The following is a 109,866-nucleotide window of genomic DNA, read 5'->3' as shown; positions in this document are numbered from 1 at the left end:
TGCTGGCAAGCCCGGTACAACGCGGGTCGCGGTATAGACCTGATCCGACCCGAAGGCTGCGCGGGCATAGCTGTCGACCATGTCCCGCAAGGTTTCATCCCCCATACGTCCTCGCAATTGCACCAGCCCTTCGGGGCTGCGGGTCGCCGAAAACTCTATGGGTCCGGTCTGTTCACTGGTTTCGGGTTCCGGCAGCACGGCATGGAGGGCAAAGACCTGAGGCAGTGCTGTTTCAAGTTCGCCCACAACCCGGTCGAACATGGCTGAATCGGTGCCTTGCGCCGCGACCAATGTGATGTCCGCATCCGACATTGTGACCGAGCCTTTGCCGATTTTGGCAAGCGCCTGAATGCTCTTCTCGGCAGCTTCAGGCCAGCGTGGTGAAGGCTCGCCCAAACCAATTGTGCAGGAATATGGCCCCGACAATCCGGCTTCGCGCGCGGCAGCCACGATCCGGTCGCGGGCTTTCTCATCCTGTGCCGAGCAGGCATCAAATTGCCCACCGTCCTCGTTGATCAGATAGCGCAGCGTAAAAGGCGTGATGACGGGGCGAGGCGCTGAAATGGCCAGCCCGATCCGCAGGCTGGGCGGTGCGGCGCGTGTCAGGTCCTGTTCGAGACGTTGTTTTTCCTGTTGGCTGTCCGCAATGGCGGTAATTTTGACCAAATCGGCACTGGCGGAAATTTTGGCCCGAGGCAGGCTGGTCAAAGCCTCAATGGCGTAGGATATCGCTGCATCCCAACCGTTGGGCTTGGGATAATCGGCTGTTTCCATCAGGTCCGAGACCGCGATATTGCGGTCGAGATTGCTCAACCGCCTGATCAGAGCAGCCCTGTCTTCGCTGGCGGGGATCAGACCGATAATTGAGATACCGTGATCATTGCGCAGAATTTCCGCCGAAAAGCGTGGCGGCGCCAGGGCTGAGGTTGCCTCAACCTCCATTTCATCGATCACACGGGATGTATCGACCTCGGTTCCGGCCGCGGTCAGCGCGTTAAAGCGGGTCGCCTCATCCGGTGCAGTACCGGTCAGGACCACGCGCAGACCATCAGATTCGACCTCGGCCCAGTCATGCCCATTGAGGTCCAGCGACCGGCGCACAGCGAATTCCGACGTCTCTTCGATCTTTGTAACGGCATAGCTGGCGGCCAAAAGCGACACTCCGGCTGACACAAGAAAGATCAGGGAAACAACGATAAAATACGGCAGACGCATGTTTGGGTTTGACACTCCTCAGGCGTTTGGGCCGATCTTTACAGGCCCCGTTCAACAGGTGCAATCAGAGCAATAGGGCGACGCAAAGGAAGATCAGCGGAATCAAGCCGGTGTCGCGGTTAACCCTGAACAATTGCAACAGCTTGGCATTGTCTTCGATGTCCAGTCCACGGAGTTGCCACATCATGTGCCATCCCATTGCCCAAGGGCCACAGAGCGCAACACCTAAGGCCAGCATCGAGGCATCCGGAACCCCTGCATCGACGATGGCCAGACCCATCAGAGACACTGTCGCCACAAGAAAATACTTCAGCCACTTCGCCGTATCGGTTCCGAATAGCCGCGCCGTGGACTTGATGCCGACCAACTCATCATCCTCGGCATCTTGATGCGCGTAGATCGTGTCGTAGAACAGGGTCCATGCGATTCCGGACAGGTACAGCGTCACGGCAGGCCATCCTACTGAACCGCTATGTGCCGCCCAGGCCAGAAGGACGCCCCAGTTAAAAGCCAGCCCCAGAAACACCTGAGGCCACCATGTGAACCGTTTGGCAAACGGATAGATCGTCACTGGCAGCAGGGACAGAACGCCCATGGCAATTGCTGCCTGATTGAAGCTGAGAAGGATACCAAGCGCCAGTAGGCATTGCAGAATCATCCAGACTGCGGCCTGCGTGACACTGACCTGACCCGACGGAATCGGACGCGAGCGTGTGCGTTCAACCTGCCCGTCGAATTCCCGATCCGTGATGTCATTCCAGGTGCAACCGGCACCCCGCATCAGAAAAGCTCCCAATGCACACCCAATGGCGATCCACAGATCTTCCCACCGGGGTTGACCGTCGTGCAGGATAGCCAGTGCCAGCCCCCACCAACACGGAATCAGCAATAACCATGTCCCTATGGGCCGGTCTGCGCGGCTGAGACGCAGGTAGGGGCGAGCAAAGGCCGGGGCGTAGTTGTCGACCCAATTGCCGGCTACGGCATCAGCGACTTGACCATCTGGTGTTGGGGCATTGCCTTGCATATGTAAGGTCTCATGAGTGCGAAGATCAGACTGTATGTAGAGCAGCCCTTGGGTCAGGGGCAATCGGTTCCTTTGACGCGCGACCAGGCGCATTACCTCTTTGGCGTCATGCGCCTTGCTGTCAAAGGGCAGGTCGCCCTGTTCAACGGGCAGGATGGAGAGTGGCTGGCGGAAGTGTCCGAGGCGGGCAAACGCGGCGGAGCGCTGACCTGCATTGAGCAGACGAAACCGTTGCAGTTGCCGCCCGATCTGTGGTTCCTTTTCGCGCCAATCAAAAAGGCCCGTACCGATTTCATCGTGGAAAAAGCAGCGGAAATGGGTGCGGCACGTATCCTGCCTGTTCAGACCGAATTCACCAATTCCGAACGCATCCGGCAGGACCGTCTACAAGCCCACGCAGTCGAGGCAGCAGAGCAGTGTGGAGGAACTTTCGTACCTAAGGTGGCAGATCTGCAGAAGTTGGATCGCGTGTTGGACGCTTGGCCGGAAGATCGGCAGTTGATGTTCTGCAACGAGGCCGAGGTTGGTTCGGCCTTGCGATTGGCCGCCAATGAAAAAGGACGGCCTTGGGCGATTCTCGTCGGTCCCGAAGGTGGGTTTTCCGAAAAGGAACGCGCCCGCCTGACGGTGCTGCCTTTCGCGCATGTCGTCAGCCTTGGCCCTCGTATCCTGAGGGCCGACACGGCAGCCGTTGCCGCGTTGACCATGTGGCAACAGGCTTTGGGGGATTGGACTTAGGGAACCGCAATGGACAAAAACTATCACGATTGGCTTGTATCCGAAGGGTATGCTGAAAACACCTGCACCGCCCAAATTCATCGCGTGCAGAAAGTGGAAGAGCACTATGGTTCTTTAGATGATGCGTTTGACGCTGGAAAGCTGCGGGACGTTGTTTCAGACTTGAATTACTCCACCGCAGACGAGCGCAGCGGTCGAAAAAATCCTTCGCGAATTCCAATAAACGGCAACTTGAGAAATGGGCTTCAGTCTTACAAAAACGCGGTTCAGCGTTATGCCCGGTTTCGGCGCGAAGCTTGTTCGCAAAACAACGAAGCGCCCGCACACGATCCTGCTGCCCCGGTGGAAGTTCTGGCCTCCGAGCGACAGAGGTTTGCCCTTGAGCGGGATATGCAGTCCGCTCTGCGGCGAGAGATTTCACTGTTGGATACGGGCCTGGCAATCATTGATGATGGCGCCGAACGCGCGGTAGTCTCAGGGTTTATTGATATTTTGTGCCGAGACGCTGCAGGCGACCTGGTTGTCGTCGAGTTGAAGGCTGGCAAAACGGACCCGAAGGTCGTGGCGCAGATTTTGGGTTATATGGGCGATCTTCTGGAAGAAGATGAGGAAGCTTCCATTCGGGGCATCATTGTGGCTCACGATTTCGATAAGCGCACTCTGTCGGCTGCAAAGGCCGTGCCAAACCTGAAGCTTGTTCGCTATGCAGTGTCGTTCTCATTTGAGGCGATGGCATGAGTTTCATCCGACCCGAGGCAAAACTGGCGCTGTGGCGCTGGCGCGAGGTGTTGGTCGCGGCATTTGTCCTTGTCCTTGGCGTCAGCTGGATCAGCGGGCCTGGTGGATTGCTGGCATGGATCGGCTGGTTCCTGATCGCTGTGTCCTTGGCTTTGGCCGTGATCGGCATACAGCGCGCGCGGTTCAGAACCGGTGCGGGCGGGCAGGGCGTCGTGACGGTTGATGAAGGACAAATCACCTATCTCGGCCCGCTCGATGGAGGCATAGTCGCCACGCGTGAGATCGAACGGCTTGCGCTCGATCCAACCTCCAGCCCGGCGCATTGGGTTCTGGATCAGCCGGGGCAACCGACGCTTCACATTCCTGTGAATGCGGAAGGGGCCGAAGCGCTGTTCGATGTTTTCTCCAGCCTTCCCGGCTTGAAAACCGAACAAATGCTGTCTGAACTTAACGGCGGATCGCCGCATAAAGTCGTTATCTGGGAGCGTACGCCCTCGCGCCCTCCACATCTTCGGCTGCATTGACACTGGCGCAGTTTGCCCCCACGACTGGCCAAAAGACAGACACATCAGGATCGGAGCACGGTTCATGTCCATTCCTCAGTCCGGCGGCGGTCCGATCGAGCGCCACGAGCAATTGGCCGAGTATCTGGAATCGGGCTGTAAGCCCAAGGAAGACTGGCGCATCGGTACCGAGCATGAGAAGTTCGGTTATTGCAAAGACACGCTGAAGCCCCTGCCCTTCGAGGGCACCCGGTCCATCGTGGCTGTGTTGGAGGGTTTGCGGGACCGGCATGGCTGGGCGGAAGTCCGCGAAGCGGGTCATCTGATCGGTCTGGAAAAGGACGGCGCCAATGTCAGCCTGGAACCGGGCGGCGCGCTGGAGCTGTCGGGTGCTCCGCTCGAGACGATCCACGAGACCTGTGATGAGGTAAACACCCACCTGCGTGAGGTGAAGGACATCGCCGATGAAATCGGCGTTGGCTTCATCGGTCTGGGGGCGGCTCCGATCTGGACCCATGACGAGATGCCTTTGATGCCCAAAGGGCGTTACCGGCTGATGAACGATTACATGGAAGAGGTCGGCACCATGGGTCGCGCAATGATGCGGCGGACCTGCACCGTGCAGGTCAATATCGACTTCGGGTCCGAGGCCGACATGGTGCAGAAACTGCGCGTCGCTTTGGCATTGCAGCCGGTGGCGACGGCGCTGTTTGCGAATTCTCCGTTCTTCGAAGGCAAAGTGAACGGGCAGAAAAGCTGGCGCAGTTACATCTGGCGGCATCTGGATGATGCCCGCACAGGCATGCTGCCTTTTGTGTTCGAAGAAGGCTTCGGGTTTGAGCAATACGTGCAGTACGCACTCGATGTGCCGATGTATTTCGTCTATCGCGATGGCCAGTACATCAATGCGCTGGGCATGTCCTTCCGCGACTTCCTTCAAGGTAAACTGCCCGCTTTGCCGGGTGAAACGCCCACGCTCAGCGATTGGGCCGATCATCTGACAACAGCCTTCCCCGAGGCGCGGATCAAGAAATTCATGGAAATGCGCGGCGCCGATGGCGGACCATGGCGCCGCCTGTGTGCCCTGCCTGCTTTCTGGGTTGGCCTGACTTATGACCAAAACGCGTTGGATGCGGCCTGGGATCTGGTCAAAGGCTGGGATACAGAAACGCGCGAGGCGCTGCGTGTCGCGGCGGCCAAGGACGGTCTGCAGGCTCAGGTGGGCGACATCAACATGCATGATCTGGCGCGTGAAGTCGTGGCAATCTCTGAGGCCGGACTGAAGTCCCGCGCCCGCCCGGGTGCCGGTGGTCTGGTGCCGGATGAGACCCATTTCCTCAACGCGCTCAAGGACAGTATCGAAACCGGAAAAGTTCCGGCGGATGAGTTGCTGGAACACTACAACGGCAACTGGAACGGTGATCTGGCGCGGATTTTCCCGGATTACAGTTACTGATCCGTTCCGCTTGTCTTGCAATCATCGGGATTGGCCGATAGCAGGTTCCTGATCAAATTCAGAGGGCCGTCATGGACGATCTTAAGGTAAAATACCTGGGCCAAATCGCCGAAGCAGGCGACGAAAACACACTTGAGGCGATCCGCGTAGCCGCCGTCGGTAAGAAAGGCGAGGTCGCTCTGAAGATGCGCGAGCTGGGCAAGATGACGCCCGAGGAACGTCAGGTCGCTGGCCCCGCGCTGAACGCCTTGAAGGATGAGATCAACTCGGCCCTGTCCGCCAAGAAATCCGCGCTGGCCGATGCCGCGCTGGATGAGCGATTGCGCACCGAATGGCTGGACGTCACCCTGCCGACTCGCGCCCGCCGTCAGGGTTCGATCCACCCCGTCAGCCAGGCAACCGAGGAACTGACCGCGATCTTTGCCGAACTGGGTTTCTCGGTGGCCGAAGGGCCGCGGATTGAGACCGACTGGCACAACTTTGACGCCCTGAACATCCCCGGCCACCACCCCGCGCGGGCCGAGATGGACACGTTCTATATGCACCGCGCCGAGGGCGATAACCGCCCGCCGCACGTACTGCGCACACATACTTCGCCGGTGCAGATTCGCTCGATGGAGCTACAAGGCGCGCCGATCCGCGTGATCTGTCCGGGCGGCGTCTACCGCGCCGATTACGACCAGACCCACACGCCGATGTTCCATCAGGTCGAGGGATTGGCCATCGACAAGGACATCTCGATGGCAAATCTGAAATGGGTTCTGGAAGAGTTCGTGAAGGCGTTCTTCGAAGTCGACGACGTCGAATTGCGCTTCCGCGCTTCGCACTTCCCCTTCACCGAACCGTCGGCCGAGGTCGATATCCGCTGCTCGTGGGATAACGGTCAGCTGAAGATCGGCGAGGGCGATGACTGGATGGAGATTCTGGGGTCCGGCATGGTCCACCCCAAGGTGATCGCCGCCGGTGGGATTGATCCCGAGGTCTATCAGGGCTTTGCGTTTGGCATCGGCATCGACCGTCTGGCAATGCTGAAATACGGCATTCCGGATTTGCGGGCGTTCTTTGACAGTGATCTGCGCTGGTTGCGCCACTATGGGTTCGCGGCGCTGGATATGCCGAACCTGCATGGTGGTTTGTCTCGGTGAGTTGGGAAGCGCCACTATTGGCGCTTTTGTCCTTTTCGCTGGGTGTTTTTGCATATTGGATGCAGAAGCGTTTCGATAGACAAGAACAAATCAGAGCACGGCACTTTGCAGTATATGTGGAGATGCAGGAAGCAATTTGTGAACTTGCGAATGCTCTTCATCGAGGCGACGAAGAAAGAAGTGAGACACTTTCGAGATACGCCACTGCGAAGATGAAGTTTGCGGTAGTGGCCTCTGACGAGACAGTGAAGAAGCTTGTAGCATTTGATCAGCGGCTTTTGTCAGCTGAAATCGTCTCAAATCATGAGTTTGATGAGCTGTTGGCAAGTTTCATGAAAGCAATCCGGGAGGAAAATCTCGGTAAAACCGCTGTTTCGAATGAGGATCTGATAACGATCACCCCATTTGGCCGTTCGCTGTATCGCAAGAAAAGTTTCGGTCAAGACGAATAGTTTCGGGGCGTTCGATAGCAAGAAATTTTCGCCAAGACCAGCAACTCCCAAGGTGAAAAATGCGCGGAGCAAAGGCCGATAGGCCGCCGCGCCATCGCCAGACCGCCTGCACGGGTTGGCGATTTGTCTCCGTTAGCTCTCCGTTTGAACCACACACGGATTTGGCCAGCATAAAGTGCCCACCACAAGCCGAGGATTGCCATCCCGCGGTCTGACGACAGCGCCGCTTGTCACAATCTCCCACGGGGTTGTGACGTGACAGCGGGCGCAGGCTCGCTAGGGTTCGGCAGATGATTTATCGACTGCTCTGCCTCTTGCTGTTGACCGCCACACAAGCCTCCGCTGTGGATACCTGCCACGGCGATATCGCCTGTCAGGTCGGGGACCGCTCGTATCACGTATTGGAACCCGATGGATGGGATGGCGAGACGCCTCTGCCGGTGCTGCTGCATTTCCACGGCTGGGCGCGGCAGGGGATCGTGGTGGTGAACCACGAACGCATCGCCGGGGCCACGAAACGGCGCGGCGTGTTGCTGGTGGCTCCGAACGGATTGGGCAAAAGTTGGGATTTCTGGACATCCGACACCAGTGATGTCGGGTTTGCTGACCGGGTTCTGGAAGATGTCGCCCAGCGCTATCCGATTGACCCCGAACACATCTATGTCTCGGGCTATTCCTTTGGCGGCGCGATGGCGTGGCGCTATGTCTGTCAGTCCGGCAATGACATTGCCGCCTTGCTGGCCGTTGCCGGCAGCATTCGCCAGACGGAAACCTGTCCCGAAGCCCCGCGCGAGGTGCGGCACGTCCACGGGACCGATGACACCGTGATGGGTTTCCCGTTCGGTCCGGGTGGCGACGTCACCTATCCCGTGGCGCTGTGGCGCAAAAAATACGCCTGTGGCACCGCAATCCCGCGTGGCGATTGGAGCGTGCGGCCATTTCTGACGCTCAGCCGGGTCGAATGGTCAGATTGCGCCTCGGGTCACGTCGTGCTGGACACGCATCCGGGCGGGCATTTCATTCCGCATGGCTGGATCGGGTGGCAGCTGGATGAGCTGGCGGGCCGGGCACCGGTTTACCCCTGACAGGCTTCGGCGTTTGACAAGGTTTGCGGTTCGGGTTCAGGTCCGAGGGATCATAAACTGCGGAGCCGCCAATCATGAAATCCCTGTTGCTGACTGTTCTGGCCCTCATGGCCGCACCGGCCTTTGCACGCGACACCTATCCGCCGGTGGAGGTCTTGTTGCAGACCGAAACCTCGGTCATTGGCGAAGCGTTGACGTACCCCGCGGGCACGCCTGAGATCACGATGGCGATCGTTACCATGCAGCCGGGGCAGGAAACGGGCGTACACCGCCATGACGCGCCACTTGCGGCCTATGTTCTTGAGGGTGAAATCACGGTCGACTATGGCGATGCCGGGCGCAAGACCTACAAAACCGGAGATGCGTTTGTCGAGGCATATCGCTCCCCCCATTCCGGAGTGAATACAGGGGTCGGGATCGCCCGGATTTTGGCTGTTTTCGCAGGCTCAGACAGCGTTTCCAACACAGTGTCTGAAGACTAAACGCCATACGGGCACGGGGCCTCTTTCACCTTTGGTGAATATCCGCTAAACGCGGTTTGATCCAAGATTACTGGCGGAATACGACCGATGAAATTCACTCTTTCCTGGCTCAAGGACCATCTGGACACTGATGCGTCGGTTGACGAAATCGCCGAGGCGCTGACCGATCTCGGGCTGGAGGTCGAAGAGATCGTCAACCCAGCCGACCGGCTGGCGGATTTTAAACTGGGTTATGTGAAACACGCCGAAAAACACCCCGACGCCGACAAGCTGCGCGTCTGCAAGGTGGAAACGGACGAAGGCGAGTTGCAGATCATCTGCGGTGCTCCGAACGCGCGCGAAGGCATCACCGTCGTCGTCTGCAAACCGGGCATGTATATCCCCGGTCTGGATATCACGATCAGTGTCGGCAAGATCCGCGGTGTTGAGAGCTTTGGCATGATGGCATCCGAGCGTGAGCTGGAGCTGTCGGACGAGCATGACGGCATCATCGAACTGCCCTCGGGCGAAGTGGGTGACCGCTTTGTCGACTGGCTGGCCGAGAATGACCCCTCGAAAGTCGATCCCATGATCGAGATCGCGATCACGCCCAACCGCCCGGATGCTCTGGGCGTTGAAGGCATTGCGCGCGATCTGGCGGCTCGCGGGATCGGTACTTTGAAACAGCGCGACTACGTGCCGGTGCCGGGTGATTTCGAAAGCCCGATCAAGGTATCGATTGATGAGGATACGCTGGACGGCTGCCCGCATTTCACAGGTCGCCTGATCAAAGGTGTGAAGAACGGCCCCAGCCCGCAATGGCTGCAGGATCAGTTGAAAGCTATCGGTCTTCGTCCGATCTCGGCATTGGTGGATATCACCAACTACATGACCTTCGACCATAACCGCCCGCTGCACGTGTTCGACGCGGATAAAGTGCAGGGCAACTTGCGGGTTCACCGCGCCAAGGGCGGCGAGACGCTGATGGCGCTGGACGAGAAGGAATACACCCTGCAACCCGGCATGATGGTGATTTCGGACGACAAAGGCGCGGAATCCATTGCAGGCATCATGGGCGGCCAGGAAACGGGCTGCACTGAGGATACGGTGAATGTGTTTCTGGAAAGCGCGTTCTGGGATCACGTGCAGATCGCGTTGACGGGTCGAGCGCTGAAGATCAACTCGGATGCAAGGTATCGGTTCGAACGCGGCGTGGACCCTGAATACACGCTGGAAGGGCTCGAACACGCAACCCAGATGATTCTGGATATCTGCGGTGGCGAAGTGTCAAAAGTGGTCGAGGCGGGTAAAGCGCCGAACCACGCACGGGCGTATAAGCTGGATGCTGAACGAGTGCAGTCTCTGGTTGGGATGGACATTCCCGAAAGCGAACAACGCCAAACGCTGACCCGCCTTGGATTCCGTCTGGAGGGCGAGATGGCGCATGTCCCCAGCTGGCGCCCCGATATTATGGGTGAGGCTGATCTGGTGGAAGAGGTCGCGCGTATCGCCTCGCTGACCAAACTGCAGGGCAAACCTTTGCCGCGTGTCACCGATGGTATTCCCGAGCCGGTGATGACACCAACTCAACGCCGTCAGTCCATGGCGCGCCGCACTTGTGCCGCGTTGGGTTACAATGAATGCGTCAGCTACACGTTCATCGATCAGGCCTCGGCGGCCCTGTTCGGTGGTGGAGACGAAGCGACGCAACTGGAAAACCCGATCTCGTCCGAGATGAGCCACATGCGCCCCGATCTGCTGCCTGGTCTTTTGCAAGCTGCGGCGCGCAATCAGGCGCGTGGGTACGCCGATGTCGCACTGTTCGAAGTTGGTCCCGTCTTCCATGATGGAGAGCCCGGCGATCAGAAAACCCAGATCACCGGTCTGCTGGTTGGCCGCAATGGTCCTAAGGATGTACACGGAGCCTCGCGCCCCATCGACGTTTTTGATGCCAAGGCAGATGCTGAGGCCGTTCTTGCCGCGATTGGCGCGCCGGCTAAGGTACAAATTCTGCGCGATGGCGATGCCTGGTGGCATCCGGGCCGTCATGGCAAGATCTGTCTGGGTCCGAAAAAGGTGCTGGGCGTCTTTGGCGAACTGCACCCGCGTGTATTGCAGGCGTTGGACATCAAGGGTCCGGCAATGGCCTTTACGATCTGGCCAGACGAGGTGCCTCTGCCGCGTAAATCCGGCGCGACCCGAGCCGCGCTTGAATTGCGTGATTTGCAGGCTGTCGAGCGCGACTTTGCCTTTGTTGTGGACGAAGGCGTCGAGGCGCTGACATTGGTCAACGCGGCAGCCGGGGCTGACAAAGCGCTGATCGAAGATGTGCGCGTCTTTGATGAGTTCATCGGTGGAAGCCTGGGTGAAGGAAAGAAATCCCTGGCCATCACCGTGCGCTTGCAGCCGACAGACACCACGCTGAAGGAAAAAGACATCGAGGCGGTGGCCGAGAAGATCATCGCTAAGGTCACCAAGGCGACTGGCGGTGTACTGCGCGGTTGATGCTGAGCCGCCCCTGGTGGGAAAATGTTTGAAAAGGTGAAAGGGCGGTGGCGCCCTTTCTGTATTTTGCGGAGGACTAAAGATGTTGAACGTTTACCTCTCTGGCGAAATCCATACTGATTGGCGTGAACAGATCATTGATGGGGCTCGAGGGTTGGATGTGACCTTCAACAGCCCCGTAACCGATCACGCGGCCAGCGATGATTGCGGCGTTGCCATTCTGGGGGATGAACCGAACAAGTATTGGCACGACCACAAGGGCGCGATGGTCAATGCGATCCGGACCCGCAAGGGCATCGCGGATGCTGATGTGGTGGTTGTCCGGTTCGGCGACAAATACAAACAGTGGAACGCAGCTTTTGACGCGGGCTATGCAGCCGCGCTGGGCAAATCCATCATCGTGCTGCACGGTCCCGACCATCAGCACGCGCTGAAAGAAGTTGATGCAGCTGCGCTGGCCGTGGCTGAAGAGCCCGCTCAGGTGGTCGAAATCCTGCACTATGTGCTGACAGGCGCACTGCCCAGCTAAGCTGCAAAAAAAGGGTGCCTGCTAAGGCACCCTTTCGATCGCGAAACCGTTTAAGCGCGAGGGGGTATGGTCTTGCCGCGCTGAACCGCCGGACGTTCCATGAAACGGTCGACATAAGCGACGACATTGACGTAGTCGTCCCAGCCAACAACGTCTTTTGCATCGTAGAAATCCAGCGCGTTCAGCCACGGGGCAAGGGCAATATCCGCGATGGAAAACTCGCCTGCGATCCAGTCCTGCCCGTCCAATTGCATGTTGACCACGTTCAGCAGGCGCTTGACCTCGTTGATATAGCGTTCGCGCGGGCGCGGGTCTTCGATTTCACTGCCTGCGAATTTGTAGAAAAAGCCTAGCTGACCAAACATGGGCCCAACCCCTCCCATCTGGAACATCAGCCATTGGGTGATGCGATGCTTGTCTGCTGCGCTTTGGCCCAGCAACTTGCCCGACTTCTCGGCCAGATACAGCAGAATCGCGCCGCTTTCGAACAGGGCAAGCGGTTCACCGTCCGGACCGTCGGGATCGATGATCGCGGGGATTTTGTTGTTGGGATTCAGCGACAGAAACTCGGGGCTTTTGACATCCGCATCCGCCAGCGTCACCAGATGAGCCTCATAGGGCAGGCCGGTTTCCTCAAGCATGATCGACGCCTTGACGCCGTTTGGAGTCGGATAGGAGTACAGTTGGATCTTATCCGGGGATTGCGCGGGCCAGCGGGCCATGATCGGATGAGGTTCGGTGTCCAGCATTGGGGGCTCCTGTTTGGGTGTATTGTCAAAGCTAGGGGTCAATCCCCAGTCATGTAAGCCCGTTGCGATGTGCATTTCCGGTCAGACCGTGTTTTTTGGCGAACAACGGGGAAATACAGAGAAACTCACACCTAGACCGGAAGGCAAACTTGGCTCACAATCTGGTGACCCCCGCGAAACCCTCGCGGGTTTCTTGCTGTTAAAAGGAGATGGGCGTGGATGAGGTCGTAACACAGGTGGGTGCATATGCCCCGCTGATCATGAATGCAGTCAAGGCGCTTGTCGTTCTGGTCCTGGGCTGGATCGTGGCTGGCGCAATCGGAAGCATGGTGCGCCGCCGGATCAATTCGACACCGCATATCGATCCCACACTTGGGAATTTTATGGCGAGCCTGGTCAAATGGGCCATTCTGGCCATGGTTCTGGTTGCAGTTCTGGGCATCTTCGGAATTGAAGCTACCAGTATCGTTGCCATTCTGGGTGCCGCGTCACTGGCCATCGGTCTGGCGCTGCAAGGAACGCTCAGCGATCTGGCCGCCGGTGTGATGCTGGTTGTCTTTCGGCCCTACAAACTGGGTCAATACGTGGATATCGGCGGAACGGCGGGAACGGTAAAAGACCTGAACCTGTTCACGACCGAACTGGTGACTCCTGACAACGTGCAGATCATTGTTCCGAACGGTCAGTCCTGGGGTTCAATCATCACCAACTATTCGGCGCATGACACGCGCCGCGTCGATCTGGTGTTTGGTATCGACTATAGCGACAGTGCCGATAAAGCCATGCATATCATTCTGGACGTGGCCAAAGCTGACAGTCGGATTCACAGCGATCCTGAGCCGTGGGTCCGGGTCACGAATCTGGGTGACAGTTCGGTGGATCTGACTGCGCGGCTGTGGTGTGCAGCAGCGGATTACTGGGACGTCAAATTCGAGCTTACGAAAGCGATCAAGGAAGCCTTTGACGACAAAAATATCTCGATCCCTTATCCCCATTCGGTGGAAATTCAGAAACAGGGGTGACGGCTCCCGCCCGTCGATCGGATATTCGAAATGCCCTCCTCCGGTTGGGCCGGGCACCGCGCAAGAGCGCGGTGCCGTTTTCTTTGTTCAAGCCGTTGTTTACGACTTGACGATCACGTTGGGTGAAACCACGTCGATACCAAGAGCTTTGCCGACGGCATAGTAAGTCAGCTGGCCAGCATGGACGTTCAGGCCTTCCAGCAGGTGCGGATCGTCCTGGCATGCCTGTTTCCAGCCCTTGTCTGCCAGTGACAACATGAAGGGCATCGTGGCGTTGCCCAATGCGATGGTCGAAGTGCGCGCGACGGCACCTGGCATGTTGGCTACGCAGTAGTGCATGATGCCATCTACATCATAGATTGGATCGGCATGAGTGGTGGCCTTCGACGTTTCAAAGCACCCACCTTGGTCGATGGCGACATCGACCAGTACGGCACCGGGTTTCATCGTCGAAAGCTGAGCGCGTGAGACAAGTTTCGGAGCCGCGGCACCCGGGATCAGAACGGCCCCAATGACCATATCGGCATCCTGGATCAGCTCAGCAGTGGCACCCGCTGTCGAGTATTGATTCTTGAACGTCCCGCCATAAACGTCGTCCAGATAACGCAGCCGAGGCAAGGAACGATCCAGAACGGTGACATCAGCGCCCATTCCGGCAGCGATCTTCGCCGCATGGGTCCCAACGACACCGCCGCCGATCACAACCACTTTGGCCGGACCTACACCCGGTACACCGCCCATCAGAACGCCGCGCCCGCCATTGGCCTTCTGCAGTGTCCAGGATCCGACCTGCGGCGCCAGACGACCAGCGACTTCGGACATCGGGGCCAGCAGAGGAAGGCCGCCGTTGGCATCGGTCACGGTCTCATAGGCGATTGCGGTACAGCCCGATTCCAGCAAGTCATGCGTCTGATCCGGATCCGGAGCCAGGTGCAGATAGGTGAACAGCAACTGTCCTTCGCGCAGCATCTTGCGTTCCACAGCCTGGGGTTCCTTGACCTTGACGATCATGTCGGCGGTGGCAAATAATTCTTCCGCAGTGTCGATGATTTGCGCGCCAGCCGCGACATAGGCGTCGTTGTCGAAACCCGCGCCGATGCCTGCGCCGGATTCGATCAGGACTTCGTGACCACGTGCAACTGCTTCCTGAGCAGCATTGGGCGTCATCCCGACGCGGAATTCCTGAGGTTTGATTTCCTTGGGGCAACCGATTTTCATGAGGTTCTCCGTACATAAACTGCTTAAATTATGTGCATTTCGCGGCGCAATTTCTGTGAAAGAAAACGTGTCTAAGAGTTTTTCTTTGGAATAATTTCGCGTATTCTGGGAAAACTTCGCAAAGGAATTGCATGAATGAGCTTAGATACGACTGATCGCAAGATTCTGGCGGCGCTTCAGAAAAACGGTCGAATGTCGAATTCGGAGTTGTCCGAACAGGTCAACCTGTCTCCGTCCGCCTGTCACCGGCGCGTTCAGCGGTTGGAAGTTGAAGGGTATATCCGCAACTACGTGGCTCTGTTGGATGCGCGGAAGATGAACGTGCCGACAACGGTCTTTGTCGAGATCACGTTACAAGGTCAGGCCGAAGAGGTTCTGGATGCGTTTGAAAAGGCAGTGGCCCGGATACCGGATGTGCTGGAGTGCCATCTGATGGCCGGTACTGCGGATTACATCCTGAAAGTAGTGGCAGAAAACACCGAAGACTTCGCTCGCATTCACCGGCAATACCTGTCGCGCCTGCCCGGGGTGGCGCAAATGCAAAGCTCGTTTGCTTTGCGTACCGTGTTCAAGACCACGGCCTTGCCAGTCTGATCGTTATACGGGACCGGGATAGGTGAACAGCAGCAAGTGGGTCAGGTTGAACCCGAAATGCATTGCAACGGGTACCCAAAGGCGCCCGGTCGCATAGTATCCCAACCCGCAGGCCAACCCGAGGATAGACGCAAAGACTACAAGGGCTTGGCCTCCGCCGAAATGAGCCAGCCCGAAAAGCAGACTGACTGCAACCACACCACCAACGGCCCCCAGACCAGAGCCGATGGCCGATTGCAGATAGCCACGAAAGAAGGCTTCTTCCGTCAGACAGGTCAGAAACAGGTTGGACAAGGCAAATACCAGCCACCAGGGCGGGGCCGAAAATTCCAAGTGCACGGCGCCCATGGAAAGACCCAAGAGAAACAGGCCGGGCAGGAGCAGCAACCCTGCCAGCAAAGCTGTAAGATTGATCTGTGTTCTACCGCGCAGCATCCCGGGCCAGGCCAGAAGAACGGCAAAGAAGACCATCGGTTTGTCCAGGTTCAGATGCATGGTGAAGCTTGTACTGTCTGCACCCGCCTGAACCTGATCCAGAACCTTCAGGTTACTGAAGCCCGGCAGCAAATGCGCTCCCATCACCAGACACCACAAGATCAATAACAGGTGCCCGGCGATAGCAGGCCAACCTTTCAGATGAGGCAGCACAGAGGCTCCGACCAAACCAAAGGCCACCGCAGCGATCGCCACGGGTGACATCAATCCTGTCACTGAGGCAATGCTGATGAACAAAACCAGCAGGGATAAGGCGATGCCAGTTCGCCAGGCCAGTGCCGTCATTTGCGCTGAGATCAGGACCAACCAGGGCCAGATAGCGGGCATCAGGGAAAGAAAGAAGGTCACAACAGTCTCATCTGCTTCATGCGACCTGTCATGGCGCACAAAAACAAGGCAATGCAAGCACCCAGGGGAAACGCAAAGCATTGCGTCAATTCAGACGCTTGTATCCTGCGGGTCAGGCGTACAAATTCAACTAAAAGACCATATACCCGCGCTGGACCTGATTTGCAGGTGCGACAACAGCCGCCGGAGTCGTTGCCCCGCATCAATTTATCTGATGACATCAGGTGGTTACACAGGCCCGATATGGTCCCGACCCGAAGACTGAGAAGGAGCTGACCTTGGATAACGAAAACTATGGCGCCCCCAAAGACTGGCTTGAAGCCGAGCTGGAGGATACGCTGGACGAAGATTTCGAGATTGAATTCAGCGAGCCGATGCTGTCGATGGAAGTCCGGAAAATCTATCGGGAACAGCATCCGGACATGCTGGATCGCAAGGTTTATTTCCGCAACCTGCTGCGCCTGCAGGCCGAACTGATCAAGGTTCAGGACTGGGTGCAGCATACCGGGGCCAAGGTCTGTATTCTGTTCGAAGGTCGTGACAGTGCGGGCAAGGGGGGGGTAATCAAGCGAATCACTCAGCGTCTGAACCCGCGCGTCGCGCGCGTTGTTGCCTTGCCAGCGCCCAGCCGCCGCGAGCAAAGCCAGTGGTATTTCCAACGCTACGTGCCGCATCTGCCTGCGGCCGGTGAAATCGTGCTGTTCGACCGGTCATGGTACAACCGGGCCGGGGTCGAGAGGGTAATGGGATTTGCGTCTGAGGACCAGGTTGAACAGTTCTTTCAGGACGTTCCCGAATTCGAACGGATGCTGGTCCGATCGGGGATCATTCTGCTGAAATACTGGTTCTCGATCACGGACGAAGAACAGCAGTTGCGATTCCTCATGCGCATTCACGATCCGATGAAACAGTGGAAGCTGTCGCCGATGGATCTGGAATCCCGCATCCGCTGGGAATCCTACACAAAGGCGAAAGAGGATATGCTTTTCCGGACCAATATTCCCGAGGCCCCATGGTACATTGTCGAAGGCAACGACAAAAAACGCGAACGGCTGAACTGTATCGAGCACCTTTTGACCAAAATTCCCTACACGGATGTCCCGCAGGAAAAGGTCAACCTGCCTGATCGTCGGTATAACCCGGAATACGAGCGCCGCGTTTTGCCAGACGAGTTGTACGTCCCAAAGATTTACTGACCGGGATGGATCGGGGCAGCAAGTCTGCCCCGATCCGGTACATTATCAGGCCGCTTCCATCATGCAGCCAAAATCATAGAAGTTGAACACATAGATGTCTCCAGCGTCTTCTCCTTCTGTGCCCGAACAGGCGTCAACGGTATCATCAGACGGGTCTGCGTCTTCGATCATAACAACTTCCATGTCATCCTCGCCACTGTTGGGCGGGGTCATGTCATCGTCTGCCCAGTCAAACTGATCGAAACGCGCCTGAAGGGCGTCAATGAATGACTCCAACTCGGCGAGGAAGGCAGCCACGTCGAAACACCCGTTGTCCGGTTCTTCAACACCCGGCGTTTCGGTTCCTGGTTCTTCCGGTTCCGCGACATCGGTGTCTGGCGTTTCGGTTCCTGGTTCTTCCGGCTCTGCGACATCGGTGTCTGGCGTTTCGGTTCCTGGTTCTTCCGGCTCTGCGACATCGGTGTCTGGCGTTTCGGTTCCCGGTTCTTCCGGCTCTGCGACGTCGGTGTCGGGTGTTTCGGTTCCGGGTTCTTCTGGTTCAGCAACTTCATCAACCGGTTGGGTCGGTGTGGGTGGAACCGGAGCGTTGCCATTATCCAGCATCACCGCTGCGTCGGTTGCCGCAAAATTCTGCGTGACCATCACCGCATCAAAGCCCTGCATGTCACCTGTTTCAATGCCAATGCCGATATACTCAAAATCGGGATTCAGGATATTCGCTCGGTGCCCGGGGCTGTTCATCAGGTTCTGATGCAACTGGGCGACATCATCACTGATGCCGGGTGTGCCCCGTTCCGATTGCCATGCGATGTTTTCGCCAGTGCGCCAGTTGCCTTCCAGATCAAGGCCTGCCGCCTGCATCCGTTGTGTCGCGCTGGAACCACCCGAACCCGTGTGACTGAACGTGTCCGTGTTCAGCATCCACGTGCTGTGATCCTCGGATGACTCGTTCAGCTGGGTTTCCAGCTGCAGCGGGTTTAGCCCGCGTGATGTGCGCTCGGCATTGATCAGCGCCAGCATTTCTTGCTCGATTGTACTTGCAGTCGACATGGTAGCCTCCGTTTTAGGTGTCGTCTGATTAGACTTGGCCAGTTACAGGCGGCTCGTCGGGGTCAGATAGAGGGTGAGGCAAGACAGGCGAATTCCGGCAGGGCGATGCTACCGGTGCGGGATTCGCTGCGCTGCAAAATGCCGGGCAAAATGTTGCTGGTAGGGAATTGGCGGCTTGTCGCACAGCCAGTACGACGAGTCGGCGGATTGAAACCGATCCCTGAAACGACAAACCCCCGGGCGATGCCTCGGGGGTCGTCAAATAGTGTCATCCAAAGCTGGACGAGCGAGGTTTTAGAGCAAACCTTCGCGCTGTGCTTTCTTACGCGCCAGTTTACGGGCACGACGGATCGCTTCAGCCTTCTCGCGCGCTTTTTTCTCGGACGGTTTCTCGAAATGTTGCTTAAGCTTCATTTCACGGAACACGCCTTCGCGCTGCAGCTTTTTCTTCAGGGCACGAAGCGCCTGATCGACGTTATTGTCGCGAACACTAACCTGCATGTGGTTGTCACCACCTTTCTAGATAGAGTTGCAAGGAAATTGCAGGAGTTGGCCGTATAGCAAAGCCGCTCTAACTTGTCTAGTACTGGGCCCGACAACCGGAGAACCGCCATGACGATCACATATGAAGATGCAAAGCAGCAGCTTTTGGACGCGATGCTGAACCATGTTCCATTCGATGGCTGGTCGGAATCCAGCTTTCGCGCCTCCATTTCCGACTGTGGCTTGGATGACGGTCTGGCCCGCGCGATCTGCCCGCGCGGGGCGGTTGATCTGGCACTTGCCTATCATGCGCGCGGCGATCAGGCGATGCTTGACCGCATCAAGTCCGAAGACCTGAGCGGGTTGAAATTCCGTGACAAGATTGCTGCTGCGGTTCGGTTCCGGTTGCAGGCGGTCGAGGACAAAGAGCTGGTGCGCCGGGGAATGACGCTGTTTTCCCTGCCAACTTATACGGCAGACGGTGCCAAGGCAGTTTGGCAGACCTGCGATCTTATCTGGGATACACTGGGCGATACCTCGGATGACGTGAATTGGTACACGAAGCGGGCCACCCTGTCGGGCGTCTATTCCTCAACCTTGTTGTTCTGGCTGGGCGATGACAGCCCGGGTCATCAGCGCACGTGGGAGTTTCTGGATCGCCGGATTGCAAACGTCATGGAGTTTGAAAAGCTCAAGGCTCAGGTACGCGACAACCCGGTGCTGAAGCCGTTTCTTGCAGTTCCGAATTGGCTGGCGGGTCAGGTGAAAGCGCCAGTGAAAATGCGAGCCGATCTTCCAGGAATGCTGAACCCCCGAAAGTAGTACGTCTTGGCGCTGGGCCTTGGCCCTGATGCCTGCTAGGCATTGGGCAAAGGAGGTGCCCATGACCCAGATGATGCGTGCTGTTGAGATCACCGAACCGGGTGGTCCTGATGTTTTGCAACTCACCGAGCGACCGATTCCCGAGCCAGATGCAGGGCAGGTCGTTCTGAAAGTGGCCTATGCCGGGGTGAACCGTCCGGATGCGTTGCAGCGCGCGGGCGCTTATGATCCGCCGCCGGGTGCCAGCGATCTGCCAGGGCTTGAAGCGTCGGGCGAGGTCGTTTCGGTCGGTGCCGGGGTCGAAGGGCTGTCTGTCGGCGATCTGGTCTGCGCGTTGCTGCCGGGCGGAGGCTATGCCGAATACGTCGCTACACCTGCGGCCCATTGCCTGCCGGTGCCTGCCGGTATGGGAATGAAAGAGGCAGCCTGCCTGCCCGAGACATTTTTTACCGTTTGGTCCAACGTTTTCACGCGCGGCGGTCTGAAAGCAGGCGAGCGATTTCTGGTCCATGGCGGCTCCAGCGGGATCGGCACAACAGCAATCCAGTTGGCTAATGCCTTCGGTGCTCGAGTCTTTGCCACCGCAGGGTCGGACGAGAAGTGTAAGGCATGCGTCAAACTGGGTGCGGAAAAGGCGATCAACTACCGCGACGAGGATTTTGTGGCCGTCATGCGGGCCGAGGGAGGTGCGAACCTGATCCTCGATATGGTCGGTGGCGACTATATCCCACGTAACGTCAAGGCTCTGGCCGAGGATAGTCGGCTGGTGCAGATCGCATTTCTGCAAGGCCCAAAGGTCGAGCTGAACTTTGCGATGATGATGGTCAAGCGCTTGACCCTGACCGGCAGCACCTTGCGGCCGCAAAGCGATCTGGCCAAGGCACAAATTGCGCAAGACCTGCGTGAAGCCGTCTGGCCTCTGTTGGAGGCTGGAAAAGTTGCGCCTGTCATGGATAGCGAGTTTGATCTGGCCGAGGCGGCGGCTGCCCATGCACGTATGGAAAGCTCGGGCCATATTGGCAAGATCGTTCTGAAGATCTCAGACTGAGTATTGAATGCGCGGGCTTGTCCCGCGCGTTCACGCGACTGCGCGGCGGTACAGGTGCCATGTGGCATGACCCAGCACCGGCATCACCACGATCAAGCCCAATAGCATCGGCAAGGCACCCAGGAACAAAAGAACCGCCACGATGAACCCCCAGGTCAGGATGACGCCGGGGTTGTGGCGCAACACGCGAAATGATGTCACGACCGCCACTGGCAGCCCGACTTTCCGATCCAGAAGCAATGGAAAGCTGACGACGCTGATGGCAAGCGCACACAGCGCAAACACGAAACCAACGGCGATTCCGACAATCATCATCGTCCAGCCCGCGGCAGTCGTGAACACTTGCCCGGCAAAAGCGCTGAGTGACGCGGGGGCTTCGGGTCCCATAGTATGCGTGTAGATGCTTTGCGCCACCATCAGCCAGACCAGCAGCAGCATCACCAGGTAGAACCCCAAAACAAGAATTGCGCCGAATGACGGAGAGCGAAATACGCCGAATGCATCCAGCCAATGCACCGCGCTGCCTTGTTCTCGCTTGCGGCTGATCTCGTACAATCCCACGGCTGCGACCGGACCGATCAGAGCAAAACCAGCGACCAGAGGCGCCAGAAGTGGAACCATGTTGACGTTCAGGGCAAAGCCGAACATCAAAAGCCCGGCGATTGGATAAATCAGCACAATGAACACGGCGTCCGCCCGTGTTTCGAGAAAGTCGTGATATCCTGCCCTCAGACAGGCGCGCAGATCATGCATCGTCAATGTCTGCACCATCGGCAGATGCTTGGTATCTGCGCTTCCGAGTTGTGAAACGCTATCCGAGACATGGTCGCTGGCCGCCCCCAGATTCTGGGCTGCCCAGCTGATCGGATTCCCGATTGTCTTAGCCATTTTCATCCCCTTCCCTGGCGAGAGTTGCGCCGCAGAATGGATCCGGCAAAAAGTTGTCCGTGGCCGGACCAGCCGACAACGCCTGAGCGCAGTATAGCACAGTTTGGCAAAATCCTGATCAACACTATGGCACCAGGCGGATTGCCCTGCATCGCGGTCATGTTAGCTTGATGTCAGGCAAGAGGAGGTCAGGATGCAGACAACAGCGAAAACAGTTGTAATTCACGAATTTGGCGGGCCCGAGGTGTTGCAGATCGAAGGCAGGCCATTGGGCGACCCCGGACCGGGTGAGATACGCATTCGTCATCAGGCCTGCGGTCTGAATTTTATCGATGTATATCAACGCACTGGACTGTACTCCCTTGATCTCCCTCATGCTTTGGGCCTGGAAGCGGCAGGAATTGTTGAGGCGGTCGGGGAAGGGGTGACGCACTTGCAGCCGGGTCAGCGGGCGGCCTATGCAGCAGTCCCGCCCGGTGCCTATTGTGAGGCCCGCGTGATGCCTGCAGCGCAGGTGTGCCCTCTGCCGGATGGCATCACGTTCGAAGCGGCTGCGGCGATGATGCTGAAGGGTATGACGGTTGAATACCTGTTTCACCGAACTACTCCGCTGAAACGGGGGGATACTGTGCTGTTCCATGCGGCCGCTGGTGGGGTAGGGCTGATCGCCTGCCAATGGGCAAAGTCCGAAGGGATCACCCTGATTGGTACGTCGGGAACCGACGAAAAATGCAGCCTTGCCCGGTTTAACGGGGCCGCGCATTGCATCAACTACCGGTCCGAGAATTTCGCCGAACGGGTGGCTGAAATCACCAAGGGTCAGGGCGTGGACGTGGTGATGGATTCGGTCGGGGCGGACACGTTCGAAGGATCGTTGAACTGTCTGAAACCGTTGGGGATGATGGTTTCCTTCGGGAACGCATCGGGTCCGGTGCCACCGTTCAATATTGGCGTCCTTGGCGAGAAGGGGTCGCTGAAAATCACCCGGCCTACCTTGCTCACGCATATTGCGGATCACACGGTCTGCCAGGCAATGGCGCGCCGTTTGTTCGGCAAGGTCGAGGGCAGAGAGGTCAAGATCCACATCGATCAGCGCTTTGCGCTTGATCAGGTTGCAGATGCGCATCGCGCGCTTGAAGCGCGACAGACGACTGGCAGTACAATTCTGGACCTTTGAAACAAGACCCGGCTTGAAAGGCCGGGTCTTGCTTTACTTTTGGGTGTGTTTCAGAACCTGTAAGAGGCCCGAAACTGCAATGTGGTTGCGTCGACATCCACACTGCTTCCATTGAAGTTATTGAATTCGTGGTACAGCAGTTCTCCACCAATGCTGACATTGGGGGCCACAATCTGTTCATAGCCTGCGCCAATGAACCAGCCGTCATCGCTGCCGAGGTTGTCCGTGCCGACTTCGGCGTAACCTGCTGTGCCATATAGCAAACCTTGCGGGTTTACCTTGTAACCAGCGCGCGCCTTCAGCCGCCAGACATCTTCAACGGTTGCGGCGCCAGACAGATTCACATCGGTCCAGTCATAGTCGAATCCGCCGCCAACGACCCAGTCGCCCAGATCATAATCGTAGCCCAGAATGATGCCGCCGATTACGTCATCGCCATCGACACCGGACAGGCTGGTATCCACATCGACGTAACCCAGTTGCAGACCGCCATAAAACCCGGTCCAGTTGCCCGAGGATTGCGCGGCCGCTGAACCTGCAACCAGGGTTGCGACAGTGGTGATGAGAGCTAATTTCAACGTCATCTCATTTCCTTTCGATTGTCACTCTGCTCCAGTGAATTACAGATCACTTATGCAGACCAATACGATCCGGTGGCGTCATCGGATCAGTGATACCTACGAATTCCAGCCCGTATTCTGGCGTTGAAACGTGAAAAGACACGCCGATGCCCGTTGAGGCCGGGCACTTCTGATACTGAAAAGATAGGAAGAAACGAGAGGCCTTCAAACGACATGCGGCGGCGGAACATTCCGCCGCCGACACGCCTGGCAAATTCAGCGGATTATTGCTGTTGCAACTCAGCAGGAGTCTTGTCTGCGATGTTATCCCAGTTTGCGCTTGCGCTTTCAATAAAGCCCGGGATGTCGCCTTCCCAGCGTTCCTGGATGTCTTCCGACAGGTTCAGGTACAGCTTGTTGTCAACGATTTTCCAGTGGTTCGGGTCACCATCGAACTTGAAGCCCATGGCTGTACCGAAGGCACAGTAGCCACCGTAGGCAGGCAGGTACGCTTCCGGGTTAGCTTCGAAGGCGGCTTTGTTTTCTTCTGACGAGAAACGGTACATCGCATCGTTGTGCAGCGTGGTGATGCGGTAGTCACCTTTGGTGGCTTCACCTGCGGTGAAATAGGCAACCGGGTCGTAACCCTGCATGGCCAGACCGGTCGAGCTTGCGTTGATTTCTACGCCTGCAGCCAGAGCGGATGTTGCCAGTGCTACGGACAGGGCGACGCCGCCGATCAGAGATTTGAACTTGTTCATTGTTTCACCTTTCGTGAAAGGAGCCCCGCCAGTGTGCGATCGAAGGCCCCGGATTGTTGTCCTGTGTGGCCCGTAATTGACCGTCACGACAGCGATCTGGGGAGCGGTTCGATCACGTTCAAAACAATGAATTGTGATTGTGCGCCAGAGAATAATTTCTGTTCAAAAATGCAGGCCTAACATTGGAGGTCTGGTTTGAGATCCAGAACAAACGCAATGACTTTGCAAGCCGACATTTCACAAGGTCTTAGCAACGCACCGCTGGCGTGCGTCTGATACAAGTTCATACTGATATAGTCCGTACCGCCCATTTCATGCGCAACCAGCTTGTGGGATTTCCCTCCAGCCATCCGCTGACGCACGACAATGTAGCGTTGGTTACCCGACGTACCGGTGAAACTGCCCTCGGGTAGCGCAAAGAATGCGGAAACGAAAGCGTCCGGCGCGGTCACGGTTTCCCGATTTTCGGTTCAGTTCCGGCCTTGATCCGCGCAAGGTTGGCGGTGTGGCGCCAATATACCAAAAGCGTCAGGATAATCCCCAGGATAAAGCTTTGTCCATTTGTCAGAACCAGCACCCAGGTTGTGGAAAGCGCGGCTGCGGCCAGCGCGCCGACCGATGATATCCGCCAGATCGCCGCTGCAACCAACCAGGTGAGACAGCAAGCGACCCCAACACGCCAGTCCAGTGCCAGCCAGAGGCCCAGAAAGGTGGCCACGCCTTTACCGCCTCTGAAACCCAGCCAGATGGGAAAGCAATGACCCAGAAATGCCAGGAGGGCTGCGATCTGCGCGGCGTCTTCCCCCGCATAGGCGCGTGCGATCAGTACAGCTGCTGCGCCCTTGGCCGCGTCAAACAAAAGCGTCAGTGCAGCAGCGGCTTTGTTGCCAGTGCGCAGGACATTTGTTGCCCCGATGTTTCCCGACCCGATCTCACGCAGATTTCCCAAGCCCATGACCTTGGCAAGCAACAGGCCGAAGGGGATGGAGCCCATCAGATATCCAACCACCGCCCATTGGAGCAGGTCGCTTGTCGAGTTGTCAATCAGGGGCATCAGGAACTCCGGAACACTTCTTTACCTGCTACATAGGTCGAAATGACCTTACCTTGCATCCGCTGGCCGTCAAATGGAGTGTTCTGAGATTTGGATTTTAGTGCAAACCGATCAAGCACAAAAGGCACATCCGGGTCGAACAGAACCAGATCTGCCGGGGTTCCTTCCGACAGTCGGCCGCTTTCCAGACCAAGCCGCTTGGCCGGGTTGAATGTCATCGCCCGGAATAGGGTCGGCAGGTCCAACTGATCTGCATGATACAGGCGCAACGCTGCAGGCAGCAGCGTTTCCAGCGCCACCGCGCCCGAGGCGGCTTCTTCGAACGGCAGGCGCTTGCTTTCTTCGTCCTGCGGCGTGTGCATGGAACTGATGATGTCGATGAGGCCGGTGCGGACCGCCTCGATCACCGCCTGACGATCTTCTTCGGACCGCAGCGGCGGCTTGACCTTGAAGAAGGTGCGATAGTCGGCCACGTCCAGCTCGTTCAGGGTCAGATGGTGGATCGACGTTCCAGCGGTGATGTCCAACCCGTTGCGCTTGGCCCGTTCCAGTGCGGGCAGGGCGCGAGCCGTGGTGATCTGGTCGGCGTGATAGGCCGCGCCCGTCATTTCCAGCAGCGCGATGTCCCGGTCCAGTCCCATGCGCTCGGCCATGGGCGAGACCGCTGGCAACCCGCGCAGGGCGGCGAATTTGCCGCTGGTGGCGGCGGCCCCGGCGCTCAGGCCCGGTTCCTGCGGATGGGCAATCACAAGCGCGCCGCAGGACTTCGCATATGTCAGTGCACGGGAAAACACCTTGGTATTGGTGATGACATGATCGCAATCGGTAAAGGCCACCGCACCAGCGTCCTGCAAGAAACCGATCTCGGTCATCTCGCGCCCCTCGCGTCCCTTGGTAAGGGCGGCCATCGGCAACATGTTTACCGGCGTATCTGCCTGTGCGCGTCGAGTGACAAATTCCAGCGTTTCCGGTGTATCGATGGCTGGATTGGTGTCGGGGCGGGTGACGATTGTGGTCACACCCCCGGCCGCAGCGGCCAGACCAGCGGATTTGTAGCTTTCCTTGTGCCGCTCACCGGGTTCGCAGACCTTAACGCCGATATCGATGATGCCGGGCGCAAGGCACTTGCCGTTACAATCCACGATTTGCCCATCAAAACTCGGGGCGCTTTCTTCGCCTTGCGCTACGATCCGGCCGTCCGCAACCTGTATCCAACCAGCTGATTCCGTACCGGCTTCGGGGTTGATCAGGCGGGCGTTGGTGAAGAGAACGGTGCTCATGGAATGGCCCTTTCGATGGCGGCTTTGGTGGCGGCTGGATCGGCTTGATACTTGATCAGGTGCTTGTCGCCGTTTTTGGTGACGATCTGAACAAAGCTGCCCATGGTTTTGACCGCATCGACTTGGTTCAGCGGTACCTTGCGCGGGCCCGGGCCGGTCAGTGTGGTGTCTGACATCTCCCAGTTTGCGACCATCTCTTCCGAGGCCAGATACCAGGCGCGTATGCCAATGGCGGCAAGGCCAGCTGGGGCTCCGGTCCAGACGTAAGGATTGCCGATCAGCCACAGCACGGCCATTGCACCGGCCATGCCAAGAGCGGCGAGCCAGGCGTTGGTGCGGATATAGGCCCCTTTGTCCGGAGCGAAGATTACAGGATCAGCCATAAGATGCCTCCGAGGACCAAAAGCGCGACCAGCGCCAGAACTGCTGACCCGATACGGCGGGGTTTGTCATCTGTTGGAGTGGCCTGCGGTGCCGAGAACGGCTTGGCGCTTTCGGTTTCGATGACCCCTCCGGTCCAATTTGTGGCTTCTTCCGTGAACAGGCCGATCAGGCGCAGGCGTGGATCGGGCCTCAGCGTCGTGGGGCGACCTTTGAACGCGGCACTGCGCAGGACCATGACCCAACCGTCGATTGCGGCCAGAGCGTCCCGGTTCAACTGGTCTGCTGATACCCCGCACCCTTCGGTCAGATAACCGTACAGCCCGAGGTCTTCCAGGTCGGACACCGGAAAGATATCGATCTGCTCAGGGTCCAGCACGCCGACCCCAAGCACCTGATCTGCGGCACCCGGTTCGCGCAGAAACTTCGCCTCTTCGGGGCGCATGTCCAGCGTGAACAGGCGCAAGACGCCGCGTTCATGGGGTGCGATGGTCAGATCGCTCATGCGGCCTCGCGCAGGTTGCGGGCCAGCAGGTCCATCGCGGCCATGCGGACAGCGACGCCCATTTCCACCTGTTCCTGAATAACGGATCGGTTGATGTCGTCCGCCAATGTGCCGTCGATCTCGACCCCGCGGTTCATCGGCCCGGGATGCATGACGATTGCGTCCGGTTTCGCCAGTGCCAGCTTTGCGGCGTCCAGACCATAGCGGTGGTAATACTCGCGCTCCGAGGGGATGAATCCGCCATCCATGCGCTCTTTCTGAAGGCGCAGCATCATGACGACGTCGACGTCTTTGAGGCCCTCGTTCATGTCATCGTAGATTTCGGCGCCGAATTCGGCGAACTGGCCGGGCACCAATGTAGGCGGGCCAATCAGGCGGATGCGGTTTTCCATCTTGCCCAGCAGGATCAGATTCGACCGCGCGACGCGGGAATGGGCCACGTCCCCGCAAATTGCAATGTTCAGCCGGTGCAGGCGGCCTTTGGCGCGACGGATGGTAAGCGCGTCCAGCAGCGCCTGCGTGGGGTGTTCGTGTTTGCCGTCGCCCGCGTTTAGAACGGCGCAATTGACCTTCTGCGCCAGCAGATCGACCGCGCCGGAATGCGGGTGCCGCACCACCAGAAGATCCGGGTGCATCGCGTTCAGCGTCATCGCGGTGTCGATCAGGGTCTCGCCCTTTTTGATCGAGCTGGCCTGCATCGCCATGTTCATCACATCCGCACCCAAACGCTTGCCCGCCAGTTCGAAACTGGCCTGTGTCCGGGTCGAGTTTTCAAAGAACATGTTGATCTGGGTCAGCCCCGACAGCACGTCCGAATGTTTGGTCGACTGGCGATTCATGTCGACATAGGTCTCGGCCAGATCCAGAATTTCGGTGATATCGGATTGCGACAGATGCTCGATGCCAAGAAGGTGACGATGGGCGAAACGCATGGGCGGGCTCCTGTCTGACAATCGCGCCGCTTATAGAAAGCTGTGCGGCGCAAGGCAACCTAAGGTTCCGTGCCCTCTGGCAGTTTTTCGCAGCCACCCTCGGGCAGGCATTGTTCACCCGGTTTGCACCATTTGCCATAGCCGCAGTCGATGGCCTTGATCGGGACGCAGCCCTGATGGGCCGAGCATTTGAAACCGGGGCGGCATTGTGATCCGGTTTCCTCACACAAATACCATCCCGGGCGCGAACAACCCCCGCCGGGCAGGCAGGACGAGCCACGCGCGCAGGTTCTACCATCATCGCATGTGGTTGGTGGCGTTGTGTCCAATTCGGGCGCGATCCGTTCACACTCGCCGCGCCCGTTGCAGAAACTGCCGCCCGGGCAATCCAGACGCGAAGCGCATTTGTTCAGGCCTGCGGGTGCACATCTGATTCCACCTGCCACGCAGCGTTCGAACGGACCGCAACTACGCCCCCCGCCGCAATAGGTGCCGCCCAGCGGAATGCAGTGGCCATCAAAACTGCATCTTTGCCCGCCCGAGCAACAGGTGCTGCCGCATTTGAACTGACCCGCACGGCACTGTCCGTGTTTGTCATGAAATGTGGCCAATGCCGGATCACCAGTGGCGGTCAGCACTAATCCTATGAGAAGGAATCGCAGAAATCTGAGCATCGCGCCGTGATGGTCGGCGCGACAGAGAGACCGATCAAGCCCTATTCGCTTTCCCTCAGCCCTCAGGCAGGTAAATTATCCGTATGGAATCGGGTTTGGACTATTACTCTGCGCGGGCGCTGCTGGAATGGCAGATCGAACTGGGCGCGACCGAGGCAATCGGTGATGTGCCGGTTGACCGGTACGCGTTGCCCGACACCACGACCAAACCCAGGAAACCAGAAACGCCCCCCGCCGCCCCGGCGAAACCCAAGGATGTAGACCCCGTTGCAATAGCGGGATCGGCAGCGCAGGGGGCGGGATCGCTGGATCAGTTGCGCGCCGCGATGGACGCGTTCGAACATTGCGAGCTCAAGCGCGGGGCGCGGCAGTTGGTCTTTGCCGATGGGACTCCCGGCGCGCGTGTGATGATCATTGGCGAGGCACCGGGCCGCGATGAAGACCGCGAAGGCAAGCCTTTTGTCGGTCGTGCCGGTCAATTGCTGGATCGGATGCTGGCGGCAATTGATCTGGATCGCCGCGAGAACGTCTATATCACCAATGTGCTGCCATGGCGGCCCCCGCAGAACCGCGACCCCAAGCCCGAAGAGATCGGAATGATGAAGCCGTTCCTGGAACGTCACGTGGCACTGGCCAGGCCCGAAGTTCTGGTTGCGATGGGGAATATCAGCTGTCAGGCGGTGCTGGGCAAACGCGGCATCACCCGTCTGCGCGGCAATTGGGATCAGGCGATGGGCCTGCCGGTGATTCCGATGTTCCACCCGGCTTACCTGCTGCGACAACCGCAGATGAAACGGCAGGCTTGGGCGGATCTGCTGGAACTGAAAGCGCGACTGCGAGGTGCAACATGAAGGTTCTGGCATTCTCTGATATACACATGGCGCGCAATCGTGCAGCCGATCTGGTTGCCGCCAGTGCCGAGGCTGATCTGGTCATCGGCGCCGGTGACTATTGCAACATGAGACAAGGGCTGAATGAGGCGATGCAGATGCTGTCCGGCATTTCGGCACCGTTGGTCCTGATCCCAGGCAATGCCGAAAGCGCCGGTGAACTGACCGAGGCAGCGCCCGAAGGCGTGCATGTTCTGCACGGGACCGGCATGAGTGTAGATGGCCTCCGCCTGTTTGGTCTGGGCTATGGCGTCCCACCGACGCCATTCGGCGACTGGTCCTGCGACCTGACCGAGGGCGGAGCTGCCGAGATGCTCGATCGGTGTGACGCAGCGGATATCCTGATCGTCCATTCGCCGCCAAAAGGGCACGGCGATCAGACATCGCAAGGTCTGTCGGTCGGATCGACCGCTGTGCGAGATGCGATTGAACGTCTCCAGCCCGGATTTGCGTTCTTCGGTCATGTGCATGAAAGCTGGGGCTATCGCGGGTCACTGGGCCGTACGCATTTGGCCAATCTGGGCCCAACACCGAGTTGGTTTGAGGTGGATACGTGATCGAATTGCAGACCTTGCTGGTCTTTATTCCGGCAGCGTTGGCACTGAACCTGACACCCGGTGCCGATATGATGTTTTGCTTCGGCCAGGGTCTGCGGTCAGGTGCCTGGCCCTCTGTTTCGGCGAGTGCCGGGGTGTCATTGGGCTCTATGATTCATGTCCTTCTTGCTGGCCTGGGACTGGGTGCTGCGGTATCGGCGCTGCCCTGGCTGTTTGAGGTGATCCGCTGGCTGGGTGCCGCTTATCTGACGTATCTGGCTTGGTGTGCTATCCGAAACGGCGCTTCGACAGGGGGTGCGCCTGTACGGTCTACCCGTATGGCTTTTCGTGACGGGATGTTGGTCAACCTGACGAATCCCAAAGTCATTCTGTTTGTTTTGGCCTTCATTCCGCAATTTGTCGATCCGACTGCAGGTTCGGTTCTGCTGCAGTTCCTGATCTTTGGCCTGATCATCGCGTTTGGTGGTTTTCTGGTGAATGGACTGGTCGGTATCTTCGCCGGGCGCGCGGGCAGAGTGCTGGTCGGGAATCCGCGCGCTTCACATATTCTCGGTTGGATCACGGGCGGAATATTTTCTGCTCTTGCGATTCGGCTTGTCATGATGGAAAGGGCCTGACGCAGGATGTCACGCATTGACGATACAATGGAATTTATACCGGTCAAAATTGCCGTTCTGACCGTTTCCGATACCAGATCGATGGACGAGGACCGCTCGGGGCAGACATTGGTGGACCGGATCGAAAAAGCGGGCCATATGGTTGCTGATCGCAAGATCATCCGGGACGAACGCGATCAGATCGCCGACCAGTTGCGCGCATGGGTAGCCGACGATCAGGTCGATGTCGTGATCTCGACCGGCGGAACAGGCCTGACCGGGCGGGACGTGACAGTCGAGGCGCATCGGGACGTGTACGAGAAAGAAATCGAGGCTTTCGGCACCGTCTTCACCATCATTTCGATGGAGAAAATCGGCACCTCGGCGGTCCAGTCCCGCGCGACAGGGGGCGTTGCAGGCGGCACGTACCTGTTTGCGCTGCCCGGCAGCCCGGGGGCCTGCAAGGATGCGTGGGATGGGATTTTGGAAAAACAGTTCGATTACCGGCATCGCCCCTGCAATTTTGTGGAAATAATGCCCAGATTGGACGAACATCTGCGACGGAAGTAGACTGGTCGTACGTTCAATTCCGTATAACCGCTTTGTGGCTTGGCATAATTCGTGATCCGGCTACATGTTGTGGACGGCAGCTTGGTGCAACCGGGGTAACTGATCGATGCGATTTTTGCGGCAGAGTCTTGTCGGTATCTTTCTGGCGTTCCTGACGCTGGCTTTGCTGTTTGTAGCTGCGCAGATCATTGTGGGTGCAGTACAAGAGGTTCTGACACGCGAGGACGCCTCGCCCACCGCGCGCGAACGAGTCTTTGCGGTTGCGGTACGTCAAGCCGAGGCGGAAACTGTTACTCCCTATCTCGAAGCGTTCGGAGAGGTCCAGAGCCGACGCAGGCTGGAATTGCGCGCGGCACTGGGTGGCCGTGTTATCGCGCTGGCGGAGGATTTCGAAGATGGCGGAACGGTAACCGCTGATGAGATTCTGGTTGAACTGGATCCGGCAGATGCCCAATCAGCGCTGGATCGGGCCAAGTCCGATCTTTTGGACGCACAATTCGAAGAACGTGATGCCGAACGGTCTCTGCTGCTGGCGCAGGACGAATTGAAATCGGCCGAGGCGCAAGCCGAACTGCGGGAACGGGCGCTGCAACGGCAACGCGATCTGGAGGCCCGAGGGGTAGGAGCGGCGGCCAGCGTGGAAGAGGCAGAACTGGCAGCTACTTCGGCTCATCAGGCTGTTCTGGCGCGGCGAGTCTCGCTTGCGCAGGCTGAATCTCGTGTCGATCAGGCGACGACATTACAGGCCCGGGCAATGATTGCTCTGGAAGCGGCAGAACGCGATCTTGATGACATGACCATTCGGGCCGGGTTCAGCGGTACACTGACCGATGTGACGCTTGTGGAAGGGCGGCTGGTGTCGGCGAATGAAAAACTGGCTGAACTTGTTGATCCAAACGCTCTTGAAGTGGCGTTCCGGGTGTCAACGGCACAATATGTGCGCCTGCTGGACGAGAATGACCGGCTGATTAATGCGCCGGTCACGATATCGCTTGAGGTGACCGGCGCTGATCTGACCGCGACGGGTCATATCAGTCGCGACAGTGGGTCTGCGGGCGAGGGCCAGACCGGGCGCTTGATTTATGCCCGCCTGCAAGAGGCATCGGGTTTCAAGCCCGAAGATTTTGTTACGGTATCCGTTCAGGAACAACCGCTTGCCGATGTTTTCCGTTTGCCGTCCTCGGCTTTGGACGCATCGGGAACGGTTTTGGTGCTTGGTATAGACGACCGCCTGGAAAGCCTGCCTGTGCAGCTTGTTCGAAGGCAGGGGGACGAGGTTTTGCTGCGGGGCGACGGGTTAGAAGGGCGAGAGGTTGTCATCGGGCGCACGCCTTTGCTTGGGTCCGGCGTGCGGGTACGCCCACTAAGGCTTGAGGCGGGGGCAGACCCGGGCATGGTCGAGCTGTCCGATGCGAAACGCGCCGAGCTTGTGGCCCGGGTTGAGGCCAACGACGCCATGCCTCAGGACGAAAAAACGCAGGTTCTGGGGCAGTTGCGGGAAGCGCGCGTTCCATCGTCTCTGGTGCGCCGCATTGAGACCAAGGCCGGGGGCTGAGCGCCATGATGCGCGAGATACCTGGCGCGGCGGGTGGTCTGCTCAGTTACTTCACCCGGCATAGGACAGTCGCCAATCTACTGTTGCTGGTGATGCTGGTTCTGGGTGCAACAGCTATTCCGAACATGCGGGCGCAGTTCTTTCCGGACGTCATTCTGGAACGCGTAGATGTGACCGTCACCTGGGAAGGTGCCGGGCCGGAGGACATGGATGCCGGTTTAGTGCAGTTGCTGGAACCTGCACTGTTGGCTGTTGACGGGGTGGCGAGTACCGAGGCCAGCTCCCATCCTGCGTGGGCCCGTGTCAGACTGGAGTTCGAGCCAAACTGGGACATGTCCCGCGCGGTCGAGGACGTTCGAACCGCGATAGACGGTGTAACGGATCTGCCGGAGGGGTCCGAAGAACCTGTAATTCGACGCGGCGCGTGGCGAGATCGGGTAACGGATGTCGTTGTCAGCGGCCCGACGGATACCAACCAACTGGCGAAGCTGACGGATGAGTTTATCAACCGCTTGTTCGCCGAGGGCGTCACGCGTACAGAAATTCGGGGTATTGCAGCGCCTCAGATCGTTGTTGAGATCACCACCGCGCAATTGATCGCAAATGACATCACTATGGAAGAGATTGCTTCGGCGATTGCCGCTGAGGTCAGCACTGATCCCGCGGGTGAGGTGGAAGGCGCAGGTGCGCGCATCCGAGCCGGAACCGAAAAGCGGACACCTGAACAGATAGAAAGCATTGCACTGCGGACATTTGCCAATGGGTCGAAACTGACAGTTGACGATATCGCCAAGATTCGTGTCGAAGGTGTTACGCGGTATCACAGTTATTTTGTGGGCGATGATCCGGCCATGTCCATCAGGGTCGACCGGTCAAATCTGGGCGATGCGATTGACATTCAGCGCGCGGTTGAGGATGTAGCCCGCGAAATGCAGGCCAGCTTGCCCGAAGGTGTGAAAATCGAACTGATCCGCACCCGCGCCCAGGCCATTACTGACCGTTTGAACATCCTTGTCGACAACGGGTTGATGGGCCTTGGCCTTGTCGTCTGCTTGCTGTTCCTGTTTCTCAACGCGCGCATCGCCTTCTGGGTTGCGGCAGGTATCCCGGTGGCGATGTCGGCGGCAATTGCGTTGATGTATCTGGGCGGAGTGTCTCTGAACATGGTCTCGCTGTTCGGCTTGATCATCACCTTGGGAATCGTGGTCGATGACGCCATCGTGGTGGGCGAACATGCCGATTTCCGGGCCCGCAGACTGGGCGAACCGCCTGTGGTGGCAGCGGAACGCGCGGCCCGACGTATGGCGATGCCCGTTCTCGCGGCGACTGTAACGACGGTAATTGCGTTCTTTGGTCTGACTCTGGTGGGCGGGCGTTTCGGAGAACTGATCCGCGACATTCCCTTCACAGTGATCGCGGTTCTGATTGCATCGCTGGTCGAATGCTTCCTGATCCTTCCCAATCACATGGCACATGCCATCGCGCATTCGGCCAAGGAACACTGGTACGATCTGCCCAACCGTGTCGTCAATCGTGGTTTCCGTTGGGTTCGCGACCACCTGTTCCGCCCCTTGATCTCATGGGTGATACAGGCACGCTACGTGGTTGTAGCGCTTATGATCGCGATATTGGCCAGCCAAGTCGCGCTGTTCATTCGCGGAGACGTGAATTGGCGTTTTTTCAATGCACCCGAACGTAGCTCAGTGACTGGTGGCTTTATCATGCGCGAAGGCTCGACGCGATCTGATACGCTTGAAATGATGCGCCTTCTGCAGGAATCGGTCGTTGAGCTGGGCCAGATCTACGAAGAGCGTCATGGTCGCAATCCGATTGACTATGTCCTTGCCGAGGTCGGCGGCAACGCAGGGCGACGACTGGCGGCAGCGGAAGGTAAGGATGGCAGTTTGTTGGGCGGTATCTCGATCGAGCTTATCGATGCTGATCTGCGCCCTTATTCCAGTTTCGAATTTGTGGGTGAGTTGCAGGAATACGCGCCGCGCCACCCCAAACTCGAAGTGATCAGCTTCCGGGGTTGGCGCTCCGGTCCAGGCGGCGATGCCATTGATGTGCAGTTTTACGGTTCTGATATAAGCGTTCTGAAGGCTGCGTCGGAAGACCTGCAGGCCGAGCTTTCCAAATTTCCCGAAGTTTCGGCGCTTGAAGACAATCTGGCTTATGACAAGGAAGAGTTCATTCTGGACCTGACCGCGCAGGGACAGGCGCTGGGCTTCCGGATAGAAACATTGGGGCGCGCCCTGCGCAATCGCCTGAACGGGATCGAAGCGGCAACATTCCCGGACGGACCACGGAGTGCCGAGATCCGTGTGGAACTGCCCGAAGGTGAACTGACGGCAGATTTCCTCGAGCGCACGCTCATGCGTTCTCCTGATGGGGTTTACGTACCGCTGGCCGACATCGTTTCGGTCGAGCGCAAATCCGGTTTTTCGACGGTTCGGCGCGAAAATGGCCTGAGGGTCGTTTCGGTCTATGGCGATATCTCTGAAGATGATCCGGCGCGCGCGGCAGAAATCGAACGGGCGATGCAGGAAGAGATTTTGCCAGACATCGCTGCGGAGCGGCAGGTCGAGTGGCGCATGTCGGGGCTGAGTGAACAGGAAAACGAATTCCTGGCCGAAGCGCGCACCGGTTTGATCCTGTGTCTGACCGGTATCTACCTTGTACTGGCCTGGGTGTTCGCCAGCTGGACACGACCAGTGGTGGTTATGGCAATTATCCCCTTCGGCCTCGTTGGCGCGATTTGGGGTCACTACATCTGGGACGTGCCGCTCAGCATGTTCACTGTGGTAGGATTGCTGGGCATGACCGGGATCATCATCAACGACTCGATCGTTCTGGTGACCACGATAGATGCGTACCAAAAGGATCGTGGGTTGGTTCCGTCCATTGTCGAAGGTACGGCAGACAGGTTGCGGCCTGTGATGCTGACCACTTTGACCACGGTTCTTGGACTTGCGCCGTTGCTTTATGAAGGCTCGCAACAAGCGCAGTTCCTGAAACCGACTGTTATCACGCTTGTCTACGGGCTTGGGTTTGGGATGTTGCTGGTTCTGATCCTAGTGCCTGCTCTGCTGGCGATCCTCAATGACGTGGCGCGCCCGATGACGGCCATGCGCCGAGCTGCGCGGGCACCCGATCGGGTGGTTCGGGGGGCGTTGGCGACAACCGGGGTCGCGTTGGCGGTCTGGTTTGGCTTGACGATGATATGGCCGGCCGTTACCGGCGCGCCGCTTGGCGTATTGCAAGGCCTCTATCCGAGGGTGGATGGCGTTGCGGTGCTGCAAATGGGGCTGGGTGCGTTTCTGGCCGGGGCGATTCTGATCGTGGTTCTGAGTGTGGTGCTGTCAGGGTTGCTCTATGGACGGCTCACAAGATCGGCTGATGCCTGATCCGCGCGCAATGCGTAGTCCATAAGGTCGATGACTCGCGCGCTCATCGGCAGGTTGCCCTGGCGTATCAGCTCAATGGGAAACCAGCGAGCATCCGACGCGTCGTCGCCAGCCTGTGGTGTGCCAGACCGATAATGACAGGCGACGCCAACCAGCAGATAATGGGACAGCACTTGCCCATCCTCATCGTGCCGCAGCAAATCCAGATTGTTCAGATAATGTGACGGCTCAGCGTCAATCGAGGTCTCTTCCAGCAACTCGCGCTGTGCCGCCTGCAAAACGGTTTCGCCCCATTCAACGTGGCCGCCCGGGAATCCCCACAGCCCCTTATCCGGCTGTTTGCTTCGCTGAACCAGAAGAACCTTACCCTGATGCAGAACAACGGCCAACGCACCGATCTTGGGTAATTGGCTCATGCATTCAGCCCGCGCTGCAGCCCTGAATATCGACCGCGTGATTGGAACCCAGAACAGTGATCCGAATCTCGGATCGATCCAGTGCAAAAGGTGCACCCGATGCGTTTATGATCTCCGCTTCGGCCACCAGTGTATCCCCTTGCCGCTGCGAAACTGGTTGCGAGGCCCAGAGAGCCGGATTACCGGGCTCGATCACAGCGACTTCACGACCACCCGCTGACGGCATCGTCATCCGCGCCTCAATCCTCATTCCATCTTTCGTTGGTGTCAGATTGCAGATGGATTTGGTGACACGTGCTTCGCGCGCGGAATAGGGCCTTTGCGCCAACGCCGCGGCTATTGCCGGGTTGCGATCTGCTTCGGCGTCGAGCGTGTGGTCAAAACCCAGACGTTCCGGGATGCAAACGTCCTTGCAGACCCCCAGATCCATCTTGCCTTGCAGGCGGACCGGTTTGGCTGGATTGCTAGGTGTAATCTCGATGGGCAGGACCAGCTGGTTTTCATAGCCGATCGACTGCAGGCCGTTCTGATTAAAGATTTCGGGCGCGGGCCAGGTGATTTCCACCTGACCGACATTGCTGGATCGCTTCCAGTCGAATTCGGGCGGGATGCCCGCATCTCCGGGCGCGCGCCAGTAGGTTTTCCAGCCATCTTTGAGCGTCAGTTTCAAAGCAGTCATGTAAGTGCCGTTTGCTGTCCGCCCTCCATCCAGAACATCCAGCTGAACCACGTCGCCCAAGCCTTGGGCGGCGACAGGAACGGACAGGCTCAGACACGCGAGTGCGGCGACAGTGGTGGATTTCATCGACTTCTTCATACCCCATAAATGCGCGGCGTTGGCGCAGATTCCAAGTCACGATCCGGTCACTGCACTGAAATCTGTCAAAATGCCCGTTGTTCTCTTGCAAACTTGGGTGCGGCAGGGCCATTGTTGAAGTGAACTGAGAAAGAGATTGCGGCCCATGGACCTGACCGGAAAACTGTTGATTGCGATGCCCGGCATGGGCGATCCGCGATTCGACCATTCGGTAGTGTATATGTGCAGTCATGGCGACGACGGGGCCATGGGGTTGATCGTGAACAAGCCTTCGGACCTGCGAATCAAGACATTGCTGGGGCAACTGAACATCGCCTGTCGTATTCCGGTCGTCGGAGAGCGCCTCGTGCATTTTGGCGGCCCGGTCGAGATGTCGCGCGGATTTGTCCTGCACGGCGCCGATTATGAGGCCAACCTGCATTCGATGCATATATCCGAGGATTTCAGCATGACGGCGACGCTGGATGTGCTCGAAGATCTCGCTTCTGGCAGCGGACCACTGAATTCGATGCTGACGCTGGGTTATTCCGGCTGGGGGCCGGGACAGCTTGAGGATGAAATTGCCATGAACGGCTGGCTAACCACCGAAGCAACAACAAAACTGGTTTTCGACGTGCCTGATGGCGAAAAATGGGAAGCCGCGTTGGCGACATTGGGCGTGGACCCTCTGACATTGTCCGCCAGCGCAGGTCGCGCGTGATCAGCTGTCGCGCGGCGCGGCGGCGCGGCGCAACCGGTCATTGATTGCGGCCCCCAACCCGGTGTTGGGGATCGGGGAAACGGCAATCGGTCTCCCTGTTTCATTCAGCTGGTGAAGAGAGGCAAACAGATTCGCGGCCGCCTCGGTCAGGTTTCCGTTCACTGACAGGTTCAGGTCGCACTCTACCAGCCCAAAGCCCAGCAAAACCTCATCCCCCTGACGCGCCGTGGCGCTCAGACGGACCGGCGCATCCGGCGCATAATGCGACTGCAACTGTCCCGGAGCAGTCAAAAGGTCACCGGATTGATGCAGGTGCAGGCGTGTGTTCAGCTCGCTTTCGATCTGTTCCAATGCGACGCCGCCCGGGCGCAGTAATGTGGGTTCTCCGGCAAGACCCACGATTGTGGATTCCAAGCCAACGCCGCAAGGCCCATCATCCAGAACGCCCGCAATCTTGCCGCCGAGGCCCGACCATACATGGTCTGCGGTTGTGGGGCTGATCTGACCTGAAGGATTTGCCGAAGGCGCCGCGACGGGCCCGTCAAATTCTGTCAGCAGCGCACGCGCCGCCGGATGCGCGGGCACTCGCACAGCCAGAGTGTCCAGCCCGGCGGTCACCAATGATGAAATTCCATGCCCGTCGCGCAGGGGCAGAACCAAGGTCAGGGGACCGGGCCAGAAGGCCTGCGCCAGCTGCTCGGCCTGATCCGACCATTGTACGAAACGCTGTGCCGCGCTGACTGAAGGGACATGGGCGATCAGCGGATTGAAACTGGGCCGTCCCTTGGCCTCGTAAATGGACGCAACGGCCTGTCCGTTTCGGGCGTCACCGCCAAGGCCATAGACCGTTTCGGTCGGAAAGGCGACCAGAAGGCCCTGACGCAGCATATCGGCAGCGCGGGCAATGCCGCCGGGATCTGCCGTAAATTCCTGTGTGCCGGTTGAGATCATATCTGATGACGCCGCGTTTTGGTTGCCTGAAACATGTGGAAGAGTACGTAATCGGTTCAGGCCCACACGCTTACCGGCGCTTGCATATGATTCCAAGCCCGCCGATGTATTATGATCCGTTAGACCCCGAGAGTAGCCATGCCATATCGCGCCCCAATCTCAGATTATCAATTTCTGCTGGACCATGTCGTCGGGTTCGATCAGGTCGCCGCCACCGAGACTTTCGCAGATGCCAGCGCTGATGTGGTCAGTGCCATCCTGTCTGAAGCGGGCAAGATGTGCGAAGAGGTACTGGCCCCGTTGCAGCGTGCCGGTGACCTGGAACCTGCGCGGCTTGAGAATGGCGTGCTGCGCAGCTCTCCGGGTTATGCCGATGGCTGGAAGGCGATTGCCGAAGGCGGGTGGATCGGGATCAGCGCTGATCCCCAATATGGCGGAATGGGCCTGCCGATGACCGTCACCACCGCCGTGAACGAGATGATGAGTGCCGCTTGCCTTTCGCTGCAGCTTGCACCGCTGATGGCGCAGGGCCAGATCGAGGCGCTGGAGCATCACGCCAGCGACGAACTGAAAGCGTTGTACCTGCCCAAGATGATTTCCGGCGAATGGTCGGCCACCATGAACCTGACCGAAGCACAGGCCGGATCGGATGTGGGTGCGCTGACCTCCAAGGCTGAACCGAATGGCGATGGCACCTATTCGGTAACCGGGCAGAAGATTTTTATTTCCTGGGGCGACAACGACTTTGCCGAGAATGTATGCCATCTGGTGCTGGCCCGTCTGCCGGACGGTGTGCCCGGCACCAAGGGCATTTCCTTGTTTTTGGTGCCGAAATACATCCCTGATGCGGATGGCAATCCCGGCATGGCCAACGACCTGAAGGTGGTTTCGGTTGAACACAAGATGGGGCTGCATGGTTCACCCACCTGCGTGATGCAATATAGCGGGGCCAAAGGATGGCTTGTTGGCAAAGAGCATGGTGGTATGGCGGCCATGTTTACCATGATGAACAATGCGCGTCTTGGTGTGGGCGGTCAGGGTGTAGGCGTTGCGGAAGGCGCCTATCAGCACGCCTTGGCTTATGCTCTGGAGCGCAAGCAGGGCAGGACGCCCTCGGGTACGATCATCGACCATGCGGATGTGCGCCGTATGATCATGGATATGCGCGCTGACGTCTTCGCAGCGCGTGCGATCCTGTTGGCCAATGCGACCGCAATTGACATGGCGAAAGCCACCGGCGACGCCGATTGGGCCGCGCGGGCCGCGCTGTTGACCCCCATCGGCAAGTCTTTTGGGGCCCGGACGGGGATACGCGTGGCTGAAACCGGGGTGCAGGTGCATGGCGGCATGGGGTTCGTGGAAGAAACCGGCGCGGCGCAATTCTCCCGCGATGTTCGCGTCACAGCGATTTACGAAGGAACCGATGGCATTCAGGCCATGGACCTTGTCGCACGCAAGATGATGGACGGGGGCGAGGCGGCATCGAACCTGTTGGATGAGATCGAAGATCAGGCCGAGCGCGCCCGTGCCACGATGCCTGATCTGGCCGGCCCGGTGTGGGAAGCCACCGAAACCCTGCGCGAAGCAACCGAATGGCTGGTCGCGCAGGACGACATGAACGACCGCTTTGCAGGTGCAACCGCTTATTTGCAGGCGTTTGCCCGGGTGCTGGGCGGGCATTACCACCTGACCGCCGCACTGGCCGATCCGGAAGGACCACGGGCCAAACTGGCGCGATACTACATCAACGCTCTGTTGCCTGAGCATTCTGGGCTTCTGGCGCGGGTTCAAAGCGGGGCGGACGGCCTCTTTGCGCTCAGCCCCGACGAGTTGGCGGCCTGATGGACGGGGATTGCGTTTTGGGGATCAGATATCCGTGGGCTGAACCGCCCGCGCCGGGTGAAGCCATTGAGGTTGCCGAAGGTGTTCTGTGGATGCGCCTGCCTCTGCCGATGGCGCTGGATCACGTCAATATCTATGCTCTGGACGATGGCGACGGCTGGACGGTGATCGACACCGGGCTGTCCTCGAACAAGACGCGGCGCATCTGGGAAACTCTGATGGATGGCCCCTTGGCGGGGAAACCGATCAAACGGGTTGTTGTGACTCATCACCATCCCGATCACGTTGGCAATGCCGGGTGGTTTCAGTCGGTACACGGCGCCGAGCTGATCACAAGTCGCACCTCATGGCTGTTTGCGCGGATGCTGACGCTGGATGTGCAGGAGGCGTGGCCGCAGGAAACGCTTGATTTCTATCGCAGCGCCGGAATGGCGTCCGAGGTTTTGAATGCGCGGATGAAGGATCGTCCGTTCAACTTTGCCGATACAGTCTACCCCATGCCACTGGGCTTTACCCGGATCAAACAGGGCGATGTGATCCGCATGGGCGGGCGTGACTGGGATGTGCATATGGGCAATGGCCACGCGCCGGAACACGCAACCTTCTGGAGCCGTGATGACAATCTGGTGTTGAGCGGGGACCAGATCCTCAGCTCGATCAGTCCCAATCTGGGCGTCTACGCAACCGAACCCATGGCCGATCCTGTTTCGGCCTGGATGGAAGCTTGCGAGCGATTGCAGACGCTTGCCCGGTCCGATCATCTGGTTCTGGGAGGGCACAAGCTGCCCTTTACCGGTCTGCCGCTGAGGATGAAGCAATTGATCGACAACCACCACGGCGCATTGAATCGCCTGCTGGATCATCTGGATCAGCCCAAAGCTGCCGCCGATTGTTTTCTGCCCCTGTTCAAACGAACGATCCGCGAAGGCGAATATGGGCTCGCGCTGGTCGAGGCGGTTGCACATGTGAATCATCTTTACCACATTGGTGCAGTAACCCGGACGCAACGCGCGGACGGGGCATGGCTGTATCAGCGCAAAGGGTAGAAGAATGCAGGACCAGATCGAAACCTCCGCCGAGGCCGCCGAAGCCGCCGCTTTGCCGCGGTGTTACGAGGTGCACGCCGATCCTAAGGCCGAATCCGGGACCAAAAACCTGCCTGAGACGCTGAAGAAGCCGGTTGATACCAAGAGCCCCGCGCAATGGGCTTACGAGCGCCTGATCATGTACATTCAGAACTTTGAAAAGACGCTGGACGGCGATCACGAAGTCGCCATGGGCTTTACCGGCGGCGATGCTGGTGTGATGCGGATCGAAGGAATGGGGTATTTCGACCCCGATATGATTACCTTTTACGGGTCGGACGGCACCGGAGCCCGCACGCAATTGGTGCAGCATGTCAGTCAGTTGAATGTAATGCTGCGCGCCCTGCCCAAATCGGTCGAGGATAAACCCGCCAACCGCATCGGGTTCCGTCTGGCAGCAGATCTGGAAGACAGCTGACTTGCAATTCACGTCTGCGCGCCTTTGAATGACTGCATCAGTCCGGAGGCCGCCGCGTGACCAGATTTTTCCAAGCAGTAACACATGCCTACGCGGGAGCTTGGGCTCGGCGCTGGGTTTTTGTTCCAATCTATATCGCCGTGCGTTTGCTGCTGGTGGCGCTGATCGCACCGGGGGTGGCTATGGCTGTCAATCTGGCGGTCTCTCTGTCAGATCAGACGGCACTGACCGATCAGGATATTGCGATGTTCCTGCTGTCTCCGGCGGGGTTTATCGCAGGTATCGCGGTACTCAGCCTGTTTTTGCTGGCCGAGGTCTTTGTGTTCTCGGTCATGGCTGGCTCCTTGCGCATGGGCGAACGCGACCCCTGGCGCGCGGGTAGTGCAGCTCTGGCGCTGAATCTGTCCCGCTTTCCGGCTTTGTTCGGGTTTGCTGTGCGGTTCATTCTGCGCGTCCTGCTGCTTGCCCTGCCGTTTGTGGCCGTCGCGGGCCTGATCGCTTGGTGGACGCTGACAGAATATGACATCAACTATTACCTGACCTTCCATCCTCCTGCGTTCCAGTTGGCGGTTCTTTTGATCGGACTGGTCATACTTGTACTGGCGTGGGTCTTGATCCGTCGTCTGTCCGGTTGGGCGCTGGCCTTGCACTTGGTCCTGTTTGAAGGTGCGTCGCCACGCGGAGCATTTGCCAAGAGCGAACAGTTGATGGAAGGCAAGCGTGGGCGATTGAAGATTGAACTTGCCCTTTGGCTGGGAATGCGCCTTGTGATTGCGGCATTGATAGCTGCGATTGCCGGCATGTTGTTTGCGCTTGTGCCGGTGCAGGGCGGCGGTAGCCTCAGGTTTGCGCTGATCTATAGTTTGATCATTGCGGGGCTATGGTCTTTGGCGGGATTGATTCTGGCGGCAACGGCGCTGGGCGCGTTGGCGGTTTTGCTGGACGGGTTTTTTGAAGCTGAGACAAATGAAGTTCCCCATCCCGAGCCCCGAAGGATTCGTGCACCTGTCCTTGTGACGGTCGGGGCGGCTCTGGCCGCACTGGGCATTGGTCTTTGGTTCGGCCAAAGCCTGCTGGAACGTGTGCAAGCGCCGGATCATGCCGAGGTCATCGGCCACCGCGGTGCTGCGGCCATACGGCCGGAAAACACCATGGCCGCCGTTCTGAAAGCGATCGAGGATGGCGCGGATTGGGTCGAGATAGATGTTCAGGAAACAGCCGATGATGTGGTCATCGTGGCCCATGACAGCGATTTCATGAAGCTGGCCGGTGTGAACCTTAAGGTCTGGGATGCGACGATGGAAGATGTGGCCGACATCGACATTGGCAGCTGGTTCGATCCGGAATACGCCTCAGAGCGCACACCCACCCTGCGCGAGGTTCTGGAAGCGGCCAAGGGCAAGTCCAAAGTCCTGATTGAACTGAAATATTATGGACACGACGTTGATCTGGAAAACCGGGTGATCAATCTGGTGGAAGAACTGGGGATGCAGGGCGACATTGCCACCATGTCGCTGAAATACCCGGCGGTGCAAAAGATGAAAAAGCTGCGCCCAGACTGGCGCTCCGGTGTGTTGGCGGCCACTGCCGTCGGCGATTTGTCGGGGCTGGAAGGCGAATTCGTCGCAGTAAATGCAGGGATGGTGACGCCGGGGCTGATCCGCAAGGTGCAGGACGCGGGCAAAGATATCTACGTCTGGACGGTGAATGACCCGTTGCAGATGTCCAGAATGGCCTCAATGGGTGTGGATGGTCTGATCACTGACCGTCCGGCCATGGCCAAAGAGGTTTTGCGCATACGCGCTGAAATGGGGCCGGGTGAGCGGTTGTTGCTGTGGCTGGCCACGACGTTTGGATTGCAGGTCGACACCGAGGCGATGCGCGATGAAAGCCCTTAGACTGACATTGCTTCTATGTTTGCTGCCATTGCCCACATTGGCTCAGGATCTGATGCGCGGGTTTGAAATGCCGGGCCACCGCGCACTGATCGAGAAAAGCGAAGGTGCCGAACTGACGCCGTTTGAAACCGACGGCTGTTCAGGCGGGTTGTCAGCCAGTTGGCGCTGGGTGGCAAAGCAATTCCCACAAGTCGGCGAGCTGTATGAAGAACACCCGCCATGGGAATACTGCTGCGTGACCCATGACCGGGCTTATCATAATTCTGGCGGTGCGGAGTCGGCCAAGGAAAGCTATGACGCGCGTCTGGCAGCGGATGATGCCCTGCACGCCTGTGTGGTAGAGCACGGAGGCCGTCATGCAGAAGAGTATGCCATCCGATACAACATGACACCGGAACAGATTCGCACCGTGCACGCGATCACTGCGGATGCGATGTACGGGGCGGTGCGTTTCGGTGGCGGGCCGTGCAGCGGTCTGCCCTGGCGCTGGGGGTTCGGGTATCCCGGCTGCTCGGTGCTCAAGTAAGCACATCCTGCGCGCGAATGACGTGGTGACAGACGTTTTTTTTTCTACTATCCAACAGATCAAACACGCGAACTGGGAATCTGAGACTCATGGCTGAACACAAGCACGGCGAAATGGACATCACGGTCCAAACCAAAACTTTCAACGGTTTCATCAAGGCCACCACGTGGTGCGTGGTCGCCATAGCCTTCCTGTGCCTGTTCCTGGCGGTTTTCGCCTCCTAAAATTTTCGGGGGCTACCTTGTTCAGGATATTGATTGCCTGCTTGCTGGCAGCAACGGTAGCAGGTTGTGCCAATTCGAGCCGCCCGCAGGCGGATCAGAGTGAAGTCGTTTCGCGGTCCTACCGTGATCCGGGGCCATCGACGCTGACGCTGTATACGATGATCAACACACGCACCGGATCGGGGGCGCATACGTCGTTGATGATCTCGGGCAGTGAGCGGGTGATCTTTGACCCTGCCGGTTCGTTCCGGGCGGATGTAGTGCCGGTGAAGGACGATGTGCTTTACGGCATTACCCCGGCGGTCGAACAGGCTTATCGCAGCTCACACGCGCGCGAGACGCATTACGCCCGCATCCAGACTATTCAGGTAACCCCGCAGCAGGCTGAAATCGCCCTGCAGCTGGCCAAGCAATCTGGCCCGGTCGCCGGCGCGTTCTGCACCAATTCAACCTCGCAACTGTTGAAGCAGGTGCCGGGGTTCGAGCAGATCGATGTGACTTTCTACCCGGTGAAATTGTCGGAACAGTTCGCGCAGATTCCGGGCGTCGTGACCGAGGAATACCGTGAAAATGACGATGCGGATCTGCAAAAAGGGTTGGCGGCAAACAATGCGCGACTCAACCAACTGGACGTCGTCTCAACTCAGTAAATACAGCAGACCATAGAGCGTGGCGGCCCCGGAAAAGATGGCCGCCAGAACGTTTTTGCTGATCACTCCCACCACCAAAGCAACGGCTGCCGCTGACATACGGGGCAGGTCCGGCTGCCCTTCGGTCGCCGAGGGCCAGACCACTAACGGCGCTATCAATGCAGGCAGGATGGCCACGGCGGTATAACGCAGATGGCGCAGCAGCCAGGGTGGCATCGGGCGATCACCCACAAGGCCGATAAAGACAAAGCGCAAGGCGTAGCTGCCAATGGCAAGCCCGATGATGATGGCCCAGATGGTGACGGGGTCGGTCTGCGTCATGGTCGCATCTTTCTACGCTCAAGGATCAGTTCCGCCTGCGCCCCAGCGATCATTCCGGCACATCCGGCAATCAAAAGGCCCAGATTGAACGGGATTAGGACTGTCAACAACGACACCGTGATGGCCACCATGGCAGCAACCACATGGGCAAAGGTTCGCATCATCGGCCCGATCATGGCCAGAAAGGTAATAGGCAGGGCAAAATCCAGCGCCCAGCTTTCTGGTATCTGTGCGCCCAAAACTGCGCCCAGGTAGGTAGCGAGAATCCAAAGCGGCGTGATCGGCGTGACGGAACCTACGAAATAGGCCATGCGTTGTGGCACTGACAGGTCAGGCTCCTTCTCGAACCGTACTATGGAGCAGGCATAAGATTGATCCACGGTCAGATATGCCGCAAAGGCGCGCTGCCACATGGGCGCAGAACCCAGGTAGGGCGTCAGCGATGCGGAATACATCGCCATACGCAGATTCACCGCCAAAGCCGAGATTACGATGATCACCGTCGGCGTGTTGTCCTGCAGCAGTTGCAGCGCCGCGAATTGCGCAGCTCCGGCAAAAACTGTCGACGTAAAGGCCATCGTCTGAACAATGGTCAGCCCGGCTTCGGTCGCGAAAACACCGAACAGCAGGCCAAAGGGCACGGCGACGAAGATAAACGGCGTTCCGTCCCGAAAACCTTTCCAGAAGTATGACTTGGATGTGGCAGAGGCCATGGCTAAATCCTATGGTGACGCGTGCAGCAGTAACTGTCTTGGGAAGGGGTTGCAATTGGCCACGGAATTCGACCTGTCGGACTATCTTATCGCCCCCGATCCGGGCGCGACACGCCTGACCCGAGCGGTTGAAGGTACGGACCAGAACGGCGAGGCCAGCCAGATATCGGTAGTTGAAGAGCGTCCGCTGACGATCTTCCTCAATTCTCAGGAAATCGTGACGGCGATGACCATTGGCGACTATCCCGAATATCTTGCGCTGGGCTTTCTGCGCAATCAGGGGATGCTGCTGACAGATGACGAAATCACGCGCGTGGAATATGACGACGATCTTGAAACCGTGATCGTTCGCACCGCGCACCAGACATCGTATGAGGATAAGCTGAAGAAAAAGACCCGCACCAGCGGCTGCGCCGTCGGAACGGTGTTCGGCGACATGATGGAAGGTCTTGAAGACGTGAAATTGCCGCAGGTACACGTACGTACGTCGTGGCTGTACGATCTGGCCTCCAAAATCAACCGCACTCCGTCGCTTTATCTTGAGGCGGGCGCAATCCATGGCACGGTCCTGTGCTGCGAAAACCGCCCTCTGGTGTACATGGAGGACGTGGGCCGCCATAACGCCGTCGACAAGATTGCGGGCTGGATGCTGTCCGAGGATGAGACGGCGGAGGACAAGATTCTCTACACTACCGGTCGCCTGACATCCGAGATGGTGATCAAAACGGCAATGATGGGAATTCCGGTTCTGGCTTCCCGTTCTGGCTTCACCGCCTGGGGTGTCGAGATCGCGCGCGAGGTTGGGTTGACGCTGATCGGCCGGATGCGCGGGCAGCGCTTCGTCTGCCTGTCGGGCGAGGACCGTCTGCTGCGTGACGTAGACCCGGCGACTGTGGCAGTCGAGGACAAAAAACATAGACGGAAGAGTGCGGGATAATGTTCGTAGCTTATCTCCTCGTGTTCGTATTAATCGCGCCAGCAATAGCGCTGATGTTTGTTGCATTTAGAAGCTACGAAAGAAGTAAACGGTCCGTCGTAGAGGGAATAGCGAAACTCGATCAAGGCCACCTTGATAAACTGGGATGGACACCAAGAACTTATATTAGCGCATGGGATTTTCGCAGCTCTTTCAAACAGGGATGGCAGTCTTGGGGGCTGTTGGCGCAGCAACAGAACGTTGCCCTTCAACGGGTTTTACTTCACGGTTTGCCCAACTCTTTGGAGTTTTCTGAAGAGACACGGAAATCGGCGCGCAGATTCCGGCGTTACTTTTGCGCCTTTTTTGTTGTTGGGGCCGTGGTTGTTTTTCTGCCTGCCTATTATCGCCTAAGCCGTGTTCTGGCCGAATTTACAGGGGTGTCCACAAGCATATGGTACATTCTGTTCGGGCTTTGCATCGGTTTTTTGGTTTTTCTTCCGCTGGAGAAGTTCAAGAAATGGCCTGTAATTGAGGGTACACTATGACCAAACCTCTCGGAGTGATCCTCGCAGGGGGTCTGGCCACCCGGATGGGTGGTGGCGACAAGGGCCTGCTGCAGATCGGTGGGCAGAGCCTGCTAACCCACGTCATCAAACGGCTGACCCCTCAGGTGAACGGGTTGGCGCTGAACGCCAATGGTGATCCCGAGCGGTTCACCGATCTGAACCTGCCCATCCTGCCCGACACGATCGAAGGTTTCGCCGGGCCTTTGGCCGGTGTGCTGGCCGGGCTCGACTGGGCGGCGGAACAAGGGGCGGACAGTATTGTGACGGCTGCCGCTGATACACCGTTCTTTCCGCGCGACTTGGTGGCGCGACTACAAGAGGCCGCGGAAGGGCAGACGTATCCCCTGGTCTTGGCCACGACTCCACGCACGGGTGACGAGGCGCTGAAATCCGGTGGAGGCAAGCGGGTCAACCGGCACCCGACCTTTGGGCTCTGGCCCGTGGCGCTGCGCGACGATCTGCGGGCGGCGCTGACAGATGGGCTGCGCAAGGTGGTGCTGTGGACTGACAAACATGACGGGCGCGAAGCTTTGTTTGGCGCCGATCCGTTTGATCCATTCTTCAACGTCAACACGCCAGAAGATCTGGACCGCGCCCGAACGTTGTTGGAGCAGGCATGAGGGTCTTTGGCGTTACCGGCTGGAAGAATGCTGGCAAAACAGGATTGATGGAACGCTTGGTGACCGAAATCACCGCCCGGGGTTTCACGGTCTCTACGGTCAAACACGCGCATCACAGCGTCGATGTGGATCAGCCGGGCACGGACAGTCACCGGCACCGCGTTGCGGGGGCCAGCGAGGTACTTCTAGCCTCAGGGCAGCGCATTGCTTTGATGCAGGAATTGCGGGGCGCGCCTGAGCCGCCTTTGGACGATCTGCTGGCGCGACTTTCGCCGGTTGATCTGGTGTTGATCGAAGGATTCAAGCGCGAAAGCCATCCCAAGATCGAAGCGTTCCGCGCCGAGGCGGGCCATGCGTTGATGGTTTTGGAAAACAAAACCATCCGGGCTGTGGCAAGCGATACGGCGCTAGAACTGGATCGCCCGGTTTTAAACCTGAACGATACCGCCGGGATTGCGGATTTCATACTGAAAGAGGTCGGTTTGTGAGCGTGTTCCAGACCTTTGCCATGGTGGATTGGTCTGGGGGAAATGACACCGGGCCGACCCCGCGCAAGGATGCAATCTGGGTCTGCATTGCCCGGGACGGGCAGGCGCTGGAACCTGAATACCTGCGCAACAGGGCTATCGCCGAACAGTGGCTGGGCGCTCTGATCCACAGCGAATTAAAGGCCGGTCGCCGCCTGCTTCTGGGGTTCGATTTCCCTTTTGGTTATCCGGCAGGGTTTGCTCGGGCGATAACCGGCACAGATGACCCGCTGGCTATGTGGGACTGGTTCGGGAGACATATCGAAGACTCTCCCAAGGCCAACAATCGCTTTGATCTTGCGGGCCGGATTAACCGGAATTTCGGAGGAAAAGGCCCATTTTGGATGAACGGTCTACGTCGTGATATCGATGGGTTGCCACGCACCAAAACGGGCTATGCTAACCTATTCCCGGACCGTCGTGTCGTGGAGACCCTGGCAAAGGGCAGTTTCACCTGTTGGCAGATGGCGGGGGCAGGTGCAGTGGGCGGGCAGGTGATGATGGGCCTTCCAGTTTTGAACCGGCTGCGTCATCGCTTTGCCGGACAAGTCGCGGTCTGGCCATTTGAGCAGCTAGATAAACCCGTCGCCTTTGTGGAAATCTGGCCGTCGCTCACCTTGGGGGGGCCACCGGATGGGCGGATCAAGGACGCTTGGCAGGTCGAACAGGTCGCCTTGACTCTGTCGGGTTTGACTGAGCAGGAGTTGAACGCACAATTGAATGTTTCAGCGGCAGAGGAAGGTTGGATATTGGGTGTACCTCAGGATAAGCCGAACATAGCCCCGCCCCCCTTGCGCAACGATTGTTTTGCGCTGCCTGCCGGGGTGGAGTGGACCCCAGTGGATGACGCGCTGGCCTATTTGCGGGAGAGGTTGCACCCGATCACCTCGGCTGAGACCGTGGCGCTGACGCAGGCAAGCGGGCGCATTCTGGCCGAGGATGTGGTGGCCCGACGCTCCAACCCGCCACAGCCGAATACGGCGGTGGATGGGTACGGATTTGCAGGCCCGGTTCCCGATGGTGCGCAAGTCATGCCGCTCGTCGAAGGGCGCGCAGCAGCAGGTATTCCGTTTGACGGCGACGTGCCTGAAGGCCGGGCTTTGCGTGTACTGACGGGCGCGGCGCTGCCTGCCGGGGTGGATACTGTTATTCTGGAAGAGGATGTCACGGTCAAAGACGGGCATATTGCCTTCCATGGCCCGCTGAAAAAGGGGGCCAATACACGGTGCGCGGGCGAGGATGTGGCCGCAGGCGATATGGCTCTGCCCGCCGGGCGCCGATTGACGCCCGCCGATCTTGCGCTGCTGTCTGCCGTGGGGATTGCCAAAGTGAACGTGCGTAAATCGCTGCGCGTGGCTGTGGTATCCACAGGTGATGAACTGGTCGAAGCCGGAGAGCAGGCCGATCCAGGTCAGATATTCGATGCCAACCGCCCGATGTTGCTGTCCTTGATCGATCGTGCGGGGTTTGTGCCCGTGGATATGGGGCGTGTTTCGGATGATCGGGACGCCTTGCGGGATCGATTGGACCAGGCCGCAGAACAGGCGGACGTGATTTTGACCAGTGGTGGCGCGTCAGCAGGTGACGAGGACCACGTCTCGGCCTTGTTGCGTCAGGCCGGGGCAATGCAGCACTGGCGCATTGCGTTAAAGCCCGGGCGACCGTTGGCTTTGGGTCTTTGGTCTGGCGTACCGGTGTTTGGCCTGCCGGGAAACCCGGTTGCCGCCATGGTCTGTACTTTGATTTTCGCGCGCCCGGCTTTGGGGTTGATGTCCGGCGAAGGTTGGGCTGAACCGCAGGGTTTCGAGGTACCCGCGGCCTTTGAAAAACGCAAAAAACCCGGCCGTCGCGAATATCTGCGTGCAAGGATGCGGAATGGGCAGGCCGAAGTTTTTCACTCGGAAGGGTCAGGCCGGATTAGTGGCCTCAGCTGGGCGGAAGGGTTGGTCGAAATCGAGGATGGCGCGCGGCATATCAAGCCAGGCGATATGGTCCGTTTCCTGCCTTACGGGAGTTTCGGGGTGTGACCGTCAGGATTTCGCGCGGGTTTTCTGATGAAGAACGCACCGAGGCGGCGGCCCTGTTCTGGCAGGCGTTTGCGGCCAAGCTCAACAAGGTCATGGGCCCGGATGAAAAAGGTCTGGCCTTCTTTGAAATTGCATTGAACCCGGAATTTGCGCTGGTCGCGCGGGACGAAACAGGCCGGATGCTGGGCCTGGCGGGGTTCAAGACCCGCGATGGAGCCTTGGCTGGAGGCAGTATGCCAGACTTGGCGGGGGTCTATGGCTGGTTCGGGGCGATATGGCGCGCGCTCATTCTGAGCGTGCTGGAGCGTGAACTGAAACCGGGTGTGTTCCAGATGGATGGCATATTTGTCGCTGCCGAGGCACGCGGCAAAGGGGTGGGCACGGCATTACTTGATGCCATCAAGCGTGAGGCCCTCAACCAAAACATGTCAGAGGTTCAGCTTGACGTTATCGACACAAACCCCCGAGCCCGCACCTTGTACGAGCGCGAAGGGTTCCGGCCTTTAGGTCAAGAAAAGACCGGACCTCTGAAGTACCTGTTCGGTTTCAGCAGCGCGACCAAGATGTCTTGGGTTGTGAGACCGGATTAATCGAACGTTCCGGCCACGCGTCCCAGCAACATGAATGCCCGTGCCGTGCGGGTTTCGCCCAAAGCACTTAGTTCCGCATCGCTTGCTGTGGGTTCGAATTCGGCCATCATCTTGTCAAACCGACGCAGAAAGTGGTGGGCTGCGTCGCGGAATATCGGATCCTGTTTCATCCGAGCTGCTGTAAGTGCCAGTGAGGATCTGTCGCGCACGCCACCCAGAGCTGCCACAGAACGTCCGCGTGTTCCTTGGGCGAATTGGCGCCATATTTCGGGCCGGGCCATGTCGGGACGCAGATCATCCATGTAGATGCCTTCCTGGCTGAGCAGCGTCAGAACATCTTGCGAAGCTTGTACAAGTTTTGCCGTCTTTCGATCCCTCAACGCGACGCGCAGCGCATTGAACCCCTCGGCGTCGTCTTGCGTTTCCGGAAAATTCAGGGCGCGGATGAAGATTTCGGTACTCAACGGTGGTGTGATCTCTTCCGCGGGTGTGCCCAGTTCCAATGAGGTCTGGTCGCCCTGAGCAGGGGGTTGCGCCGGGACAGAAGAATGCGCCGTGCGCTTGGTCGAGAATGTCGCCAGTGTATCTTCGGTTTTCCGTGTGGCCGCTGCGATTTCATCCAGCTTTTTCGTTACCGCAGGCTCATAGGTGCTGGAGGCGCGCTGCTGCTGAGCCACATACGCCTGCCGGATCGCGTCAATCGCTGTTTGCAGGCGTTCACTTTCCTCTCGCATCACCCGGCTGGCACGCATGGCGGTGGCAGCAACCCAGATCATCGCGACGGGCATGAACACAGCCAGAAAAGTGACGATAAAGCCGCCGTTTTGCCCCTGGTCCGGCAGCACCAGAAAGACGACCGACACCACCAGCCAGATCAGGCTGAGCACCAGTGCGGCAATCTCGATTTCGGTGACAGACGGAGACTTTGGGCGATCATAGATGCCCAGCGACGTCGGTTTTTCTGTTTCCGGGTCAGGTTGTGGCCCCGACATTACATGCGCTCCGGTCAGGCGTACTCGATACTCAGGATTTCGTAAGAGCGCACGCCGCCGGGTGTACGCACTTCGACACTGTCCCCTTCGTCTTTGCCGATCAGGGCGCGGGCGATAGGAGATTTGATGTTCAGCAGGCCATTTTCGATATTGGCCTCGTATTCCCCAACGATCTGCCAGGTTTTTTCTTCATCGGTGTCTTCGTCGACCAATGTAACCTTTGCGCCAAACTTGACTGCGCCGGTCAATTTGGCCGGGTCTATGACGTCGGCCAGCGAAAGGATACCTTCCAGTTCCTTGATGCGCCCTTCGATGAAGCCCTGTTTTTCGCGGGCAGAGTGATACTCGGCGTTTTCCTTCAGATCGCCCAGTTCCCGAGCCGACGCGATGGCTTCGATGATCGCCGGGCGCTCAACGGATTTGAGGTTCTTCAGTTCTGCCCCGAGCGCAGCATTGCCCGCAGGCGTCATTGGGATCTTTTCCATACTCTCTACGTCCACGCATAAATTGAGTCGCCCCGCCGCACAGGAGCGTCGGGGCGAATGTTGGGTTGGCAATTACCTGACCCAAATGCCACGTGAATTGCAAGAGGCGACAGCGTCAGCAGCGATCAATTCGCGACTTCGCGCCGTTTTGATTTAGGATGGGGCCTGTGCCGATGATCGGGATGTCCGGACCTGCGCCAACGCTGCGATGGGGTGCAAAGCCAAATCATCTCAATCATATTGTACAACTTCGAACTCGATACCGTTGTCATCCCTGAAATAGAACCGACGTCCTGGTTCGTAGTCAGCATGGTTGTGGGGCTCGAATCCCGCTTCGCGCACTTTGGCTTCGGTGGCATCAATGTCTTCGACCAGTACTCCCACATGGTTCAGACCGCCGATGACATCATAGCTGCTTTCACCGGATGGTTTCGGCTCATCAGGTTTGTAAAGCGCCAGATATGTATGGGCTGAGCCGACATGAACAGTGTATCCGCCCGCAATTGCCGGACCTTCCCACCGGGTTTTCCAGCCAAAGACCTTTTGCATCCAGGCAGCCGAAGCTTGCGGGTCGCGGACAGTGAAATTTGTGTGTTCAAGCGTCGCCATCATGGGAATCTCCTGTTTTTTGGCTTGTCCCGACTCACCGTAATTTCTAAACCTAACTTTAGGTCAAGATATTTTTTTGAGGATGTGATGGCTGTTTCAGAAGGGCTGGCAATTGGTGCATTGGCCCGGCGCACCGGGTTGGCGGTATCGGCCATCCGGTACTATGAGGCGCAGGGTCTGATCTCGCCCTGGCGCAATGCAGGTGGGCAGCGGCGCTATCAACGCGCCGACATCAGAAGGTTGAGTTTTGTTATGATCGCGCAGCAGTTTGGCCTGACCTTGCCAGAAATCCGTGAAGTGTTGTCGGGCCTGCCGGGAAATCGAACGCCAACGCCGCAGGACTGGAAGGCGATTAGTGTTCAGCTTCGGGCCCATCTGGATCAGCGAATCGATACTCTGACGCGGCTGCGCGACAATCTGGATGGTTGCATCGGGTGCGGGTGCCTGAGCCTGCCGAAATGCGCGCTCTACAACCCCGATGACTGCGCAAAATCCAATGGTAGCGGTCCCAGATATCTGATGGGGGACACACCAGAAGGTTGATGTGTCGAATAGCGCCCTTGTTACGCCGTGTTTCGATTGACCAATGTCTTTCTGAACATGTAATCAGCCGTGAAACAAAATTGCGCAGATCATGCGGTGACGGCGCCAATTCGGAAAGTTAGCTAGGGAGCCCGCGATGGCCGAAATTGAACGCGAAGCGATGGAATACGATGTGGTGATCGTCGGTGCAGGCCCCGCAGGCCTGTCGGCGGCCATCCGTCTGAAACAGCTGGATGCCGACCTGAACGTTGTCGTTCTGGAAAAGGGTTCCGAGGTAGGCGCACATATCCTGTCGGGTGCGGTTCTCGATCCTTGTGGTCTGGATGCGCTGATCCCGGACTGGAAAGAAAAAGGCGCTCCTCTGAACGTACCGGTCAAGGACGACAAGTTCTACATGCTGGGTGAGGCAGGTAAGGTCCGCATCCCGAACTTCCCGATGCCACCGCTGATGCACAACCACGGCAATTACATCGTTTCGATGGGCAATGTCTGTCGCTGGATGGCTGAACAGGCCGAAGAGCTGGGTGTCGAAATCTTCCCGGGCATGGCGTGCTCGGAAATGGTCTATGGCGACAATGGCGAAGTCAAAGGCGTGGTTGCAGGTGTCTTCGGTCTGGAAGCGGACGGTTCCTATGGCCCGAACACCGAACCGGGCATGGAACTGCACGGCAAATACGTTTTCCTGTCAGAAGGTGTACGCGGCTCGCTGTCGAAAGAAGTCATCGCCAAATACGACCTGTCTGCCGGTAAAGAGCCGCAGAAATACGGCGTCGGCATGAAAGAGATCTGGGAGATCGATCCGGCCAAACACAAGGAAGGTAGCGTCACGCACACCATGGGCTGGCCGCTGGGCAGCAACGCAGGTGGCGGGTCGTTCATCTATCACTTGGAAAACAATCAGGTCTATGTCGGTTTCGTGGTTCACCTGAACTACAAGAACCCGCATCTGTACCCCTATATGGAATTCCAACGCTTCAAGCATCACCCGATGGTGGCCGATCTGCTGAAAGGCGGCAAACGTGTGGCCTACGGCGCCCGTGCGATTACCGAAGGCGGCTATCAGTCGATGCCGAAACTGGTTGCTCCGGGCGTGGCCCTGCTGGGCTGTTCCGCTGGCATGGTCAACGTTCCGCGTATCAAAGGCAACCACAACGCGATGCTGTCCGGCAAAGCTGCCGCAGAAGCCGCTTATGACGCCATCAAGGCTGACCGTTCGGGCGATGAACTGACCGCCTATGAATCTGATGTTCGCGATGGTGCAATTGGCTCAGACCTGAAAAAAGTTCGCAACGTCAAGCCAATGTGGTCGAAATGGGGCCTGACCGCCAGCCTGATGTTGGGTGGTCTTGACATGTGGACAAACACGTTTGGCTTTTCACTGTTCGGTACGCTGGGTCATGGCAAGAACGACGCGGAATCGACCGAGGATGCCAGCAAACACGCGCCCATCGACTATCCAAAGCCGGATGGAACGCTGTCTTTCGACCGTTTGACCAATGTTTCGTTCGCAGCGACCAACCACGAGGAAAGCCAGCCTTGTCACCTGCGTCTGGCAGATCCGGATATCCCCGTGAAGGTCAACTTGCCCAAGTTCGACGAACCGGCGCAGCGCTATTGCCCGGCTGGTGTGTATGAAATGGTCGAAGATGAAGACGGTCCGCGATTCGTGATCAACTTCCAGAACTGCGTTCACTGCAAAACCTGCGACATCAAGGATCCCAGCCAGAACATCACCTGGACCACACCGCAGGGCGGCGACGGACCAAACTATCCGAACATGTAAGCAAAAAACGGGCAATGGCAGGGTCGTGAAGGCTCTGCCATTGCCTCTTGCCGACCGAAGCCCTAGCTTAACCGTCAGTCAACGATAGTAAGGCAGGATTTCGGTGGTTTCCCTGGTTCGTCGCGCGGCTTTGTCCGTGCTTCTCATGTCGTCGGTCGCAGTCCCGGCCTTTTCGGAATCGGGCGCCGGGTCATATCTGGCCGGGCGACAGGCGATTTACGAAAGCGACTATTCCGCTGCTGAACGATATTACGCGCAAGCGCTGAAATTCGATCCCCAAAATCCGCTGCTTCTGGAAAGCGTCGTTGTCGCCCGCATCGCACTTGGGGAAATCGCGCGTGCTTTACCCATCGCCGCGCAGATCGAAGAAGCCAACTTGCCCAGCCAGGCCGCGCGCATGGCGATTTCAGCCAATTTGATCGCTGAGGGTAAGCTTGACGAGCTTCTGGCCCGTGACCCTGAAACACAGGGTATCGGTCCGCTGGTGGATGGCCTGATGATCGCCTGGGCCTATCTTGGACAGGGTGAGATGACGAAGGCGATGGAACAGTTTGATTCTGTCGCCACGCAGGAAGGCCTCAAGGAATTCGCGCTTTACCACAAGGCGATGGCATTGGCTTCCATTGGCGATTTCGAAGGTGCGGAGGCGATTCTTGCGGATAACGATGGCACGGTTGCCCGGTTCTCGCGGCGGGCTGCTTTGGCCCGCACCGAGATTTTGTCGCAGCTGGACCGCAACGAAGACGCCATTCAGTTTCTGGGCGATGTGTTTGTGGCAGGCAGCGACCCGACCATCGAAACCTACATGAGCCAATTGGTGGCCGGAGACACTTTGCCGTTCACTCATGCCCGGTCCGCTCAGGATGGCATGGCCGAAATATTCTTCACCGTCGGCGCTGCATTGAACACCGAGGCTTCGGCTGACTATGTCCTGTTGTACACGCGCCTGGCCAGTTTCCTGCGCCCCGATCATGTTGATGCCATTCTGCTAAGTGCGGATCTGCTGGACAACTTGCAGCAATATGACTTGGCGGTAGCGGCCTACCGTATGGTCCCTGCGGACAGCAATGATCACCACGCGGCCGAATTGGGTCGGGCCGAAGTTCTGGATCGGTCAGGAAAAACCGACGCGGCCGTCGAAGTTTTGCAGAACCTGGCTGCGCGAGACCCCGATTTACCCGGTGTGCATGTCGCGCTGGCGGATCTGCAGCGGCGACAGGAAAACTATGCGGCTGCGGTAGCCTCGTATGACACTGCGATTGCTTTGACGGATAGTGCTGCAGGAGGGAATTGGTTCCTGCACTACGCGCGCGGTATTAGCCATGAAAGGCTGAAGCAGTGGGATCAGGCCGAAGCTGATTTCCGCCGGGCGCTGGAACTGAACCCGGATCAACCTCAGGTTCTGAATTATCTGGGTTACTCGCTGGTTGAGCGCAAAGAAAAGCTGGATGAAGCATTGGACATGATCGAGCGCGCCGTTGCTGCGCGTCCGGACAGTGGCTACATCGTGGACAGTCTGGGTTGGGTTCTGTTCCGTCTGGGGCGTTACGACGAGGCGGTTGAACACATGGAGCGCGCGGTTGAGCTGATGCCCGTCGATCCGGTGGTCAATGATCATCTGGGTGACGTTTATTGGGCGGTTGGGCGCGCACGCGAGGCCGAGTTTCAGTGGAGCCGCGCCTTGTCTTTCATCGACCCGGCGGATGCTGATGGCGAAGCAGATCCGGATCGCATTCGGCGCAAGATCGAAGTCGGGCTGGATACCGTTCTGGCCGAAGAAGGCGCGGAACCTTTGAAAGTTGCCAATGGAAATTAAGGCGTTTGCGCCCGCCAAGATCAATCTGACCCTGCATGTGACCGGCCGTCGAGACGACCGCTATCATCTTCTGGATTCGCTGGTGGTTTTTGCCGATCTGGGCGATCAGCTGACATTCAGGCGTGATCCTGAACTTTCCATGGACGTGCATGGCGAGTTCGCTGATGGTGTACCTACAGACAGCCGCAATCTGGTCTGGAAAGCGGCAGAGGGTGTCGGATGGACCGGGCATATCGATCTGACCAAATCTCTGCCCCACGGGGCTGGTATCGGTGGCGGGTCGTCGGATGCTGCTGCCACGCTTTGGGCTTTGGCAGGGCAGGGTTGCGACGTCCCGCCGGGCCTGCCGTTGGCGCTGGGGGCAGATGTGCCGGTCTGCCTGAAGGGCCGGGCGATCAGAATGCAGGGCATTGGCGATCGATTGACTGCGGTGAACCTTCCGCACCTGCCGGCCCTTCTGGTCAACCCGAATGTGCCGGTGCCGACAGGAGCCGTTTTCAACGCGCTGGCGTCCCGGGACAATCGGCCGATGCCTGAAAGTATCCCGGAATTTGAAAGCGCTGACGACTGCGCCCAATGGCTGTGTGATCAGCGCAATGACCTGCAGATGCCTGCCATGGGCGTCGCGCGCGAGATTGAGCAGGTGCTGGACGAACTGAACATGACCAGTCGTTCTCTTGTGACGCGCATGTCGGGGTCAGGTTCAACCTGCTTTGCACTTTACCCGACGATGAAACACGCGCATTTCGCGGCCTATGAGATCGGCGCAGCCCACCCCGATTGGTGGTGCCGCGCCACTCAGCTTAACTGAGGCGCGAAACCACGTAATCGGCCAGATCGCGCAACAGGTCCCGAATCTCATGATCCGGCAGCACGTCCAGCGATGCCTTGGCTTTGTTGGCCCAGCCCAACGCATCTTGTCGGGTTTCTTCCAGCGTTGCGTACTTGTTCATCAGACCAAGCGCATGATCCAGATCACCGTCCTGCTGGCGGCCTTTTTCGATTGTGCGTTCCCAGAAGGCGCGTTCTTCAGCCGTGGATTGCGCGACGGCCTTGATGACGGGCAGGGTCAGCTTGCGTTCACGGAAATCATCCCCGACGTTCTTGCCAGTCGCTTTGCTATCGCCCTGATAGTCCAGCAGGTCGTCCGCAATCTGGAACGCGATCCCCAACGAGTCGCCATAGTTGAACAAGGCTTTGACTTGCTCTTCCGAGGCACCGGCGATCACGCCGCCCACTTCGGTTGCGGCCGAGAACAAGGCGGCCGTCTTGCCCCGCACGACCTGCAGATAAACGCTTTCATCCGTACGCAGATCGGTTGCCGCGGTCATTTGCAGCACCTCGCCTTCGGCTATGGTGGCAGAGGCATTGGCAAGGATGTCCAGAACCCGCAGCGAACCCGTTTCGACCATCAGCTGGAAGCTGCGGGAAAACAGGTAATCACCGACCAGAACGCTGGATTTGTTGTCCCACAGCAGATTTGCGGTCGGGCGACCACGTCGCTGTGCACTCTCATCCACAACGTCGTCATGTAGCAGTGTGGCGGTGTGAATAAACTCGACCGTCGCTGCAAGGCGCACGTGGTGGTCGCCTGAATAGTCAAACAGACGTGCTGCGGCCAATGTCAGCATCGGGCGCAGGCGTTTTCCGCCCGCTTCGACCAGATGCCGAGTCACTTCCGGGATGCGCGGCGCATGTTCCGACGCCATCCGCGTGCGGATCAACGTGTTTACGGCCTCCATCTCACCCGCCAGAATATCAGCGAGGCGCTCATGCGGTTTTGAGATCATGTCGACGGTCATCACACTCCTGATACAAGGCTCGACTTCCGCCTTGCCTTGCCCTTACATCCATCCCCATGAAAGAACTTCTGCGCAGCACCGATCCCACCATTCTGGCCTTTGCATCCGCTCTTCTTAAGGGCGAGGATATAGACTGCTTTCAGATGGACGTAAATATGAGCATCCTCGAAGGCGGTATCGGAATCTTCCCCCGTCGCCTGATGGTTAGGGCCGAGGACCTGACCCGGGCCGAGCGTGTGATGCGCGATAACGAGATTCCACTGGGCCGATGACCGGTTTTGATGACAGTGAATTGACGTGCAACGAATTCCTTGGCGGTCGGGTTCAGTTGTTGCAACCTGCGTCAGGTTACCGCGCCGGGGTAGATCCGGTTTTGCTGGCTGCATCGGTTTCGGCCAAGGCTGGACAGTCGGTGCTGGAGTTAGGATGCGGTGCTGGGGCCGCCATTCTGTGCCTGTCTGCGCGGGTGCTGGGCCTGCAAATCGTTGGGGTCGAGTTGCAGCCTGCTTATGCAGATTTGGCCCGCCGAAATTCGGATATCAACAATTCTGAGTTGGACGTCATTGAGGCAGACCTGAACGCTTTGCCCGACGAAGTCCGGCAGCGCCAGTTCGATCACGTAATTGCGAACCCGCCTTATTACCGTGCCGGGGCGCATAGTCCCGCCAGTGACACCGGGCGAAGCATTGCACTGGGTGAAGATACGCCGCTGAGTGACTGGATCACCGTTGCGGCCAAACGTCTCGCCCCGCGCGGGTATCTGCATATGATCCAGAAAGCTGATCGTCTTCCCGATATCCTGTCGGCATGTCAGGGAAAGCTGGGTTCAATCGAGGTGCTACCCATAAGCGCGCGCGTAGGTCGCGAGGCCGAACTGGTCATATTGAGCGCCCGCAAAGGGGGACGTGCGGCATTTCGCCTTCGCGCGCCTTTAATTCTGCATACTGGCGAGCGCCACGAAACAGACGCCGAAAGTTATACAGAGGCTGTCTCAGCTGTGCTTCGACAGGGCGCCCCGTTACCTCGGATCTGACGCCCATCGGCAATGACCAGCCGAATTTGTCGGATTTATTACAGATTCTGTGCGTCTGCAGCGTGACAGGGTGGAAACGATGTGGTCAAATTCTTACGTGACATACAGACACATAAACAAGGAGGATCGCAATGAGCGTGAGCGCACATCTGACGGAACTGAAGAAAAAGCACGAATCTCTCGGTCTAGAAGTGGAACAAGCCCAACGCTCGCCAGGTATCGATGATCTCCATATTGCTCAGCTGAAAAAACAGAAACTCAAGCTGAAAGAAGAGATCGAACGCCTGTCTGCTTAAGTTTTCAGGCTGGCACGGGCCGCTATCAAGGCCCCGCCGGTGATCAGGAAGGTCGCGATCGCAAGTCCCCAGGACGGGGCAGCGATCCCGGCCACCACCAAAGCAAGGGTCGACAATAACGGGGCCGCATAGGATGAGGTTCCGAGGATTTGTATGTCGCCTTGTTTGACACCAATATCCCAGACGTAAAAGGCCAGGCCGACTGGCCCGAGTCCGAGAGCCAGTACCGACGCCCAGCCCAGTATCGTTTCGGGCAGTACAGTTTCTTCCACAGCCAGATGCAGAAGGCCCGACGCCAGTGCAGCTGCCAGGCAGAACACTGCGACGGAACTGGTCGGCGTGTTTCCCAGTTTGCGCGAAAGAACGGAATAGCCCGACCATGTCAGCGCGCACAGCAGGGCCAGTGCATATCCGGGCAGGTATTGCACCTGAAATCCGGCGCTACCGCCGCCGGCGATGATCACCGCGGCCCCTGCAAAGCCAAGGCAGGCACCAATCAGGTGACCGATACGCAGGTGTTCACCCGGCAGCAGCCCCGACAGAAGCACAATGAGCAGAGGCCAGAGGTAAGCGATCAGCCCGGCCTCGGCTGCCGGGGCCATGCGTAGGGCCGAAAAATACAGTGCGTGATAACCGAACAGGCCCAACGCGCCAAAAAGGTATGTTGTCCAGGGAACCTGCTTCAATCCGCCTAACCCGCCTGTTGCGGCCGCCCAGATCAGCCCTAGCGTGCCGCCAATCGAAAAGCAGATCGTGTTCAGCAATAATGGCGGGGTGGGCGCAGACCCGACCGTGAACAACGCCAGCAAAGCCCACAGCAGGACGGCCACAAAGCCGATGGCCGTCGCACGCATCTTGGTCATGGGGAGGAAACCTCTTCAATCGGTACGATTTTGAACTCATCCGATATATGCGCGGTTTTTTCAATCTCGGTCAGGAACCAATCGCGAAACGCCGCGATCTGAGGTTTTTTCTCGGCCCCCGGAAGGCAAAGAAACCGGAACCGACCTTGTGTTTCCAAGGCCACTTTGAACGGTGCAACCAAGCGGCCTTCGGTCAGGTCTTTGAGAATCATCGCGCGCCGCCCAAGTGCGACGCCAACACCGGCGACAGCGGCATCAATCGCGTGATCGGCATTGGAAAAGTGCGCGCCATGCGTAGGGGTGAAGTCTATGCCTACCGCTCGGAACCACGCAGGCCAATCGCAGGGCGGGGTCAGGAAACTGATGGAATCATCATGGATCAATGGTGCTTGTTGCAGGCTTTCAGGGTTTGGAAACTGCTCGGCCAGTTCAGGTGTCATGACCGGGGCCAACCATTCCTTTCTAACCGGAACCGAATAAAGGCCTTCATCTTCGGAATTGCCAAATCGAATGGCGACGTCCACGTCATCCCGCTCCAGATCCATATTGCGCAACGTGGCCGAGAATTTCAGGTCGATCTCGGGATGCGCTCGAGCAAATTCGTAGAGCCGCGGAGCCAGCCACTTGGCTGTCAAAGCAGGGCCCGCGGTGACGGTCAGGCTGGTGTCATTTTCTTGCCTGCGTACAGCACGCCACGCGGACTGCAATGTTGCAAACCCTTCTGCCGCACCGGGCGCAAGGGTGCGACCCGCCTCGGTCAATTCCACAGCGCGGTTCAAGCGGCGAAACAGCGGCCGCCCGAGGTGTTCTTCGAGCGATTTGATCTGAAAGGACAGGGCGGCTGGCGTCACGTGCAGCTCTTCTGCTGCCTTCGCGAAAGACATGTGCCGGGCTGCAGCGTCAAACGCGCGTAGCGCGGTAAGCGGAGGAAGATAGTCGCTCATAGTGAAACAAATCTTAACTGAAGATCCAAAAAAGCTCGTTTGTCAGCTTCTTTCGTAACCTTCATATTCGCATCAGGTCAAATAAAACTGATTTGAAAAGGAGACTGCCATGATCGAGATGACGACAAATCCCGCCGCCCAGATGGCGATCCTGCGCGCCCATCAAGAGCGTAGCCGGGTGGTCTGGCAGTTTTGGGGATGGATTTTCGGTTCCCGCTGATCGCAGCGCGCGCGATCTTACGGGATAAGAAAGGGCCGGTCCAAAAGGACCGGCCCGCTTAATTCTTCTGAAGCTTGGATCAGACGAAGAACTGCGCACCATTGGCCGAGATGGTCGAGCCGTTGATGAACTGCGAGTCGTCCGAAGCCAGGAAAGCCACACAACGCGCGATTTCCTCGGGCTCACCCAGACGGCCGGCCGGAATCTGGCCGATGATGGACTCGCGCACCTTCTCAGGCACGGCCATAACCATCTCGGTTGCGATGTAGCCGGGGCAGATTGCGTTGGCAGTGATGCCTGCACGCGCGCCTTCCTGCGCCAATGACTTCACAATGCCCAGATCGCCCGCCTTGGTCGCAGCATAGTTCACCTGAGCGAACTGACCCTTCTGACCGTTGATCGAGCTGATGACGATGACACGACCGAACTTGCGTTCGCGCATGCCGGGCCAGACAGGGTGCACCGTGTTGAACACGCCGGTCAGGTTGGTGTCGATCACGTCTTTCCACTGATCAGGTGTCATTTTGTGGAATGGTGCATCGCGGGTGATGCCGGCGTTGGCGACGACGATGTCGATGGGGCCGACCTCTGCCTCGACCTTTTCGATGCCTGCTTTGGATTCGTCATAATCGGCGACGTTCCACTTGTAGGTCTTGATACCGGTCTCTTCGGTGAATTTAGCGGCGGCTTCGTCATTCCCTGCATAGGTGGCCGCAACATTGTACCCTTCGGCCTTGAGCGCCTTGGAAATTGCTGCGCCGATGCCGCGGGAACCGCCGGTAACGAGTGCTGTACGTGCCATTTAGGAATCCTCCAATTTTAGTCGTCTTGGTAATGCTGTTACTTTGAGAGGTGGTCGTGCGCAATATTGTTTCGTCATGAAATTCAGTTTTCCAGGTGGCAATATCGTCGCATCTAAGGGGTAGAACCCCAATGTAACAAAAAAGGCGCCCACTGGGCGCCTTTTTCTATCTAGTTGTCAGAGCACTTAGTCGCGCTCCACACACAGGGCAACGCCCATGCCGCCACCGATGCACAAGGTCGCCAGACCCTTCTTGGCATCGCGACGCTTCATTTCGAACAGCAGGGTGTTCAGAACACGGCAGCCAGACGCGCCGATCGGGTGACCGATGGCAATAGCGCCGCCGTTGACGTTCACGATCGACGGATCCCAGCCCATGTCCTTGTTCACGGCACAAGCCTGCGCGGCAAAGGCTTCGTTTGCTTCGACCAGGTCCAGATCGTCAACCGACCAGCCAGCTTTTTCCAGTGCTTTGCGCGATGCATAGATCGGGCCGACGCCCATGATCGACGGGTCCAGACCGGCAGTCGCGTAGGATGCGATGCGGGCCAGAGGCTCGATGCCGCGCTTTTCGGCGTTCTCAGCCGACATCAGCAGGGTCGCAGCGGCACCGTCATTCAGCCCCGACGCGTTGGCCGCAGTGACCGAACCGTCCTTGGTGAAGGCCGGGCGCAGTTTGGCCATCGCTTCCATCGTTGCGCCGTGACGGATGTATTCGTCCTTGTCCATCACGATGTCGCCCTTGCGAGTCTTGATGGTGAAGGGCACGATTTCATCCGCGAACTTACCGGCGTTCTGGGCAGCTTCGGCCTTGTTCTGGCTGGCGACAGCGAATTCGTCCTGCATATCGCGGCTGATCTGCCATTTCTCGGCCACGTTCTCGGCGGTTTGACCCATGTGATAGCCGTTGAAGGCATCCCACAGACCGTCACGGATCATGGTGTCGATGTATTTCATGTCGCCCATCTTGTGACCGGCGCGCAGGGCGGCGGCGTGGGGTGACAGGGTCATGTTTTCCTGACCACCAGCAGCAACGATTTCGGCGTCACCCAGCTGAATGTGCTGAGCGCCCAGAGCAACGGCGCGCAGGCCCGAGCCGCAGACCTGATTGATGCCCCATGCCGCGCTTTCCTGCGGCAGGCCGGCATTGATGTGCGCCTGTCGTGCGGGGTTCTGGCCTTGGGCGGCCGTCAGAACCTGCCCCATGATGGTTTCGCTAACCTCGCCTTTGTCCACTCCGGCGCGCTCGACAACTGCTTCCAGGACGGCAGCGCCCAGATCATGTGCAGGGGTGTTCGCAAACGAACCACTGAAGCTGCCGACACCTGTTCGTGCGGCGGATGCGATTACTACGTTGGTCATATGATCAGTCCTTTACCGTCATGGGCCAGCGGAATTTCTGACGGCGCAGGTCGAGAGGTGCCCCCTCGAAACAAGAGCGCCCCGTGATCCCCCGCTCAAGTACTCTTGCAATAGCGTAATGCTGCACATGCAGCAACGGGCAGCTTGTCTCAGTGTTTGAAAAGGCAAGAAAACGTCGTCCATTAGACGTTCAACTTCCTGTTTTTGATCTGTTTTCCTGCTTCCATGGTTCCGTGACGCTGGGTGCGCCATATAAGAACCCTTGCAGGCAATCCACGCCGCTTGCGACCAAAAACGCGGCATCCTCCTGCGTTTCGACCGATTCGGCCGTGACCAGAATTTCAAATTCACGTGCCACTGCGATCAGGGCGCGCACCAATGTCTGGTTGTCGGGACTGTTGCTGATACCCCGCACAAATTGGCCATCGATCTTGGCTGCGTCGAACAAAAACTCGCGAAAATGGCGAAACGAAAAATTGCTGGCACCAAAATCATCCAACGCAAAAGCGATACCGCGATCTTGCAATCGATCCATGAAATCGACAACCAACTCAGGCACCTGCATGGCCGAGCTTTCGGAAATCTCAAGTATCAATCGTTCGCCCAATCCGGCATCTCGTTTCAGAAACCTGTCCAGTACTCCGGACCAGTTGGAATACCCGATCGAGCGAGCTGACATGTTGATCGACAGACGAATTTCAGGGTTCTTTATCAAGGTGCGCAGCCCGAGTTCCAACGCGACACAATCCAGATCGCGGCCAATGGGAGTGTTTTCAACCTGAGGCATGAATTCGCGTGCTGGGATGACGCGGCCGGTTTCATCCAGAACGCGTATGAACCCTTCGTAGAACGCGACGCCATGAGGGGCGTTTGCTTGTATCACAGGCTGAAAGGCCAACTTGCATTGCTTATGCTTCACCGCATCAGTTGCCATCTGCACAACTGAACGATCCCGCGTCGAAACTGCCGCATTCAACGGGCTGTCCGACCCTTCAGGCAGGTTTGCCAACTTCTTGTTTCCCATAAGCGCGGTTTCCCATGTGTCCGGGACATGTGTTTGGACACAATCTCAGGGCAAAGAGATGAATCTGCGGTTAAGGTGTCAGAAGAATTTACAAGGCTGGGGATTAGCGGGCGGACTGCCATGCACGGGCTAATGAAGCCGCAGCGCCGAGTATCGCGCCCATCGCGCCAAGAGCCATCATTGCAAAACCCAGCGCAATCAGCGCTGCTACAGCGCCGCCGAGGGCCGCGAACATAGCAAGCAACAATCCAAACAAGCCAATAAAGATTGAAATGGTTCCCATACGGTTCATGCCGACCCTCGCTCACTCTTACGCTACGCCTGTCGTCCGATATGGCGTGCAAGGATCGAATTTCAAGGCGCAGGCAGGCTTTGGCCGGCTGTTTCAGGCCTGTTCTGCCTGTCCGTTGGGCAGGTTTTGGTCCAGATGTTCAAAACCGGGCGTTCCGCGATCTTCAGGGTGGCGCGCCAGATGCTTGGCCTTGATCTGTTCCGAATTGTCCCGGCTGCCATCGTGGCTGTACCCCGGTGGGGCAAAGCAATAAGCCAGCCGCTGGCGCAGGGTGAGTCCGGGCTGCGTGGCGTCGTGCCAGATGCCAACCCATTCGTGAAACGCCACGCGCAGCGGGTTGAACGTGCCGATATTGTGAACCAACCCGTAATCGACCCGGTCATTTTCCTGTTCTGGCACGAAAGTACCGAACATCTTGTCCCAGATGATGAAGACACCCGCATAATTACAGTCCAGATATCGGGCATTTCGACCATGATGGACGCGATGATGGCTGGGGGTGTTCATCACCGCCTCGAACCAGCGGGGCATTTTGCCAATGGCTTCGGTATGGATCCAGAACTGATAGATGAGATTGAGGCCACCGACGAACAGAACCATGGCAGGGTGAAACCCCAACAGGATCAGAGGCGCGCGGACGACCATCATAAAAGTGAACGTATAGGTCCATGTTTGCCGCAGGGCTGTGGTCAGGTTGTAATGCTGTGAACTGTGATGGTTCACATGGCTGGCCCAGACCCAACGGATGCGGTGGCCAAACCGGTGCACCCAGTAATAGCGGAGATCATCCAGCACAAAACACAGGATGATAACAGGAATTGACGTGCCCAGGTTCAGCGGCGTGATTTGCCACAGCCACATGAAAAACGCATAGGCAAAAAAGCCTAGTAGAAAACCAGAAGCGATGTTTCCGGCCCCCATGATCAATGAGGTCACCGCATCGCGCGTTTCATACCGTCCGCCTTTGCCTTTGACTGCGATCCACAGGAATTCAGCCAGAATCGCAGCGATGAAAAAGGGCACGGCCCATTGCACCGCGTCGGGGAAGCTTATGTGGTCTGTCATGCGGGCTCCATGAGGTCGCGCCAGTGGCGGCGCTCGAGTTCGTCCAGGCGGATGAGCGTTTTGGGCACCGAGAATTCGTGAAACAGAACCTCAAATCCGTCCGGGTGATCCAGAAGGTCAAAATCCAGCAGATGGCGGGCAACGGTGTCAGCCCCGAAAGACCAGAGCAACCCATTGCCCGTGCCGGTGCGCACAACCGCAGCATGCCCGTCATGAGCAACCGTCACGTCGAATACATCGTCATCCGGAAAGTGGCGCGCCCATTGCTCACGTGCAAAGTCCGGCGTCAGGATCAACTGCCGCGATCTGCCGGACAGATGCAACAACAGGGTGATGCCGGCTATCCCGCCGACCACCAGCACCAATAGAATTTCGAGTGGCATTCCATCCTCCTGAGCGCAGAGTGCAAAGGAGTTGAAACTCTGTCAAAGGTGGCGTGACGTCAGCTGTTTTCCAGCCGCTCCAGAATCTCGTGTTGCACCACGCGTTTGACGAAGGGTACCAGCCCGTCGGGGCCAGATGCGCGGTCCTTGAGGTGGATACAGATATCCGGGCGGCGGGCCGCAATAATGCCCACCATTTCGCCGCGGATCGTGTCATCAAGGCCCGCCCCTAAAATGGCGCAGGCGATTCGCGGTTCGGCATCCAACTGCTTTCGGACCTCGTCCGTGTCATGTGCGCCCAGCCATTGGATCGGCAGGTGATCCAGTTGACGTGCCACATCGCCAATCACATTTGGCAGCCGCCCGATCAGCAGTACGACGGGTTTCATCATTGCCTCCATTTCAACTACAATACCGGCCCTGCCCGGCAGGGCAGAGACAGTATATCACGAGATTGAAATGGACTGATGCCTTTAGTTGTTGATCGAATAAACGGTTGTCTTGCCCTTGCCTTTTTCACGGGTCATTCGGGCTGAGGTCCCGTCAATTTCCCAAAGCTGACAATCGGTGCCCAGTGCTTTGCCTTCGAGCACGCCGTTCCGGCACCAGAATTTTTTGTTCCAAACCCAGGTTCCACTGAATTTCTTGCCACTTTTCAGTTTGGCTGAAATCGTGCCATCCGCATTTGCAACAAACACATTGCCTTGTTCGTCGACCAGCTTCTTGCCAACCAACTCGGCATTGAACTGTTTGGCTGTTTTGATCCGCTTGTAATCGGCGTGTGCGGTGCCAGCCATGGCCAGCGCGCCTGCAACTGCGACGAAGAAAAAAACATGCTTCATTTTGAACCTCCCACTCATAACGCGTGGGAGGGTAACATGATTTCGCGTTTTTTACTAAACGCGTTAACTTTCGGCGCCGACAAGAGTCGAGATGATCGCTTTGGCGCTGTCCGAGTTCCATTCGGCGTCACCGATCAGGCGGGCAATTTCCTGCCCTTCCGGGTTCAGAATCACCGTAATCGGCAGCGCAATCACTCCAAACTCGCGCGCGGCGGCTGAGCTGGGGTCTTGATGGCGGGGCAGGTTGGCAATTCCATTCTCTTCAAAGAATTTCTTGATGCCGGCAGGTGAGTTGCGGCCCGTGGCCAGCGTCAAAACCTGAAACTTGTCGCCGCCGAATTCTTCCTGCAACTCCGCAATCTGAGGCATTTCCTTGCGGCAGGGTGCACACCATGTGGCCCAGAAATTCAGCAGCACATACTTGCCCTCGTAATCCACAAGAGTTCCGACACCGCCTTCATCTTCCAGCTGGAATTCGATCAAATTTGCGGGTTTGGGTTCCTTGTGCAGGATCAGGCGTTTCAGGCTGTCTTCGCGCAAAGGGGCGAGCGTCTCGGCATCGGTCGCCAAAGCGGCGTTTGCACCCAGCGCAAGGGCCATATAAAGGGGGATCAGACGAAATAGGCGCATATCAACTCCGGGTTTTCTTACATGACCGATCAATCCTCGAACCAGATGTGGGGCGGCCGCTTTGCCGCCGGTCCAGACGCGATCATGGAGGCGATCAATGCCTCGATCGGGTTCGATCAGCGGATGGCAGCCCAGGACATCGCAGGCTCGCGCGCCCATGCCGCCATGCTGGCTGCCACAGGCGTTATTAGTGATAGTGATGCGCAGGCTATTCGGGAAGGGCTGCTCACCGTTTTGTCAGAAATCCAGAACGGAGAGTTTCAGTTCTCGACCGCGCTGGAAGACATCCACATGAATGTCGAGGCGCGCCTGAAGGAAGTGATTGGCGAACCCGCAGGCCGTCTGCACACAGGGCGTTCGCGTAACGATCAGGTGGCGACTGATTTCAAACTCTGGGTCCGCGATCAACTGGATGCAGCAGAAACCGGCCTGCTGGCCCTGATCCGCGCGCTTTTGGCGCAGGCCGAGGCCGGGGCCGATTGGGTCATGCCCGGCTTCACCCACCTGCAAACCGCGCAGCCGGTGACATGGGGCCACCACATGATGGCCTATGTCGAGATGTTTGGCCGTGATTTGTCCCGTGTCCGCGATGCGCGTGCCCGGATGAACGAATCCCCTCTGGGTGCTGCTGCGCTGGCCGGGACATCTTTCCCCATCGACCGTCACATGACCGCCGAGGCGCTGGGCTTTGACCGCCCCGCCGCCAACTCTTTGGATGCCGTCAGCGATCGTGACTTCGCGCTGGAATTCCTGTCGACCGCCTCGATCTGTGCCGTCCATCTGTCGCGGTTTGCCGAAGAACTGGTGATCTGGTCTTCGGCCCAGTTCCGCTTTGTAACCTTGTCGGATCGCTTCTCGACCGGCTCGTCGATTATGCCGCAGAAAAAAAACCCCGACGCTGCGGAGCTGATCCGTGCCAAGGTGGGGCGCATATATGGTGCCAACACAGCGCTGATGATGGTGATGAAGGGCTTACCACTGGCCTATTCCAAGGACATGCAGGAAGACAAGGAACAGGTCTTTGACGCAGCCGACAACTGGATGCTGGCGCTGGCGGCGATGGAAGGCATGGTCAAGGACATGACCGCCAACCGCGAAAGCCTTGCTGCGGCGGCGGGCTCGGGTTTCTCTACCGCGACTGATCTGGCCGACTGGTTGGTGCGTGTGCTGGGCCTGCCGTTCCGCGATGCCCACCATGTTACCGGGTCGTTGGTTGCAATAGCTGAAAGCAAAGGTTGCGATCTGCCCGATCTGACGTTGGAAGACATGCAATCGGTTCATGCCGACATCATCGATGATGTCTATTCTGTCCTAACCGTGCAAAATTCGGTAAACTCGCGCCAGTCTTATGGTGGCACAGCTCCTGATCAGGTGCGTGCCCAGGTTGAGAGATGGAAGGCAATGGTGTGATGACCGCGCTGCGTGCGATCCTAATTATGGTGTCCGGCCTGATGCTGGTCGGGTGCGGCGCCGATGGTGAGCCCGTTCAACCCGCGCCTGCCCAGCCGACGGTCAGTGCGACCGTTGGAGTAGGTTCCAGCGGAGCGTATGTTGGCGGGGGCGTCGGTCTCAGCCGTGGACCGCTGGGCATTTACCTGGGATTCTGATCCGTCTTCACATTGCGCATCGGATCCTTATGTCCCAACGTGAAGTGGCGTATCGACGCGCCTGCCGTCCAAAGAAAAGATACTGAAATGAGAACAATTGGATTGATTTTGGCGTTTGCGGCTCTGGCGGCGTGCGAACCTACCTCGGCAAGGCGTCCGGAACCTGCGGCAGAACCCAAGCAATCGGGCACCGGCGTTTCCATCTCGGGCTATGGCCGGGTCGGAGTTTCCACCCGAAATTAAACCGGGCGATGGGTTCGGAATCCATTGATCCGAAGCCATCTTCTGGTCTAAGCGCGCAGGTATGGATCATTTTCTTTACCGCGACGGCGCGCTTTTCGCCGAAGATGTCCCTGTCTCCGAAATCGCTGCTGCGGTCGGAACGCCGTTCTATGTCTATTCCACGGCAACCTTGCTGCGGCATTTCCAGCTGTTCGATGATGCGCTTGAAGGTACAGATCACCTCGTTTGCTATGCGATGAAAGCGGCCAGCAATCAGGCGATCCTGAAGACGCTGGCGCAGGCAGGCGCAGGGATGGACGTTGTTTCGGGCGGGGAATACCTGCGGGCCAAGGCGGCGGGCGTTCCGGGCGACAAGATCGTCTTCTCCGGCGTTGGCAAAACGGCGGATGAGATTCGGACGGCGCTGACCGGTGGCATTCGCCAGTTCAACGTCGAATCCGAGCCTGAGATGGAGGTGATCAACGCCGTCGCACTGGAACTGGGTGTCGTCGCGCCGATTACGGTTCGGGTGAACCCGGATGTAGACGCCAAGACCCACGCCAAAATCGCGACGGGTAAGTCCGAAAACAAATTCGGCATCCCGATTGCGCGTGCCTCGGATGTCTATGCTCATGCGGCCAGCCTGCCGGGCTTGGAGGTCATCGGGATTGATGTCCATATCGGTTCGCAACTGACCGAGCTTGAACCGTTCGAGCTGGCCTATACCAAGGTTGCCGAACTGACTGAACAGTTGCGGGCCGAAGGTCACAACATTCGCCGCCTTGATCTGGGCGGAGGTCTGGGCATTCCTTACACCCGTTCAAATGACGCGCCGCCGTTGCCGGTGGAATATGGTGCTTTGATCAAGAAAACGCTGGGTCATCTGGGCTGTGAGATCGAGATCGAGCCAGGCCGCCTGATCGCGGGCAATGCCGGGCTTATGGTCAGCAAAGTTATTTATGTGAAATCGGGCGAAGGCCGTGATTTCCTGATTGTCGACGGGGCCATGAATGACCTGATCCGCCCGGCGATGTACGAAGCCCATCACGATATCGTTGCAGTGCAGGAACCCGCGGCAGGCGTGGAACAGCAAGCTTATGATATCGTAGGCCCGGTTTGCGAATCCGGTGACACCTTTGCCAAACAGCGCAACATGCCACCGTTGAAATCAGGTAACCTGATCGCCTTCCGCAGCGCGGGTGCCTATGGCGCGGTGATGGCCAGCGAATACAATACCCGCCCGCTGATCCCCGAAGTTCTGGTCAATGGCGATCAATTTGCAGTCATTCGTGAACGCCCAAGCTTTGACGAAATCATAAACCGCGATACCATACCTTCGTGGCTTTGACGCGATAATCGCGCGGGCCCAACCCGGAGGCCCGCCTTGACCGACCGTTCAAACCTGCCCATTCCGCGCCTGTCCCTGTGGCTGACCCATGTCGGCATGGTGGCTGAACAGGTTCTACGCGCGTTCTGGCCAGTGTTCTCGATTGTTCTGGTTTTGCTTGCGGCATTGATGCTGGGGCTTCAGGATCACGTTTCCGTGGAAATTGTCTGGGGTATTGGCGCGCTGTCCTTGGTGTCGCTTGTGGTGGCGGTTGTTCTCGGTCTGAGGAAATTCCAACTGCCTTCGCGCGCGGACGCCCTGGTGCGACTGGATGAGACCCTGCCGGGGCGCCCAATTCAGGCCTTGATGGACGACCAGGCCATCGGCGCCACAGATCGGGACTCGGTTGCCTTGTGGCAAGCGCACAAAGCCCGGATGGCGCAACGTGCCGCGGCGGCCGAGGCTGTCAAACCTGACCTTCGGTTGGCTTCACGAGATCCTTATGCGCTGCGCTATGCGGCGTTGCTGGCATTTGCTGTGGCGCTGGTCTTCGGCTCTTTGTGGCACGTGGGATCAGTTGCGGATATGACCCCGGGTACTGCGGCCGCCGGACAGGGGCCGACTTGGGAGGGATGGGTTGAACCACCCCGTTACACGGGCCTTCCGACGCTGTATCTCGCGGATCAAACGGATGCGGAACTTTCCGTTCCGAAGGGCAGCCGCATCACCTTGCGGCTTTACGGTGAAGTTGGTGCACATAGCCTGACCGAAAACAGCTCAGTCCAGGGGGTCGAGGCGGCGACCGACCCGGATCAGGAATTTGTGGCCGAACGTTCTGGCCAACTGCGCATCGACGGGCCGGCAGGGCGCGAATGGGCGCTGCAGATCATTGACGACACGGCACCTCAGATAGCGGTTGCCGGAACGGCCGAGGCCGAGGCTGGTGGGCAGATGAAGCTGCCCTTCGTCGCAAGTGATGATTATGGTGTGGTTTCAGGCTCAGCCCGGATCGAACTGAATCTGGCAGCGGTTGATCGCCGCTATGGACTGGCGGCAGAGCCAGAACCGCGCGAAGCGATTGAGATTGAACTGCCGATGCCGATCACCGGTGATCGGGCGGATTTCGCCGAGGATTTGATAGAGGATTTCTCGCAACATCCCTGGGCGCATCTGCCGGTCCGGATCACATTGATGGCTATGGATGCGGCGGATCAGCAATCGTCGTCTGAACCATATATGACCGAACTGCCAGCGCGTCGGTTTTTTGATCCTCTAGCAGCTGCTGTGATCGAACAACGGCGTGATCTGCTCTGGTCGCTATCCAATGCGCCGCGCATCGCGCAGTTGCTGCGGGCTGTATCGCATCTGCCTGAGGATCTGTTTCGTTCGGATACGGCGTACTTGCGTCTGAGGGTCGTACTGCGGCGGCTTGAGACGTTTGATCGATACGGGTTGAAACCGGAACAACAAGCAGAGATCGCCCAGGCCCTGTGGGATATTGCTGTGTTGATCGAGGACGGCACATTGGCGGATGCGCTGGAACGGATGCGGCGCGCGCAAGAGCGTCTGACCGAAGCAATGCAGAACGGGGCCAGCGACGAGGAAATTGCGGAGCTCATGCAGGAATTGCGCGAAGCGACACAGGATTATCTTCAGCAGCTGCAACGGCTTGCTCAGCAAAACGGAGAGGATGGTGAGCGTCAGTCCGGCCAGAATGGTGAATCCCTGCAAATGACGCAGGATGATTTGCAACGCATGATGGACCGTATTCAGGAACTGATGGAGCAAGGCCGCATGGCCGAGGCCCAGCAGGCGTTGGAAGAGTTCCAGCAGATGATGGAAAACATGCGGGTGACTCAGGGCCAGGGTCAAGGTCAGCAGTCCGAGGGGCAGCAGGCCATGGAAGGTCTGGCGGAAACTCTGCGGGAACAACAAGGTCTGAGTGATCAGGCATTCCGCGATTTGCAGGAACAGTTCAACCCGGGGGCTCAAACCGGTGAAAGCCAGGGCAACGAGGGCCGCAGCGGTGGGCTGGGCCGGGGGCAAAGCCACGAAGGACAGGGCGGTCAGGGTGAAGGTTCGGATCAGGCTGGAGAAGGCCAGCAGGGTCAGGGCTCGCTTGCGGATCGTCAACAGGCGCTGAGAGAAGAGTTGGGCCGTCAGCAACAGGGATTGCCCGGCGCCGGTACGCCAGAAGGCGACGCCGCGCGCGAGGCGCTGGATCGGGCCGGGCGCGCCATGGACGAGGCGGAACAGGCCCTGCGCGGAGATGATCTGGCTGAAGCCATCGATCGCCAGTCAGAAGCCATGGAAGCGTTGCGTGAAGGGATGCGGTCATTGGGCGAGGCCATGGCGCAGAACCAGCAGAACCAGCCCGGGCAGGGAACGCAGGACGGCGATATGCAAGCAAACAACCGCGACCCACTGGGCAGAAATCCCGGTGCTGTCGGTTCGATTTCAACGGATGAGAATCTGTTACAAGGCGAAGACGTGTATCGCCGCGCGAGGGAGCTTCTGGACGAAATCCGTCGCAGAACCGGAGAATCGGACCGCCCCCAGATCGAACTGGAATACCTCAAACGATTGTTGGAGCGGTTCTAGACCTCAGTTCTGGGCACCAGATCCAGCCTGTGCTTCAAGCCAGATACGTGCCTGATCCACCAGTGACACATATGAACTGAGCAACGGATCGGCCTGAGGTACAGCCTCGCTGATTTGCTGGGCGTTTCCGTAGATCAGATATAGCACCACACCGATGATCAGCATCAAAGCAAAACCGCGCACAAATCCACCCGATTTGCGGGGTGCCTGCGCGGCCTCGTCCGACTCATCTGATCGCATCGTGGAATTGATCGCCTCGACATCCGGTAACGCGTCCTTCTGCCCGGCATCGACAGCGGTTTCCGAAGCCGAAGGCCGTTTGGGCTGTACCTTGGGTTCTGGCGGCGTATCAAGTCCCAGATCGGGCTGGCTCTCGAGGCTACTACCTTCCTGCGCCCGCAGTTCCGCTTCGCGGGCGGCTTCCTCTTTCAGAATGCTGGCGACGGAAGGATCGACATTTCCTGTGGATGCCGCGGGTTTTTCGACCTCAGGTTCGTCCTCCGATGCTGCATCTTCTAACGGCTCCGGTTCGGCATCCTGCTGAACTTCGGCGACGTCGGAAGATGCGTCGTCCTGTGCAGGAGTTTCTGCCTCTTCGGTTGGGGCGGCAGCAGGTTCTTCAGGGTGTTTGGCCTGAAACCAGGTCTGATCGCAGTTGGAACACTGCACGTCGCGGCCTTCCTCGGGGATGACCTCGTCAGGAACCTCGTACTGCGCACTGCAATTTGGACATGTAAGACGCATGCTGCCTCCTCGGTCGGGCGAAGGACCGATAATAGTTTTTTCAGGAATGATATTCCGTTAAGACCCAACAGCAAAGGGCGTTTTCGGTTTCACGGGGCAAGTGTCACCAATTGGACTCGGTAGAACCATTGAAACCATCACCATGCTCGGGCAAGAAGAGCGGAAAAATAAATGGGGACACGTGTGATCGAGCTGGAAAATGTCAGCTACACCTACGGTGGCGGCGAGTTGCTGAGCGATGTTTCGGTGCAGTTGCAGCCGGGTTCGTTCCATTTTCTGACCGGGCCATCCGGGGCGGGCAAAACGACATTGCTCAAGCTGTGCTATGGGGCTTTGCTGCCGACCTCGGGGCGGTTGAGCGTGTTTGATCAGGATGTTTCAGCCCTTGATCGCGATCAGCTGGCGGTACTTCGGCGTCGCGTAGGTGTTGTGCATCAGGATTGCCAGTTTCTTGACCATATGACGCTGGCCGAAAACGTCGCCTTGCCACTGATGGTGTCCGGACGCGCGGAATCGTCCGAGCAGGACAACTTGACCGAGCTGCTCAGCTGGGTTGGATTGGGCGCAAGGCTGGAAGCGCATCCGCCTGAACTGTCCGGCGGCGAACGCCAAAGGGCTGCTCTGGCCCGCGCCGTCATCCTGTCGCCTGATGTGGTTCTGGCAGATGAGCCGACGGGCAACGTTGATTGGGAAATGTCGCAACGGCTGCTGCGCCTGCTGGTCGAGCTGAACCGGATGGGCAAAACCGTTCTGATCGCCACCCATGACCTGAGCCTGATCAGAGCGGCCAAAAGTCATGTACAGGCGCGCGTATTGCGCATTTCGCAGCGCAAACTGCAACTGGCGGGAGCGGATCTATGACCAGCCCCGACCTGCGAAATCTGTTGCGTGGCGACAAACGTGCAGACCGGGTGGTTCCGCCCACCGGATACACGGCCCACCTGACCCTGTTTGTCGCCGGTGCCATGGCGTTTCTGGCAGTGTTCGCCTTGGCCCTTTCTCTAGCCTCGGGACGCATTGCGGATCGCTGGGCCTCGGAACTGGCCGGTGCCGCAACCCTGCGCATCAACGCGCCTGCGGAACAGCGCGCGGCCCAGACTGAGGCCGCACTGACCGTTCTGCGCCAGACGCCCGGTGTTGCCTCGGCCCGTGCTTTGACACAGGAAGAGCAGGCGGCGTTGCTTTCCCCTTGGTTCGGGCCTGATCTGCCGCTCGATACGCTGCCTGTGCCGCAACTTGTCGAGATCATTGAAACCGAACCCGGCATCGATGTGGCGGGGCTGCGTTTGCGGCTGGGGGCCGAGGTGCCGGGTGCTGTGCTGGACGATCACACGCGATGGCGGGAGCCACTGGTTGATGCGGCGATGTCCTTGCGCCGTCTGGGATGGATTTCGATTCTGCTGATCGGAGGCGCAACCGCAGCGATGATCACCCTTGCGGCCAATGCCTCGCTTGCCGCCAACGCACAGATCATCGAAGTGCTGCGCCTGGTCGGCGCGCGCGACGGGTTCATCGCCGGGGCATTCGTTAGACGGTTCACCTATCGCGCCATTTTCGGGGCCTCAGTGGGTACATTGCTGGGAATGACAGGCGTTTTGTTGTTGCCAGAAGCTTCAGATGCAGGCGGCTTTCTGACCGGTGTCGGTTTTCAGGGTAAAGACTGGGTTTTACCGGTTCTTATTCCAGTCCTCGGTGCCACCGTCGCCTTTTTCGCCACCTGGGCCGCGGCCCGACGCAAATTGAAGGAGCTTTCCTGATGTCGATGGCTTTTCAATGGGTCCGGTCTCTGATCTTCATGATCGTGATCTACGCCTGGATGCTGATCCTTGGCATCGTTTTCCTACCTTACGCCCTGTTTTCCAAGACAGGTGCCCTGAAGGCGTGCAAGAGCTATGCACGCAGCACCATGTGGCTTGCCCGATGGATGGTTGGCATCCGGTGCGAAGTGCGGGGCACCCCCCCTACGAATGAGGTGGTCGTAGGCGCAAAACACCAGTCATTCCTTGATATCATCATGATTTTTGATGCTATTCCGCACGGCAAATTCATCATGAAGCGCGAGCTGTTGTTTACACCCGTCATTGGAATGTATGCACGCCGTCTTGGCTGTATTCCCGTCAATCGAGGCAAGCGCGGGGCAGCGGTGGCCAAGATGGTCAAGGATGTCGCGAAGGAGTTTTCCGAACCCGGTCAGCTTGTGATCTACCCACAAGGGACACGCGTGGCGCCAGGGGCGAAGAAACCTTACAAGGTTGGAACAGCTGTCCTGTACGAAGGCCTTGGCTTTCCCTGCGTGCCTGTCGCGACAAATGCAGGCGTGTTCTGGCCCAGAACAGGAGTTATGCGCAAACCGGGTCTTGCGATTGTGGATTTCCTGGACCCAATCGAGCCAGGTGTTGAACGCGACGACTTTCTTGGCCGGCTGGAAGATGTGATTGAAACACGCTCGAACGAGCTGATGCGCGAAGTGGGGTTTGATCCGGATGGAGTACATTGACGACATAGCCGCGCTGGAAGCACTGTATGCCACGCCCGGCGCGCCATCTTTGCGAAAGGTCGTTCATCACCTGACGCCGCTTTACCGCCAGTGGATTCTCGCCTCGCGCCTCTGCGTGCTCAGCAGTGTTGGCCCGGAAGGTGTGGATGGCAGCCCTCGGGGTGACGATGGCCCGGTCGTAACCGAACTGGACGCTAAGACGCTGGCCCTGCCGGACTGGCGCGGTAACAACCGTCTGGACAGTCTTCGCAATATTGTGCGCGACCCGCGTATCTCGCTGATGTTCTTTGTCCCGGGTTCCAACAACGTCGTCCGGGTGAATGGGTTGGCCCGTGTAACGGCGGATGAAGGTTTGCGGCATCAATTTGAGAAGGGCGGCAAACTCCCGGCGACTGTTATGGTCATAGAAATTGCCGAGATTTACAGCCAATGCGCCCGAGCTCTGATACGAGCCAGTACATGGACATGTGGCGATGATAGTAATGATCTACCGACTGTTGGTCAGCTTCTTGCTGAGGCTTCAGAAGGTGAAGAAGGCGGCGCGCAATATGACAATGAATGGTCTGCACGCGCCGCAAAAACGATGTGGTAAATGTGCGCGGCAGACGCGGTTCAAACCGCAGCGGCTCCGATCTTGGTTATCTTTTTGATCCAGCGGTCAACGCTGCCCGGCATGGGGTAACTTGCGCCTGCAAAATAGGTGAAGCGGGTTGGTTTGAAGCCGACAAACCCTAGGATCTGGTCCCGAACCTGACGGATAAGGGCTTGCCGATAGACCAGCCGCATGAACCATCCAGGGGTGTCTGAGGTCAGGATGACACGTGCGGTGCGTCCCGTCAGCATGGGCGCCGGGAACCCGATCTTTGTGGTGTTCCGGGTGTCAAAGGTCCGTCCGGGGATGAATGTTCGGTCGATCAGTCCTTTGAGTTTTGCGGGCAGGCCGCCCCACCACATCGGCGTGGTCAGAACCAGATGATCGCTCCATTCAAAGTCTTGCAGCACTTGTTCCAGAACCGGCTCTAGCGGTTTGAAGTCGTGATAATTGCCCTGACCGAAATCGAAATCAAACTGCAGTTCGCTCAGATGGACCATCCGGACGTCGTGCCCGTTTTTGCGGGCCGCGTCCCGATACGTTTCGGCGAATACACGTGACAGGCTGCTTTCCGCGGGATGCCCGTCAAGGATGAGGATTTTCTTGGGTTGCATCATGATTCTCCTAAAAATGACCACGGTCAATTATTGGGATCAAAAAATGACCACAGTCAATATCAAATTTGACCACGGTCAAAAACTGTGCGATTGAGCATTATGCAAAAGACTGTTCAGAAACGTACAATCAAGACACGCGCTAAACTTCTCTCGGCTGCCGAAAAGGTTATCCGAAATGGCAGCTATGGGGCTTTGCGGGTGGAAGAAGTTGTGAAGGCGGCAGGCGTAGCGAAAGGCACCTTCTTTGCGCACTTCCACGACAAGGATGCGCTTATGGAAATTCTGATCGCTGACAAGCTGAACGCCTGTCTGGATCAGGCCGAGGTCGGAAAATCCCCCAAAACTGTTCCTGAGATCATCGCGGCGCTCGAACCGGTTCACAGCTTCATGACGTCCGAGCGATATGTGTTCGATCTGTTGATCAGGTATTCAGGTGCGACGGCCATCGCGGAAATAGGGCCAATCGCCTATTGTTTTGAACGATACTTCCGTATCGTGATGCTGTGGTTAGAATCTGCGGAAGTGCGCAAGGATGTGTCATCCGAGCTTTTGGCCGAAGGCGTACAGGCCTTTGCTATTCAGGCCATGTCCTTAAGGTTTTGCGCGCTGCATTCAGCGACAACATTTACCGATAGGCTGGAGACCTATCTGGATGCATGGTTGACCCCGCCGGGTTGATCGCCGCCAGGGTCAAGGTTGTTAACTGTGGATCGGTCCGTCGCCACAGGCCAGCGCTGCCTCGCGCACCGCTTCGGAATAGGTCGGGTGCGCGTGGCAGGTCAGTGCCAGATCCTCGGCTGATGCGCCGAATTCCATTGCGACGCAAACCTCATGGATCAGATCGCCCGCCGCCGGGCCAATGATATGGGCGCCGAGGATGCGGTCAGTTTCTTTGTCCGCCAAAATCTTGACGAATCCGTCGCTGGCAAAGTTCGCTTTGGCGCGGCCGTTGCCCATAAACATGAATTTGCCAACTTTGTAGGCGCGACCCTGTTCCTTGAGCGTGGCCTCGGTCTCGCCAACATTGGCAACCTCGGGCCAAGTGTAAATCACGCCCGGAATCACGCCGTAATTCACATGCCCATGCTTGCCAGCGACCTGTTCGGCTGCGGCCATGCCCTCGTCTTCGGCTTTGTGGGCCAGCATCGGACCTTCGGTTACGTCGCCAATGGCATAAATGCCCGGCACGTTGGTTTGCCAGTCAGCACCCACCTTGATCTGGCCACGCGGTGTCATCTCGACGCCCAATGCTTCCAATCCCAGACCATCGGAATACGGTTTGCGACCCGTGGCCACCAGCACGGTGTCGGCGTCGATTACATGCTCGCTGTCGTCCTTGAGCAGCTTGTAGGTCACCTTGGCCTTGGTCTTGGTTGCTTCGGTTTTCTGCACCGCTGCGCCCATGACGAACTTGAGTCCCTGCTTCTTGAGAATGCGCTGGAACGTCTTCTGCACCTCTGGGTCCATGCCCGGAGTGATCTCTTTGAGGAATTCGATCACCGTCACCTCAGCGCCCAAGCGGCTATAGACCGAGCCCAGCTCCAACCCGATCACGCCAGCGCCGATGACAACCATCTTCTTCGGGATCTTGCCCAAAGACAGCGCACCGGTCGAGGTCACGACAACCTTCTCGTCCACTTCGACCCCGGGCAGCGAAGACGGCTCGGACCCTGACGCGATGATTATGTTCTTGGTCTCGTGCACCTCATCGCCCACTTTGACCTGACCAGCAGCAGGGATTGATCCCCAGCCCTTCAGCCAGTCGATTTTGTTCTTCTTGAACAGGAACTCGATGCCCTTGGTGTTGCCGTCGATGACCTCGTCCTTGTAGGCCTGCATCTGTTTCCAATCGACCGAGGGGCTTTTGCCCTTCAGGCCCATCTTGGCAAAGTTATGCTCGGCTTCATGGAGCTGATGCGATGCATGAAGCAATGCCTTAGAGGGGATACATCCCACATTCAGGCAGGTGCCGCCCAAAGTTTCGCGCCCTTCGACCACGGCGGTTTTCAAGCCGAGTTGGGCGCAGCGGATAGCGCAGACATAGCCGCCAGGGCCAGCGCCGATTACGATGACGTCATAGTTTGCCATGGTTTTTTCCTTTGTTGGTCACACTCCTCACGGGAGAGCGGTCACACGAGGTCACACTCAAAAAGACTGTGCTCCGATAATTAGTGAAGCCACGCCAAAGACAAAAATCCCGAGCGAAGCAATGCCGAGAACGCTGTTCGTAGCTACGATATGCTTATCCCAAAACTCATGGTAGCGGGTAACGGGTGCCGATGCAGTGAACGAGTACGAGATCAAAAGCGCGAGCAGAATGGCAGATACTCCGCTTAAGAAACTCACCATCGCTATCTTGATCGCACTTAGAGAAATTGAAACCGTAGTCTGAGCAGAAGCGTTCCCCAAAAACGTCAGAAGAGCGAGAATCCCGCCTGCATTCAGTAGAATTATGGACCTGACATAGGCAAGTCCAAGTACGTTAGCCTGCTCCAGACGGGAAATTTCACCAGCTTCGTTTCGAACGTTGGTCATCGACAGAGTTACACCGGTTCAAGTAGCTTGATCGAGATATGCGCGATACCGCCCCGTTCATGATGCATCGCCAGTTCTTCGGACCCGAAAAAGGCATTGGCCTTCTCTAAATCCAGAACTTCGAACATCGCAATAGCATGGTCTTTCTGATCGGGATCGCGCCAGATGTGGAGGTCGCGGATGCCCGCGGCCTTGCGCATTGGTTTGTCCTCGCGGAACACTTTCAGCCAAACGTCGAAATCGGCCACATCGGCCTGCCAGAGTACATGTGTCGCCATTTTTACAGATCCATCAGCAGGCGGCGTGGATCTTCCAGCGCCTCTTTCACTCGAACAAGGAACGTCACCGCGCCTTTGCCGTCAACGATACGATGGTCATAGGACAGCGCCAGATACATCATCGGGCGAATCTTGATCTCACCATTGATGACCATCGGGCGGTCCTGAATTTTGTGCATGCCAAGGATACCAGATTGCGGGGGGTTCAGGATTGGCGACGACATCAGCGAGCCGTAAACACCGCCGTTCGAGATGGTGAAGGTGCCGCCCTGCATCTCGGCCATGCTCAGTTTGCCGTCCCGGGCGCGCTTGCCCTTTTCAGCGATGGCTTTTTCGATCGCGGCAAAGGACATGCTGTCGGCATCGCGGATCACCGGAACCACCAAACCCTGAGGCGTACCTGCGGCGACGCCCATATGCACAAAGTTCTTGTAGACGATGTCGGTGCCGTCGATTTCCGCGTTCACCTCGGGCACTTCTCTCAGGGCATGACAGCAGGCCTTGGTAAAGAAGGACATGAAGCCCAAACGTACGCCATGTTTCTTCTCGAATTGGTCCTTGTACTGGTTGCGCAGGGCCATCACCTCGGTCATGTCCACCTCGTTGAAGGTGGTCAGGATCGCGGCGGTGTTCTGTGCATCCTTCAGGCGCTTGGCGATGGTCTGACGCAGGCGGGTCATCCGCACGCGTTCTTCGCGGGCTTCATCTTCGGCAGCAACCGGTGCGCGTGGGGTCTGAGCCGCAGGTGCGGGCGCGGAGGGCGCCGGAGCCGAGGCCGTCGCAACCGCCTTGGCAACGTCTTCTTTCATGATACGGCCATCGCGACCGGTGCCGGTGACCTGATCGGCTGACAATCCGGCTTCTGCCATCGCTTTTTCGGCAGACGGCGCATTTGCAACGTCTTTGCCGGTGCTTGCCGCAGTGGGAGCTGCCGCTGCAGGAGCTGGCGCGGGAGCTGCGCCTGCGGCCCCGCCAGAGATGACCGCCAGCTTTGCGGTTGCGTCTACAGTTGCACCTTCCGGCGCGACGATCTCTGCCAGAACACCTGAAGCAGGGGCCGGTACTTCAACCGAGACTTTGTCGGTTTCCAGCTCACACAACATCTCGTCCTGCGCAACGCTGTCGCCGACCTGTTTGAACCAGGTCGAAACAGTCGCTTCCGTCACGGATTCGCCAAGTGTCGGTACCATCACGTCAACCGACCCGCCTGTCGCGGCGGGCGCAGGTGCAGTTGCAGCAACGGCCGCCGGAGCCGGAGCGGCGCCTTCGCCAGCGGTAATTGTCGCCAGCAGAGCATCGACACCAACGGTATCGCCTTCGCCGGCTACAATCTCACCCATCACACCAGCAGAGGGAGAGGGCACTTCGACCGTGACCTTGTCAGTCTCCAGCTCACACAGCATTTCATCCACTGCGACCGCATCACCGGGTTTTTTGAACCATGTTGCTACAGTGGCTTCGGTGACCGACTCGCCAAGCGTGGGAACACGAACTTCAATCGTCATCGCTTACTTTCCTTCGATGCTCAGCGCTTCGTTAACCAGCGCTTCTTGTTGGGCTTTGTGTTGGCTGGCCAGGCCCGTCGCGGGCGAGGCCGAGGTTGCGCGACCGGCATAAACCGGACGAGTGTGTTTTGCGCCGATACGAGACAGAACCCATTCGATATTGGGTTCGATAAAGGTCCACGCGCCCTGGTTCTTGGGTTCTTCCTGACACCAGACCATTTCAGCATTCTTGAACCGCTCGAGCTCGTTGATCAGCGAATGTGCCGGGAAGGGATAGAACTGTTCGATCCGCATCAGGTAGATGTCGTCGATGCCACGTGCATCGCGTTCTTCCAGCAGGTCAAAATAGACCTTGCCGGAACACATCACGACGCGCTTGATCTTCTCATCTGCCACCAGCTTGGTGTCAGAGTTGCCCTTCTGCGCATCATCCCACAGCACCCGGTGGAAGCTTGATCCGGTTGTGAAATCCTCGGCTGTGCTGACCGCCAGCTTATGGCGCAACAGCGATTTTGGCGTCACCAGGATCAGTGGTTTCCGGAAGGTCCGGTGCAACTGTCGGCGCAGAATGTGGAAATAGTTCGCGGGCGTCGTACAGTTCGCCACGATCCAGTTGTCCTGACCGCACATCTGCAGGAACCGCTCCAGCCGCGCCGACGAGTGTTCAGGGCCTTGCCCTTCGAAGCCATGCGGCAGCAGCGTGACAAGACCGGACATCCGCAGCCATTTCGACTCACCCGAGCTGATAAACTGGTCGAACATGATCTGCGCGCCGTTGGCGAAGTCCCCGAACTGGGCTTCCCACAGAACCAACGCGTTGGGTTCGGCCAGCGAGTAGCCGTATTCAAATCCCAGAACCGCGTATTCGGACAGCATTGAGTCGATCACTTCGTAATGTGACTGACCTGCGCGAATGTTGTTCAGCGGGTAATACCGCTCTTCGGTTTCCTGATGGATGAACCCCGAATGGCGTTGGCTGAAGGTACCGCGCGTGGCGTCCTGACCGGCAAGGCGTACCGGGTACCCTTCGGTCAGCAATGATCCGAAGGCCAGCGCCTCACCGGTGGCCCAGTCAAAGCCTGTACCGGTTTCAAACATCTGCTTTTTGTGTTCAAGCAGACGACCGACTGTCTTGTGCATGGCGAATCCGCCCGGTGTACGGGTCAGAGCTCCGCCAATGTCGGCCAGAGTGTCCGGTGTGATCGCGGTCTCGCCGCGCATGTATTCGTCTTTGTTCTTGTCCAGATGTGACCAGCGCCCATCCAGCCAGTCGGCCTTGTTGGGTTTGTAGTCTTTGCCGGCCTCGAACTCGTCGTTCAGATGAGCTTGGAAGGCTGCCTTCATGTCCTCGATCTCACCTTCGGGGATCAGGCCATCCTTGACGAGGCGTTCGGTATACAGAGACAGCGTGGTCTTATGCGTCTTGATCTTCTTGTACATGATCGGGTTGGTAAACATGGGCTCGTCGCCCTCGTTGTGACCAAACCGGCGGTAGCAGAAGATGTCCAGAACCACGTCCTTTTGGAACTTCTGACGGAACTCGGTCGCGACCTTGGCTGCATGAACCACGGCCTCCGGGTCATCACCGTTCACATGGAAGATCGGCGCCTCGACCATCAGCGCGATATCTGTCGGGTAAGGGCTGGAGCGTGAGAAGTGCGGCGCAGTGGTGAAACCGATCTGGTTGTTCACCACGATGTGCATTGTTCCACCCGTGCGATGTCCGCGCAGACCACTCAGGCCAAAGCCTTCGGCCACAACCCCCTGACCAGCAAAGGCCGCATCCCCATGCAGCAGAACGGCCATGACCTTGGTGCGATCGGTGTCGCCCAACTGATCCTGCTTGGCACGAACTTTGCCTAGAACCACAGGGTTCACCGCCTCAAGATGCGAAGGGTTGGCAGTCAGCGACAGGTGCACGCTATTACCATCAAATTCGCGGTCGCTGGATGCGCCAAGGTGGTATTTCACATCACCCGAACCATCGACATCCTCGGGCTTGAAACTGCCGCCCTGGAATTCGTTGAAGATGGCGCGGTAAGGTTTGCCCATCACATTGGCCAGAATGTTCAGACGGCCCCGGTGCGGCATCCCGATAACTATATCGCTCAGGCCCAACGCACCACCGCGTTTGATGATCTGCTCCATTGCCGGGATCAGTGCCTCGCCACCGTCCAGACCAAAGCGCTTGGTGCCCATGTATTTGACGTGCAGAAACTTCTCGAAGCCTTCCGCCTCGACCATCTTGTTCAGGATCGCCTTGCGGCCTTCCTTGGTGAACGCGATTTCCTTGCCGTAGCCCTCGATCCGTTCTTTCAGCCACGCGGCCTCTTCCGGGTTTGAGATATGCATGTATTGCAGCGCGAAGGTGCCACAATATGTCCGTTTCACGATCTCGACGATCTGCCGCATCGAGGCAACCTGCAGCCCCAGCACGTTGTCGATGAAGATCGGGCGATCCATGTCGGCATCGGTGAACCCATATGTCTTTGGGTCCAGTTCGGGGTGCATGCTGGCGGCGCGCATTCCCAGAGGATCCAGATCTGCGGCCAGATGGCCCCGGATACGGTAGGCCCGGATCAGCATCAGCGCCCGCAAGCTGTCCAGCACGGCGCGTTTGATCTGATCGTCACTGACCTCGACGCCCTTATCGACGGCTTTGTCCTTGATCTTCTTGCCCGCCGCCTTGGCGTCAATCTCGGCCCATTCACCAGTCAGAGCGCCTGTCAGATCGTCCGCAGGCATCGGAGGCCAATCGGTGCGCGCCCATGATGGCCCTTCCGCTTCGCGCTGCACATCCGGTGCGGCGTCGCCCATGGCCCTGAAGAACTCGACCCAGGCAGCATCCACCGCACCGGGGTTCTTGGTGTATTGGGCATAGAGCTGCTCAAGGTATTCGGCATTATGCCCCTGCATGAAGCTTGAGGCATGAAAGGCAGAGTTGGGCGAGTGTTCGGTCATTGGGCTACCTCATGTGGGTTGGGACCGTATTGATTGGCACCTGGCTGGCTGGGGCGGGTCAGCCACCACAGAACCAGCAGGGGCGACACAAACAGAACGATAAGTGTCGGAATGACGATCAGCAATGTTGCGCGGGTAAACAATATGTCGAGCGTTCCGCCATGGAACTGGCTGGCAAGGCCGATGCCAAAGATCAGAACGGCAAAGGCCCCGACAATCAGCAGGATCGGCAACAGAGCATACAGCCCACTGCGCCCGGTATCATGCATCCGCCGGAATGCGACGGTCAGATGCGGGAAGAACACTATCAGGCCGACAATGCTTTGCACCGGTTGGCGGGACGTAGCAGCGACGGACTTGACCTCACCGCTTTCTGTGATCGCGACCTGCGTGAAGAACTGCCAGTCGATGATCCCGGCAATGATGCTCCAGATTACGATGAACAGGAAAAAGAACCAGTATTCGGGGCGCGAGGCACGCCCCGAAAAGGTGAGGAACTTGGAGAAACAGGTGCGGATGGCGTCGGAGAAGGTCATGCTACTATTCACCTTCTGAACCGTCTTGTCGGATAGGAGACACCAAAATGTTTGTTGGCATAAGTACGTCCGGCAATGACCCAATCATCTCTTCGCGCTTTGCCTTATCTGTTTCTGTAGCCGAGTAGGCCTCGATAAATGCGTCAACATCCAACAAAGCCAGTGCTGACATCGCTTTTTTTGAGGCGCTGAGTTTAAGTGTGACCAATCCTGTCTTGGCACTGACTCCGCCGTCTAGCCCATTGGTCAGGGCGGTTCGAAGTAACCAGTCAGGCCCGACGAGCGCACACCAAGAAACTCCTTCCTCAATTCCAATCAACGCAAGGCGCACGTTTGAGTGTTCAAATGCTAGTTGATTGGGGCCGAGCGCCGAGTTTCCAAAAAGCGAAAGCGTCATAAAGGATGCATTACTGATTGTGTACAGAAGGTCCGTCTCGTCGATAGAAAATGCAATCCGGTTGGACAATACAATCGGCCCCGGGCCTTCATCAAAGTCGACCCAATCTGCCTCTTCCAATACAGCACGCGCCGCATCCAAAGTTTCGATCGGTTCCGAGCACAATTCCAGCGCGACAATAACCGCTTTTTCACCTTGTTCAGGCGCTTGTGCCGTTGCGAGGGAAGCCGTGGACAAAAAACAAATTATCCAAAGGGAAATCCCGGAACGGACGATGCGTTCCGGGAGAATTCGTAGCCTGCAAAAAGCAGCAAATATGAGTTTTGCAGGCAGCACGTTACTTTCCAATCGCTTCCAGCACAGCCTCACCCAGCTGCGCCGGGCTTTCGGCCACGACGATACCGGCACTGCGCATGGCTTCGATCTTGTCCTCGGCACCGCCCTTGCCGCCAGCGACGATGGCGCCCGCGTGGCCCATGCGGCGGCCCGGAGGGGCTGTGCGGCCTGCGATGAAACCGGCGGTCGGCTTCTTGCGGCCCTTCTTGGCCTCATCCGCCAGGAACTGCGCGGCTTCTTCCTCGGCTGAACCACCGATTTCACCGATCATGATGATCGACTCGGTTTCGTCATCCGCCAGGAACCATTCCAGCACGTCGATATGCTCGGTGCCTTTGATCGGGTCGCCGCCGATGCCCACGCAGGTGGACTGGCCCAGACCCACATCGGTGGTCTGCTTGACGGCCTCATACGTCAGCGTGCCTGAACGCGACACAACGCCAACAGAGCCGCGTTTGTGGATGTGGCCAGGCATGATGCCGATCTTGCAGGCGTCAGGCGTGATGACACCGGGGCAGTTCGGGCCGATCAGGCGGGATTTGCTGCCTTCCAGCGCGCGCTTCACCTTCATCATGTCCAGAACCGGGATACCTTCGGTGATGCAGACGATCACTTCCATCTCGGCATCAATCGCTTCGAGGATCGAGTCTGCCGCGAAAGGCGGCGGAACATAGATCACCGAGGCATTGGCTTCGGTCACGTGCTTGGCCTCGTGGACCGAGTTGAACACGGGCAGGTCAAGATGGGTCATCCCGCCCTTGCCGGGGGTCACGCCGCCGACCATCTTGGTGCCATAGGCGATGGCCTGTTCAGAGTGGAATGTGCCCTGCGAGCCGGTAAAGCCCTGACAGATCACTTTGGTATTTTCGTCGATGAGGACTGCCATTTTAGGAGTCTCCTTTGATTATCGTAGGATGGGCTTTGAGCCCATCATCTCAATTCAAGATGGGTGAAATCACCCATCCTACGTTTCAACGTTTCGCAGCCTGAGTAGCAGTGTCGCCAGCACAGTGCCTACGGCTAGAGCCGCGAGAAAGGCCCCGCCAGCAAAACCAAGCAAAATCATCATGAAGTCTCCCGCACCTTCGCAGGCGTGAAATTCAGACGAAGTTTCAGCTCTCCTGAAACAGTTTTGCTGTGAGCCGTATGCAACCATGCTTAGTAAGACCGCCAGTGCAGGAATGACACTCAGACCGCCGACGGTAACCTTCATGAACCCTGAGCCAGCAAATTGCGCAACAATTGGCGCGATAGCTGCAAACAAAAGTAATAGAACGAAACCAGTCGGCACAGAGCTTATCCCTTAACCGCCTTTACGATCTTCTCGGCACCGTCTTTCAGGTTGTCCGCTGCAATCACGTCCAGGCCAGAGGTGTTGATAATTTCTTTGCCTTTCTCGACATTCGTGCCTTCCAGACGCACGACCAGCGGAACCTGCAGGCCGACCTCTTTCACCGCGGCGACAACGCCCTCGGCGATAACGTCACAGCGCATGATGCCGCCGAAGATGTTGACCAGAATGCCTTTGACCTGCGGGTCGCTGGTGATGATCTTGAACGCCTCGGTCACTTTCTCTTTGGTCGCACCGCCGCCCACGTCGAGGAAGTTGGCAGGCTCGGCGCCATACAGCTTGATGATGTCCATGGTGGCCATCGCCAGACCGGCACCGTTGACCATGCAGCCGATTTCACCATCCAGCGCGATGTAGTTCAGATCGTATTTCGAGGCTTCCAGTTCCTTGGGGTCTTCCTCGGTCGTGTCGCGTAACTCGGCGATATCGGGGTGGCGGTAAACTGCGTTGCCGTCGAAACCGACCTTGGCGTCCAGCACCTTGAGGTCGCCGCTGTCGGATACGATCAGCGGGTTGATCTCCAGCATCTCCATATCCTTCTCGACGAAGGCGTTGTAGAGCTGGTTCATCAGCTTGACGCATTGCTTGACCTGCGCGCCTTCCAGACCCAGCGAGAACGCGATGCGGCGACCGTGATACGGCTGATAGCCGGTGGCCGGATCGACCGAGAAGGACAGGATTTTCTCGGGCGTTGCCGCCGCCACTTCTTCGATGTCCATGCCGCCTTCGGTCGAGCAGACGAACGAGATGCGGCTGGTCTGGCGGTCGACCAGCAAGGCCAGGTAAAGTTCGCGTTCGATGCCGGAGCCAGCCTCGATATAGATGCGGTTGACCTGCTTGCCTGCCGGGCCGGTCTGGTGCGTGACCAGGGTGCGGCCCAACATCTTCTTGGCTTCCTCAGCCGCTTCTTCCACCGACTTGGTCAGACGGACACCGCCCTTTTCACCTGCATCGGCCTCTTTGAAGGAACCCTTGCCGCGTCCGCCTGCGTGGATTTGGGCTTTGACAACCCACAGAGGGCCATCCAGTTCACCGGCTGCGGTTTTGGCTTCCTCGGCGCGCAGAACCGCGCGACCATCGGAGACCGGAGCGCCATAGCTGCGAAGAAGAGCCTTGGCTTGATATTCGTGAATGTTCATCGAAATTATCCCGTCTGACTGCGATTACACCGTTATAGGGGGGGGCAGGGCACAAGGTTAAAGGGTTTTTTGACAGGAAAGCAGATTTTCACGAAGATTTTCAGCATTTGTGATCACAGGTTTTTCGGGTGTGATCACATATTGTGATTGAGAATACTGAAGGTGTGTCAAGACAGATATCGATTCTGCCAATTCCACATCCACCACGAAACGCCGCCCGCTAGAAGAAACGGCGCACTTCTTAATGATGCGGCAAGAAAAAAAGCCCAACCACTTGGGTTCCCTCCAGAAACTCCATACGCAAAGTAACCTATCGGGATAAGTGCAATTCCAATCAAAATACAAAAGCTGGCGTATAGCTGAAGGCCGACGCTCGCAATACGCAGAGTCCAAATGCCGGAAGACCGGCTTCTGATGATTGCGCACAGAACGGGAATGACAAGTAAAACCAGCAGAAGTGCTGCTAGTGTTATTATGAATGAAGTTATCGCAGCCAACATAACCTGAACCTTAAGGTGCCAAAAGAAAATGCGCGCCCGAAGACGCGCATTCAATCCCTTGGTCCGGAATTCCCGACCTTATGCCAGCGAGCTGTCGATACCCTTGCAGGCGTCGATCAAGCCCTTCACGGCGTTGACCGAGTTGTCGAAACCGGCTTGCTCGTCTTCGTTCAGTTTGATGTCAACGATACGCTCAACACCACCGGCACCGATGACGGTCGGAACACCGACATAAAGGCCATCCACGCCCAGTTCGCCGTTGCAATACGCCGCGCAAGGCAGAACGCGTTTCTGGTCTTTCAGGTAAGCTTCGGCCATTTCAATCGCCGATGTGGCAGGCGCATAATAGGCCGAGCCGGTTTTCAGGAGGCCAACAATCTCGGCGCCACCGTCACGGGTGCGCTGAACGATGGCGTCCAGTTTCTCTTGTGTGGTCCAGCCCATCTCGACCAGATCAGGCAGCGGAATGCCGGCAACGGTGGAATAACGCACCGACGGGACCATGGTATCGCCGTGACCGCCCAGCACAAATGCGGTGACGTCGCGCATCGAGACGTTGAACTCTTCCGACAGGAAATGTGCAAAGCGGGCCGAATCCAGCACACCTGCCATGCCGCACACTTTGTTGTGGGGCAGACCCGAGAATTCGCGCAGCGCCCAGACCATCGCGTCCAGCGGGTTGGTGATGCAGATCACAAACGCGTCGGGCGCGTGAGCTGCAATGCCTTCGCCGACCGATTTCATGACTTTCAGGTTGATGCCCAGCAGGTCATCGCGGCTCATACCCGGCTTGCGGGCGACGCCGGCGGTCACGATGCATACATCTGCACCGGCGATATCGGCATAGTCGCTGGTGCCTTTCATCGAGGCGTCGAACCCTTCCGAAGGGCCGGATTCAGCGATGTCGAGGGCCTTGCCCTGCGGCAGCCCGTCTGCGATGTCAAACAGGACAACGTCACCCAGTTCTTTGACAGCTGCAAGATGCGCAAGCGTGCCGCCGATGTTCCCCGCGCCGATCAGCGCAATCTTGGGTCTGGCCATTTGGAATATCTCCGGTCGGTTTTGAAATCGCGGTTGTGCTAGTCGCTAAAACGGCAATAAGCAAGAGTTCTGCGGCGTGGCATACAACCGCATACCGTTTGCAAGCCTCTTTGTGGTTGCGCTAAACGGCCTTTGGGACAAGCCAAATACGGGACCGCCGCATGTTCGAACTGAACCTCATGTTTTTTGCTGTGGCAATCCCTGCGGTGATCTTCGCCGGTATATCAAAGGGCGGTTTCGGATCTGGCGTGGCCTTTGCATCCTCGTCGATTCTGGCCTTGATCTTAACGCCCGGGCAGGCCTTGGCCTTGATGCTTCCGATTCTAATGGTGATCGATGTGGCCACGTTGGGCCCTTATTGGAAACGGTGGAGCTGGTCGGATTCACGTCTGCTGATCCTTGGTGCTGTGCCAGGCGTGGCGATGGGTGCTTGGCTTTATCGTGCAACGGACGATGATCTGTTGCGTCTGCTGATCGGCGGCATTTCTGTTGGGTTCGTGATTTGGCACATCGCTCAGTCAAGCGGCTGGGTGCGCGGGTTTGCCAGACGATTGCCCCCGTCAGCTGGGCTGTTTGCCGGGTTGGTCGCGGGTTTCACAAGCTTCGTCAGCCACGCCGGAGGTCCTCCGGCTGCCGTCTATCTGTTGTCACAACGGCTGACGAAGACCGAGTTTCAGGCCAGTACGGTACTGGTTTTCTGGGTTATCAACATCGCGAAGTTTCTACCCTACGCTTATCTGGGCATGTTCACATGGCATACGGCGTGGGCCGATCTGCTGTTAGCACCCTTTGCTATTCTCGGGGCGTGGCTGGGCGTGCGGGCGCATTTCATGTTGTCCGAACGCCTGTTCTTTGGAATTGCCTATGTGTTGCTGACGCTCACTGGCAGCAGACTGATCTGGGATGCGCTCACCTGATCAGGCATTGGGAGGCAATGCTACGACCACATCCTCATAGGCCTGACCCGAGGCCACGAGGCAAGTGATCCCGTTGGGCATGGTCACTGTGATGGTCCAGCTGCCGCTTTGGTTTGAAGTGAAAAGCTCCATAACAGCGCCTTTCCGAGCCAAACCTAAACCTCTGCGCGTTTCACCATAGGCCTCTTGCAGCCGCTCCAACACATCCTCTCGTGGTGCACAACTTTGACTCTGGGCTTGTACGTGTTGTGCAGCCAGAATCATGATTCCAAGGCCCATCGTCATCTTGAACACTGTCTTTTGCATTCCGAACCCCTTTCGATTTCATCCGTCGATCAGGGTGGGTGGCAAGGGACGAAATTCAGTTAAAGGAAAGCACGTTGCGTCGGGTTTGCTGCAGTGCGGCGATTTTATGCTTGAACTTTCCGGTAAAAAATGCCCCATTCCGCGCAACTTTATTTCAATGGGAGTGGTCCATGGATCCTCGTCAGCGCCCGTATCGTTCGGTTCTCTATATCCCGGGTTCGAAGGACCGGGCTTTGGACAAAGCCCGCACTTTGCCTGTGGATGCGATCATCTTCGATCTGGAGGATGCCGTTGCGGCTGACGAAAAGGACAACGCGCGCGAAACGCTCAAGGTGGCCTTGGCTACCGGTGGCTATGGTGCGCGGGTCAAGATCGTTCGGATCAACGGGTTGGACACCGAATGGGGTCGTGCGGATGCCGAGGCGGTGCGTGACATGGATGCTGACGTCGTTCTGTTGCCCAAGGTGAATTCGGCGGCCGATTTGGATGCACTGGCCGCGATCACCGGAGATTTGCCGATCTGGGCCATGATGGAAACGCCGCGGGGAATGCTCAATGCGCCCGAAATCGCTGCCCATCCTTTGATGGCCGGGTTTGTCATGGGCACCAACGATCTGGCGAAAGAGCTGCAAACACGCTTCCGCCCCGACCGCCTGCCACTGATGACTTCGCTGGGTTTGTGCCTTTTGGCCGCCAAGGCAGAAGGGCTGATCATCGTGGATGGCGTGTATAACGCATTCAAAGACGGAGAAGGTCTGGCGGCTGAGTGTGCACAAGGCCGTGACATGGGTTTTGATGGCAAAACTCTGATTCACCCCGCTCAGATTGAGATCACAAACGATGCGTATGCACCGTCCGAAGTCGAAATCGATCTGGCTCGCCGCCAGATCACTGCATTCGAGGAAGTTGAAGCGCAAGGGCAGGGTGTCGCTGTCGTAGATGGCAAAATTGTTGAAAACCTGCACGTTGCAACAGCCCGCGAAATTCTGGCAAAAGCAGAGGCGATTTCAGCTTTGCAAGCGGGGTAAGCCAGCATGGGCTTTGTTCTTCTAATTCTTGGTGTGGCGTTGTGGTGGGCGGCGCACCTGTTCAAACGCGTGGCGCCTGAACGCCGTGCCGCTATGGGAGACGGGGGCAAGGGCGCTGTTGCTCTAGCACTTGTCGCGTCGATTCTGCTGATGATCTTCGGCTATCGTATGACCGATTTCATCTATGTCTGGGCTCCGCCGACGTTTCTGATTCACGTCAATAACCTCTTGGTTCTCATCGCGATCTTCATGATGAGCCCTGCCGGCACCAAAGGCCGGTTGCTGAACAAATTTCGCCATCCGATGTTGGGTGGATTCAAGTTGTGGGCGTTTGCGCATTTGCTGGTGAACGGCGATCTGGCCTCAATTGTCCTGTTCGGCGGGTTGCTGGCCTGGGCCGTGGTCGAGGTGATTGTGATCAACAAATCCGAACCCGACTGGACGCCGGCTGAGCCAGGTACTTATGGCAAAGATGCGATGTTCTTTGTGGCCTCGATCATTCTGCTGGGGATTATCGGCTATGTCCATGGGCTGGTCGGCCCGTCTCCGTTCGGATCATAAGGAGCTGACCCTATGGCAAAACTCTATCGTTTGTTGACCGAGGAAGACACTTCGGCCTTCTGCCACAAGGTGTCTGATGCGCTGGCCAAAGGATGGGAGCTGTATGGCGACCCGTCTTATGCCTTTGACGTGGCAAGCAACGTGATGCGCTGTGCGCAGGCCGTGACCAAAGAGGTCGAGGCCGACTATTCCCCCGACATGAAACTGGGACAGCAGTAATGGCAAAAACAAATCCGGGCCGATTTTTCGAGGATTATTCTGTAGGGCAGGTGTTGCAGCACGCGGTGCCGCGCACGGTGACTGAGGGAGAGCGCGGTTTGTATCACGCGCTCTATCCGGCTCGCCATGCACTTTACTCCTCGGATGAATTTGCCCGCGATTGCGGTCTGCCGGAAAGCCCAATCGATGATCTGGCCGCATTCCATCTGGTGTTCGGCAAGACGGTACCGGATATCTCGCTAAACGCGGTTGCCAATCTTGGCTACGGCGAAGGACGTTGGCTGAAACCCGTCTACGCAGGGGATACATTGCGATCCGTGTCCGAGGTGATCGGGCTTAAGCAGAACTCCAACGGAAAAACCGGTGTCGTTTGGGTTCGTACCCGTGGATTGAACCAATTGGACGAAGTGGTCATCGAGTACGTCCGTTGGGTCATGGTGCGCAAAGCAAACGTGGATGCGCCAGCGCCCGAAACGGTGGTTCCCGATTTGAAGAAGGCGCTGACCCCTCAGGATCTGATCGTGCCCGAAGGTCTCGATTTCTCAAATTACGACTTTACGTTGGCTGGTGAGGCGCATCGTTGGGGCGACTATGAAATCGGCGAGAAAATCGACCACGTGGATGGTGTCACCGTGGAAGAGGCCGAGCATATGCTGGCCACCCGTCTGTGGCAGAACACAGCCAAGGTGCACTTCGACCTGACTTTCCGCCCGGAGGGCCGGTTGATCTATGGCGGACACGTCATCTCGATGGCTCGGACGCTGTCGTTCAATGGTCTGGCCAACGCGCAGATGATTGTTGGCCTGAACGGAGGTGCTCACGCAAATCCATGTTTTGCGGGCGACACGATCAAGGCTTGGTCCGAAGTTTTGGATAAGGCGGAAACCGGTGTTCCTGGCGTGGGCGCGATCCGTTTGCGTTTGGTGGCGACAAAAGGTGGTGCCCCGTTTGAGTTGAAGAATGATGAGGGCCGTTATTTGCCTGACGTGCTTCTGGACCTCGATTATTGGGCTCTGATGCCGCAATAGTCGAATTGACGGTTATGTGAACCAATCGCGGGCAAGCCGTGCTAGGTTTCTTCCATGCACCTTCTGCGCGCGATATTGGCCAGTGTTTGCCTGGCGCCGACGGCTCAGGCCTGCGATCTGGCTTTGGCATTGGCGGTGGATGTTTCCGGTTCGGTCGATAGCAGTGAGTATCGCATCCAGATGGACGGGCTGGCCGCAGGCCTGCGCGACCCGATCGTGTCCGAGGCATTAGTGCGCGGTCAGGCCCAGTTGATGCTGGTGCAATGGACCGGGTCGTCGCGCCAAAGGGTCACGATCCCTTGGACTCGTATCGACAGTTTCGCGGCGCTGGATCGGTTTGCTGATCAGGTTGCCGCAGATCCACGCATCTGGCGGAACTTCTCGACCGCGATTGGTGAGGCGCTGCATACCACTCTCAACGCTTTTGAGTCCGTTTCCGATTGCAAGCGGCGTCTGATCGATCTGTCGGGAGACGGCGTGTCCAATGAAGGGGTCGAACCGACACATGTTCATGCAGCTCTGCGCGACCGCGGCGTCGTCGTCAATGCATTGGCGATTGAAGAGAGCGAACCGGACCTGACGGCATATTTTTTTGAGAATGTCATTGTCGGTGAAGGTGCCTTTGTCGTTTCTGCCTCTGGCTTCGCTGACTACCCGGAAAGAATTCGCAAAAAACTGCTGCGCGAAGTGACGCAGCAAACGGCAGGCCTAAAATGACCGGTTAAGAGATTCGTGATCACATCCCTTTGGCCTTGAAATCGCTAACATTGATCAAGTGGAATGCAATATGTGATCACAAGAATATTTTGTGTGATCACATACTTGAATTATCCATCATTTTGCGTCGAATTTGGTGGTTTTTGCACCCGCAGCACGTGACAGTGTCGCAAAAAACAGTAAAACGTTCGGTAGCCAACCGAAAAGGAGCCGCCATGGCCGATGTAAATCGGGGCAACCGCCCACTTTCGCCGCATCTGTCGATCTATCGTCCTCAGTTGACGTCGGTCACGTCCATCCTGACACGCATCACCGGTAACGCCCTTCTGCTAGCGGCTTTGTTGATCGTCTGGTGGTTTCTGGCCGCAGCGACCTCGCCCGAGGCCTTTGCCGTGGCAAATGGCGTGATTACCTCGATGCTTGGTGATCTGGTGATGGCGTTGTCCGTTTGGGGCCTTTGGTATCACACGCTGGCGGGTGTGCGGCACCTGATCTGGGACAACGCGGTTGGTTTGGATCTTCCCACAGCAACAAAGCTGGGTTGGGCGGTCATCATCGGTTCGGTCGTGTTGACCCTTCTGACCCTTGTCATCGTCGCGTGATTGGAGGCCTGACATGCGTTATCTGACCGACCGTAAACGCGCCGCTGGCCTTGGCTCGGCGAAATCCGGCACCGCTCACTTCTGGGCGATGAAAGTCAGCTCGGTGGCACTGCTGATCCTTGTGCCGCTGTTTGTATTCACATTCGGCCCGGTTCTGGGTCAGCCGTTCGACGTGGTACTTGAATACTACTCGCGGCCCTTCCCAGCCATCGTGGCAGCACTGACGCTGGCGGTTGGCTTCAAACACTTCGCAGACGGTGCGCAGGTGATGCTTGAGGACTACGTTCACGGCACGCTTGAAAAGGTCCTGATCATTCTGGTGACCTGCCTGTCCTATGGCGCGGCAGCGGCTGGCATTTTCGCCATCGCACGCATTGCCCTTTAATTCCCGGAGCTGAAGAAAATGGCTGCATACGAATACGAAACGCATGAATATGACGTGGTCGTTGTCGGCGCCGGTGGGGCCGGTCTGCGGGCGACACTGGGTATGGCGGAACAAGGGTTGCGCACGGCTTGCGTGACCAAAGTTTTCCCGACCCGCTCACACACAGTTGCCGCGCAGGGTGGCATCGCTGCGTCGCTGTCGAATATGGGCCCCGACCATTGGCAGTGGCATATGTACGACACCGTCAAGGGCTCGGACTGGTTGGGCGACACGGATGCGATGGAATACCTGGCGCGGGAAGCGCCCAAAGCGGTTTATGAGTTGGAGCACTATGGCGTTCCGTTCAGCCGGACCGAAGAAGGTAAGATCTATCAGCGCCCCTTCGGTGGCCACACGACGGAATTCGGAGAAGGCCCGGCCGTGCAGCGCACCTGTGCTGCCGCTGACCGGACCGGACACGCGATTCTTCACACGCTGTACGGCCAGTCGCTGAAGAACAACGCTGAATTTTACATCGAGTATTTCGCCATCGACCTGATCATGTCCGATGATGGGCAGTGTCAGGGCGTCGTCTGCTGGAAGCTGGACGACGGCACGATGCATGTCTTTAACGCTAAGATGGTGGTGCTGGCGACTGGCGGTTATGGCCGCGCCTATTTCAGTGCGACCTCGGCCCATACCTGCACCGGAGACGGAGGCGGCATGGTGGCCCGTGCAGGTCTGGCGCTGCAGGATATGGAGTTTGTGCAGTTCCACCCGACCGGCATCTACGGTTCTGGCTGTCTGATCACGGAAGGCGCGCGGGGTGAGGGTGGATACCTGACAAACTCGGAAGGGGAACGGTTCATGGAGCGTTATGCGCCCCAGTATAAGGACCTCGCCCCACGCGACTATGTCTCGCGCTCAATGACTATGGAAATCCGCGAAGGGCGCGGTGTGGGTGGAGAAGGGGATCACATACACCTGAACCTGTCGCACTTGCCTGCCGAAGCTCTGGCCGAACGCCTGCCCGGCATCTCGGAAAGTGCAAAGATCTTCGCCGGTGTGGACGTCACTAAGGAACCGATCCCGGTTCTGCCAACCGTTCACTATAATATGGGTGGTATCCCGACGAACTATTGGGGTGAGGTTCTGAACCCAACTGCTGATGATCCGACCGCTGTGGTTCCGGGTTTGATGGCCGTGGGTGAAGCCGGATGTGCCTCGGTTCACGGGGCGAACCGACTGGGGTCGAACTCTCTGATCGACCTCGTGGTTTTTGGTCGCGCGGCGGCGATCAGGGCGGGCAAGGTTGTGGATGCCGAAGCTGCCAACCCGGTTCTGAACCAGGCGTCAGTCGATAAGGCGTTTGACCGTTTCGATGTGGCACGCAACGCCAGTGGTTCGATCCCTACCGCCGATCTGCGGCTTGAGATGCAAAAGACCATGCAGGCAGACGCGGCGGTATTCCGTACCGCCAAGACCATGGCGGAAGGCGTCGAGAAGATGACGGCGATCGCTGCCAAGATGGATGACCTGAAAGTCACCGACCGCTCGCTGGTCTGGAACAGTGACCTGATGGAAACGCTGGAACTGGCCAACCTGATGCCCAACGCGCTGGCTACAATTGTCGGTGCCGAAGCGCGTAAGGAAAGCAGGGGCGCTCACGCGCATGAGGATTTCAGCGAGCGTGATGATGAGAACTGGCGTGTACATACAGTTTCGCGTGTTGAGGGCAACAAGGTTGACCTCAGCTATCGTCCGGTCATTGTCGATCCGTTGAGCACCGAAGCCGAAGGCGGCATCAGCCTGAAGAAAATCGCGCCCAAGGCGCGGACTTTCTAGGGGGCTGGGAAATCAGGCAATGGTGTGCAAACGCCAAATACCCGCGGTCCTGACGCAGGCGAGCAGCCTGCGGTTGGAGTGTGTCTGGTGTTTGTCATGACGCTTGAGGTCCTGCAATCCGGATCCCACGATCCCAAGATCATCCTGATCGGGTTGAACCGCTGTGCGACGACCTCGTTTTACAAACTGTTTCTAAACAGTGGAATTCCGTCAGTGCATTGGGAAGATGAACAGGGCCAAAACCTTGCCCATTGCATGGTGACCAACATTGCCATGGGGCGCAAGCCCCTGGATGGGTTCGAGGCGGTCCGGGCCTTCACCGACATCGCCTTTGTCAACTCACGCTTCATGCTGGACGGCGCGCGGTTCTTTCGCGAACTGCACGCGGCTTACCCGGATTCCTATTTCCTGCTGAACACACGGGACCGGGAAGACTGGATTGCATCACGTGCCAACCACTCTAACGGGGGCTACCTTGCGCGATGCTGCAAAGCCAACGGCCAAACGGCCGAAGAGGTGAAACGGGGCTGGGCGCATATGTACGAAGTGCACCATGCCGAGGTCGAAGCTTTTTTTGACGGCAATCCGCGCTTTCTTCGCTTTGATATCGACCAGGATGACCCGCAATGCGTTGCAGATTGGCTCTCGCCGGATTTTGACGTGAACATTGCCCATTGGGGGCATTATAACCGAGGGGCGTCTGAACGCGCCCGGACAGGCTGAAAGGCGGCCTTGTGCTGAATGGAGAATTGACATGGTTCAACTGACCCTGCCCAAGAATTCACGGATTACGACCGGCAAGACCTGGCCCAAGCCAGAGGGCGCCAGCAACGTGCGCAAGTTCCAGATCTATCGCTGGAACCCGGATGACGGGCAGAACCCGCGCGTCGACACTTATTTCGTCGACATGGATACTTGCGGACCGATGGTTTTGGATGCTCTGATCAAGATCAAGAACGAGATCGACCCTACGCTTACGTTCCGTCGATCTTGCCGAGAAGGCATCTGCGGATCCTGTGCGATGAACATCGACGGGATCAACACGCTGGCCTGTATCTATGGCATGGATGAGATCAAGGGCGACGTGAAGATATATCCGCTGCCGCATATGCCAGTGGTCAAGGACTTGATCCCCGATCTGACGCATTTCTATGCGCAGCACGCCTCGATCATGCCCTGGTTGGAGACCAAGACCAACCGCCCGGCGAAAGAATGGAAGCAGTCCATCGAAGACCGCAAAAAGCTAGACGGTCTGTATGAATGTGTGATGTGCGCCAGTTGCTCGACCTCGTGCCCCAGCTATTGGTGGAACGGCGACCGCTATCTTGGCCCCGCAGCCCTTCTGCACGCCTATCGATGGATCATCGACAGCCGGGACGAAGCCACAGGTGAGCGTTTGGATGAGCTGGAAGATCCCTTCAAGCTCTACCGCTGCCACACCATCATGAACTGTGCCAAAACCTGCCCGAAGGGTCTGAACCCGGCCAAGGCAATTGCCGAAATCAAGAAGATGATGGTGGAACGCGCCGTCTAAGCGCAGCTGCGTTTTGCGGTAAGCGCATGTCCAACTTGCAAAATTAGGCGATGCGGTCCCGGCTGCATTGCCTTATTTTTTGGGCAGGGAGGAGTGATGAGCTTAAGTCAGGATCACTCCAGTGAGCAAAAACACATCCAAACAAAAAATCGACGCTCAAGAAGCGTTGGAACTGCTTGAACAGGCATGGGCCTATTATACGCCGGAACCCGCGAAAGCTGACAAAGAACCGGAGCTGTTCGAATACGCAAACGCGGCCTGATACGCGCGGCAAGGCTTGAAACCCGACGGTTTATCGGCAAAGCAGAGGGATGCCTGTTCTTCTGCTTCTTTTGGCGGCCGGGGTGTTCGCCTATTTTGTCTGGCGCTCGCGCCACTCAGCGCTGACGCGTGATTGTCGGTGGCGGCAAGACAAAAGCCATGGCGTCTGGCGGTGTAGCTTCTGCGGGGCGGAAGTTACCACTCAGGATCAGCCTCTTCGGTGTTTAAAGGAAAGTGATCTCTGAAAGTTATGACTTTTAGCGAGCAGAGTAATGCGCCACTCTGCTCCCTATGACCGGTTCTGAAATCACCACCTGCCCACCCGAAGATGCGGACGCCCGTCGTGCGGTTGCTCCTGTCATTTGTTACCCCAACGACGCATTGCCGCGACCCGATTTGACGAGGATGAAATCCCTGCGCGCACGAGCTGTCAAAACCGGCGAAGTGCTGATTCCACCGCGCGACGCGCGATGTTTTGAAGTCCCGGCAGGCCACTTCTTTCGCATCACCTCAATTGAGGGACCGCAGGTTGGCGATCTGAACTTGTGGAACCGCAATGACCTGTCCGAGCGGTTCTATTCCGGGAAAACCCGGGCGTTGCATGGCACGCACCTGACCGCCGGAGAAAGGATGTGGTCCAGTTTCCCTCACCTGCGCCCGATGGCCACGATTATTACGGATACGCTGGCTTGGTACGGAATCGATGCCTATGGTGGATCGGTTCATGACGTGATCGGCACGCGATGCGATCCCTATACGAGCAACCTGTTGTCAGGTTCGCAGTACCACCATTGCTGCCATTCCAACCTGACCCGCGCACTGGCTGATCATTTGAATATTCCTCTTACCGAGGCCGAATCCGCGGTGCATGATGTACTGAATGTCTTTATGTGCACAGGATTCACCCGCGACACAGGCCAATTTTTCATGAAAGCCTCACCTGTGCGACCTGGCGACTATCTGGAGTTCTTTGCCGAGATTGATCTGCTGGGTAATCTGAGTGCCTGCCCGGGTGGGGATTGCTCGTCCGAACACTCCTCGGATACCACCTATTGCCATCCGCTGCTGGTCGAAGTGTTCGCCCCGGTGGACGGAGATCTGGAGAGTTGGGAAAGCCCGGCGCGCAATGGTTACGACCGCACGCACGGGCGTTAGGACTGGCAGGCACCAGATGGTGCTTGCCTTTGTCAGCTGTTGGGGAATGCAGCCTGAAGCGCGATTTCCACCATCTCGCCAAAGCTGCTCTCTCGTTCAGACGAAGGCAGAGCCTCTCCGGTCAGCAAGTGATCGGAAACCGTAAGCACAGCCAAGGCCCTGCACTTGTGACGCGCGGCTAATATATAAAGCTCGGCCGCTTCCATCTCGACGCCCAGAATGCCGTGACGCACCATCTGCTCATTGAGATCCGGACGCTCATCATAAAAGACATCTGATGAGTAGATACCACCAACATGTGTCGGCGTTCCCTTTGCGGCAGCCGCGGCAGCCGCGGCTTGCAACAGCTGCCAATCGGCGCAGGGGGCAAAGTTGAGCTCTTTCATGATTCCGCGCGACGGTGTGCTCAGCGTGGTGGATGTCATGGCCAGAATAACGTCACGAATATTGACGCTGTCCTGCATGCCCCCGCACGAACCGATGCGGATCAGAGTTTTTGCATCGTAGTCGCGGATCAACTCGTTTACGTAAATGGAAAGAGAAGGCATTCCCATGCCACTTCCCTGTATCGTTACAGGATTTCCCTTCCAATTTCCGGTAAAGCCAAGCATTCCTCGAACGTTATTGACCTGTTTAACGTCGTCCAAAAATGTCTCGGCGGCCCATTTTGCCCGGTACGGATCACCAGGCAAAAGAACGGTTTCTGCTATTTCGCCTTTTTCGGCACCGATATGAATTGTCATTTTTCCGAAACGCTCTGATCAGATTTCCAAATCAGAAACATCTGCACCTGCCGTCAGCGCGTCATGTACCCATTGGGGCTTGCGACCGCGGCCAGTCCAGGTTTGCTCGGGATTTGCCGGATTACGATATTTTGCCTTTGTTTTTGTTGGCTTTACGCCGCGCGAAGCCTCTCCGGACAGTTCAGACAGCGAGAAGCCGAATTCTGCTGCGGCCTTTTCTGCCGCTTTCAAAGCTTCCTGACGTTCGCGCTTTTCGGCGCTTTTCAGAGCTTTGTCGACGTCGTCTCGTAATGCCAAAAGGTCTTTACGGGACATTTGCTCAAGATTGATCCCCATCATTCTTCTCCATTAGATGCAAATTACGGTGCACATGAGCGCGCACCGTAATTCTAAAAAGCAGCTTATTCCATCCCGAATTTTTAAAGGACATAAACAGGAAAAAAAGCGCTTTAAACCTCAGTTACTCCGCAGCGATGGTTTTGGGGTCTGCCAGAGTAATAATATCGCCCATTATCGCATTGAGTTCGAAGTTTTTCGGGGTATAGACCTTGGCCACGCCCATGGTTTTCAGTTTTTCGGCATCTTCATCCGGAATAATGCCGCCTACCACCACAGGAATATGAGTCAGCCCTGCGTACTGCAGACGTTCCAGAACGTCTTCGACCAGGGGCAGGTGGCTGCCGGACAGGATCGACAAGCCAATGACATGCGCGTCATCTTCACGGGCGGCTGCAACGATTTCCTCGGGCGTCAGGCGAATACCCTCATAGCTGATGTCCATACCGCAATCGCGCGCGCGGAAAGCAATCTGTTCTGCGCCGTTGGAATGGCCGTCCAACCCGGGTTTGCCCACCAGGAACTTCAGGCGGCGGCCCAGCTTGTCGCTGACAGCATCAACAGAGGCACGCAGATCATCCAGCCCTTCGGTCTTGTTGGAAACGGATCCCGAGACGCCGGTCGGACCGCGATATGTGCCATAGACCTTACGCATCTCCTCAGCCCATTCGCCTGTTGTCACACCTGCTTTGGCGGCTGCGATGGACGGTTCCATCACGTTTGCCCCAGTCTGCGCCGCTTCACGCAACGCAGCCAGTGTCGCTGTAACTGCAGCTTCGTCCCGCTCGGCGCGCCACGCGTTCAGGCGGTCGATCTGCTCCTGTTCCACTGCTGGATCGACGACCATGATGCCGCCATCGTCGGTCTGCAGGGGCGAGGCCTCGCCCTCCATCCATTTGTTCACACCGACAACAACGGTTTCGTTGCGCTCGATCCGGTTCAGGCGCTCGGCGTTGGAATCCACAAGACGGGATTTCATGTATTCAATTGAAGCGACCGCGCCACCCATCGAATCCAGATTGGCAAGTTCTGCCCGTGCGCCTGTCTTCAGTTCTTCTACTTTGGCATCAACAGCAGGGTTGCCATCGAACAAGTCATCAAATTCCAGAAGATCGGTTTCGTAGGCCAGAATCTGCTGCATCCGCATCGACCATTGCTGATCCCATGGGCGCGGCAGGCCAAGGGCCTCGTTCCAGGCGGGTAATTGCACGGCACGCGCGCGTGCGTTTTTCGAGAGGGTCACGGCCAGCATCTCGATCAGGATGCGGTAAACGTTGTTTTCTGGTTGCTGTTCAGTCAGGCCCAAAGAGTTCACCTGCACACCATAGCGGAATCGGCGGAATTTCGGGTTCTCAACGCCATAGCGCTGTAGCAAAATCTCATCCCAAAGATCCACAAAGGCGCGCATTTTGCACATTTCAGTAACAAAGCGGATGCCTGCATTCACAAAGAACGAAATTCGACCGCACAGGGCCGGGAAATCCTCGGCCGGAACACGTGGGCGCAACTCGTCCAGCACGGCGATGGCTGTGGCCAGCGCATAAGCGAGTTCCTGCTCTGGTGTCGCCCCCGCCTCCTGCAAGTGGTACGAGCACACGTTCATCGGGTTCCATTTTGGAACGTTGGTATAGCAATACTCGGCCACGTCCGCGATCATCTTCAGCGACGGTTTCGGCGGGCAAACATACGTGCCGCGGCTCAGGTATTCCTTGATCAGATCGTTCTGAACCGTGCCTTGCAGTTTCGAGACATCCGCGCCCTGTTCCTCGGCCACTGCGATGTAAAGGGCAAGCAACCAAGGCGCTGTCGCATTGATCGTCATCGATGTGTTCATCTGTTCCAGTGGAATCTGATCGAACAAAACCCGCATGTCGCCCAGATGACTGATCGGCACCCCCACTTTACCAACCTCGCCACGCGCCAGAGTATGGTCGCTATCATACCCTGTTTGCGTCGGCAGATCGAAGGCAACCGAAAGGCCGGTTTGGCCCTTGGCGAGGTTGCCGCGATATAGTGTGTTCGAGGCCTTGGCGGTGGAATGACCGGCATAGGTTCGGATGAGCCAGGGGCGATCTTTCTGCGTCTGCGTCATGAAGTGACCTCGCGTTTCGGTGGGCAATAAAATTACGTCTTGAGGTTCTAAAGCGCAATTTTCGGGACATGTCAATTCGCTGCGTTGCGGCATCCTTCAATTGTTCAGATTGTGAGTGGCTGCGATTGGTGGCAATGTGCGGCCATGACGCAAACCGTGGAACTTCCGCTTTGGCTTTTCGTGCTGATCGTGGTCTTTGCCATGGTCACTTTCGCATCGCATTTTCTGTTCCCGTCTGTCCGTTGGTTTTTCCGTCGGCGGCTGGAACGCGCGGTGGCACGCCTGAACCAGCGCCTTCAGCGCCCGATTCAACCCTTCAAGCTGGCGCGTCGACACGACATGATTCAGCGGCTGATTTATGATCCGCAGGTCGGTCAGGCCGTTCAGCAACATGCCAGTGAAACCGGAATGCCCGAGGCTGTCGCCTCTGAACGGGCGCGGCGCTATGCCCGTGAGATCGTGCCATCCTTTTCGGCCTTCGCCTATTTCAGCTTTGCGATTCGTCTGGCCCGGTTGCTGAGCAACACGTTTTACGAGGTGCGGCTTAGCTACCAAGACGAAGAATCCGTCAAGAATATCGACCCAGAAGCAACGGTTGTCTTTGTCATGAATCACCGGAGCAACATGGACTACGTGCTGGTTACGTATCTTGCGGCCCAACATTCTGCGTTGTCTTATGCAGTCGGAGAGTGGGCACGGGTCTGGCCGCTGAGCCGATTGATCCGGGCAATGGGGGCCTATTTTATCCGGCGAAAGTCCGGCAGTGAGCTCTATCGTCAGGTTCTGTCCACCTATGTGCGTCACGCAACTGAAGCCGGGGTGACCCAAGCCATGTTCCCTGAAGGTGGGCTGAGTCTGACCGGGGCCCTTGCCCGCCCAAAACTTGGACTGCTCAAGTATATAATGGACGGAACGTCGCCACAGGGACGTGATGTGGTGTTTGTTCCGGTCGCGTTGAATTATGACCGTGTGCTGGAAGACACCATCCTGACCCGGGCAGCGCTTGGCACAGAAAGGCGATTTCACGCGCGGATCGGTGTGATCACGCGCTGGATCCTGAAACAGCTTTGGCGGCGTCTGATCGGCCGATACAAGCGGTTTGGTCTGGCATCAGTCCGGTACGGAAGACCGATCTCGCTGAAGGACTTCCGGGCTGACGGCAATGGCGACATGATGACCGATCTGGCACGGGCACTAATGCAGCGTATCCAGCAGGCTATTCCGTTGGTGCCAGCACCTGCGGCCTGTTTGTTGGTGCGCGACAACGGGCCGATGCTTGAAAAAGACGTGCTGTCACATGTTCAGCAGATGATGGAGCGTGATGGCACGAGGACCGAGGACAATGCCGAGGCCATATCAAGTGCTTTGGATCAATTGGTTGAACGCCGGATTCTGAGTCGACAGGGAACAATGTTGACGGTTTCGGGTCAGCGTGGCGATCTGCTGGACTATTATGCAGCATCCGTTCCGGTTGTTTCAGGCAGCAATATTTCTGCATCCGCAAAATAGTTTTCTGCACTTGCTGGGTCATAAAATTACAAACCGAAGCCAAAAACGGTTGCAATATTACGCGACGCCCAATATTTCATTTCGAGAAGCGCGCGATTCTGCGTCGCGGCAAAGGTATTGAAAAAGGAGGCCAGCATGGCTTTGGACACCGACAGTGGTATCGCGTCGTACGAGGCACCCGAAAAAGATCTCTATGAAATGGGTGAAATCCCTCCCATGGGATATGTCCCAAAGCAAATGTACGCCTGGGCCATCCGTAAGGAACGCCATGGCGAACCAAACACGGCCATGCAGCAGGAAGTTGTCGACGTTCCGGCTCTGGACAGCAACGAAGTGCTGGTTCTGGTTATGGCTGCCGGCGTCAACTACAACGGTGTCTGGGCTGCTCTGGGTCAGCCGATCAGCCCGTTTGATGGCCACAAGGCACCCTATCATATTGCCGGTTCGGATGCGTCGGGCATCGTTTGGGCCGTCGGTGACAAGGTGAAGCGCTGGAAGGTAGGCGACGAAGTTGTCATCCACTGCAACCAGGACGATGGCGACGACGAGGAATGCAACGGTGGTGACCCGATGTATTCGCCCAGCCAGCGGATTTGGGGCTATGAGACACCGGACGGTTCGTTCAGCCAGTTCACTCGCGTGCAGGCACAGCAGCTCATGCCGCGCCCCAAGCATCTGACGTGGGAAGAGGCGGCGTGCTACACTCTGACTCTGGCGACGGCATACCGAATGCTGTTTGGCCACGAGCCGCACGATCTCAAACCGGGCCAGAATGTCCTCGTCTGGGGCGCGTCTGGAGGCCTCGGTTCCTACGCGATCCAGTTGATCAATACCGCAGGCGCGAATGCGATCGGGGTGATCTCGGACGAAAGCAAGCGTGATTTCGTTATGGGTTTGGGCGCCAAGGGTGTTCTGAACCGTCGCGACTTCAACTGCTGGGGTCAGCTGCCCACTGTTAATACACCGGAATATGCCGAGTGGTTCAAAGAGGCCCGCAAGTTCGGAAAGGCGATCTGGGACATCACCGGCAAAGGCAACAATGTCGATATGGTGTTCGAGCACCCGGGTGAAAGCACCTTCCCGGTCTCAACCTTCGTCGTGAAAAAAGGCGGCATGGTGGTGATTTGCGCGGGTACTTCGGGTTTCAACTGCACGTTTGACGTGCGCTACATGTGGATGCACCAAAAGCGCCTGCAGGGCTCGCACTTTGCCCACTTGAAACAGGCGGCAGCGGCGAACAAGCTGATGGTCGAGCGTCGCCTGGACCCCTGCATGTCCGAAGTGTTCACGTGGAACGACCTGCCTGAGGCGCACATGAAAATGCTTCGGAACGAGCACAAACCCGGCAACATGTCCGTCCTCGTGCAAGCACCCCGCACCGGTCTGCGCACCCTTGAGGAAGTCCTGGACGCAGGTTGATAACCCGCAAGAGTTGAAGACAAAAAGCACCCGCGAATCGCCTCGTCGGTTCGCGGGTATTTTGCGTTCTTCAAACCCCCGGTGATCTTTCAAATGCTTGCATTTTCGCCCATCGCTATTTTTGGGGAGTAGAAACCGGTGAATAGGCTGAAAAAGATCATACATGTTATGGTTGTGTTAAC

Annotated in this window: 121 protein-coding genes (1 of these 121 cut by a window edge); 68 read left to right on the top strand and 53 right to left on the bottom strand. The window is 57.8% G+C overall.

From position 1 onward, the window contains the following. Together ACR0K5_RS12715 and ubiA are read right to left on the bottom strand one after the other, a co-directional pair. Positions 1-1,215, bottom strand: the 5' portion of a protein-coding gene (locus ACR0K5_RS12715; RefSeq protein WP_480630016.1) for an OmpA family protein. The gene continues 705 nt to the left of window position 1, outside the view; only the first 1,215 of its 1,920 coding nucleotides appear in the window; the start codon lies at positions 1,213-1,215; its stop codon lies off the left edge, out of view. A gap of 64 nt (positions 1,216-1,279) precedes the next feature. After that, entirely contained in the window at positions 1,280-2,242 is a 963-nt protein-coding gene (ubiA, locus tag ACR0K5_RS12710; RefSeq protein WP_480630015.1) for a 4-hydroxybenzoate octaprenyltransferase, read from the bottom strand. Between the two features lie 12 nt (positions 2,243-2,254). Between ubiA and ACR0K5_RS12705 the strand changes: the two genes are divergently transcribed. The 10 genes from ACR0K5_RS12705 (at position 2,255) to ACR0K5_RS12660 (ending at position 11,854) form a co-directional block, all read left to right on the top strand. Further along, complete coding sequence (locus ACR0K5_RS12705; RefSeq protein WP_480630014.1) at positions 2,255-2,980, top strand: 16S rRNA (uracil(1498)-N(3))-methyltransferase; 726 nt, start codon at positions 2,255-2,257, stop codon at positions 2,978-2,980. Between the two features lie 9 nt (positions 2,981-2,989). After that, a complete protein-coding gene (locus ACR0K5_RS12700; RefSeq protein ID WP_480630013.1) occupies positions 2,990-3,718 on the top strand; it encodes an endonuclease NucS domain-containing protein in 729 nt (242 codons plus the stop codon). Continuing rightward, positions 3,715-4,242, top strand: coding sequence for a hypothetical protein (locus ACR0K5_RS12695; protein ID WP_480630012.1), 528 nt, complete (start codon positions 3,715-3,717; stop codon positions 4,240-4,242). The genes ACR0K5_RS12700 and ACR0K5_RS12695 overlap by 4 nt, the downstream gene beginning before the upstream one ends. Positions 4,243-4,306: 64 nt before the next feature. Continuing rightward, positions 4,307-5,677 carry a glutamate--cysteine ligase gene (locus ACR0K5_RS12690; RefSeq protein WP_480630011.1) on the top strand — a complete coding sequence of 457 codons (1,371 nt, stop codon included), beginning with the start codon at positions 4,307-4,309 and terminating at the stop codon, positions 5,675-5,677. A gap of 71 nt (positions 5,678-5,748) precedes the next feature. Continuing rightward, positions 5,749-6,822: a phenylalanine--tRNA ligase subunit alpha gene (gene pheS, locus ACR0K5_RS12685; RefSeq protein ID WP_480630010.1), complete on the top strand. Its 1,074-nt coding sequence runs from the start codon at positions 5,749-5,751 to the stop codon at positions 6,820-6,822. After that, positions 6,819-7,274: a hypothetical protein gene (locus ACR0K5_RS12680; RefSeq protein ID WP_480630009.1), complete on the top strand. Its 456-nt coding sequence runs from the start codon at positions 6,819-6,821 to the stop codon at positions 7,272-7,274. The genes pheS and ACR0K5_RS12680 overlap by 4 nt, the downstream gene beginning before the upstream one ends. Positions 7,275-7,564: 290 nt before the next feature. Continuing rightward, positions 7,565-8,359 carry a CE1 family esterase gene (locus ACR0K5_RS12675; protein ID WP_480630008.1) on the top strand — a complete coding sequence of 265 codons (795 nt, stop codon included), beginning with the start codon at positions 7,565-7,567 and terminating at the stop codon, positions 8,357-8,359. A gap of 74 nt (positions 8,360-8,433) precedes the next feature. Continuing rightward, positions 8,434-8,841 carry a cupin domain-containing protein gene (locus tag ACR0K5_RS12670; RefSeq protein WP_480630007.1) on the top strand — a complete coding sequence of 136 codons (408 nt, stop codon included), beginning with the start codon at positions 8,434-8,436 and terminating at the stop codon, positions 8,839-8,841. Positions 8,842-8,928: 87 nt separating this feature from the next. After that, the gene (pheT, locus tag ACR0K5_RS12665) at positions 8,929-11,325 is read left to right on the top strand and encodes a phenylalanine--tRNA ligase subunit beta (protein WP_480630006.1); all 2,397 of its coding nucleotides are present in this window, start codon (positions 8,929-8,931) and stop codon (positions 11,323-11,325) included. Between the two features lie 82 nt (positions 11,326-11,407). Beyond that, positions 11,408-11,854 carry a YtoQ family protein gene (locus tag ACR0K5_RS12660; RefSeq protein ID WP_480630005.1) on the top strand — a complete coding sequence of 149 codons (447 nt, stop codon included), beginning with the start codon at positions 11,408-11,410 and terminating at the stop codon, positions 11,852-11,854. Positions 11,855-11,904: 50 nt separating this feature from the next. Here ACR0K5_RS12660 and ACR0K5_RS12655 read toward each other — a convergent pair whose 3' ends face one another. Continuing rightward, the gene (locus ACR0K5_RS12655) at positions 11,905-12,603 is read right to left on the bottom strand and encodes a glutathione S-transferase family protein (RefSeq protein ID WP_480630004.1); all 699 of its coding nucleotides are present in this window, start codon (positions 12,601-12,603) and stop codon (positions 11,905-11,907) included. A 215-nt stretch (positions 12,604-12,818) separates the two neighbouring features. Between ACR0K5_RS12655 and ACR0K5_RS12650 the strand changes: the two genes are divergently transcribed. Then, positions 12,819-13,625: a mechanosensitive ion channel family protein gene (locus tag ACR0K5_RS12650; RefSeq protein WP_480630003.1), complete on the top strand. Its 807-nt coding sequence runs from the start codon at positions 12,819-12,821 to the stop codon at positions 13,623-13,625. A 99-nt stretch (positions 13,626-13,724) separates the two neighbouring features. Here ACR0K5_RS12650 and ald read toward each other — a convergent pair whose 3' ends face one another. Beyond that, positions 13,725-14,843 (bottom strand): alanine dehydrogenase, encoded by a 1,119-nt coding sequence (gene ald / locus ACR0K5_RS12645; RefSeq protein ID WP_480630002.1) that lies wholly within the window; start codon positions 14,841-14,843, stop codon positions 13,725-13,727. A gap of 135 nt (positions 14,844-14,978) precedes the next feature. Between ald and ACR0K5_RS12640 the strand changes: the two genes are divergently transcribed. Further along, the gene (locus ACR0K5_RS12640; RefSeq protein ID WP_152456756.1) at positions 14,979-15,437 is read left to right on the top strand and encodes an Lrp/AsnC family transcriptional regulator; all 459 of its coding nucleotides are present in this window, start codon (positions 14,979-14,981) and stop codon (positions 15,435-15,437) included. Positions 15,438-15,440: 3 nt separating this feature from the next. Here ACR0K5_RS12640 and ACR0K5_RS12635 read toward each other — a convergent pair whose 3' ends face one another. Then, entirely contained in the window at positions 15,441-16,280 is an 840-nt protein-coding gene (locus ACR0K5_RS12635; protein ID WP_480630001.1) for a CPBP family intramembrane glutamic endopeptidase, read from the bottom strand. Positions 16,281-16,558: 278 nt separating this feature from the next. Between ACR0K5_RS12635 and ppk2 the strand changes: the two genes are divergently transcribed. Beyond that, entirely contained in the window at positions 16,559-17,476 is a 918-nt protein-coding gene (ppk2, locus tag ACR0K5_RS12630; protein WP_480630000.1) for a polyphosphate kinase 2, read from the top strand. A gap of 45 nt (positions 17,477-17,521) precedes the next feature. On the opposite strand, the gene ACR0K5_RS12625 is transcribed toward ppk2, so the two are convergent. Then, complete coding sequence (locus ACR0K5_RS12625) at positions 17,522-18,526, bottom strand: CAP domain-containing protein (RefSeq protein ID WP_480629999.1); 1,005 nt, start codon at positions 18,524-18,526, stop codon at positions 17,522-17,524. 294 nt (positions 18,527-18,820) lie between these two features. After that, positions 18,821-19,027: a 30S ribosomal protein S21 gene (gene rpsU, locus ACR0K5_RS12620; protein WP_005614280.1), complete on the bottom strand. Its 207-nt coding sequence runs from the start codon at positions 19,025-19,027 to the stop codon at positions 18,821-18,823. Positions 19,028-19,138: 111 nt separating this feature from the next. On the opposite strand from rpsU, the gene ACR0K5_RS12615 reads away from it, so the two are divergent. Together ACR0K5_RS12615 and ACR0K5_RS12610 are read left to right on the top strand one after the other, a co-directional pair. Beyond that, positions 19,139-19,831, top strand: coding sequence for a COQ9 family protein (locus tag ACR0K5_RS12615; RefSeq protein ID WP_480629998.1), 693 nt, complete (start codon positions 19,139-19,141; stop codon positions 19,829-19,831). A gap of 61 nt (positions 19,832-19,892) precedes the next feature. After that, on the top strand, positions 19,893-20,879 hold the full coding sequence (locus ACR0K5_RS12610) for an NAD(P)H-quinone oxidoreductase (RefSeq protein WP_480629997.1): 987 nt from the start codon (positions 19,893-19,895) through the stop codon (positions 20,877-20,879). Between the two features lie 30 nt (positions 20,880-20,909). Here the strand turns inward: ACR0K5_RS12610 and ACR0K5_RS12605 are convergent, their stop codons facing one another. Further along, positions 20,910-21,767, bottom strand: a complete 858-nt coding sequence (locus ACR0K5_RS12605; RefSeq protein ID WP_480629996.1) for a DUF2189 domain-containing protein — start codon at positions 21,765-21,767, stop codon at positions 20,910-20,912. 193 nt (positions 21,768-21,960) lie between these two features. On the opposite strand from ACR0K5_RS12605, the gene ACR0K5_RS12600 reads away from it, so the two are divergent. After that, positions 21,961-22,944, top strand: coding sequence for a quinone oxidoreductase family protein (locus tag ACR0K5_RS12600; RefSeq protein WP_480629995.1), 984 nt, complete (start codon positions 21,961-21,963; stop codon positions 22,942-22,944). Between the two features lie 50 nt (positions 22,945-22,994). Here the strand turns inward: ACR0K5_RS12600 and ACR0K5_RS12595 are convergent, their stop codons facing one another. From ACR0K5_RS12595 to ACR0K5_RS12560, 8 genes are all read right to left on the bottom strand, one after another. Beyond that, positions 22,995-23,528, bottom strand: coding sequence for an outer membrane protein (locus ACR0K5_RS12595; RefSeq protein WP_480629994.1), 534 nt, complete (start codon positions 23,526-23,528; stop codon positions 22,995-22,997). Between the two features lie 260 nt (positions 23,529-23,788). Continuing rightward, the gene (locus ACR0K5_RS12590; protein ID WP_480629993.1) at positions 23,789-24,265 is read right to left on the bottom strand and encodes a YHS domain-containing (seleno)protein; all 477 of its coding nucleotides are present in this window, start codon (positions 24,263-24,265) and stop codon (positions 23,789-23,791) included. A gap of 448 nt (positions 24,266-24,713) precedes the next feature. Next, complete coding sequence (gene plsY / locus ACR0K5_RS12585) at positions 24,714-25,319, bottom strand: glycerol-3-phosphate 1-O-acyltransferase PlsY (RefSeq protein WP_480629992.1); 606 nt, start codon at positions 25,317-25,319, stop codon at positions 24,714-24,716. Further along, on the bottom strand, positions 25,319-26,599 hold the full coding sequence (pyrC, locus tag ACR0K5_RS12580) for a dihydroorotase (protein ID WP_480629991.1): 1,281 nt from the start codon (positions 26,597-26,599) through the stop codon (positions 25,319-25,321). Before pyrC ends, plsY begins: the two co-directional genes overlap by 1 nt. Beyond that, positions 26,596-26,982 (bottom strand): hypothetical protein, encoded by a 387-nt coding sequence (locus ACR0K5_RS12575; RefSeq protein WP_480629990.1) that lies wholly within the window; start codon positions 26,980-26,982, stop codon positions 26,596-26,598. Before ACR0K5_RS12575 ends, pyrC begins: the two co-directional genes overlap by 4 nt. Then, a complete protein-coding gene (locus ACR0K5_RS12570) occupies positions 26,967-27,485 on the bottom strand; it encodes a hypothetical protein (RefSeq protein ID WP_480629989.1) in 519 nt (172 codons plus the stop codon). The genes ACR0K5_RS12575 and ACR0K5_RS12570 overlap by 16 nt, the downstream gene beginning before the upstream one ends. Continuing rightward, positions 27,482-28,417: an aspartate carbamoyltransferase catalytic subunit gene (locus tag ACR0K5_RS12565; RefSeq protein ID WP_480629988.1), complete on the bottom strand. Its 936-nt coding sequence runs from the start codon at positions 28,415-28,417 to the stop codon at positions 27,482-27,484. Before ACR0K5_RS12565 ends, ACR0K5_RS12570 begins: the two co-directional genes overlap by 4 nt. A 59-nt stretch (positions 28,418-28,476) precedes the next feature. Beyond that, positions 28,477-29,055: a scavenger receptor class F, member 2 gene (locus ACR0K5_RS12560; RefSeq protein ID WP_480629987.1), complete on the bottom strand. Its 579-nt coding sequence runs from the start codon at positions 29,053-29,055 to the stop codon at positions 28,477-28,479. 119 nt (positions 29,056-29,174) lie between these two features. Between ACR0K5_RS12560 and ACR0K5_RS12555 the strand changes: the two genes are divergently transcribed. From ACR0K5_RS12555 to ACR0K5_RS12530, 6 genes are all read left to right on the top strand, one after another. Beyond that, positions 29,175-29,942 (top strand): uracil-DNA glycosylase, encoded by a 768-nt coding sequence (locus tag ACR0K5_RS12555; protein WP_480629986.1) that lies wholly within the window; start codon positions 29,175-29,177, stop codon positions 29,940-29,942. Then, positions 29,939-30,538: a metallophosphoesterase family protein gene (locus ACR0K5_RS12550; protein WP_480629985.1), complete on the top strand. Its 600-nt coding sequence runs from the start codon at positions 29,939-29,941 to the stop codon at positions 30,536-30,538. Before ACR0K5_RS12555 ends, ACR0K5_RS12550 begins: the two co-directional genes overlap by 4 nt. Then, positions 30,535-31,155, top strand: a complete 621-nt coding sequence (locus ACR0K5_RS12545) for a LysE family translocator (RefSeq protein WP_480629984.1) — start codon at positions 30,535-30,537, stop codon at positions 31,153-31,155. The genes ACR0K5_RS12550 and ACR0K5_RS12545 overlap by 4 nt, the downstream gene beginning before the upstream one ends. A 6-nt stretch (positions 31,156-31,161) precedes the next feature. Further along, positions 31,162-31,704, top strand: coding sequence for a molybdenum cofactor biosynthesis protein B (moaB, locus tag ACR0K5_RS12540; protein ID WP_480629983.1), 543 nt, complete (start codon positions 31,162-31,164; stop codon positions 31,702-31,704). Positions 31,705-31,810: 106 nt separating this feature from the next. Next, positions 31,811-33,259, top strand: coding sequence for an efflux RND transporter periplasmic adaptor subunit (locus tag ACR0K5_RS12535; protein WP_480629982.1), 1,449 nt, complete (start codon positions 31,811-31,813; stop codon positions 33,257-33,259). 5 nt (positions 33,260-33,264) lie between these two features. Continuing rightward, entirely contained in the window at positions 33,265-36,666 is a 3,402-nt protein-coding gene (locus tag ACR0K5_RS12530) for an efflux RND transporter permease subunit (protein WP_480629981.1), read from the top strand. Here the strand turns inward: ACR0K5_RS12530 and ACR0K5_RS12525 are convergent. Together ACR0K5_RS12525 and ACR0K5_RS12520 are read right to left on the bottom strand one after the other, a co-directional pair. After that, positions 36,633-37,082 carry an NUDIX hydrolase gene (locus ACR0K5_RS12525; RefSeq protein ID WP_480629980.1) on the bottom strand — a complete coding sequence of 150 codons (450 nt, stop codon included), beginning with the start codon at positions 37,080-37,082 and terminating at the stop codon, positions 36,633-36,635. The two genes, ACR0K5_RS12530 and ACR0K5_RS12525, sit on opposite strands and share 34 nt — an antisense overlap. Before the next feature lie 4 nt (positions 37,083-37,086). After that, a complete protein-coding gene (locus ACR0K5_RS12520; RefSeq protein ID WP_480629979.1) occupies positions 37,087-37,887 on the bottom strand; it encodes a protein-disulfide reductase DsbD domain-containing protein in 801 nt (266 codons plus the stop codon). A 157-nt stretch (positions 37,888-38,044) separates the two neighbouring features. Here ACR0K5_RS12520 and ACR0K5_RS12515 point away from each other — a divergent pair, with 157 nt between their 5' ends. Next, the gene (locus ACR0K5_RS12515; protein WP_480629978.1) at positions 38,045-38,599 is read left to right on the top strand and encodes a YqgE/AlgH family protein; all 555 of its coding nucleotides are present in this window, start codon (positions 38,045-38,047) and stop codon (positions 38,597-38,599) included. On the opposite strand, the gene ACR0K5_RS12510 is transcribed toward ACR0K5_RS12515, so the two are convergent. After that, positions 38,600-39,550: an L-threonylcarbamoyladenylate synthase gene (locus ACR0K5_RS12510; RefSeq protein ID WP_480629977.1), complete on the bottom strand. Its 951-nt coding sequence runs from the start codon at positions 39,548-39,550 to the stop codon at positions 38,600-38,602. Positions 39,551-39,688: 138 nt separating this feature from the next. On the opposite strand from ACR0K5_RS12510, the gene ACR0K5_RS12505 reads away from it, so the two are divergent. The 7 genes from ACR0K5_RS12505 (at position 39,689) to ACR0K5_RS12475 (ending at position 46,193) form a co-directional block, all read left to right on the top strand. Further along, on the top strand, positions 39,689-41,392 hold the full coding sequence (locus ACR0K5_RS12505) for an acyl-CoA dehydrogenase (protein WP_480629976.1): 1,704 nt from the start codon (positions 39,689-39,691) through the stop codon (positions 41,390-41,392). A gap of 17 nt (positions 41,393-41,409) precedes the next feature. Further along, on the top strand, positions 41,410-42,438 hold the full coding sequence (locus tag ACR0K5_RS12500) for an MBL fold metallo-hydrolase (protein ID WP_480629975.1): 1,029 nt from the start codon (positions 41,410-41,412) through the stop codon (positions 42,436-42,438). A 4-nt stretch (positions 42,439-42,442) separates the two neighbouring features. Continuing rightward, positions 42,443-42,895 (top strand): DUF6173 family protein, encoded by a 453-nt coding sequence (locus ACR0K5_RS12495; protein WP_480629974.1) that lies wholly within the window; start codon positions 42,443-42,445, stop codon positions 42,893-42,895. 56 nt (positions 42,896-42,951) lie between these two features. Continuing rightward, positions 42,952-44,793, top strand: coding sequence for a glycerophosphodiester phosphodiesterase (locus tag ACR0K5_RS12490; protein ID WP_480629973.1), 1,842 nt, complete (start codon positions 42,952-42,954; stop codon positions 44,791-44,793). After that, positions 44,780-45,319 carry a hypothetical protein gene (locus ACR0K5_RS12485; RefSeq protein WP_480629972.1) on the top strand — a complete coding sequence of 180 codons (540 nt, stop codon included), beginning with the start codon at positions 44,780-44,782 and terminating at the stop codon, positions 45,317-45,319. The genes ACR0K5_RS12490 and ACR0K5_RS12485 overlap by 14 nt, the downstream gene beginning before the upstream one ends. 89 nt (positions 45,320-45,408) lie before the next feature. Beyond that, positions 45,409-45,543 carry an aa3-type cytochrome c oxidase subunit IV gene (locus ACR0K5_RS12480; RefSeq protein ID WP_050604020.1) on the top strand — a complete coding sequence of 45 codons (135 nt, stop codon included), beginning with the start codon at positions 45,409-45,411 and terminating at the stop codon, positions 45,541-45,543. A 17-nt stretch (positions 45,544-45,560) separates the two neighbouring features. Continuing rightward, on the top strand, positions 45,561-46,193 hold the full coding sequence (locus ACR0K5_RS12475) for a hypothetical protein (protein WP_480629971.1): 633 nt from the start codon (positions 45,561-45,563) through the stop codon (positions 46,191-46,193). Here the strand turns inward: ACR0K5_RS12475 and ACR0K5_RS12470 are convergent. Continuing rightward, entirely contained in the window at positions 46,182-46,514 is a 333-nt protein-coding gene (locus ACR0K5_RS12470) for an AzlD domain-containing protein (RefSeq protein ID WP_480629970.1), read from the bottom strand. The two genes, ACR0K5_RS12475 and ACR0K5_RS12470, sit on opposite strands and share 12 nt — an antisense overlap. After that, positions 46,511-47,227: an AzlC family ABC transporter permease gene (locus tag ACR0K5_RS12465; protein WP_480629969.1), complete on the bottom strand. Its 717-nt coding sequence runs from the start codon at positions 47,225-47,227 to the stop codon at positions 46,511-46,513. The genes ACR0K5_RS12470 and ACR0K5_RS12465 overlap by 4 nt, the downstream gene beginning before the upstream one ends. 49 nt (positions 47,228-47,276) lie before the next feature. Between ACR0K5_RS12465 and ACR0K5_RS12460 the strand changes: the two genes are divergently transcribed. Genes ACR0K5_RS12460 through ACR0K5_RS12435 form a run of 6 tightly spaced genes read left to right on the top strand, consistent with a single transcriptional unit; the run spans position 47,277 to position 52,476 of the window. Then, positions 47,277-48,164, top strand: coding sequence for a formate dehydrogenase accessory sulfurtransferase FdhD (locus tag ACR0K5_RS12460; RefSeq protein WP_480630060.1), 888 nt, complete (start codon positions 47,277-47,279; stop codon positions 48,162-48,164). Beyond that, the gene (locus tag ACR0K5_RS12455) at positions 48,164-48,691 is read left to right on the top strand and encodes a hypothetical protein (RefSeq protein WP_480629968.1); all 528 of its coding nucleotides are present in this window, start codon (positions 48,164-48,166) and stop codon (positions 48,689-48,691) included. Before ACR0K5_RS12460 ends, ACR0K5_RS12455 begins: the two co-directional genes overlap by 1 nt. Then, positions 48,688-49,332, top strand: coding sequence for a molybdenum cofactor guanylyltransferase MobA (mobA, locus tag ACR0K5_RS12450; RefSeq protein WP_480629967.1), 645 nt, complete (start codon positions 48,688-48,690; stop codon positions 49,330-49,332). The genes ACR0K5_RS12455 and mobA overlap by 4 nt, the downstream gene beginning before the upstream one ends. After that, positions 49,329-49,820 (top strand): molybdopterin-guanine dinucleotide biosynthesis protein B, encoded by a 492-nt coding sequence (gene mobB, locus ACR0K5_RS12445; protein WP_480629966.1) that lies wholly within the window; start codon positions 49,329-49,331, stop codon positions 49,818-49,820. The genes mobA and mobB overlap by 4 nt, the downstream gene beginning before the upstream one ends. 20 nt (positions 49,821-49,840) lie before the next feature. Further along, positions 49,841-51,886 (top strand): molybdenum cofactor synthesis domain-containing protein, encoded by a 2,046-nt coding sequence (locus ACR0K5_RS12440; RefSeq protein WP_480630059.1) that lies wholly within the window; start codon positions 49,841-49,843, stop codon positions 51,884-51,886. Continuing rightward, entirely contained in the window at positions 51,883-52,476 is a 594-nt protein-coding gene (locus tag ACR0K5_RS12435; RefSeq protein WP_480629965.1) for a GNAT family N-acetyltransferase, read from the top strand. Before ACR0K5_RS12440 ends, ACR0K5_RS12435 begins: the two co-directional genes overlap by 4 nt. Here ACR0K5_RS12435 and ACR0K5_RS12430 read toward each other — a convergent pair. The 3 genes from ACR0K5_RS12430 to ACR0K5_RS12420 form a co-directional block, all read right to left on the bottom strand. Next, complete coding sequence (locus ACR0K5_RS12430; protein ID WP_480629964.1) at positions 52,473-53,468, bottom strand: hypothetical protein; 996 nt, start codon at positions 53,466-53,468, stop codon at positions 52,473-52,475. The genes ACR0K5_RS12435 and ACR0K5_RS12430 overlap by 4 nt on opposite strands. Before the next feature lie 14 nt (positions 53,469-53,482). Then, the gene (greA, locus tag ACR0K5_RS12425; RefSeq protein WP_480629963.1) at positions 53,483-53,953 is read right to left on the bottom strand and encodes a transcription elongation factor GreA; all 471 of its coding nucleotides are present in this window, start codon (positions 53,951-53,953) and stop codon (positions 53,483-53,485) included. 231 nt (positions 53,954-54,184) lie between these two features. Next, positions 54,185-54,565 carry a VOC family protein gene (locus ACR0K5_RS12420; RefSeq protein WP_480629962.1) on the bottom strand — a complete coding sequence of 127 codons (381 nt, stop codon included), beginning with the start codon at positions 54,563-54,565 and terminating at the stop codon, positions 54,185-54,187. Positions 54,566-54,649: 84 nt separating this feature from the next. On the opposite strand from ACR0K5_RS12420, the gene soxR reads away from it, so the two are divergent. The 4 genes from soxR to ACR0K5_RS12400 all read left to right on the top strand — a co-directional run bounded on the left by soxR (position 54,650) and on the right by ACR0K5_RS12400 (position 59,515). Next, positions 54,650-55,105, top strand: a complete 456-nt coding sequence (soxR, locus tag ACR0K5_RS12415) for a redox-sensitive transcriptional activator SoxR (RefSeq protein ID WP_480629961.1) — start codon at positions 54,650-54,652, stop codon at positions 55,103-55,105. A gap of 136 nt (positions 55,106-55,241) precedes the next feature. Next, entirely contained in the window at positions 55,242-56,888 is a 1,647-nt protein-coding gene (locus tag ACR0K5_RS12410; RefSeq protein WP_480629960.1) for an electron transfer flavoprotein-ubiquinone oxidoreductase, read from the top strand. Positions 56,889-57,033: 145 nt separating this feature from the next. Next, positions 57,034-58,704 (top strand): tetratricopeptide repeat protein, encoded by a 1,671-nt coding sequence (locus tag ACR0K5_RS12405; protein ID WP_480630058.1) that lies wholly within the window; start codon positions 57,034-57,036, stop codon positions 58,702-58,704. Further along, positions 58,694-59,515, top strand: coding sequence for a 4-(cytidine 5'-diphospho)-2-C-methyl-D-erythritol kinase (locus tag ACR0K5_RS12400; protein ID WP_480629959.1), 822 nt, complete (start codon positions 58,694-58,696; stop codon positions 59,513-59,515). Before ACR0K5_RS12405 ends, ACR0K5_RS12400 begins: the two co-directional genes overlap by 11 nt. Here the strand turns inward: ACR0K5_RS12400 and ACR0K5_RS12395 are convergent. Next, positions 59,508-60,506 carry a polyprenyl synthetase family protein gene (locus ACR0K5_RS12395; protein ID WP_480629958.1) on the bottom strand — a complete coding sequence of 333 codons (999 nt, stop codon included), beginning with the start codon at positions 60,504-60,506 and terminating at the stop codon, positions 59,508-59,510. The two genes, ACR0K5_RS12400 and ACR0K5_RS12395, sit on opposite strands and share 8 nt — an antisense overlap. A 56-nt stretch (positions 60,507-60,562) precedes the next feature. On the opposite strand from ACR0K5_RS12395, the gene ACR0K5_RS12390 reads away from it, so the two are divergent. From ACR0K5_RS12390 to ACR0K5_RS12380, 3 genes are all read left to right on the top strand, one after another. Beyond that, positions 60,563-60,778, top strand: a complete 216-nt coding sequence (locus ACR0K5_RS12390; RefSeq protein ID WP_480629957.1) for a putative signal transducing protein — start codon at positions 60,563-60,565, stop codon at positions 60,776-60,778. Then, the gene (locus ACR0K5_RS12385) at positions 60,775-61,539 is read left to right on the top strand and encodes a tRNA1(Val) (adenine(37)-N6)-methyltransferase (RefSeq protein ID WP_480629956.1); all 765 of its coding nucleotides are present in this window, start codon (positions 60,775-60,777) and stop codon (positions 61,537-61,539) included. Before ACR0K5_RS12390 ends, ACR0K5_RS12385 begins: the two co-directional genes overlap by 4 nt. A 131-nt stretch (positions 61,540-61,670) precedes the next feature. Then, positions 61,671-61,835 carry a YdcH family protein gene (locus ACR0K5_RS12380; RefSeq protein ID WP_083445267.1) on the top strand — a complete coding sequence of 55 codons (165 nt, stop codon included), beginning with the start codon at positions 61,671-61,673 and terminating at the stop codon, positions 61,833-61,835. Here the strand turns inward: ACR0K5_RS12380 and yddG are convergent. The 11 genes from yddG to ACR0K5_RS12325 form a co-directional block, all read right to left on the bottom strand. Then, entirely contained in the window at positions 61,832-62,698 is an 867-nt protein-coding gene (gene yddG / locus ACR0K5_RS12375) for an aromatic amino acid exporter YddG (RefSeq protein ID WP_480629955.1), read from the bottom strand. The genes ACR0K5_RS12380 and yddG overlap by 4 nt on opposite strands. Continuing rightward, positions 62,695-63,642: a transcriptional regulator GcvA gene (locus ACR0K5_RS12370; protein WP_480629954.1), complete on the bottom strand. Its 948-nt coding sequence runs from the start codon at positions 63,640-63,642 to the stop codon at positions 62,695-62,697. The genes yddG and ACR0K5_RS12370 overlap by 4 nt, the downstream gene beginning before the upstream one ends. A 299-nt stretch (positions 63,643-63,941) precedes the next feature. Next, the gene (phbB, locus tag ACR0K5_RS12365; protein WP_171093728.1) at positions 63,942-64,664 is read right to left on the bottom strand and encodes an acetoacetyl-CoA reductase; all 723 of its coding nucleotides are present in this window, start codon (positions 64,662-64,664) and stop codon (positions 63,942-63,944) included. 186 nt (positions 64,665-64,850) lie between these two features. Further along, entirely contained in the window at positions 64,851-66,026 is a 1,176-nt protein-coding gene (locus ACR0K5_RS12360; RefSeq protein ID WP_170771978.1) for an acetyl-CoA C-acetyltransferase, read from the bottom strand. Positions 66,027-66,216: 190 nt separating this feature from the next. Further along, complete coding sequence (locus ACR0K5_RS12355; protein ID WP_480629953.1) at positions 66,217-67,050, bottom strand: EAL domain-containing protein; 834 nt, start codon at positions 67,048-67,050, stop codon at positions 66,217-66,219. Between the two features lie 103 nt (positions 67,051-67,153). Then, a complete protein-coding gene (locus tag ACR0K5_RS12350) occupies positions 67,154-67,342 on the bottom strand; it encodes a hypothetical protein (protein WP_480629952.1) in 189 nt (62 codons plus the stop codon). A 93-nt stretch (positions 67,343-67,435) separates the two neighbouring features. Beyond that, positions 67,436-68,407, bottom strand: coding sequence for a sterol desaturase family protein (locus tag ACR0K5_RS12345; RefSeq protein ID WP_480629951.1), 972 nt, complete (start codon positions 68,405-68,407; stop codon positions 67,436-67,438). Beyond that, positions 68,404-68,790 carry a hypothetical protein gene (locus ACR0K5_RS12340; RefSeq protein ID WP_480629950.1) on the bottom strand — a complete coding sequence of 129 codons (387 nt, stop codon included), beginning with the start codon at positions 68,788-68,790 and terminating at the stop codon, positions 68,404-68,406. The genes ACR0K5_RS12345 and ACR0K5_RS12340 overlap by 4 nt, the downstream gene beginning before the upstream one ends. 59 nt (positions 68,791-68,849) lie before the next feature. Next, the gene (locus ACR0K5_RS12335; protein WP_480629949.1) at positions 68,850-69,179 is read right to left on the bottom strand and encodes a hypothetical protein; all 330 of its coding nucleotides are present in this window, start codon (positions 69,177-69,179) and stop codon (positions 68,850-68,852) included. A gap of 84 nt (positions 69,180-69,263) precedes the next feature. Continuing rightward, complete coding sequence (locus ACR0K5_RS12330; RefSeq protein WP_480629948.1) at positions 69,264-69,632, bottom strand: hypothetical protein; 369 nt, start codon at positions 69,630-69,632, stop codon at positions 69,264-69,266. Between the two features lie 63 nt (positions 69,633-69,695). Continuing rightward, complete coding sequence (locus tag ACR0K5_RS12325; RefSeq protein WP_480629947.1) at positions 69,696-70,262, bottom strand: TlpA disulfide reductase family protein; 567 nt, start codon at positions 70,260-70,262, stop codon at positions 69,696-69,698. Between the two features lie 21 nt (positions 70,263-70,283). Here ACR0K5_RS12325 and argH point away from each other — a divergent pair, with 21 nt between their 5' ends. The 5 genes from argH to ACR0K5_RS12300 all read left to right on the top strand — a co-directional run bounded on the left by argH (position 70,284) and on the right by ACR0K5_RS12300 (position 76,019). Then, a complete protein-coding gene (gene argH / locus ACR0K5_RS12320) occupies positions 70,284-71,672 on the top strand; it encodes an argininosuccinate lyase (protein ID WP_480629946.1) in 1,389 nt (462 codons plus the stop codon). Further along, the gene (locus ACR0K5_RS12315; RefSeq protein WP_480629945.1) at positions 71,672-71,869 is read left to right on the top strand and encodes an argininosuccinate lyase; all 198 of its coding nucleotides are present in this window, start codon (positions 71,672-71,674) and stop codon (positions 71,867-71,869) included. Before argH ends, ACR0K5_RS12315 begins: the two co-directional genes overlap by 1 nt. Before the next feature lie 87 nt (positions 71,870-71,956). Next, complete coding sequence (locus ACR0K5_RS12310) at positions 71,957-72,112, top strand: hypothetical protein (protein ID WP_480629944.1); 156 nt, start codon at positions 71,957-71,959, stop codon at positions 72,110-72,112. Positions 72,113-72,173: 61 nt separating this feature from the next. Beyond that, the gene (gene lysA, locus ACR0K5_RS12305; RefSeq protein WP_480629943.1) at positions 72,174-73,439 is read left to right on the top strand and encodes a diaminopimelate decarboxylase; all 1,266 of its coding nucleotides are present in this window, start codon (positions 72,174-72,176) and stop codon (positions 73,437-73,439) included. Between the two features lie 36 nt (positions 73,440-73,475). After that, a complete protein-coding gene (locus ACR0K5_RS12300) occupies positions 73,476-76,019 on the top strand; it encodes a TIGR02302 family protein (RefSeq protein ID WP_480629942.1) in 2,544 nt (847 codons plus the stop codon). A gap of 3 nt (positions 76,020-76,022) precedes the next feature. Here the strand turns inward: ACR0K5_RS12300 and ACR0K5_RS12295 are convergent, their stop codons facing one another. Continuing rightward, positions 76,023-76,763: a zinc-ribbon domain-containing protein gene (locus ACR0K5_RS12295; RefSeq protein ID WP_480629941.1), complete on the bottom strand. Its 741-nt coding sequence runs from the start codon at positions 76,761-76,763 to the stop codon at positions 76,023-76,025. A 183-nt stretch (positions 76,764-76,946) separates the two neighbouring features. Between ACR0K5_RS12295 and ACR0K5_RS12290 the strand changes: the two genes are divergently transcribed. The 4 genes from ACR0K5_RS12290 to ACR0K5_RS12275 are packed head-to-tail and all read left to right on the top strand — an operon-like array spanning position 76,947 to position 79,852. Continuing rightward, positions 76,947-77,624 carry a cell division ATP-binding protein FtsE gene (locus tag ACR0K5_RS12290; protein WP_480630057.1) on the top strand — a complete coding sequence of 226 codons (678 nt, stop codon included), beginning with the start codon at positions 76,947-76,949 and terminating at the stop codon, positions 77,622-77,624. Then, positions 77,621-78,520 carry a cell division protein FtsX gene (locus ACR0K5_RS12285; RefSeq protein ID WP_480629940.1) on the top strand — a complete coding sequence of 300 codons (900 nt, stop codon included), beginning with the start codon at positions 77,621-77,623 and terminating at the stop codon, positions 78,518-78,520. The genes ACR0K5_RS12290 and ACR0K5_RS12285 overlap by 4 nt, the downstream gene beginning before the upstream one ends. Then, positions 78,520-79,260, top strand: coding sequence for a lysophospholipid acyltransferase family protein (locus ACR0K5_RS12280; protein ID WP_480629939.1), 741 nt, complete (start codon positions 78,520-78,522; stop codon positions 79,258-79,260). Before ACR0K5_RS12285 ends, ACR0K5_RS12280 begins: the two co-directional genes overlap by 1 nt. After that, on the top strand, positions 79,247-79,852 hold the full coding sequence (locus ACR0K5_RS12275; RefSeq protein ID WP_480629938.1) for a pyridoxamine 5'-phosphate oxidase family protein: 606 nt from the start codon (positions 79,247-79,249) through the stop codon (positions 79,850-79,852). Before ACR0K5_RS12280 ends, ACR0K5_RS12275 begins: the two co-directional genes overlap by 14 nt. 20 nt (positions 79,853-79,872) lie before the next feature. On the opposite strand, the gene ACR0K5_RS12270 is transcribed toward ACR0K5_RS12275, so the two are convergent. After that, positions 79,873-80,466: an NAD(P)H-dependent oxidoreductase gene (locus ACR0K5_RS12270; protein ID WP_480629937.1), complete on the bottom strand. Its 594-nt coding sequence runs from the start codon at positions 80,464-80,466 to the stop codon at positions 79,873-79,875. 102 nt (positions 80,467-80,568) lie between these two features. On the opposite strand from ACR0K5_RS12270, the gene ACR0K5_RS12265 reads away from it, so the two are divergent. Continuing rightward, a complete protein-coding gene (locus ACR0K5_RS12265; RefSeq protein WP_480629936.1) occupies positions 80,569-81,147 on the top strand; it encodes a TetR/AcrR family transcriptional regulator in 579 nt (192 codons plus the stop codon). A gap of 21 nt (positions 81,148-81,168) precedes the next feature. Here ACR0K5_RS12265 and lpdA read toward each other — a convergent pair whose 3' ends face one another. The 11 genes from lpdA to mdh form a co-directional block, all read right to left on the bottom strand. Continuing rightward, complete coding sequence (gene lpdA, locus ACR0K5_RS12260) at positions 81,169-82,557, bottom strand: dihydrolipoyl dehydrogenase (protein WP_480629935.1); 1,389 nt, start codon at positions 82,555-82,557, stop codon at positions 81,169-81,171. Between the two features lie 57 nt (positions 82,558-82,614). Beyond that, positions 82,615-83,004 carry a hypothetical protein gene (locus ACR0K5_RS12255; protein WP_480629934.1) on the bottom strand — a complete coding sequence of 130 codons (390 nt, stop codon included), beginning with the start codon at positions 83,002-83,004 and terminating at the stop codon, positions 82,615-82,617. 8 nt (positions 83,005-83,012) lie between these two features. Further along, positions 83,013-83,282 (bottom strand): hypothetical protein, encoded by a 270-nt coding sequence (locus tag ACR0K5_RS12250; protein WP_480629933.1) that lies wholly within the window; start codon positions 83,280-83,282, stop codon positions 83,013-83,015. Between the two features lie 2 nt (positions 83,283-83,284). Further along, positions 83,285-84,787 (bottom strand): 2-oxoglutarate dehydrogenase complex dihydrolipoyllysine-residue succinyltransferase, encoded by a 1,503-nt coding sequence (odhB, locus tag ACR0K5_RS12245; RefSeq protein ID WP_480629932.1) that lies wholly within the window; start codon positions 84,785-84,787, stop codon positions 83,285-83,287. Positions 84,788-84,790: 3 nt separating this feature from the next. After that, positions 84,791-87,748 carry a 2-oxoglutarate dehydrogenase E1 component gene (locus tag ACR0K5_RS12240; RefSeq protein WP_480629931.1) on the bottom strand — a complete coding sequence of 986 codons (2,958 nt, stop codon included), beginning with the start codon at positions 87,746-87,748 and terminating at the stop codon, positions 84,791-84,793. Beyond that, positions 87,745-88,284, bottom strand: a complete 540-nt coding sequence (locus ACR0K5_RS12235; RefSeq protein ID WP_480629930.1) for a DUF805 domain-containing protein — start codon at positions 88,282-88,284, stop codon at positions 87,745-87,747. Before ACR0K5_RS12235 ends, ACR0K5_RS12240 begins: the two co-directional genes overlap by 4 nt. Before the next feature lie 4 nt (positions 88,285-88,288). Further along, entirely contained in the window at positions 88,289-89,017 is a 729-nt protein-coding gene (locus tag ACR0K5_RS12230) for a hypothetical protein (RefSeq protein ID WP_480629929.1), read from the bottom strand. Between the two features lies 1 nt (position 89,018). After that, the gene (gene sucD / locus ACR0K5_RS12225; RefSeq protein ID WP_480629928.1) at positions 89,019-89,903 is read right to left on the bottom strand and encodes a succinate--CoA ligase subunit alpha; all 885 of its coding nucleotides are present in this window, start codon (positions 89,901-89,903) and stop codon (positions 89,019-89,021) included. 78 nt (positions 89,904-89,981) lie between these two features. Then, positions 89,982-90,308, bottom strand: a complete 327-nt coding sequence (locus ACR0K5_RS12220; protein ID WP_480629927.1) for a hypothetical protein — start codon at positions 90,306-90,308, stop codon at positions 89,982-89,984. Between the two features lie 5 nt (positions 90,309-90,313). Then, positions 90,314-91,507, bottom strand: a complete 1,194-nt coding sequence (gene sucC, locus ACR0K5_RS12215) for an ADP-forming succinate--CoA ligase subunit beta (RefSeq protein ID WP_480629926.1) — start codon at positions 91,505-91,507, stop codon at positions 90,314-90,316. 578 nt (positions 91,508-92,085) lie between these two features. After that, positions 92,086-93,048, bottom strand: coding sequence for a malate dehydrogenase (mdh, locus tag ACR0K5_RS12210; protein WP_117870353.1), 963 nt, complete (start codon positions 93,046-93,048; stop codon positions 92,086-92,088). A gap of 161 nt (positions 93,049-93,209) precedes the next feature. On the opposite strand from mdh, the gene ACR0K5_RS12205 reads away from it, so the two are divergent. Further along, positions 93,210-93,965: a sulfite exporter TauE/SafE family protein gene (locus ACR0K5_RS12205; protein ID WP_480629925.1), complete on the top strand. Its 756-nt coding sequence runs from the start codon at positions 93,210-93,212 to the stop codon at positions 93,963-93,965. Here the strand turns inward: ACR0K5_RS12205 and ACR0K5_RS12200 are convergent, their stop codons facing one another. Next, positions 93,966-94,271 carry a hypothetical protein gene (locus ACR0K5_RS12200; protein WP_480629924.1) on the bottom strand — a complete coding sequence of 102 codons (306 nt, stop codon included), beginning with the start codon at positions 94,269-94,271 and terminating at the stop codon, positions 93,966-93,968. It abuts the gene before it with no gap. A gap of 170 nt (positions 94,272-94,441) precedes the next feature. Between ACR0K5_RS12200 and ACR0K5_RS12195 the strand changes: the two genes are divergently transcribed. From ACR0K5_RS12195 to ACR0K5_RS12140, 12 genes are all read left to right on the top strand, one after another. Continuing rightward, on the top strand, positions 94,442-95,299 hold the full coding sequence (locus tag ACR0K5_RS12195; RefSeq protein ID WP_480629923.1) for an HpcH/HpaI aldolase/citrate lyase family protein: 858 nt from the start codon (positions 94,442-94,444) through the stop codon (positions 95,297-95,299). 6 nt (positions 95,300-95,305) lie between these two features. After that, on the top strand, positions 95,306-95,860 hold the full coding sequence (locus tag ACR0K5_RS12190; RefSeq protein ID WP_480629922.1) for an NnrU family protein: 555 nt from the start codon (positions 95,306-95,308) through the stop codon (positions 95,858-95,860). 12 nt (positions 95,861-95,872) lie between these two features. After that, positions 95,873-96,079 (top strand): DUF1737 domain-containing protein, encoded by a 207-nt coding sequence (locus ACR0K5_RS12185; protein ID WP_480629921.1) that lies wholly within the window; start codon positions 95,873-95,875, stop codon positions 96,077-96,079. Further along, positions 96,079-97,107 (top strand): MaoC family dehydratase, encoded by a 1,029-nt coding sequence (locus ACR0K5_RS12180; RefSeq protein ID WP_480629920.1) that lies wholly within the window; start codon positions 96,079-96,081, stop codon positions 97,105-97,107. The genes ACR0K5_RS12185 and ACR0K5_RS12180 overlap by 1 nt, the downstream gene beginning before the upstream one ends. Positions 97,108-97,161: 54 nt before the next feature. Further along, entirely contained in the window at positions 97,162-97,824 is a 663-nt protein-coding gene (locus tag ACR0K5_RS12175; protein ID WP_480629919.1) for a DUF1194 domain-containing protein, read from the top strand. 215 nt (positions 97,825-98,039) lie between these two features. Beyond that, entirely contained in the window at positions 98,040-98,426 is a 387-nt protein-coding gene (sdhC, locus tag ACR0K5_RS12170; protein WP_480629918.1) for a succinate dehydrogenase, cytochrome b556 subunit, read from the top strand. A 13-nt stretch (positions 98,427-98,439) separates the two neighbouring features. Next, a complete protein-coding gene (gene sdhD / locus ACR0K5_RS12165; protein ID WP_117870336.1) occupies positions 98,440-98,811 on the top strand; it encodes a succinate dehydrogenase, hydrophobic membrane anchor protein in 372 nt (123 codons plus the stop codon). An 18-nt stretch (positions 98,812-98,829) separates the two neighbouring features. After that, on the top strand, positions 98,830-100,635 hold the full coding sequence (gene sdhA / locus ACR0K5_RS12160) for a succinate dehydrogenase flavoprotein subunit (RefSeq protein WP_480629917.1): 1,806 nt from the start codon (positions 98,830-98,832) through the stop codon (positions 100,633-100,635). A gap of 96 nt (positions 100,636-100,731) precedes the next feature. Then, a complete protein-coding gene (locus tag ACR0K5_RS12155) occupies positions 100,732-101,358 on the top strand; it encodes a sulfotransferase (RefSeq protein WP_480629916.1) in 627 nt (208 codons plus the stop codon). Positions 101,359-101,389: 31 nt separating this feature from the next. After that, positions 101,390-102,169 (top strand): succinate dehydrogenase iron-sulfur subunit, encoded by a 780-nt coding sequence (locus tag ACR0K5_RS12150; protein WP_480629915.1) that lies wholly within the window; start codon positions 101,390-101,392, stop codon positions 102,167-102,169. A gap of 121 nt (positions 102,170-102,290) precedes the next feature. Next, complete coding sequence (locus ACR0K5_RS12145; protein ID WP_480629914.1) at positions 102,291-102,431, top strand: hypothetical protein; 141 nt, start codon at positions 102,291-102,293, stop codon at positions 102,429-102,431. A 290-nt stretch (positions 102,432-102,721) separates the two neighbouring features. Continuing rightward, on the top strand, positions 102,722-103,585 hold the full coding sequence (locus tag ACR0K5_RS12140) for an urea carboxylase-associated family protein (RefSeq protein WP_480629913.1): 864 nt from the start codon (positions 102,722-102,724) through the stop codon (positions 103,583-103,585). Positions 103,586-103,617: 32 nt separating this feature from the next. Here ACR0K5_RS12140 and deoD read toward each other — a convergent pair whose 3' ends face one another. The 3 genes from deoD to ACR0K5_RS12125 form a co-directional block, all read right to left on the bottom strand. Then, a complete protein-coding gene (gene deoD / locus ACR0K5_RS12135; RefSeq protein WP_480629912.1) occupies positions 103,618-104,328 on the bottom strand; it encodes a purine-nucleoside phosphorylase in 711 nt (236 codons plus the stop codon). An 18-nt stretch (positions 104,329-104,346) separates the two neighbouring features. Next, positions 104,347-104,664 (bottom strand): H-NS histone family protein, encoded by a 318-nt coding sequence (locus tag ACR0K5_RS12130; RefSeq protein ID WP_480629911.1) that lies wholly within the window; start codon positions 104,662-104,664, stop codon positions 104,347-104,349. Positions 104,665-104,788: 124 nt separating this feature from the next. Then, positions 104,789-106,849 (bottom strand): methylmalonyl-CoA mutase family protein, encoded by a 2,061-nt coding sequence (locus ACR0K5_RS12125; RefSeq protein WP_480629910.1) that lies wholly within the window; start codon positions 106,847-106,849, stop codon positions 104,789-104,791. Positions 106,850-106,900: 51 nt separating this feature from the next. Here ACR0K5_RS12125 and ACR0K5_RS12120 point away from each other — a divergent pair, with 51 nt between their 5' ends. Together ACR0K5_RS12120 and ccrA are read left to right on the top strand one after the other, a co-directional pair. Further along, positions 106,901-108,265, top strand: coding sequence for a 1-acyl-sn-glycerol-3-phosphate acyltransferase (locus ACR0K5_RS12120; protein ID WP_480629909.1), 1,365 nt, complete (start codon positions 106,901-106,903; stop codon positions 108,263-108,265). Positions 108,266-108,400: 135 nt separating this feature from the next. Continuing rightward, a complete protein-coding gene (gene ccrA, locus ACR0K5_RS12115; RefSeq protein WP_480629908.1) occupies positions 108,401-109,684 on the top strand; it encodes a crotonyl-CoA carboxylase/reductase in 1,284 nt (427 codons plus the stop codon). Positions 109,685-109,866 lie beyond the last annotated feature (182 nt).

This window comes from Ruegeria sp. AB9, assembly GCF_056542585.1.
This window is presented reverse-complemented; position numbering and strand designations above follow the sequence as displayed.

What these genes read in the sequence shown, in the direction of transcription:
- ubiA (WP_480630015.1), bottom strand. Translation starts at nt 2,242, where the DNA reads ATGCAAGGCAATGCCCCAACACCAGATGGTCAAGTCGCTGATGCCGTA.
- ACR0K5_RS12705 (WP_480630014.1), top strand. Translation starts at nt 2,255, where the DNA reads ATGAGTGCGAAGATCAGACTGTATGTAGAGCAGCCCTTGGGTCAGGGG.
- ACR0K5_RS12700 (WP_480630013.1), top strand. Translation starts at nt 2,990, where the DNA reads ATGGACAAAAACTATCACGATTGGCTTGTATCCGAAGGGTATGCTGAA.
- ACR0K5_RS12695 (WP_480630012.1), top strand. Translation starts at nt 3,715, where the DNA reads ATGAGTTTCATCCGACCCGAGGCAAAACTGGCGCTGTGGCGCTGGCGC.
- ACR0K5_RS12690 (WP_480630011.1), top strand. Translation starts at nt 4,307, where the DNA reads ATGTCCATTCCTCAGTCCGGCGGCGGTCCGATCGAGCGCCACGAGCAA.
- pheS (WP_480630010.1), top strand. Translation starts at nt 5,749, where the DNA reads ATGGACGATCTTAAGGTAAAATACCTGGGCCAAATCGCCGAAGCAGGC.
- ACR0K5_RS12675 (WP_480630008.1), top strand. Translation starts at nt 7,565, where the DNA reads ATGATTTATCGACTGCTCTGCCTCTTGCTGTTGACCGCCACACAAGCC.
- ACR0K5_RS12670 (WP_480630007.1), top strand. Translation starts at nt 8,434, where the DNA reads ATGAAATCCCTGTTGCTGACTGTTCTGGCCCTCATGGCCGCACCGGCC.
- pheT (WP_480630006.1), top strand. Translation starts at nt 8,929, where the DNA reads ATGAAATTCACTCTTTCCTGGCTCAAGGACCATCTGGACACTGATGCG.
- ACR0K5_RS12660 (WP_480630005.1), top strand. Translation starts at nt 11,408, where the DNA reads ATGTTGAACGTTTACCTCTCTGGCGAAATCCATACTGATTGGCGTGAA.
- ACR0K5_RS12655 (WP_480630004.1), bottom strand. Translation starts at nt 12,603, where the DNA reads ATGCTGGACACCGAACCTCATCCGATCATGGCCCGCTGGCCCGCGCAA.
- ald (WP_480630002.1), bottom strand. Translation starts at nt 14,843, where the DNA reads ATGAAAATCGGTTGCCCCAAGGAAATCAAACCTCAGGAATTCCGCGTC.
- ACR0K5_RS12640 (WP_152456756.1), top strand. Translation starts at nt 14,979, where the DNA reads ATGAGCTTAGATACGACTGATCGCAAGATTCTGGCGGCGCTTCAGAAA.
- ACR0K5_RS12625 (WP_480629999.1), bottom strand. Translation starts at nt 18,526, where the DNA reads ATGTCGACTGCAAGTACAATCGAGCAAGAAATGCTGGCGCTGATCAAT.
- rpsU (WP_005614280.1), bottom strand. Translation starts at nt 19,027, where the DNA reads ATGCAGGTTAGTGTTCGCGACAATAACGTCGATCAGGCGCTTCGTGCC.
- ACR0K5_RS12615 (WP_480629998.1), top strand. Translation starts at nt 19,139, where the DNA reads ATGACGATCACATATGAAGATGCAAAGCAGCAGCTTTTGGACGCGATG.
- ACR0K5_RS12610 (WP_480629997.1), top strand. Translation starts at nt 19,893, where the DNA reads ATGACCCAGATGATGCGTGCTGTTGAGATCACCGAACCGGGTGGTCCT.
- ACR0K5_RS12605 (WP_480629996.1), bottom strand. Translation starts at nt 21,767, where the DNA reads ATGGCTAAGACAATCGGGAATCCGATCAGCTGGGCAGCCCAGAATCTG.
- ACR0K5_RS12600 (WP_480629995.1), top strand. Translation starts at nt 21,961, where the DNA reads ATGCAGACAACAGCGAAAACAGTTGTAATTCACGAATTTGGCGGGCCC.
- ACR0K5_RS12595 (WP_480629994.1), bottom strand. Translation starts at nt 23,528, where the DNA reads ATGACGTTGAAATTAGCTCTCATCACCACTGTCGCAACCCTGGTTGCA.
- ACR0K5_RS12590 (WP_480629993.1), bottom strand. Translation starts at nt 24,265, where the DNA reads ATGAACAAGTTCAAATCTCTGATCGGCGGCGTCGCCCTGTCCGTAGCA.
- plsY (WP_480629992.1), bottom strand. Translation starts at nt 25,319, where the DNA reads ATGCCCCTGATTGACAACTCGACAAGCGACCTGCTCCAATGGGCGGTG.
- pyrC (WP_480629991.1), bottom strand. Translation starts at nt 26,599, where the DNA reads ATGAGCACCGTTCTCTTCACCAACGCCCGCCTGATCAACCCCGAAGCC.
- ACR0K5_RS12575 (WP_480629990.1), bottom strand. Translation starts at nt 26,982, where the DNA reads ATGGCTGATCCTGTAATCTTCGCTCCGGACAAAGGGGCCTATATCCGC.
- ACR0K5_RS12570 (WP_480629989.1), bottom strand. Translation starts at nt 27,485, where the DNA reads ATGAGCGATCTGACCATCGCACCCCATGAACGCGGCGTCTTGCGCCTG.
- ACR0K5_RS12565 (WP_480629988.1), bottom strand. Translation starts at nt 28,417, where the DNA reads ATGCGTTTCGCCCATCGTCACCTTCTTGGCATCGAGCATCTGTCGCAA.
- ACR0K5_RS12555 (WP_480629986.1), top strand. Translation starts at nt 29,175, where the DNA reads ATGGAATCGGGTTTGGACTATTACTCTGCGCGGGCGCTGCTGGAATGG.
- ACR0K5_RS12550 (WP_480629985.1), top strand. Translation starts at nt 29,939, where the DNA reads ATGAAGGTTCTGGCATTCTCTGATATACACATGGCGCGCAATCGTGCA.
- moaB (WP_480629983.1), top strand. Translation starts at nt 31,162, where the DNA reads ATGTCACGCATTGACGATACAATGGAATTTATACCGGTCAAAATTGCC.
- ACR0K5_RS12535 (WP_480629982.1), top strand. Translation starts at nt 31,811, where the DNA reads ATGCGATTTTTGCGGCAGAGTCTTGTCGGTATCTTTCTGGCGTTCCTG.
- ACR0K5_RS12530 (WP_480629981.1), top strand. Translation starts at nt 33,265, where the DNA reads ATGATGCGCGAGATACCTGGCGCGGCGGGTGGTCTGCTCAGTTACTTC.
- ACR0K5_RS12525 (WP_480629980.1), bottom strand. Translation starts at nt 37,082, where the DNA reads ATGAGCCAATTACCCAAGATCGGTGCGTTGGCCGTTGTTCTGCATCAG.
- ACR0K5_RS12520 (WP_480629979.1), bottom strand. Translation starts at nt 37,887, where the DNA reads ATGAAATCCACCACTGTCGCCGCACTCGCGTGTCTGAGCCTGTCCGTT.
- ACR0K5_RS12515 (WP_480629978.1), top strand. Translation starts at nt 38,045, where the DNA reads ATGGACCTGACCGGAAAACTGTTGATTGCGATGCCCGGCATGGGCGAT.
- ACR0K5_RS12510 (WP_480629977.1), bottom strand. Translation starts at nt 39,550, where the DNA reads ATGATCTCAACCGGCACACAGGAATTTACGGCAGATCCCGGCGGCATT.
- ACR0K5_RS12505 (WP_480629976.1), top strand. Translation starts at nt 39,689, where the DNA reads ATGCCATATCGCGCCCCAATCTCAGATTATCAATTTCTGCTGGACCAT.
- ACR0K5_RS12495 (WP_480629974.1), top strand. Translation starts at nt 42,443, where the DNA reads ATGCAGGACCAGATCGAAACCTCCGCCGAGGCCGCCGAAGCCGCCGCT.
- ACR0K5_RS12485 (WP_480629972.1), top strand. Translation starts at nt 44,780, where the DNA reads ATGAAAGCCCTTAGACTGACATTGCTTCTATGTTTGCTGCCATTGCCC.
- ACR0K5_RS12480 (WP_050604020.1), top strand. Translation starts at nt 45,409, where the DNA reads ATGGCTGAACACAAGCACGGCGAAATGGACATCACGGTCCAAACCAAA.
- ACR0K5_RS12470 (WP_480629970.1), bottom strand. Translation starts at nt 46,514, where the DNA reads ATGACGCAGACCGACCCCGTCACCATCTGGGCCATCATCATCGGGCTT.
- ACR0K5_RS12465 (WP_480629969.1), bottom strand. Translation starts at nt 47,227, where the DNA reads ATGGCCTCTGCCACATCCAAGTCATACTTCTGGAAAGGTTTTCGGGAC.
- ACR0K5_RS12455 (WP_480629968.1), top strand. Translation starts at nt 48,164, where the DNA reads ATGTTCGTAGCTTATCTCCTCGTGTTCGTATTAATCGCGCCAGCAATA.
- mobA (WP_480629967.1), top strand. Translation starts at nt 48,688, where the DNA reads ATGACCAAACCTCTCGGAGTGATCCTCGCAGGGGGTCTGGCCACCCGG.
- mobB (WP_480629966.1), top strand. Translation starts at nt 49,329, where the DNA reads ATGAGGGTCTTTGGCGTTACCGGCTGGAAGAATGCTGGCAAAACAGGA.
- ACR0K5_RS12440 (WP_480630059.1), top strand. Translation starts at nt 49,841, where the DNA reads ATGGTGGATTGGTCTGGGGGAAATGACACCGGGCCGACCCCGCGCAAG.
- ACR0K5_RS12430 (WP_480629964.1), bottom strand. Translation starts at nt 53,468, where the DNA reads ATGTCGGGGCCACAACCTGACCCGGAAACAGAAAAACCGACGTCGCTG.
- greA (WP_480629963.1), bottom strand. Translation starts at nt 53,953, where the DNA reads ATGGAAAAGATCCCAATGACGCCTGCGGGCAATGCTGCGCTCGGGGCA.
- ACR0K5_RS12420 (WP_480629962.1), bottom strand. Translation starts at nt 54,565, where the DNA reads ATGATGGCGACGCTTGAACACACAAATTTCACTGTCCGCGACCCGCAA.
- soxR (WP_480629961.1), top strand. Translation starts at nt 54,650, where the DNA reads ATGGCTGTTTCAGAAGGGCTGGCAATTGGTGCATTGGCCCGGCGCACC.
- ACR0K5_RS12410 (WP_480629960.1), top strand. Translation starts at nt 55,242, where the DNA reads ATGGCCGAAATTGAACGCGAAGCGATGGAATACGATGTGGTGATCGTC.
- ACR0K5_RS12405 (WP_480630058.1), top strand. Translation starts at nt 57,034, where the DNA reads ATGTCGTCGGTCGCAGTCCCGGCCTTTTCGGAATCGGGCGCCGGGTCA.
- ACR0K5_RS12400 (WP_480629959.1), top strand. Translation starts at nt 58,694, where the DNA reads ATGGAAATTAAGGCGTTTGCGCCCGCCAAGATCAATCTGACCCTGCAT.
- ACR0K5_RS12395 (WP_480629958.1), bottom strand. Translation starts at nt 60,506, where the DNA reads ATGACCGTCGACATGATCTCAAAACCGCATGAGCGCCTCGCTGATATT.
- ACR0K5_RS12390 (WP_480629957.1), top strand. Translation starts at nt 60,563, where the DNA reads ATGAAAGAACTTCTGCGCAGCACCGATCCCACCATTCTGGCCTTTGCA.
- ACR0K5_RS12385 (WP_480629956.1), top strand. Translation starts at nt 60,775, where the DNA reads ATGACCGGTTTTGATGACAGTGAATTGACGTGCAACGAATTCCTTGGC.
- ACR0K5_RS12380 (WP_083445267.1), top strand. Translation starts at nt 61,671, where the DNA reads ATGAGCGTGAGCGCACATCTGACGGAACTGAAGAAAAAGCACGAATCT.
- yddG (WP_480629955.1), bottom strand. Translation starts at nt 62,698, where the DNA reads ATGACCAAGATGCGTGCGACGGCCATCGGCTTTGTGGCCGTCCTGCTG.
- ACR0K5_RS12370 (WP_480629954.1), bottom strand. Translation starts at nt 63,642, where the DNA reads ATGAGCGACTATCTTCCTCCGCTTACCGCGCTACGCGCGTTTGACGCT.
- phbB (WP_171093728.1), bottom strand. Translation starts at nt 64,664, where the DNA reads ATGGCACGTACAGCACTCGTTACCGGCGGTTCCCGCGGCATCGGCGCA.
- ACR0K5_RS12360 (WP_170771978.1), bottom strand. Translation starts at nt 66,026, where the DNA reads ATGACCAACGTAGTAATCGCATCCGCCGCACGAACAGGTGTCGGCAGC.
- ACR0K5_RS12355 (WP_480629953.1), bottom strand. Translation starts at nt 67,050, where the DNA reads ATGGGAAACAAGAAGTTGGCAAACCTGCCTGAAGGGTCGGACAGCCCG.
- ACR0K5_RS12350 (WP_480629952.1), bottom strand. Translation starts at nt 67,342, where the DNA reads ATGAACCGTATGGGAACCATTTCAATCTTTATTGGCTTGTTTGGATTG.
- ACR0K5_RS12345 (WP_480629951.1), bottom strand. Translation starts at nt 68,407, where the DNA reads ATGACAGACCACATAAGCTTCCCCGACGCGGTGCAATGGGCCGTGCCC.
- ACR0K5_RS12340 (WP_480629950.1), bottom strand. Translation starts at nt 68,790, where the DNA reads ATGCCACTCGAAATTCTATTGGTGCTGGTGGTCGGCGGGATAGCCGGC.
- ACR0K5_RS12335 (WP_480629949.1), bottom strand. Translation starts at nt 69,179, where the DNA reads ATGAAACCCGTCGTACTGCTGATCGGGCGGCTGCCAAATGTGATTGGC.
- ACR0K5_RS12330 (WP_480629948.1), bottom strand. Translation starts at nt 69,632, where the DNA reads ATGAAGCATGTTTTTTTCTTCGTCGCAGTTGCAGGCGCGCTGGCCATG.
- ACR0K5_RS12325 (WP_480629947.1), bottom strand. Translation starts at nt 70,262, where the DNA reads ATGCGCCTATTTCGTCTGATCCCCCTTTATATGGCCCTTGCGCTGGGT.
- argH (WP_480629946.1), top strand. Translation starts at nt 70,284, where the DNA reads ATGACCGATCAATCCTCGAACCAGATGTGGGGCGGCCGCTTTGCCGCC.
- ACR0K5_RS12315 (WP_480629945.1), top strand. Translation starts at nt 71,672, where the DNA reads ATGACCGCGCTGCGTGCGATCCTAATTATGGTGTCCGGCCTGATGCTG.
- ACR0K5_RS12310 (WP_480629944.1), top strand. Translation starts at nt 71,957, where the DNA reads ATGAGAACAATTGGATTGATTTTGGCGTTTGCGGCTCTGGCGGCGTGC.
- lysA (WP_480629943.1), top strand. Translation starts at nt 72,174, where the DNA reads ATGGATCATTTTCTTTACCGCGACGGCGCGCTTTTCGCCGAAGATGTC.
- ACR0K5_RS12295 (WP_480629941.1), bottom strand. Translation starts at nt 76,763, where the DNA reads ATGCGTCTTACATGTCCAAATTGCAGTGCGCAGTACGAGGTTCCTGAC.
- ACR0K5_RS12285 (WP_480629940.1), top strand. Translation starts at nt 77,621, where the DNA reads ATGACCAGCCCCGACCTGCGAAATCTGTTGCGTGGCGACAAACGTGCA.
- ACR0K5_RS12280 (WP_480629939.1), top strand. Translation starts at nt 78,520, where the DNA reads ATGTCGATGGCTTTTCAATGGGTCCGGTCTCTGATCTTCATGATCGTG.
- ACR0K5_RS12275 (WP_480629938.1), top strand. Translation starts at nt 79,247, where the DNA reads ATGGAGTACATTGACGACATAGCCGCGCTGGAAGCACTGTATGCCACG.
- ACR0K5_RS12270 (WP_480629937.1), bottom strand. Translation starts at nt 80,466, where the DNA reads ATGCAACCCAAGAAAATCCTCATCCTTGACGGGCATCCCGCGGAAAGC.
- ACR0K5_RS12265 (WP_480629936.1), top strand. Translation starts at nt 80,569, where the DNA reads ATGCAAAAGACTGTTCAGAAACGTACAATCAAGACACGCGCTAAACTT.
- lpdA (WP_480629935.1), bottom strand. Translation starts at nt 82,557, where the DNA reads ATGGCAAACTATGACGTCATCGTAATCGGCGCTGGCCCTGGCGGCTAT.
- ACR0K5_RS12255 (WP_480629934.1), bottom strand. Translation starts at nt 83,004, where the DNA reads ATGACCAACGTTCGAAACGAAGCTGGTGAAATTTCCCGTCTGGAGCAG.
- ACR0K5_RS12250 (WP_480629933.1), bottom strand. Translation starts at nt 83,282, where the DNA reads ATGGCGACACATGTACTCTGGCAGGCCGATGTGGCCGATTTCGACGTT.
- odhB (WP_480629932.1), bottom strand. Translation starts at nt 84,787, where the DNA reads ATGACGATTGAAGTTCGTGTTCCCACGCTTGGCGAGTCGGTCACCGAA.
- ACR0K5_RS12240 (WP_480629931.1), bottom strand. Translation starts at nt 87,748, where the DNA reads ATGACCGAACACTCGCCCAACTCTGCCTTTCATGCCTCAAGCTTCATG.
- ACR0K5_RS12235 (WP_480629930.1), bottom strand. Translation starts at nt 88,284, where the DNA reads ATGACCTTCTCCGACGCCATCCGCACCTGTTTCTCCAAGTTCCTCACC.
- sucD (WP_480629928.1), bottom strand. Translation starts at nt 89,903, where the DNA reads ATGGCAGTCCTCATCGACGAAAATACCAAAGTGATCTGTCAGGGCTTT.
- sucC (WP_480629926.1), bottom strand. Translation starts at nt 91,507, where the DNA reads ATGAACATTCACGAATATCAAGCCAAGGCTCTTCTTCGCAGCTATGGC.
- mdh (WP_117870353.1), bottom strand. Translation starts at nt 93,048, where the DNA reads ATGGCCAGACCCAAGATTGCGCTGATCGGCGCGGGGAACATCGGCGGC.
- ACR0K5_RS12205 (WP_480629925.1), top strand. Translation starts at nt 93,210, where the DNA reads ATGTTCGAACTGAACCTCATGTTTTTTGCTGTGGCAATCCCTGCGGTG.
- ACR0K5_RS12200 (WP_480629924.1), bottom strand. Translation starts at nt 94,271, where the DNA reads ATGCAAAAGACAGTGTTCAAGATGACGATGGGCCTTGGAATCATGATT.
- ACR0K5_RS12195 (WP_480629923.1), top strand. Translation starts at nt 94,442, where the DNA reads ATGGATCCTCGTCAGCGCCCGTATCGTTCGGTTCTCTATATCCCGGGT.
- ACR0K5_RS12190 (WP_480629922.1), top strand. Translation starts at nt 95,306, where the DNA reads ATGGGCTTTGTTCTTCTAATTCTTGGTGTGGCGTTGTGGTGGGCGGCG.
- ACR0K5_RS12185 (WP_480629921.1), top strand. Translation starts at nt 95,873, where the DNA reads ATGGCAAAACTCTATCGTTTGTTGACCGAGGAAGACACTTCGGCCTTC.
- ACR0K5_RS12180 (WP_480629920.1), top strand. Translation starts at nt 96,079, where the DNA reads ATGGCAAAAACAAATCCGGGCCGATTTTTCGAGGATTATTCTGTAGGG.
- ACR0K5_RS12175 (WP_480629919.1), top strand. Translation starts at nt 97,162, where the DNA reads ATGCACCTTCTGCGCGCGATATTGGCCAGTGTTTGCCTGGCGCCGACG.
- sdhC (WP_480629918.1), top strand. Translation starts at nt 98,040, where the DNA reads ATGGCCGATGTAAATCGGGGCAACCGCCCACTTTCGCCGCATCTGTCG.
- sdhD (WP_117870336.1), top strand. Translation starts at nt 98,440, where the DNA reads ATGCGTTATCTGACCGACCGTAAACGCGCCGCTGGCCTTGGCTCGGCG.
- sdhA (WP_480629917.1), top strand. Translation starts at nt 98,830, where the DNA reads ATGGCTGCATACGAATACGAAACGCATGAATATGACGTGGTCGTTGTC.
- ACR0K5_RS12155 (WP_480629916.1), top strand. Translation starts at nt 100,732, where the DNA reads ATGACGCTTGAGGTCCTGCAATCCGGATCCCACGATCCCAAGATCATC.
- ACR0K5_RS12150 (WP_480629915.1), top strand. Translation starts at nt 101,390, where the DNA reads ATGGTTCAACTGACCCTGCCCAAGAATTCACGGATTACGACCGGCAAG.
- ACR0K5_RS12140 (WP_480629913.1), top strand. Translation starts at nt 102,722, where the DNA reads ATGACCGGTTCTGAAATCACCACCTGCCCACCCGAAGATGCGGACGCC.
- deoD (WP_480629912.1), bottom strand. Translation starts at nt 104,328, where the DNA reads ATGACAATTCATATCGGTGCCGAAAAAGGCGAAATAGCAGAAACCGTT.
- ACR0K5_RS12130 (WP_480629911.1), bottom strand. Translation starts at nt 104,664, where the DNA reads ATGGGGATCAATCTTGAGCAAATGTCCCGTAAAGACCTTTTGGCATTA.
- ACR0K5_RS12125 (WP_480629910.1), bottom strand. Translation starts at nt 106,849, where the DNA reads ATGCCGCAACGCAGCGAATTGACATGTCCCGAAAATTGCGCTTTAGAA.
- ACR0K5_RS12120 (WP_480629909.1), top strand. Translation starts at nt 106,901, where the DNA reads ATGACGCAAACCGTGGAACTTCCGCTTTGGCTTTTCGTGCTGATCGTG.
- ccrA (WP_480629908.1), top strand. Translation starts at nt 108,401, where the DNA reads ATGGCTTTGGACACCGACAGTGGTATCGCGTCGTACGAGGCACCCGAA.